Annotated in this window: 116 protein-coding genes and 2 pseudogenes (2 of these 118 cut by a window edge); 58 read left to right on the top strand and 60 right to left on the bottom strand. The window is 62.9% G+C overall.

What is annotated here, in order from left to right; genetic code table 11:
• From yidC to yihA, 4 genes are all read left to right on the top strand, one after another.
• Positions 1-563, top strand: the 3' portion of a protein-coding gene (gene yidC / locus NKI32_RS03660; RefSeq protein ID WP_023739770.1) for a membrane protein insertase YidC. 1,252 nt of this gene lie to the left of the window's left edge; 563 of the gene's 1,815 nt are visible here — the last part of the coding sequence; the start codon falls outside the window, past its left edge; the stop codon is at positions 561-563.
• Positions 564-908: 345 nt separating this feature from the next.
• A complete protein-coding gene (locus NKI32_RS03655; protein WP_023673244.1) occupies positions 909-1,475 on the top strand; it encodes a fasciclin domain-containing protein in 567 nt (188 codons plus the stop codon).
• A gap of 318 nt (positions 1,476-1,793) precedes the next feature.
• The gene (locus tag NKI32_RS03650) at positions 1,794-2,432 is read left to right on the top strand and encodes a CatB-related O-acetyltransferase (protein ID WP_353001864.1); all 639 of its coding nucleotides are present in this window, start codon (positions 1,794-1,796) and stop codon (positions 2,430-2,432) included.
• The gene (gene yihA / locus NKI32_RS03645) at positions 2,429-3,088 is read left to right on the top strand and encodes a ribosome biogenesis GTP-binding protein YihA/YsxC (RefSeq protein WP_023696022.1); all 660 of its coding nucleotides are present in this window, start codon (positions 2,429-2,431) and stop codon (positions 3,086-3,088) included. Before NKI32_RS03650 ends, yihA begins: the two co-directional genes overlap by 4 nt.
• A 66-nt stretch (positions 3,089-3,154) precedes the next feature.
• Here yihA and NKI32_RS03640 read toward each other — a convergent pair whose 3' ends face one another.
• Positions 3,155-3,898: a TetR/AcrR family transcriptional regulator gene (locus NKI32_RS03640; protein WP_023710413.1), complete on the bottom strand. Its 744-nt coding sequence runs from the start codon at positions 3,896-3,898 to the stop codon at positions 3,155-3,157.
• 146 nt (positions 3,899-4,044) lie between these two features.
• On the opposite strand from NKI32_RS03640, the gene NKI32_RS03635 reads away from it, so the two are divergent.
• Positions 4,045-5,226 (top strand): HlyD family secretion protein, encoded by a 1,182-nt coding sequence (locus tag NKI32_RS03635; RefSeq protein WP_023710412.1) that lies wholly within the window; start codon positions 4,045-4,047, stop codon positions 5,224-5,226.
• A gap of 21 nt (positions 5,227-5,247) precedes the next feature.
• A complete protein-coding gene (locus NKI32_RS03630) occupies positions 5,248-6,843 on the top strand; it encodes a DHA2 family efflux MFS transporter permease subunit (protein ID WP_023744900.1) in 1,596 nt (531 codons plus the stop codon).
• A gap of 117 nt (positions 6,844-6,960) precedes the next feature.
• Here the strand turns inward: NKI32_RS03630 and NKI32_RS03625 are convergent, their stop codons facing one another.
• The 5 genes from NKI32_RS03625 to NKI32_RS03605 all read right to left on the bottom strand — a co-directional run bounded on the left by NKI32_RS03625 (position 6,961) and on the right by NKI32_RS03605 (position 11,409).
• Positions 6,961-8,508: an FAD-dependent monooxygenase gene (locus tag NKI32_RS03625; RefSeq protein WP_352838820.1), complete on the bottom strand. Its 1,548-nt coding sequence runs from the start codon at positions 8,506-8,508 to the stop codon at positions 6,961-6,963.
• A gap of 154 nt (positions 8,509-8,662) precedes the next feature.
• The gene (msrB, locus tag NKI32_RS03620; RefSeq protein ID WP_023696027.1) at positions 8,663-9,157 is read right to left on the bottom strand and encodes a peptide-methionine (R)-S-oxide reductase MsrB; all 495 of its coding nucleotides are present in this window, start codon (positions 9,155-9,157) and stop codon (positions 8,663-8,665) included.
• Between the two features lie 213 nt (positions 9,158-9,370).
• Positions 9,371-9,928 carry a fasciclin domain-containing protein gene (locus NKI32_RS03615; RefSeq protein WP_023696028.1) on the bottom strand — a complete coding sequence of 186 codons (558 nt, stop codon included), beginning with the start codon at positions 9,926-9,928 and terminating at the stop codon, positions 9,371-9,373.
• 222 nt (positions 9,929-10,150) lie between these two features.
• Positions 10,151-10,873: an anti-sigma factor gene (locus NKI32_RS03610; protein WP_353001863.1), complete on the bottom strand. Its 723-nt coding sequence runs from the start codon at positions 10,871-10,873 to the stop codon at positions 10,151-10,153.
• Positions 10,870-11,409, bottom strand: a complete 540-nt coding sequence (locus NKI32_RS03605) for a sigma-70 family RNA polymerase sigma factor (protein WP_023693009.1) — start codon at positions 11,407-11,409, stop codon at positions 10,870-10,872. Before NKI32_RS03605 ends, NKI32_RS03610 begins: the two co-directional genes overlap by 4 nt.
• A gap of 302 nt (positions 11,410-11,711) precedes the next feature.
• On the opposite strand from NKI32_RS03605, the gene NKI32_RS03600 reads away from it, so the two are divergent.
• Both NKI32_RS03600 and argB read left to right on the top strand, forming a co-directional pair.
• Positions 11,712-12,053, top strand: coding sequence for an amidase family protein (locus NKI32_RS03600; protein ID WP_023693008.1), 342 nt, complete (start codon positions 11,712-11,714; stop codon positions 12,051-12,053).
• Between the two features lie 77 nt (positions 12,054-12,130).
• Positions 12,131-13,024, top strand: a complete 894-nt coding sequence (gene argB, locus NKI32_RS03595; protein ID WP_352510667.1) for an acetylglutamate kinase — start codon at positions 12,131-12,133, stop codon at positions 13,022-13,024.
• A 42-nt stretch (positions 13,025-13,066) separates the two neighbouring features.
• Here argB and NKI32_RS03590 read toward each other — a convergent pair whose 3' ends face one another.
• From NKI32_RS03590 to NKI32_RS03580, 3 genes are all read right to left on the bottom strand, one after another.
• Complete coding sequence (locus tag NKI32_RS03590; RefSeq protein ID WP_353001861.1) at positions 13,067-13,465, bottom strand: RidA family protein; 399 nt, start codon at positions 13,463-13,465, stop codon at positions 13,067-13,069.
• A 112-nt stretch (positions 13,466-13,577) separates the two neighbouring features.
• On the bottom strand, positions 13,578-15,125 hold the full coding sequence (bchE, locus tag NKI32_RS03585; protein WP_352510668.1) for a magnesium-protoporphyrin IX monomethyl ester anaerobic oxidative cyclase: 1,548 nt from the start codon (positions 15,123-15,125) through the stop codon (positions 13,578-13,580).
• 111 nt (positions 15,126-15,236) lie between these two features.
• Positions 15,237-15,713, bottom strand: a complete 477-nt coding sequence (locus NKI32_RS03580) for an Lrp/AsnC family transcriptional regulator (RefSeq protein WP_023687465.1) — start codon at positions 15,711-15,713, stop codon at positions 15,237-15,239.
• 139 nt (positions 15,714-15,852) lie between these two features.
• Between NKI32_RS03580 and phhA the strand changes: the two genes are divergently transcribed.
• A complete protein-coding gene (gene phhA, locus NKI32_RS03575; RefSeq protein ID WP_023687466.1) occupies positions 15,853-16,689 on the top strand; it encodes a phenylalanine 4-monooxygenase in 837 nt (278 codons plus the stop codon).
• A gap of 193 nt (positions 16,690-16,882) precedes the next feature.
• Here the strand turns inward: phhA and NKI32_RS03570 are convergent, their stop codons facing one another.
• The 3 genes from NKI32_RS03570 to NKI32_RS03560 all read right to left on the bottom strand — a co-directional run bounded on the left by NKI32_RS03570 (position 16,883) and on the right by NKI32_RS03560 (position 19,429).
• The gene (locus NKI32_RS03570) at positions 16,883-18,322 is read right to left on the bottom strand and encodes a GMC oxidoreductase (protein ID WP_023703794.1); all 1,440 of its coding nucleotides are present in this window, start codon (positions 18,320-18,322) and stop codon (positions 16,883-16,885) included.
• Positions 18,319-18,489: a hypothetical protein gene (locus NKI32_RS03565; RefSeq protein WP_023687468.1), complete on the bottom strand. Its 171-nt coding sequence runs from the start codon at positions 18,487-18,489 to the stop codon at positions 18,319-18,321. The genes NKI32_RS03570 and NKI32_RS03565 overlap by 4 nt, the downstream gene beginning before the upstream one ends.
• A 178-nt stretch (positions 18,490-18,667) precedes the next feature.
• Positions 18,668-19,429 (bottom strand): GGDEF domain-containing protein, encoded by a 762-nt coding sequence (locus NKI32_RS03560; protein ID WP_023681345.1) that lies wholly within the window; start codon positions 19,427-19,429, stop codon positions 18,668-18,670.
• Positions 19,430-19,605: 176 nt separating this feature from the next.
• On the opposite strand from NKI32_RS03560, the gene NKI32_RS03555 reads away from it, so the two are divergent.
• Positions 19,606-20,325, top strand: a complete 720-nt coding sequence (locus tag NKI32_RS03555) for a pyrimidine 5'-nucleotidase (protein ID WP_023687469.1) — start codon at positions 19,606-19,608, stop codon at positions 20,323-20,325.
• 80 nt (positions 20,326-20,405) lie between these two features.
• Here NKI32_RS03555 and NKI32_RS03550 read toward each other — a convergent pair whose 3' ends face one another.
• A complete protein-coding gene (locus tag NKI32_RS03550; protein WP_023681343.1) occupies positions 20,406-21,251 on the bottom strand; it encodes an LOG family protein in 846 nt (281 codons plus the stop codon).
• Positions 21,252-21,399: 148 nt separating this feature from the next.
• Between NKI32_RS03550 and dapD the strand changes: the two genes are divergently transcribed.
• The 3 genes from dapD to NKI32_RS03535 are packed head-to-tail and all read left to right on the top strand — an operon-like array spanning position 21,400 to position 23,447.
• Complete coding sequence (dapD, locus tag NKI32_RS03545) at positions 21,400-22,254, top strand: 2,3,4,5-tetrahydropyridine-2,6-dicarboxylate N-succinyltransferase (RefSeq protein ID WP_023673222.1); 855 nt, start codon at positions 21,400-21,402, stop codon at positions 22,252-22,254.
• Positions 22,251-22,655 carry a DUF805 domain-containing protein gene (locus NKI32_RS03540; protein WP_084013651.1) on the top strand — a complete coding sequence of 135 codons (405 nt, stop codon included), beginning with the start codon at positions 22,251-22,253 and terminating at the stop codon, positions 22,653-22,655. The genes dapD and NKI32_RS03540 overlap by 4 nt, the downstream gene beginning before the upstream one ends.
• 21 nt (positions 22,656-22,676) lie before the next feature.
• Positions 22,677-23,447, top strand: a complete 771-nt coding sequence (locus NKI32_RS03535) for a hypothetical protein (protein WP_023703796.1) — start codon at positions 22,677-22,679, stop codon at positions 23,445-23,447.
• A 66-nt stretch (positions 23,448-23,513) separates the two neighbouring features.
• Here NKI32_RS03535 and NKI32_RS03530 read toward each other — a convergent pair whose 3' ends face one another.
• Positions 23,514-24,527: a 2-dehydropantoate 2-reductase gene (locus NKI32_RS03530; RefSeq protein WP_353001859.1), complete on the bottom strand. Its 1,014-nt coding sequence runs from the start codon at positions 24,525-24,527 to the stop codon at positions 23,514-23,516.
• 115 nt (positions 24,528-24,642) lie between these two features.
• On the opposite strand from NKI32_RS03530, the gene dapE reads away from it, so the two are divergent.
• Positions 24,643-25,833 carry a succinyl-diaminopimelate desuccinylase gene (gene dapE, locus NKI32_RS03525; RefSeq protein ID WP_023696037.1) on the top strand — a complete coding sequence of 397 codons (1,191 nt, stop codon included), beginning with the start codon at positions 24,643-24,645 and terminating at the stop codon, positions 25,831-25,833.
• Between the two features lie 2 nt (positions 25,834-25,835).
• Positions 25,836-26,441 carry a transporter gene (locus NKI32_RS03520; protein WP_353001858.1) on the top strand — a complete coding sequence of 202 codons (606 nt, stop codon included), beginning with the start codon at positions 25,836-25,838 and terminating at the stop codon, positions 26,439-26,441.
• On the opposite strand, the gene truA is transcribed toward NKI32_RS03520, so the two are convergent.
• The 4 genes from truA to def are packed head-to-tail and all read right to left on the bottom strand — an operon-like array spanning position 26,438 to position 29,194.
• The gene (truA, locus tag NKI32_RS03515; protein ID WP_023681338.1) at positions 26,438-27,193 is read right to left on the bottom strand and encodes a tRNA pseudouridine(38-40) synthase TruA; all 756 of its coding nucleotides are present in this window, start codon (positions 27,191-27,193) and stop codon (positions 26,438-26,440) included. The genes NKI32_RS03520 and truA overlap by 4 nt on opposite strands.
• 11 nt (positions 27,194-27,204) lie before the next feature.
• Entirely contained in the window at positions 27,205-27,711 is a 507-nt protein-coding gene (locus NKI32_RS03510; protein WP_023741317.1) for a GNAT family N-acetyltransferase, read from the bottom strand.
• Positions 27,708-28,658, bottom strand: coding sequence for a methionyl-tRNA formyltransferase (gene fmt, locus NKI32_RS03505; RefSeq protein WP_353001856.1), 951 nt, complete (start codon positions 28,656-28,658; stop codon positions 27,708-27,710). The genes NKI32_RS03510 and fmt overlap by 4 nt, the downstream gene beginning before the upstream one ends.
• A gap of 5 nt (positions 28,659-28,663) precedes the next feature.
• Complete coding sequence (def, locus tag NKI32_RS03500) at positions 28,664-29,194, bottom strand: peptide deformylase (protein WP_023673213.1); 531 nt, start codon at positions 29,192-29,194, stop codon at positions 28,664-28,666.
• Positions 29,195-29,297: 103 nt separating this feature from the next.
• Between def and NKI32_RS03495 the strand changes: the two genes are divergently transcribed.
• Positions 29,298-30,551: a DNA recombination protein RmuC gene (locus NKI32_RS03495; RefSeq protein ID WP_353001854.1), complete on the top strand. Its 1,254-nt coding sequence runs from the start codon at positions 29,298-29,300 to the stop codon at positions 30,549-30,551.
• A 101-nt stretch (positions 30,552-30,652) separates the two neighbouring features.
• Here the strand turns inward: NKI32_RS03495 and NKI32_RS03490 are convergent, their stop codons facing one another.
• The 4 genes from NKI32_RS03490 to NKI32_RS03475 form a co-directional block, all read right to left on the bottom strand.
• A complete protein-coding gene (locus NKI32_RS03490; protein WP_023703801.1) occupies positions 30,653-31,459 on the bottom strand; it encodes a class I SAM-dependent methyltransferase in 807 nt (268 codons plus the stop codon).
• A gap of 81 nt (positions 31,460-31,540) precedes the next feature.
• Positions 31,541-31,945 carry a GFA family protein gene (locus tag NKI32_RS03485; protein WP_023673210.1) on the bottom strand — a complete coding sequence of 135 codons (405 nt, stop codon included), beginning with the start codon at positions 31,943-31,945 and terminating at the stop codon, positions 31,541-31,543.
• A gap of 77 nt (positions 31,946-32,022) precedes the next feature.
• On the bottom strand, positions 32,023-32,976 hold the full coding sequence (locus NKI32_RS03480) for a cation diffusion facilitator family transporter (protein ID WP_023710395.1): 954 nt from the start codon (positions 32,974-32,976) through the stop codon (positions 32,023-32,025).
• Positions 32,977-33,091: 115 nt separating this feature from the next.
• The gene (locus tag NKI32_RS03475) at positions 33,092-33,901 is read right to left on the bottom strand and encodes a transglutaminase-like domain-containing protein (RefSeq protein WP_027049053.1); all 810 of its coding nucleotides are present in this window, start codon (positions 33,899-33,901) and stop codon (positions 33,092-33,094) included.
• Between the two features lie 214 nt (positions 33,902-34,115).
• Here NKI32_RS03475 and NKI32_RS03470 point away from each other — a divergent pair, with 214 nt between their 5' ends.
• Together NKI32_RS03470 and sugE are read left to right on the top strand one after the other, a co-directional pair.
• Complete coding sequence (locus NKI32_RS03470) at positions 34,116-34,241, top strand: hypothetical protein (protein ID WP_006200611.1); 126 nt, start codon at positions 34,116-34,118, stop codon at positions 34,239-34,241.
• Positions 34,242-34,454: 213 nt separating this feature from the next.
• Positions 34,455-34,769 (top strand): quaternary ammonium compound efflux SMR transporter SugE, encoded by a 315-nt coding sequence (gene sugE / locus NKI32_RS03465; RefSeq protein WP_023681326.1) that lies wholly within the window; start codon positions 34,455-34,457, stop codon positions 34,767-34,769.
• A gap of 85 nt (positions 34,770-34,854) precedes the next feature.
• Here the strand turns inward: sugE and NKI32_RS03460 are convergent, their stop codons facing one another.
• Positions 34,855-35,283 carry a DUF6481 family protein gene (locus NKI32_RS03460; RefSeq protein WP_023673205.1) on the bottom strand — a complete coding sequence of 143 codons (429 nt, stop codon included), beginning with the start codon at positions 35,281-35,283 and terminating at the stop codon, positions 34,855-34,857.
• Between the two features lie 234 nt (positions 35,284-35,517).
• Between NKI32_RS03460 and NKI32_RS03455 the strand changes: the two genes are divergently transcribed.
• The 7 genes from NKI32_RS03455 (at position 35,518) to pmtA (ending at position 43,527) form a co-directional block, all read left to right on the top strand.
• Positions 35,518-36,579: an LLM class flavin-dependent oxidoreductase gene (locus NKI32_RS03455; RefSeq protein ID WP_023710393.1), complete on the top strand. Its 1,062-nt coding sequence runs from the start codon at positions 35,518-35,520 to the stop codon at positions 36,577-36,579.
• A 110-nt stretch (positions 36,580-36,689) separates the two neighbouring features.
• Positions 36,690-37,859, top strand: a complete 1,170-nt coding sequence (locus NKI32_RS03450) for an AI-2E family transporter (protein WP_023681324.1) — start codon at positions 36,690-36,692, stop codon at positions 37,857-37,859.
• Between the two features lie 82 nt (positions 37,860-37,941).
• Entirely contained in the window at positions 37,942-38,145 is a 204-nt protein-coding gene (locus NKI32_RS03445) for a hypothetical protein (RefSeq protein ID WP_352535252.1), read from the top strand.
• Between the two features lie 22 nt (positions 38,146-38,167).
• A complete protein-coding gene (locus tag NKI32_RS03440) occupies positions 38,168-39,166 on the top strand; it encodes an LLM class flavin-dependent oxidoreductase (protein WP_353001851.1) in 999 nt (332 codons plus the stop codon).
• Positions 39,167-39,537: 371 nt separating this feature from the next.
• Positions 39,538-41,454, top strand: coding sequence for a molecular chaperone DnaK (dnaK, locus tag NKI32_RS03435; RefSeq protein ID WP_023673200.1), 1,917 nt, complete (start codon positions 39,538-39,540; stop codon positions 41,452-41,454).
• A gap of 219 nt (positions 41,455-41,673) precedes the next feature.
• On the top strand, positions 41,674-42,804 hold the full coding sequence (gene dnaJ, locus NKI32_RS03430; RefSeq protein WP_023681322.1) for a molecular chaperone DnaJ: 1,131 nt from the start codon (positions 41,674-41,676) through the stop codon (positions 42,802-42,804).
• Positions 42,805-42,921: 117 nt separating this feature from the next.
• On the top strand, positions 42,922-43,527 hold the full coding sequence (gene pmtA / locus NKI32_RS03425; RefSeq protein ID WP_023681321.1) for a phospholipid N-methyltransferase PmtA: 606 nt from the start codon (positions 42,922-42,924) through the stop codon (positions 43,525-43,527).
• Positions 43,528-43,622: 95 nt separating this feature from the next.
• Here pmtA and NKI32_RS03420 read toward each other — a convergent pair whose 3' ends face one another.
• On the bottom strand, positions 43,623-44,531 hold the full coding sequence (locus NKI32_RS03420) for a LysR family transcriptional regulator (protein WP_023752354.1): 909 nt from the start codon (positions 44,529-44,531) through the stop codon (positions 43,623-43,625).
• Positions 44,532-44,653: 122 nt separating this feature from the next.
• Here NKI32_RS03420 and NKI32_RS03415 point away from each other — a divergent pair, with 122 nt between their 5' ends.
• The 4 genes from NKI32_RS03415 to NKI32_RS03400 all read left to right on the top strand — a co-directional run bounded on the left by NKI32_RS03415 (position 44,654) and on the right by NKI32_RS03400 (position 46,993).
• Positions 44,654-45,265 carry a LysE family translocator gene (locus NKI32_RS03415; RefSeq protein WP_023703809.1) on the top strand — a complete coding sequence of 204 codons (612 nt, stop codon included), beginning with the start codon at positions 44,654-44,656 and terminating at the stop codon, positions 45,263-45,265.
• Positions 45,266-45,385: 120 nt separating this feature from the next.
• The gene (locus NKI32_RS03410; RefSeq protein ID WP_023703810.1) at positions 45,386-45,982 is read left to right on the top strand and encodes an NADPH-dependent FMN reductase; all 597 of its coding nucleotides are present in this window, start codon (positions 45,386-45,388) and stop codon (positions 45,980-45,982) included.
• Positions 45,979-46,692 (top strand): orotidine-5'-phosphate decarboxylase, encoded by a 714-nt coding sequence (gene pyrF / locus NKI32_RS03405; RefSeq protein ID WP_023701963.1) that lies wholly within the window; start codon positions 45,979-45,981, stop codon positions 46,690-46,692. Before NKI32_RS03410 ends, pyrF begins: the two co-directional genes overlap by 4 nt.
• 13 nt (positions 46,693-46,705) lie before the next feature.
• Entirely contained in the window at positions 46,706-46,993 is a 288-nt protein-coding gene (locus NKI32_RS03400; protein ID WP_023701962.1) for a DUF1330 domain-containing protein, read from the top strand.
• An 18-nt stretch (positions 46,994-47,011) separates the two neighbouring features.
• On the opposite strand, the gene NKI32_RS03395 is transcribed toward NKI32_RS03400, so the two are convergent.
• The 8 genes from NKI32_RS03395 to NKI32_RS03360 form a co-directional block, all read right to left on the bottom strand.
• Positions 47,012-48,265, bottom strand: a complete 1,254-nt coding sequence (locus NKI32_RS03395) for a low temperature requirement protein A (protein ID WP_353001849.1) — start codon at positions 48,263-48,265, stop codon at positions 47,012-47,014.
• 91 nt (positions 48,266-48,356) lie between these two features.
• Positions 48,357-49,418 carry a D-alanine--D-alanine ligase family protein gene (locus NKI32_RS03390; protein WP_352862044.1) on the bottom strand — a complete coding sequence of 354 codons (1,062 nt, stop codon included), beginning with the start codon at positions 49,416-49,418 and terminating at the stop codon, positions 48,357-48,359.
• Positions 49,419-49,513: 95 nt separating this feature from the next.
• The gene (locus tag NKI32_RS03385; protein ID WP_352655468.1) at positions 49,514-50,389 is read right to left on the bottom strand and encodes an SMP-30/gluconolactonase/LRE family protein; all 876 of its coding nucleotides are present in this window, start codon (positions 50,387-50,389) and stop codon (positions 49,514-49,516) included.
• Complete coding sequence (locus NKI32_RS03380; RefSeq protein ID WP_352789061.1) at positions 50,389-51,030, bottom strand: 2-dehydro-3-deoxy-6-phosphogalactonate aldolase; 642 nt, start codon at positions 51,028-51,030, stop codon at positions 50,389-50,391. The genes NKI32_RS03385 and NKI32_RS03380 overlap by 1 nt, the downstream gene beginning before the upstream one ends.
• Before the next feature lie 22 nt (positions 51,031-51,052).
• Positions 51,053-51,997 (bottom strand): 2-dehydro-3-deoxygalactonokinase, encoded by a 945-nt coding sequence (locus NKI32_RS03375; RefSeq protein WP_353002152.1) that lies wholly within the window; start codon positions 51,995-51,997, stop codon positions 51,053-51,055.
• 5 nt (positions 51,998-52,002) lie between these two features.
• On the bottom strand, positions 52,003-52,770 hold the full coding sequence (locus tag NKI32_RS03370) for an SDR family NAD(P)-dependent oxidoreductase (RefSeq protein WP_353001847.1): 768 nt from the start codon (positions 52,768-52,770) through the stop codon (positions 52,003-52,005).
• A 169-nt stretch (positions 52,771-52,939) separates the two neighbouring features.
• Positions 52,940-54,289: a putative bifunctional diguanylate cyclase/phosphodiesterase gene (locus NKI32_RS03365; protein WP_023681311.1), complete on the bottom strand. Its 1,350-nt coding sequence runs from the start codon at positions 54,287-54,289 to the stop codon at positions 52,940-52,942.
• Positions 54,290-54,389: 100 nt separating this feature from the next.
• Complete coding sequence (locus tag NKI32_RS03360) at positions 54,390-56,189, bottom strand: hypothetical protein (RefSeq protein WP_023739807.1); 1,800 nt, start codon at positions 56,187-56,189, stop codon at positions 54,390-54,392.
• A 124-nt stretch (positions 56,190-56,313) separates the two neighbouring features.
• Between NKI32_RS03360 and NKI32_RS03355 the strand changes: the two genes are divergently transcribed.
• From NKI32_RS03355 to gshB, 3 genes are all read left to right on the top strand, one after another.
• Positions 56,314-57,318, top strand: a complete 1,005-nt coding sequence (locus NKI32_RS03355) for a glycosyltransferase (protein WP_023732778.1) — start codon at positions 56,314-56,316, stop codon at positions 57,316-57,318.
• A gap of 4 nt (positions 57,319-57,322) precedes the next feature.
• Positions 57,323-57,697, top strand: a complete 375-nt coding sequence (locus NKI32_RS03350) for a GtrA family protein (protein WP_352789073.1) — start codon at positions 57,323-57,325, stop codon at positions 57,695-57,697.
• A gap of 134 nt (positions 57,698-57,831) precedes the next feature.
• Positions 57,832-58,785 (top strand): glutathione synthase, encoded by a 954-nt coding sequence (gshB, locus tag NKI32_RS03345; RefSeq protein WP_353001845.1) that lies wholly within the window; start codon positions 57,832-57,834, stop codon positions 58,783-58,785.
• Positions 58,786-58,877: 92 nt separating this feature from the next.
• Here gshB and NKI32_RS03340 read toward each other — a convergent pair whose 3' ends face one another.
• Complete coding sequence (locus NKI32_RS03340; RefSeq protein WP_353001843.1) at positions 58,878-59,951, bottom strand: glycosyltransferase family 2 protein; 1,074 nt, start codon at positions 59,949-59,951, stop codon at positions 58,878-58,880.
• Positions 59,952-60,135: 184 nt separating this feature from the next.
• On the opposite strand from NKI32_RS03340, the gene NKI32_RS03335 reads away from it, so the two are divergent.
• Together NKI32_RS03335 and NKI32_RS03330 are read left to right on the top strand one after the other, a co-directional pair.
• On the top strand, positions 60,136-61,200 hold the full coding sequence (locus tag NKI32_RS03335) for a glycosyltransferase (protein WP_353001842.1): 1,065 nt from the start codon (positions 60,136-60,138) through the stop codon (positions 61,198-61,200).
• Positions 61,201-61,450: 250 nt separating this feature from the next.
• On the top strand, positions 61,451-62,983 hold the full coding sequence (locus tag NKI32_RS03330; RefSeq protein ID WP_352595211.1) for a YifB family Mg chelatase-like AAA ATPase: 1,533 nt from the start codon (positions 61,451-61,453) through the stop codon (positions 62,981-62,983).
• Between the two features lie 205 nt (positions 62,984-63,188).
• Here NKI32_RS03330 and NKI32_RS03325 read toward each other — a convergent pair whose 3' ends face one another.
• Positions 63,189-65,360 (bottom strand): malate synthase G, encoded by a 2,172-nt coding sequence (locus NKI32_RS03325; protein WP_352595214.1) that lies wholly within the window; start codon positions 65,358-65,360, stop codon positions 63,189-63,191.
• Between the two features lie 133 nt (positions 65,361-65,493).
• Positions 65,494-67,515, bottom strand: coding sequence for a hydantoinase/oxoprolinase N-terminal domain-containing protein (locus tag NKI32_RS03320; protein WP_352595217.1), 2,022 nt, complete (start codon positions 67,513-67,515; stop codon positions 65,494-65,496).
• A gap of 195 nt (positions 67,516-67,710) precedes the next feature.
• On the opposite strand from NKI32_RS03320, the gene NKI32_RS03315 reads away from it, so the two are divergent.
• Genes NKI32_RS03315 through NKI32_RS03305 form a run of 3 tightly spaced genes read left to right on the top strand, consistent with a single transcriptional unit; the run spans position 67,711 to position 69,694 of the window.
• Positions 67,711-68,688, top strand: a complete 978-nt coding sequence (locus NKI32_RS03315) for a threonine ammonia-lyase (protein WP_023748246.1) — start codon at positions 67,711-67,713, stop codon at positions 68,686-68,688.
• Between the two features lie 8 nt (positions 68,689-68,696).
• Positions 68,697-69,077: a nuclear transport factor 2 family protein gene (locus tag NKI32_RS03310; RefSeq protein WP_023681284.1), complete on the top strand. Its 381-nt coding sequence runs from the start codon at positions 68,697-68,699 to the stop codon at positions 69,075-69,077.
• Between the two features lie 17 nt (positions 69,078-69,094).
• On the top strand, positions 69,095-69,694 hold the full coding sequence (locus NKI32_RS03305) for a DNA-3-methyladenine glycosylase (RefSeq protein ID WP_353001839.1): 600 nt from the start codon (positions 69,095-69,097) through the stop codon (positions 69,692-69,694).
• Positions 69,695-69,698: 4 nt separating this feature from the next.
• Here NKI32_RS03305 and NKI32_RS03300 read toward each other — a convergent pair whose 3' ends face one another.
• From NKI32_RS03300 to NKI32_RS03285, 4 genes are read right to left on the bottom strand one after another with little or no spacing between them, the layout of a single operon-like run.
• Positions 69,699-70,835: an ABC transporter permease gene (locus NKI32_RS03300; protein WP_023681282.1), complete on the bottom strand. Its 1,137-nt coding sequence runs from the start codon at positions 70,833-70,835 to the stop codon at positions 69,699-69,701.
• On the bottom strand, positions 70,832-71,752 hold the full coding sequence (locus NKI32_RS03295) for an ABC transporter ATP-binding protein (RefSeq protein WP_023673289.1): 921 nt from the start codon (positions 71,750-71,752) through the stop codon (positions 70,832-70,834). The genes NKI32_RS03300 and NKI32_RS03295 overlap by 4 nt, the downstream gene beginning before the upstream one ends.
• Entirely contained in the window at positions 71,749-72,699 is a 951-nt protein-coding gene (locus tag NKI32_RS03290) for an HlyD family secretion protein (protein WP_353001837.1), read from the bottom strand. Before NKI32_RS03290 ends, NKI32_RS03295 begins: the two co-directional genes overlap by 4 nt.
• Positions 72,696-73,400 (bottom strand): CerR family C-terminal domain-containing protein, encoded by a 705-nt coding sequence (locus NKI32_RS03285; protein WP_353001836.1) that lies wholly within the window; start codon positions 73,398-73,400, stop codon positions 72,696-72,698. The genes NKI32_RS03290 and NKI32_RS03285 overlap by 4 nt, the downstream gene beginning before the upstream one ends.
• Before the next feature lie 92 nt (positions 73,401-73,492).
• Between NKI32_RS03285 and NKI32_RS03280 the strand changes: the two genes are divergently transcribed.
• The 3 genes from NKI32_RS03280 to NKI32_RS03270 all read left to right on the top strand — a co-directional run bounded on the left by NKI32_RS03280 (position 73,493) and on the right by NKI32_RS03270 (position 75,857).
• Positions 73,493-73,990, top strand: coding sequence for a CYTH domain-containing protein (locus tag NKI32_RS03280; protein WP_023681278.1), 498 nt, complete (start codon positions 73,493-73,495; stop codon positions 73,988-73,990).
• Between the two features lie 86 nt (positions 73,991-74,076).
• Entirely contained in the window at positions 74,077-75,015 is a 939-nt protein-coding gene (locus NKI32_RS03275; RefSeq protein WP_353001835.1) for a CHAD domain-containing protein, read from the top strand.
• 41 nt (positions 75,016-75,056) lie between these two features.
• Positions 75,057-75,857 carry a C40 family peptidase gene (locus tag NKI32_RS03270; protein WP_023755335.1) on the top strand — a complete coding sequence of 267 codons (801 nt, stop codon included), beginning with the start codon at positions 75,057-75,059 and terminating at the stop codon, positions 75,855-75,857.
• 7 nt (positions 75,858-75,864) lie between these two features.
• On the opposite strand, the gene NKI32_RS03265 is transcribed toward NKI32_RS03270, so the two are convergent.
• Complete coding sequence (locus NKI32_RS03265) at positions 75,865-76,455, bottom strand: TetR/AcrR family transcriptional regulator (RefSeq protein ID WP_023732785.1); 591 nt, start codon at positions 76,453-76,455, stop codon at positions 75,865-75,867.
• Positions 76,456-76,578: 123 nt separating this feature from the next.
• Here NKI32_RS03265 and NKI32_RS03260 point away from each other — a divergent pair, with 123 nt between their 5' ends.
• The gene (locus NKI32_RS03260; RefSeq protein ID WP_023673282.1) at positions 76,579-77,406 is read left to right on the top strand and encodes an oxidoreductase; all 828 of its coding nucleotides are present in this window, start codon (positions 76,579-76,581) and stop codon (positions 77,404-77,406) included.
• Positions 77,407-77,470: 64 nt separating this feature from the next.
• Positions 77,471-77,767, top strand: a complete 297-nt coding sequence (locus NKI32_RS03255; RefSeq protein WP_353001833.1) for a YciI family protein — start codon at positions 77,471-77,473, stop codon at positions 77,765-77,767.
• A gap of 142 nt (positions 77,768-77,909) precedes the next feature.
• On the opposite strand, the gene NKI32_RS03250 is transcribed toward NKI32_RS03255, so the two are convergent.
• Positions 77,910-79,286, bottom strand: coding sequence for an adenylate/guanylate cyclase domain-containing protein (locus NKI32_RS03250; protein WP_023673280.1), 1,377 nt, complete (start codon positions 79,284-79,286; stop codon positions 77,910-77,912).
• A 174-nt stretch (positions 79,287-79,460) separates the two neighbouring features.
• A complete protein-coding gene (locus tag NKI32_RS03245) occupies positions 79,461-80,261 on the bottom strand; it encodes a helix-turn-helix domain-containing protein (RefSeq protein WP_023681272.1) in 801 nt (266 codons plus the stop codon).
• A gap of 116 nt (positions 80,262-80,377) precedes the next feature.
• On the opposite strand from NKI32_RS03245, the gene NKI32_RS03240 reads away from it, so the two are divergent.
• The gene (locus NKI32_RS03240; RefSeq protein WP_023692976.1) at positions 80,378-81,235 is read left to right on the top strand and encodes an NHL repeat-containing protein; all 858 of its coding nucleotides are present in this window, start codon (positions 80,378-80,380) and stop codon (positions 81,233-81,235) included.
• Between the two features lie 18 nt (positions 81,236-81,253).
• Here the strand turns inward: NKI32_RS03240 and NKI32_RS03235 are convergent, their stop codons facing one another.
• Together NKI32_RS03235 and NKI32_RS03230 are read right to left on the bottom strand one after the other, a co-directional pair.
• Positions 81,254-82,975 (bottom strand): SulP family inorganic anion transporter, encoded by a 1,722-nt coding sequence (locus NKI32_RS03235; protein ID WP_353001831.1) that lies wholly within the window; start codon positions 82,973-82,975, stop codon positions 81,254-81,256.
• Positions 82,976-83,054: 79 nt separating this feature from the next.
• Positions 83,055-83,324 carry a helix-turn-helix domain-containing protein gene (locus tag NKI32_RS03230; RefSeq protein ID WP_023673276.1) on the bottom strand — a complete coding sequence of 90 codons (270 nt, stop codon included), beginning with the start codon at positions 83,322-83,324 and terminating at the stop codon, positions 83,055-83,057.
• A 79-nt stretch (positions 83,325-83,403) separates the two neighbouring features.
• Here NKI32_RS03230 and NKI32_RS03225 point away from each other — a divergent pair, with 79 nt between their 5' ends.
• Positions 83,404-83,595 (top strand): hypothetical protein, encoded by a 192-nt coding sequence (locus NKI32_RS03225; protein ID WP_023755330.1) that lies wholly within the window; start codon positions 83,404-83,406, stop codon positions 83,593-83,595.
• A 16-nt stretch (positions 83,596-83,611) separates the two neighbouring features.
• Here the strand turns inward: NKI32_RS03225 and NKI32_RS03220 are convergent, their stop codons facing one another.
• Complete coding sequence (locus NKI32_RS03220) at positions 83,612-84,322, bottom strand: phosphatase PAP2 family protein (RefSeq protein ID WP_023687516.1); 711 nt, start codon at positions 84,320-84,322, stop codon at positions 83,612-83,614.
• 4 nt (positions 84,323-84,326) lie between these two features.
• A complete protein-coding gene (locus NKI32_RS03215; protein WP_023673273.1) occupies positions 84,327-84,668 on the bottom strand; it encodes a hypothetical protein in 342 nt (113 codons plus the stop codon).
• A 240-nt stretch (positions 84,669-84,908) separates the two neighbouring features.
• Between NKI32_RS03215 and NKI32_RS03210 the strand changes: the two genes are divergently transcribed.
• Together NKI32_RS03210 and NKI32_RS03205 are read left to right on the top strand one after the other, a co-directional pair.
• Positions 84,909-85,133 (top strand): hypothetical protein, encoded by a 225-nt coding sequence (locus NKI32_RS03210; protein WP_023673272.1) that lies wholly within the window; start codon positions 84,909-84,911, stop codon positions 85,131-85,133.
• A 77-nt stretch (positions 85,134-85,210) separates the two neighbouring features.
• The gene (locus NKI32_RS03205; protein ID WP_353001829.1) at positions 85,211-86,203 is read left to right on the top strand and encodes an IS481 family transposase; all 993 of its coding nucleotides are present in this window, start codon (positions 85,211-85,213) and stop codon (positions 86,201-86,203) included.
• Here NKI32_RS03205 and NKI32_RS03200 read toward each other — a convergent pair.
• The 4 genes and pseudogenes from NKI32_RS03200 to NKI32_RS03185 all read right to left on the bottom strand — a co-directional run.
• Positions 86,200-86,880, bottom strand: a complete 681-nt coding sequence (locus NKI32_RS03200; RefSeq protein ID WP_023703859.1) for a GNAT family N-acetyltransferase — start codon at positions 86,878-86,880, stop codon at positions 86,200-86,202. The genes NKI32_RS03205 and NKI32_RS03200 overlap by 4 nt on opposite strands.
• Entirely contained in the window at positions 86,877-87,362 is a 486-nt protein-coding gene (locus tag NKI32_RS03195) for a MarR family winged helix-turn-helix transcriptional regulator (RefSeq protein WP_023825834.1), read from the bottom strand. The genes NKI32_RS03200 and NKI32_RS03195 overlap by 4 nt, the downstream gene beginning before the upstream one ends.
• Positions 87,363-87,765: 403 nt before the next feature.
• On the bottom strand, positions 87,766-88,788 hold the full coding sequence (locus tag NKI32_RS03190) for a flavin-containing monooxygenase (RefSeq protein WP_353001827.1): 1,023 nt from the start codon (positions 88,786-88,788) through the stop codon (positions 87,766-87,768).
• 22 nt (positions 88,789-88,810) lie between these two features.
• A pseudogene (locus tag NKI32_RS03185) lies at positions 88,811-88,906 on the bottom strand (hypothetical protein); the annotation flags it as partial.
• Positions 88,907-89,093: 187 nt separating this feature from the next.
• Here NKI32_RS03185 and NKI32_RS03180 point away from each other — a divergent pair.
• Positions 89,094-90,125: a phosphatidylglycerol lysyltransferase domain-containing protein gene (locus NKI32_RS03180; RefSeq protein WP_353001825.1), complete on the top strand. Its 1,032-nt coding sequence runs from the start codon at positions 89,094-89,096 to the stop codon at positions 90,123-90,125.
• Positions 90,126-90,314: 189 nt separating this feature from the next.
• Here NKI32_RS03180 and NKI32_RS03175 read toward each other — a convergent pair whose 3' ends face one another.
• Both NKI32_RS03175 and NKI32_RS03170 read right to left on the bottom strand, forming a co-directional pair.
• Complete coding sequence (locus NKI32_RS03175; protein WP_353001823.1) at positions 90,315-91,076, bottom strand: ABC transporter permease; 762 nt, start codon at positions 91,074-91,076, stop codon at positions 90,315-90,317.
• Positions 91,073-91,999 carry an ABC transporter ATP-binding protein gene (locus NKI32_RS03170; RefSeq protein ID WP_023681262.1) on the bottom strand — a complete coding sequence of 309 codons (927 nt, stop codon included), beginning with the start codon at positions 91,997-91,999 and terminating at the stop codon, positions 91,073-91,075. The genes NKI32_RS03175 and NKI32_RS03170 overlap by 4 nt, the downstream gene beginning before the upstream one ends.
• A 270-nt stretch (positions 92,000-92,269) precedes the next feature.
• On the opposite strand from NKI32_RS03170, the gene NKI32_RS03165 reads away from it, so the two are divergent.
• On the top strand, positions 92,270-93,631 hold the full coding sequence (locus NKI32_RS03165; RefSeq protein WP_353001821.1) for a cytochrome ubiquinol oxidase subunit I: 1,362 nt from the start codon (positions 92,270-92,272) through the stop codon (positions 93,629-93,631).
• A gap of 108 nt (positions 93,632-93,739) precedes the next feature.
• Positions 93,740-94,744 carry a cytochrome d ubiquinol oxidase subunit II gene (locus NKI32_RS03160; protein WP_023739830.1) on the top strand — a complete coding sequence of 335 codons (1,005 nt, stop codon included), beginning with the start codon at positions 93,740-93,742 and terminating at the stop codon, positions 94,742-94,744.
• A gap of 246 nt (positions 94,745-94,990) precedes the next feature.
• Here NKI32_RS03160 and msrA read toward each other — a convergent pair whose 3' ends face one another.
• The 3 genes from msrA to NKI32_RS03145 all read right to left on the bottom strand — a co-directional run bounded on the left by msrA (position 94,991) and on the right by NKI32_RS03145 (position 96,893).
• Positions 94,991-95,716 carry a peptide-methionine (S)-S-oxide reductase MsrA gene (msrA, locus tag NKI32_RS03155; RefSeq protein WP_023681259.1) on the bottom strand — a complete coding sequence of 242 codons (726 nt, stop codon included), beginning with the start codon at positions 95,714-95,716 and terminating at the stop codon, positions 94,991-94,993.
• Between the two features lie 111 nt (positions 95,717-95,827).
• Positions 95,828-96,112, bottom strand: a complete 285-nt coding sequence (locus NKI32_RS03150) for a hypothetical protein (RefSeq protein ID WP_023748237.1) — start codon at positions 96,110-96,112, stop codon at positions 95,828-95,830.
• A gap of 79 nt (positions 96,113-96,191) precedes the next feature.
• Positions 96,192-96,893 carry a DUF1223 domain-containing protein gene (locus NKI32_RS03145; protein WP_023748236.1) on the bottom strand — a complete coding sequence of 234 codons (702 nt, stop codon included), beginning with the start codon at positions 96,891-96,893 and terminating at the stop codon, positions 96,192-96,194.
• 195 nt (positions 96,894-97,088) lie between these two features.
• Between NKI32_RS03145 and NKI32_RS03140 the strand changes: the two genes are divergently transcribed.
• The 7 genes and pseudogenes from NKI32_RS03140 (at position 97,089) to NKI32_RS03110 (ending at position 105,156) form a co-directional block, all read left to right on the top strand.
• Positions 97,089-97,460, top strand: a complete 372-nt coding sequence (locus NKI32_RS03140) for an endonuclease domain-containing protein (RefSeq protein ID WP_023681256.1) — start codon at positions 97,089-97,091, stop codon at positions 97,458-97,460.
• Positions 97,461-97,601: 141 nt separating this feature from the next.
• Complete coding sequence (gene lepA / locus NKI32_RS03135; protein WP_353001818.1) at positions 97,602-99,407, top strand: translation elongation factor 4; 1,806 nt, start codon at positions 97,602-97,604, stop codon at positions 99,405-99,407.
• A 165-nt stretch (positions 99,408-99,572) separates the two neighbouring features.
• On the top strand, positions 99,573-100,577 hold the full coding sequence (locus NKI32_RS03130) for a hypothetical protein (protein WP_353001817.1): 1,005 nt from the start codon (positions 99,573-99,575) through the stop codon (positions 100,575-100,577).
• Positions 100,531-103,380 carry a DEAD/DEAH box helicase gene (locus NKI32_RS03125; RefSeq protein WP_353001815.1) on the top strand — a complete coding sequence of 950 codons (2,850 nt, stop codon included), beginning with the start codon at positions 100,531-100,533 and terminating at the stop codon, positions 103,378-103,380. Before NKI32_RS03130 ends, NKI32_RS03125 begins: the two co-directional genes overlap by 47 nt.
• A gap of 286 nt (positions 103,381-103,666) precedes the next feature.
• Positions 103,667-104,014, top strand: a complete 348-nt coding sequence (locus tag NKI32_RS03120; protein ID WP_353001813.1) for a hypothetical protein — start codon at positions 103,667-103,669, stop codon at positions 104,012-104,014.
• A 313-nt stretch (positions 104,015-104,327) separates the two neighbouring features.
• Positions 104,328-104,699, top strand: coding sequence for a hypothetical protein (locus tag NKI32_RS03115; protein WP_023710358.1), 372 nt, complete (start codon positions 104,328-104,330; stop codon positions 104,697-104,699).
• A gap of 95 nt (positions 104,700-104,794) precedes the next feature.
• Positions 104,795-105,156: pseudogene (locus NKI32_RS03110) on the top strand (endonuclease domain-containing protein).
• Between the two features lie 116 nt (positions 105,157-105,272).
• On the opposite strand, the gene NKI32_RS03105 reads toward NKI32_RS03110, so the two are convergent.
• Positions 105,273-105,593: a hypothetical protein gene (locus tag NKI32_RS03105; RefSeq protein WP_023681249.1), complete on the bottom strand. Its 321-nt coding sequence runs from the start codon at positions 105,591-105,593 to the stop codon at positions 105,273-105,275.
• A gap of 164 nt (positions 105,594-105,757) precedes the next feature.
• On the opposite strand from NKI32_RS03105, the gene mbfA reads away from it, so the two are divergent.
• Positions 105,758-106,741, top strand: coding sequence for an iron exporter MbfA (gene mbfA / locus NKI32_RS03100; protein ID WP_353001811.1), 984 nt, complete (start codon positions 105,758-105,760; stop codon positions 106,739-106,741).
• Between the two features lie 160 nt (positions 106,742-106,901).
• Here mbfA and NKI32_RS03095 read toward each other — a convergent pair whose 3' ends face one another.
• The 3 genes from NKI32_RS03095 to NKI32_RS03085 all read right to left on the bottom strand — a co-directional run bounded on the left by NKI32_RS03095 (position 106,902) and on the right by NKI32_RS03085 (position 107,888).
• Positions 106,902-107,246, bottom strand: a complete 345-nt coding sequence (locus tag NKI32_RS03095; protein WP_353001809.1) for an antibiotic biosynthesis monooxygenase family protein — start codon at positions 107,244-107,246, stop codon at positions 106,902-106,904.
• Entirely contained in the window at positions 107,243-107,599 is a 357-nt protein-coding gene (locus tag NKI32_RS03090; protein WP_023728759.1) for an NIPSNAP family protein, read from the bottom strand. The genes NKI32_RS03095 and NKI32_RS03090 overlap by 4 nt, the downstream gene beginning before the upstream one ends.
• An 85-nt stretch (positions 107,600-107,684) precedes the next feature.
• A complete protein-coding gene (locus NKI32_RS03085; protein ID WP_023726757.1) occupies positions 107,685-107,888 on the bottom strand; it encodes a DUF1127 domain-containing protein in 204 nt (67 codons plus the stop codon).
• 69 nt (positions 107,889-107,957) lie between these two features.
• Between NKI32_RS03085 and NKI32_RS03080 the strand changes: the two genes are divergently transcribed.
• Positions 107,958-108,632, top strand: a complete 675-nt coding sequence (locus NKI32_RS03080; RefSeq protein WP_353001807.1) for an ArsR/SmtB family transcription factor — start codon at positions 107,958-107,960, stop codon at positions 108,630-108,632.
• 213 nt (positions 108,633-108,845) lie between these two features.
• Here NKI32_RS03080 and ligD read toward each other — a convergent pair whose 3' ends face one another.
• Positions 108,846-109,250: the end of a DNA ligase D gene (gene ligD / locus NKI32_RS03075; protein WP_353001805.1), read on the bottom strand. The gene runs 2,106 nt beyond the window's last position; only the last 405 of its 2,511 coding nucleotides appear in the window; its start codon lies off the right edge, out of view; it ends in the stop codon at positions 108,846-108,848.

Here is a 109,250-nt window from a genome sequence, read left to right as displayed (position 1 = left end):
TGCTCGAGATCCGCGAGAAATACGCGGACGACAAGATGAAGCAGCAACAGGCGATGATGGAGCTGTACAAGACCGAGAAGATCAATCCGCTCGCCGGCTGCTGGCCGGTGGCGCTGCAGATCCCGGTGTTCTTCTCGCTCTACAAGGTGCTCTACATCACCATCGAGATGCGGCACGCGCCGTTCTTCGGCTGGATCCAGGATTTGGCCGCGCCCGATCCGACCTCGGTCTTCAACCTGTTCGGCCTGCTGCCCTTCGCGCCACCGGCATTCCTGCCGCATATGGGCGCCTGGGCGGTGGTCATGGGCATCACCATGTTCCTGCAGATGCGCATGAACCCGACGCCGCCGGATCCGACGCAGGCGCAGATCTTCACCTGGATGCCGGTGATCTTCACCTTCATGATGGGCAGCTTCCCGGCCGGCCTCGTCATCTACTGGGCCTGGAACAACACGCTGTCGATCCTGCAGCAGGGCGTGATCATGAAGCGCCAGGGCGCCAAGATCGAATTGTGGGACAATCTGACGGCATTGTTCCGAAAGAAACCCTCGCCGGCTGAATAGAAGGCGCTATTCCGGCAATCAAAGCCCCGGCTCGTCCGGGGTTTTTTTGGACGAGGCGCGCATCACGTTCCCGTGAGGCGCGAAACTTGCGGCGTGCAACCGGCGTGGCTGCTGCTTGTACCGCCAAGGCCGATCAACACCGATCAGCTCTAATCCGAAGACCGCTGTTTTTGATCCGTGACCCCGTCATGTCCATCGCGGGGATGCGGCGCGTGGAATGGGCATTCGCCTTTAAGTATTTGTTATCATTATCGTTTTTTACTCTGCACCGAAACTTTCCCGCAATCGCCGCGTAACTCTTCCCGACAATCGAATCAACAATTGTCGCACCAGAAGGGTTCTCCAATGGCAAAGTCCATCCTCAAGGCATTCTGCTTTTCCGCCGGCCTGGCTCTATCGGGCCTCGCAGCTACGACGGCCTATACGCTCGCCAATCCCGCCGTTGGCGGCGCTGCGATGCTGACCTCGAAGAACATCGTCGAGAACGCCCTCAACTCGCCGATCCACAAGACGCTGGTTGCCGCCGTCAAGGCCGCCGGCCTGGTCGACACGCTGGAAAGCGCGGGACCCTTCACGGTGTTTGCGCCGACCGATTCCGCCTTTAAGAAACTGCCGGCCGGCACCGTCGCCACGCTGGTGAAGCCCGAAAATAAGGACAAGCTGACCAAGATCCTGACCGCCCATGTCGTGGCCGGCAAGATCTCCGCCAAGGATATGATGACCAAGGCCAAGGCGATGGGTGGCAAGTATGAAATGAAGACCGTCAGCGGCGACACGCTGATCGCCGAGGTAAAAAAAGGCGCGCTTTATATCGTCGACGAATCCGGCGGCGCCGCCAAGGTAACGGTCGCCGACGTCAACCAGTCGAACGGCGTCATCCACGTCGTCAACAAGGTGCTGTTGCCGAAGTAACGGTTTTAGGCAACGGCGAATGACGGCGGGCTGCGACGGGCTTTCTCGGTCTGCCTTCCCCACCTCACGGCGAGGTGCCATTCTTTTGAAGCCGTCTTCGACACCACCGGGGTCCTGCTTGTCCTTCGCAGGGCCCCGTTTTTCGTTTCAGGGCGCCTTAGGCGACTGCGCTGCGGTCGACCTGATCGTGATCTGCCGCGGCACCAAGTGAACATCGAAGCCCAGCAGGGCTCGCTCATCGGGCGATTGGTGCTATAGGGCGGATCACGCCATCTAGAATGGCGGCTTTAATTTGCGCCACTCTCGACGGATCTCGCCATGGACGGACCCAACCCAGACATCAAACACCCGATCCCGATGCACACCCGCGTCGGCTTCCTCAAGCCCCTGGTCACCGCGCCGAATATCGAGATCGGCGAGTTCACCTACTATGACGATCCTGACGGACCGGACAAATTCGCCGAGCGATGCGTGCTGCATCATTATCCCTTCATCGGCGACAAGCTGATCATCGGCAAGTTCTGCGCCATCGCGGAGGGCGCGCGCTTCATCATGAACGGCGCCAACCATGCCATGTCCGGCTTTTCCACCTATCCGTTCAACATTTTCGGTCATGGCTGGGAGCAAGGCTTCGACCCGAAGACGTGGTCACAGGAACTGCGCGGCGACACGGTGGTCGGCAATGATGTATGGATCGGCATGGATGCGGTGATCATGCCCGGCGTGTCGGTCGGCAATGGCGCCATCGTGGCGGCGAAATCGGTGGTGACGCATGACGTGTCGGCCTATGCGATCGTCGCCGGCAATGCAGCAAAGGTGGTGAAGATGCGTTTCGACGACAGGACGGTGCGGCGGTTGCTGGCTGTGGCGTGGTGGAATTGGCCGGTGGACAAGATCGGCCGCAACCTCAACGCCATCCGGGGCGCCGATATTTCCAGGCTGGAGGCAGCAATTTGAACGCGCTGGGCAACACCGTCATCGGCACCGACCTGTTCACCAAGGGGTGGATCTTCATCCGCGGCGTGCCGGCGATGAAGTTCCTGCCGCCGGAGGGGCCGCCTGAGATCGCCTTTGCCGGCCGCTCCAATGTCGGCAAGTCGTCGCTGATCAATGCGCTCGTCGGCCATAACGGGCTGGCGCGCACCTCCAACACGCCGGGGCGCACGCAGGAGCTCAACTATTTCGTGCCGGGCGGGTTTTCCGGCGAAGGCACCGACCTGCCGCCAATGGCGCTGGTCGACATGCCGGGCTACGGCTATGCCAGCGCGCCGAAGGAAAAGGTGGACGATTGGACCAAGCTGGTCTTCGACTATCTCAAGGGCCGCGTGACGCTGAAGCGAGTCTATGTGCTGATCGATTCCCGGCATGGCATCAAAGCCAAGGACGACGAGGTGCTGTCACTGCTCGACAAGGCGGCGGTGTCCTACCAGATCGTGCTGACCAAGACCGACAAGATCAAGGCCGCCGGCGTGCCGCGGCTGATCGAAGAGACATTACTGAAGATCAAGAAGCGACCGGCGGCGTTTCCGTTCGTGCTCGCCACGTCGTCGGAAAAGGGCGAGGGTCTGGACGAACTGCGCGCGGCGATCGTGCTGGCGGCCAATGGCGGTTAAAAGCAACTCCGGGAAAAGTGTGAAGCGGTTTTCCGTCCGGAGTTGCGAAAAAAGACCTTTGGCTAACTAGGCCTTTGCCTTGGACTTCGCCTCGAGCGCGATCATCTGATGGCTTTCTTCCTCGGCAAGCTTTTCGGTGCCGTAGGACTTCAGGAACAGGCTGACGCCCGACCGCACGATGTGGTCGATTTCATCCTGGCTCGGCGCCTTGGTGCGGTAGGCGAAGATGCACTGGCGAAACAGGCCGGCGAGGCACAGTTCGGTGAATTGATAGGCGGCAAGATCGACATCATCGATCTTGAGCAGGCCGCGTTCGATGGCTGCATTGAGGAACTTGACCACCTTGTCGTGGCCGCGTTTGGGGCCACGTTCGTAAAACCGCGCGCCCATGTCCGGTATCCTGTCGGAGGCGCCGATCACGGTGCGTTGCGCCTGGATGACCTTGGCCGAGGTGATCTTCATCGACAGCACCTTGCCGAATTTCACCAGCGTCTGGCGCAGATCGTCGGCGCGGTCGAGCATGTCGTACATGTTCTTGAAGATGGTGCCGCGCTCTTCCTCGATCAGCGCCTCGAACAGCTCTTCCTTGTTGGCGAAGTAGACATAGATCGTGCCCTTGGAGACGCCGGCCTCGCGGGTAATGTCGTTCATCGACGCCGCTTCGAAGCCCTTGTCGATGAACACGCGCCGCGCGCCCTCAATGATCTGGCTGCGCTTGACCGGATCCTGGCCCGCCGCCGGGCGGCCGCGACGCGCACTATCCAGCACATCGCACCGATCATTTTCGACGTCGGGTAACGTGTCGGCCATTAAAGTCACACCTCGCGAAATAATTCGAACCGAGCGGTTCGATTGCTCTTGATATGGGCCCGCCTTAGCGCTATGTCAACGTTCGCATCGAACCGAACGGTTCAGTATAACACATTTTCCTTATGTAGCTACGGTAGCGAGATATCATGTCCTCGAACACGCCAACCACCGCCGAAGTCCGCCCCTTTCCCAACGCCAAGGTCTCGCCGGTTATCGAAGCGCCGGAAGCGCCCATCAAGCCTGCCGCCGAAGTTTTGGCCGAGGTGCCGGCCAAGAAGAAGCGGTCGGCTCGCTCGTTGATGCTGCCGATCATCGGCCTCGCTCTGCTCAGTGCCGGCGCCTGGTATGGCTATAATTACTGGACCGACGGCCGGTTCCTGATTTCGACCGACGATGCCTATGTCCAGGCCGACATGTCGTTCGTCTCGCCGAAGATTTCCGGCTATGTCGATCAAGTCAAGGTCTCGGAGAACCAGCAGGTCAAGGCCGGCGATCCGCTGCTGACGATCGACGACGGCGACTACAGAATAGCCGTTGCCCAGGCGGAGGCGCAGATCGCCACGCTGGCCAAGACGCTCGACCGTATCGACGCGCAGACCAAGGCGGCGCAAGCTTCGCTGCAACAGGCGCAGGCGCACAAGGTCGCCGACCAGGCGGCAGCCGACAACGCCGCTCGCGCCCAGCAGCGCGCCGCGCAACTGGTCAAGACGCATGTCGGCACGCAGGCGCAACTGGACGATGCCCAGACCGCTCTCGACCAGGCCAATGCGGCCCTTGTCGGCGCCGACGCGCAGATTGCAGCCGCACAGGCCAATATCGGCGTGTTCGAAGCGCAGCGCGCCGAATCGGCCAGCACGCTGGCTTCGCTGCGGCTGAACCGCGACAAGGCCGCGCGCGATCTGTCCTTCACCGTGCTCAAGGCGCCTTATGACGGCGTCGTCGGCAACCGCTCGGTCGAGCAGGGCGACCTCGTCAGCCCCGGCCAGAAGCTCGCCGTCGTGGTGCCGCTGGACAAGCTCTACATCGTTGCCAACTTCAAGGAGACGCAGCTGGCCAAGCTGGTGCCCGGCGAGAAGGTTCGGGTCTCGGTCGACGCCACGGACGGCCATGATTTCGAAGGCACGGTGTCGTCGCTGGCGCCGGCTTCGGGTGCCGTGTTCTCGCTCCTGCCGCCGGAAAATGCCACCGGCAACTTCACCAAGGTGGTGCAGCGCATCCCGGTTCGCATCGACGTCCCGGCCGATGTGCTGAAGGCAGGCAGGCTGCGCGCCGGCCTGAGCGTCGTTGTCGCCGTCGACAGCCGCACGGCTCCGGCCGCGGCGAACTGAGCGAAAGCCGGGAGCAACGCCATGGCAACCGCAACCATAACAGCAGGAGCGGCGCCGGCCATGCCAGCGGTGCCGACGACCATCTCGACGCGCCGCCTCATCGCCTTCCTGGCGATGGTGTTCGGCATGTTCATGGCGATCCTCGACATCCAGATCGTCTCAGCCTCGCTGGCCGAGATCCAGGCCGGCCTCAGCGCCAGTTCCGACGAAATCCCATGGGTGCAGACCGCCTATCTGATCGCCGAAGTGGTGATGATCCCGCTGTCGGGCTTCCTCAGCCGGATGCTGTCGACGCGCGTGCTGTTTGCAGGCGCCGCGGCCGGCTTCACGGCGGCCAGCGCGCTGGCCGCGACCGCCACCAACATCGACCAGATGATCGTCTACCGAGCCATCCAGGGCTTTATCGGCGGCGGCATGATCCCGAGCGTTTTCGCCGCCGCCTTCACCATCTTCCCGCCGTCGCGCCGCGCCATGGTGTCGCCGATGATCGGCCTGGTGGCGACGCTGGCGCCGACCATCGGCCCGACCGTCGGCGGCTATATCAGCCATGCCATGTCGTGGCACTGGCTGTTCCTCATCAATGTCATTCCAGGCATTCTGGTGACGGTCACGACCTGGACCCTGATCGATTTCGACAAGCCCAATCTCGGCCTGTTCAGCAAGTTCGACTGGTGGGGCCTTGCCGGCATGGCGGCGTTTCTCGGCTGCATGGAATATGTGCTCGAGGAAGGTCCGAACCATGACTGGCTGCAGGAACAGGCCGTGTTCATCTGCGCCATCATCATGGTTGTCGGTGCGGCGCTGTTCTTCTGGCGTGCCTTCACCGCCGAGGAGCCGATCGTCGATCTCAGGGCCTTCACCAACGTCAATTTCGCCTTCGGTTCGCTGTTCTCCTTCGTCATCGGCATCGGCCTGTACGGTCTGACCTATCTCTACCCGGTGTTCCTCGGGCGCATCCGCGGCTACGATTCCATGATGATCGGCGAAGCCTTGTTCGTCAGCGGCCTGGCGATGTTCGTCACTGCGCCGATTTCCGGCATCCTGTCGAGCAAGATGGATTTGCGCATCATGATGATGATCGGGCTGTTCGGCTTCGCTGCCGGCACATGGTGGATGACGCATCTGACCGCCGACTGGGATTTCTGGGAATTGCTGATCCCGCAGATCCTGCGCGGCAGCTCGATGATGCTGTGCATGGTGCCGATCAACAACATTGCGCTCGGCACCTTGCCGCCGGACCGGCTGAAGAACGCGTCGGGCCTGTTCAACCTGACCCGCAACCTCGGCGGTGCGGTCGGCCTTGCCGTCATCAACACCGTGCTGATCGATCGCAGCGCCTTCCACTACGCCAGGCTGGCCGAGCATGTGGAATGGGGCAGTGCGGCGGCGCAGACCAAGCTGCAGAACATGACGCTCGACTTCCAGCAGACTCCCGGCCTCGACGCCACCAAGGCGGCGATCTCCAAACTGTCGGGCATGGTCCAGCAGCAGGCGTCGCTGCTGTCGTTCATGGATGTGTTCACCATGCTGACCGTGCTGTTCGCGACCATGGCGGTCTTCACCCTGGTCATCGCCAAGCCGGCGCCGCCCGCGGGCAGCGGCGGCGGAGGCCATTGAGCGCGCCGGACCCCCCGCCTGGCGCGCTCATGTGTGACCCCGGAAATCACCCCCGATTTCCGGGGTCACGCTTAAGCATCGATCGTTGTCAAGCTCCTTGGTCGAACACCCGGCGCGCTATGCTGCGGCAGGCGGCCCAAACCATTTGGTCAGCGAGTCGGTTAGCCCGGCTGCTTCAGGGCCGCCGACCCAGGCCACATAACCGTCAGGCCGGACCAGCACTGCGCGTGGGGCTTCGACTGCCCCCAGCACCGGAAGCTCCCATGCGCCATCGTAGCTGGCGTCGACCAGCTGAATCCGCTCCACCCACTGGCCGATACCAAAAGCGCCGGGCTCACCAAGATTAAGCAGCAGCGGCCGAGCGTCATGCAGCAGGGCGAAAACCGGCAGCGGACCGGCAGCGGTGACGAGGTCGAGATCCGGCATGCGACGCCCCAGCAGCGGATGCCCCTCGCCAAGATCGTAGTGGATGTCCAGGCCGGACAACATGCCGGCAAAACGCTTGCGCGGCTCTTCCATGCCGAGAAGTTCCGACACTGTATCGCGCAGCGCCTTGGTGCGCTCGTCTTCGCGACGGAGCACGACCGACGCCATGGTGTTTTTCATCACACGCGCGGCAATCGGGTGGCGCTCTGCCTGGTAGCTGTCGAGCAGGCTTTCGGGCGCAGTTTTCCTGACCACCTGGGCGAGCTTCCAGCCCAGATTGACCGCGTCCTGCACGCCGGTCTGCAGCCCCTGTCCACCGTCCGGTGGATGCACGTGCGCGGCGTCGCCTGCCAGCAGCACCCGCCCCTTGCGGTATGAGGCTGCCTGCCGGGTCATGTCGGTGAAGCGGGCCAGCGATGTTGGATTGTGGACGCCGTAATCGGTGCCGTAGACGGCAATGAGCGCCTCGCTGAGCTCATGCAATGTGGGCACGCCGCCGGCCCCGACCTCGCGTTCGGTCACCAGCACCCGCACCGTACCGTCTTCCAGTCTGCTGAGGCCGTGAATTCCGATGGCATCGCGGTGGATACCCCATTGCGGCTCTTCTGTTACCTCGATCTCGGCGATCAAATTGCTGGTTGTCGGCTCGGAACCGGGGAACTCTATGCCCCCCGCCTTGCGCACGAGGCTTCTGCCGCCGTCGCAGCCGACAAGATAATCGGCACGAAGCGACCCGCCATCTGTCAGCGCGACATCGACGCCGCCTGCATCCTGCACGAAGCCTGTCACCTCGCGGCCACGGTAGACCGTGACGCCAAGTTCATCGACCCAGCAGGCAAGGATGCGCTCGATGTGCTTTTGCCACAGCGCCAGCCCGTAATTGTGGCGGGTGGGGAAGTCGCTGATATCAAGCGAAACGCCGGCGAAACCCGCGACCTGGGCGGTCTGGCCTTGCGACAGGAACCGATCGGCAATGCCGCGCTGGTCGAAGATCTCGATGGTGCGCGAATGCAGGCCGCCCGAGCGCGCGCCGGCGAGGTCCTGGTTCTCGCGCCGCTCGACGATGGCGACATCGATGCCGGCCAGGGAAAGCTCGCCGGCCAGCATCAACCCGGTCGGGCCGCCGCCGGCGATCACCACGGAATGGGATATTCGCGGCCGGTCCGCATCAACACCGTCGGTCGATTTGGCGGTCGATTTGGGCTCGCCGTCGCGAGCCCGTGCTTCAGTTCGTTGCATAGGTTCTGGCCCTCTCGTTAAGGGCTGCGGAATCTACGCATAAAAAGCCGTCTGCCAATTCTTGAAGTTGACTGTTTTCGCCCCATTTCAAGAGATAGGAGGCGGTCGTCACACCGGCGCCAAATCCCCAATCCCGCTAAAAGACGCCGAACGGTCAGGCAGTGGCCGGCTTGAAGCTGAGCGCCACGCCGTTGATGCAATGGCGCAGGCCGGTCGGCGCCGGGCCATCGTCGAAGACATGGCCGAGATGGCCGCCACAGCGGCGGCAGTGGACCTCGGTACGCGTCATGCCGAGCGAACGGTCCTCGGTCTTGCCGACGGCGTTGGCAATCTCCTGCCAGAAGCTCGGCCAGCCGGTGCCGGATTCGAACTTGGTCTCCGAGGAATAGACCGGCAGGTCGCAGCCGGCGCAGGCGAAAATGCCCTTGCGGTGCTCGTTGAGCAGCGGGCTGGTGCCGGGATATTCGGTGCCCTCCTTGCGCAGCACGTTGAAGGCTTCGTCAGACAGGATGGCGTGCCATTCGGCGTCGGTCTTGGTGACCTCGAAGGTTTCGGCGGCTTTGGCGGGCCCGCCCAAGCGCAACGTTGCCGCCGCGCCGGCAACGGTCGCAAAGGCGACGCCACTCAAAAGCAAGTCGCGACGGTTCATGACAGAAATCCTCCTGCGGGTTGTTATGCCAGATCTGGCCGGCACTGCAAAATCAAAAGCCGGCGACGGTGGGCCTCTGCAAACGAACGCTCCATACCGGCTCCGCGCTTATTGCGGACGGGATGGAGCGCTCGGTCGTTTGCTCGGCCCACGGGGGCGGGGCCGCGCAATCTGCAGGAGCTTACCGCCTGTTCGTCGGCGGCAGGGGCTTTGTTACATCTTCGGCAGCAGGACCTTGTCGATGACGTGGATGACGCCGTTCGACTGCTCGACGTCGGCGATCGTCACATTGGCGACATTGCCGTTCTCGTCGGTCACGGTGACCTTGCCGCCATCAGCCTTGAGCGACAGCTCGCAGCCGCCGACCGTCTTGACCTTGTGGGTGCCGCCATCGGCCTTGGCCATCGAGGCGACATCGGCGCCCATCGCCTTGGCGCCGATGACATGGCAGGTCAGGATCTTGGTGAGCTTGTCCTTGTTCTCGGGCTTGAGCAGCGACTCGACCGTGCCAGCCGGAAGCGCGGCGAAGGCCTCATTGGTCGGCGCGAAGACGGTGAACGGGCCGGCGCCCTGCAGTGTCTCGACCAGGCCGGCAGCCTTGACCGCGGCGACCAGCGTGGTGTGGTCCTTCGAATTGACGGCGTTCTCGACGATGTTCTTGTTGGCGAACATGGCGGCGCCGCCAACCATCGGATTCTCGGCATAGGCGACCGTGGCGAGGGCGGAGACGGTAATGGTACCGGCGAGCAAAAGGGTGGCGATTCTACGCATAGTGTTCGAACTCCTCGGGGTTATTGTTTCCTCTTTCGGAACATGAGGAGATACGAAATAGAACTGCCTGAGTTTCCGCGCGCCGGGAAAAATTTCCTTTATTTTGTCGACGAATTAATCTCCGGAGATCGAACCTCTAATCTCCAGCAGCGTATCCAAAACGAAAACAGCGGAAGATGTACTTTCGCTGTCTTCATTGTGACGTCATGGTTTTACGATTTATCAGATGCCCTTCAGGTCGCCCGCGGCAACGACCGGTCCGGTCGGCTGTCCGGTCGTCGAACCGCCCGTCGGCTCGACGCTGACGGCGAGCACGGCGCCTTGCGCCAGCTTCTGCTGCACTGCCGGGGTAACCGGAATGTGCGTGACCTGGCCGGCGGGAATGACGCCCATCGAGACCGGCGCATTCTTGCCTTCGATCATCCACAGTTCGAAGTCCTTGCCGGCGGCGCGTTCGCCCGAAACCAGTGACAGGCCGACATCGCGGCGGGAAGCGTCGTAGACGACAAGGTATTTGACATCGCTGCCTTCGGCAGCCAGCGAGGCGACGAGGCGCTCCTGCGGCACGACGACCGGCGACCTGACGTAAGGCACGGCGACATAGAGCACCAGGGCCGCGAGAGCCGCTGCGGTGAGGCCGCGCCAGAAGCTAAGGCTGGACCACAGGCTGCCGCTCGGGGCCGTCGTCGACGCCGCGGTGGAGGAGAACAGCCGGCGATCGATAGCCGGCTTGATGGTGGCCGGCGGCTCTACCTCAGCATAAGCGGCAGCCATCGGCGAGAGGTTCACTTCCCAGGAATCGACGAGACTGGCAAAGCCGGTCTCCGCGTCGATGCGTCCGGAGGCTATCTGGCGCTCATCCGCCGGCAGCACGCCGAGAACGTATTCGGCTGCGAGCAGGTCGTCGCCTCCACGTTCCGGTCCATTTTCTTCTGCCAGGGTCATCTTTCCAGACATTCTCTAAGTTTCAACAGGCTGCGGCGCAGCCATGTCCGCATCGTGTTGAGCGGAACCTTGTGACGTACCGCGAGCTCGGCGTAACTTTCGCCGTTCAAATAAGCACCCCGAACGGCTTGCGCCCGGTCTTGTTCCAACTCTTCAAGGCACTGATAGATGCGCTCGGATTCACCACCCGCAACAACCATAGCCTCTGGCCCCGGACCGGGGTCAGCCACGTCGAGCGCGGCATCGATATCGGCAGCGGGCTTGCGTCGCGACCGGATGCGATCAATCGCATGATTGCGTGCTATGGCCACCAGCCAGGAGATTGGGCTTAGATCGGAAACAGCGAAACGGTCCGCCTTCGTCCATACTTTGACGAAGACCTCTTGCAGCGCTTCTTCCGCATCTCCGCGATCCTTCAATACACGAAGGCACACGCCGAAAAGTTTCGCACTGGTTTGCCGGTAAAGCAGATCGAACGCAGTCCGATCCTTCATCGAGGTCCGGACAATCAGGGTGGAGATATCCTGCGGCGTCATACGGACAAGCTAAGCGATCACGATTTATTTGCAAAGGCAGAAATCTTGTTGTCCACGCAAACGATGTCCGCGCCCGATCGCCAGTAATCGCCGGTCGGTGCCAAGGAAATCGGCTGTCGTTAGCCTCCCGCAGAAAGGGGAACAGCAATGTCGGCCGAACAGATGCTGTGGGAGAACGATGCAACCGGCTTGGCGGAGCTGGTGCATAGAGGCGAGATCTCGCCGCCGGACCTTGTCGATGCTGCGATCGCGCGCGCCGAGGCAACCCGATCATTGCGCATCCGCCGCTTGCCTGAGGCGCCATGGACCCGAAGGGGGCCGACGAGCTCATCGAAAACCTGCTCGACAAATTGCATTTGACCCGTCTCTTGGAGATCAGATCCCTGTTTGGGCAATTGATGGACAAGAGCCTGTGGTTCACCCACCGGCCGGCGATCCAGAATGTCAGCGGCCAGCCGTCGATCGCGCTGCCGGTCCATGTCACCGATGCCGGCCTGCCGCTCGGCATCCAGGCCGTCGGCCGCCCCGGCGACGAGCAGGACGCTTTTGTCGCTCGCCGCGCAGATGGAGAAGATTTCCGGGTGACTGACGCGGCGGGCGCCGCTCAAGGTGCCGGCCTGATCCGGCAGATTTCATCATCGTGATAGCAAAGCTGTTTGCGGCCTGCGCCAATTCCCGCTAAGACGCCGCCGTCCTTACCCACATCCAGGGAACCATGCCGATGACGGAGATCACCGCCACCGCCGAAATGCAGGCCGCCCTGCTCTCGCGGGCCCTGCCCTATATGCAGCGCTACGAGCACAAGACGGTGGTGGTAAAATATGGCGGTCATGCCATGGGCGATATCGAGCTCGGCAAGGCTTTCGCCCGTGACATCGCGCTGCTGAAGCAGTCCGGCGTCAACCCGATCGTCGTCCATGGCGGCGGGCCGCAGATCGGCGCCATGCTGGCCAAGATGGGAATCGAATCCAAGTTCGAAGGCGGGCTGCGCGTCACGGACCAGAAGACGGTCGAGATCGTCGAGATGGTGCTGGCCGGTTCGATTAACAAGGAGATCGTCGCGCTGATCAACGCCGAGGGCGAATGGGCGATCGGCCTGTGCGGCAAGGACGGCAACATGGTGTTCGCCGAAAAGGCGCGCAGGACCATGATCGACCCGGACTCCAACATCGAGCGTGTGCTCGATCTCGGTTTCGTCGGCGAGCCGGTCGAGGTCGACCGCACCCTGCTCGACCTGCTGGCACGCTCGGAAATGATCCCGGTGCTGGCGCCGGTGGCGCCGGGCCGCGACGGCCACACGTACAACATCAATGCCGACACCTTTGCCGGCGCCATCGCCGGCGCCTGCCAGGCGACGCGCCTTTTGTTCCTGACCGACGTGCCCGGCGTGCTCGACAAGAACAAGAAGCTGATCGACGAACTGACAGTGGCCGAAGCCAGGGCGCTGATCAAGGACGGCACGGTGTCGGGCGGCATGATCCCCAAGGTCGAGACCTGCATCGAGGCGATCGAGCGCGGCGTCGAAGGCGTCGTCATCCTCAACGGCAAGACGCCGCATGCGGTGCTTTTGGAACTGTTCACCGAACACGGCGCCGGCACGCTGATCGTGCCCTGAGGTGCAACTGGCTTGGCGGCCAGTCGATCGGCTGGCCAGCCGTTAGGCCGGCTGGGGCAGGCGCGCGATGACCTTTATCTCGAATTCGAAGCCGGCTAACCAGTTGACGCCGACCGCCGTCCAATTGGTGTAGGGCGGTTCACCGAACACCTTCAGCCGAACGGCATCGATCACGGGCCATTGCGCTGCCGGATCCGTGTGGAAGGTGGTCACGTCGACTATATCGTCGAACGTGGCGCCCGCTGCTTTCAGCACTGCCGCGAGATTGTCGAAGGCAAGCTGGACCTGCTTTTCGAAGACAGGTTCGGGCGACCCGTCCTCGCGGCTGCCGACCTGGCCCGAGACGAACAAAAGGTCGCCCGATCGTATTGCAGCAGAATAGCGATTGATCTCATAGAGAGCCTGCCGGCCGGCAGGAAAGATCGCGTCACGTTTGGTCATTTTCACTCCATTGTCCGGGTCACTCCCCTACGCCCCGTATGCTTGAAGTGGGTACATACGCTGCGTATGTCAACACGCATACGGTACGTATCTATAAATGGCAGCGAGCCTGTCAGGGGCCGGCCGAGATCGCGACAGTCGCTTCGGCCGGCTTGCGCGACGGGCGCATGACGACCATGGATTCCTCATCGGCATCCTGCGGAGCGCCCCAGAACTCAGCCAGCGTCGGACCATCCTTGAGGCGGCGGTCGCGGGCCAGAAAACCCCAGACCTCGCGGAACCAGACGCGGCGGCCCATTTGCGTGTACCAGCGCATCGAATGGCGCTGTTCGGGATCGGGGTGGAAGAGAATGCGCGTCAGCGCCTTCGGCCGCGACTGCACCGCGACCTCGATCAGCTTGATCGAGAAGAACAGCATCCACGGTTTCAGCCGGGTCATCTGCAGCACCTGGTGCTTGTAGTCCCACAGCCGGGCATCCGTCTGAATCACCTTGCGGTCCTTGGCGATGCGGAAGAACGGCGTCCAGCGGTGCGGCGTGACATAGAGCGCCTGGATCTGGTCGGGGTCATAGGCAAGCAGCTGGCGAAAGCCGCGCCACAGATCGCGAAAGGTCTCATCCTCGAACCCGGCCACCCAGGTCGCCATGGACAGTATGCCATGCTGGCGGAGCAGCCGGATTGCCTCGCGGTCGGATGAGGTGCTGCCGCCCTTGCGGATCAATTGAAGCGTCTGTTCGTCGGTGTTTTCCATGCCGAGCAGCCAGCGGATGACGCCGGCCTTGCGATAGAGGTGCAGGATGTCGGCATCGCGCACGATGTCGTCGGCCCGGGTCGAGCCGACGATCAGCACCGGCACGTTCTCGGCGATCAGCGCATCGAGAAAGGCGCGCCAAACCTTCTTCGACACGGTCGGGTTTTCGTCGGCGAGGTTGATCAGTTCGACGCCGTGCTGGCGGTGCAGCCAGGCAATCTCCTGCGCAAATTTCTTGGGGTCGCGATGCCGCCAGCGGGTCCAGAAACCGCGTTGGCCACAATAGTTGCACAGATGCGGGCAGCCCCGCGATAACTGCATGACCACGGCGCGCTTGCCGCCCCAATAGCTGTAGCGGCGGTGATCGATCAGCTCCCAGCCGACGCGGTACTCGTCCAGATCGGCAATGGTCCCGGCCGGCCGCGTCGCGAAGGGGCGGCCGAGATCGTCGCGATAGGCGATGCCCGCGACATCGGCCAGTGGCCGGCGATTGTCCAGTGCCACGACCAGGGCAAGGATGGTTGCCTCGCCCTCGCCGCGCACGATGAAGTCGAAGACATCGCTCGCCGCCAATATGTCGCGCCAGTGATAGGTCGGGAACACGCCGCCATAGATCACCAGCGTCGCCGGCTCGAGCGCCTTGACCATGCGGGCGATCGCGAGCGCGGTGGGATGCGCCGAGGTCGAGCCGGAGTGGCCGATCAGGATGCAATCGGGCTGGCCGCTGAGCGCATCGCGCACCAGAGTTTCCAACGGCATCGGCCCGAATTCGGCATCGACCAGCCGGACTTTATGGCCGGCGTCGATAAGCGGGCCGCCCAGTGCCAGCAGGCCGAGCGGTGGCAGATGGTCATCGGGCACGCGGCTGCCGATGGCGGTGTGCGGCGGATTGATCAGCACGATGTTCATGACGGACCTTTGAGCGACGGTCCGCATGGCGTAGCCGGCGTTTCAGTTTCGCATTTGGGCTCCGTTCAGCAGTTTGCGTGCAGCTTTTCCGCAGAAATGGCGGTGCGTGTCCTACCGCCTGAGGTGGGCGAGCGGCACGTGGCCCGGGCCCTTGATGTTCTGCAGCACCAGCTGGGTGTGAACGTCGCGCACGCCGGCAAGGCGCATCAGGCGGTGCATGACGAAGGCGTTGAGTTCGTCGACCGACGGCACCATGACGTGCAGCAGGAAATCGTGGTCGCCGGTCATCGTCCAGCATGACGACACTTCGTCCATGCGTTGCACGGCGGCGATGAAGGTTTCGGGCGAACCGTCGCTGTGGCTGGTGAGCCGCACCTGGATGAACACCTCGACCATCAGGCCGACGGCGCGGCGGTTGAGCACGGCGGCAAAGCCCTTGATGATGCCGGCCTCCTGCAGCGCCTCGAAGCGGCGGGCGCAAGGCGTCGTCGACAGGCCGATCTCCTGCGCCAGTTCGGACACGGGCTTGCGTCCATCGCGCTGAAGCACATCCAGCATCTTGATCTCGAAATCGTCGAACTGAGGCATTTTCACTCTCTTTCAGCTTCTGCTTGGTGATTTTTACCTCAAATCATGGACCCAAGCCATCATCAAAGCTGAATTGCCTCGCCGGCCGCCGCTAGACTCTGCGGACAGATTCAAGTGTCACGATCAGGGGAGAAGAACCATGACGACGATGAGCGTTGCCGAATATGCCCGTGATTGCGCGGCGCAAGGCCTGCGTGGCGACTATTCAGTGTGCCGTTCCGATTTCACCGTGGCGCAGGGCTATGATTACAGCGCCGACGAACAGGCGGTGTGGCGCACGCTGTGCGACCGGCAGACCAAGCTGACGCAGAAGCTGGCGCACCATTCCTATCTCGATGGCGTCGCCGCACTCGGCCTGCTCGACAAGATCCCGGATTTCGGCGCGGTCTCAGACAGGCTGCGCAAGCTGACCGGCTGGGAAATCGTCGCCGTGCCTGGCCTCATCCCGGCCGCGCCCTTCTTCGACCATCTCGCCAACCGGCGCTTTCCGGTGACCAACTGGCTGCGCACCAAGGACGAGCTCGACTACATCGTCGAACCCGACATGTTCCACGACTTCTTCGGCCATGTGCCCATCCTGACACAGCCGGTGTTTGCCGACTTCATGCAGATGTATGGCGAAAAGGCTGAGAGCGTGATTGCGCTGGGCGGTGACGAGATGATCACCCGGCTCTACTGGTACACCGCCGAATACGGGCTGATACAGGAGGAGGGCCAGAAGCTGAAAGCTTTCGGCGCCGGGCTGATGTCGTCGTTCACCGAATTGCAGTTCGCCGTCGCGAGCCCGGACGCGCACCACGTGCCCTTCGACCTCGAAACGGTAATGCGCACCGGTTACGAGATCGACAAGTTCCAGCGCGCTTATTTCGTGCTGCCGTCCTTCGACGTGCTGCGCGATGCGTTCCGGACCGCCGATTTCAAGGCGATCGTTGCCCGCCGCAAGGGGCAGCCGACCCTGGATCCAGCGACGGTTTAGCAAATCCTGAAGGGTTTGCGCGGCACCTATCCCCACCCTTAATCCTCCCCACAAGGGGGAGGGAGATCTCGTTGGCGCTGATTTCCGAGGGTTTCGACACCAAGGCATGGGTAGCGCCGGCAGCAATCCTGTCGCGCCGTTCGCTTTTTTGACATCAGACGGTAATGACTTCGTCACACCGTGGATGACTTCGTCACACCGTGATTACTTTGGTCAGATGGTCGCCTAGCCGGCAGGCAAGTGCGGTGATTGTCGTCGTCGGGTTGCATTCGCCCGACGTGCAGAACACCGACGAGCCGCCGACATAGAGATTGTCCATGCCGTGCACCTTGCAGTTGGCGTCGACCACGCTCTTGGTGATATCGGTGCCCATGCGCGTGCCGCCCATGTGGTGGTGGCCGGCCAGTTCCTCATCCGTCGGGTAGTCCTCGCCATTGGTCAGCCAGTCCATGATGCGGACGCGGCCGAGGTCCTTCTCGATCAGCGTCGTTCCGAACAGCTTGAGCCCCTCGAGGATGGTGCGGCGCTCCAACGGCGACTTCTTCCAGTGCAGCTCGATGCGCGGCACGCCGGCACGGTCGACATCGGTCTTCGACAATTCGATATGGTTCGAGGCCAGCGGCGCCTGTTCCCAGGCGACGTAGAGCTGGGCGGCGCAGCGCAGGTTCTGGCTGAGCTGGTAGGCGATCCATTCGGCGGCCTCGGGCGCGGTGCAGGCGAGGTCGGCAATCAGGCTCTTGACGCCGGCATAGGGCGTCTCGATCAGGCGTATGCCGAAATTCATGATCTGCAGCCGCTCCATGGCGGCGAGCGTCGGCGAGAAGAACGCCTCGTTGACGGCATCAACCTCGAACTCCCTGTAATCGGCCAGGATGGCATTGCCGCCCTCGAAGGTCGGGTGCTCCATCCAGTAGCGGCCAAGTGCCGTGGCGTTCGGCACCACGCCGCCATTCGAGCGCTGGTTCGACCATAGAAGCAGCCGCGAATTCTCCAGCCCGCCGGCGCAGACGATGAAACAATCGGCGCTGAAGGCGCCGGCATCCTTGCCGTTCGACCACAGCCTGGCGCCGGTCACTCGTTTGCCGTCCCCGGCAAGTTCGGTGGCATAGGTGTTGAGCACGAGCGCTATGTTCTTGCTCTTGTCGAGCTCGTCGGAGAATTTCTCGCCAAAGCGCACGGCCGGGCTCTTGATCAGCTGCACCCAGCGTATGTCGTCTGAAATCGGCACATCGGGCTTGAAGTCGGGAAGCTCGAGTATGTCGTGCACCTCGGACAGATAGGGCTCGATGTCGGTCCGGGCGATTGGCCAGCCGGTGTCCGGCGCCCATGCCTTGGGCTCAAAGTCCTGCTTGTCGAGCACGCGGCACCAGCCGGCCCAGTGGTTCGACGACCCGCCCATGAAGCGCAGCCGGGTGATGTCGAGATCGAAATATTGATCGCCGACCGTGGAGCCGCGGTAGAAATCCTGCGACTCGTCGCTGAATTCGCGTGCGCCGGCCTCCAGCACCACGACCGGAATGCCGGCGGCGCCGAGCTTTCTGGCAATGGTGGTGCCGGCCGGCCCGGAGCCGAGAATGCAGACCTTGGGCTTGAAATCCGAGGCTCGAAACGCCTCATAGCTGTCGAAGATCATGCCAGGTCGCTCCGCTTCAGGATCCAGCCATTGACCACGACGATCTCGTCGGGATCGGACGGGGGGCGGTCGCTGTCAGGCTGCTTGCGAAAAAGCTGTAGCGCCGGCATCGCAATCAGCGCCTGCACGATGGTGCGGCGCGATATTTTCCTGATGAAGAAACTCATGACACGTCTCTGGATGGGGGCTTCGATCCACGCATGGCGTTCCCTGAACGGCACACGTACCGGCCAGACATGCCATTCCCGTGCCAAGCCTTGCCTATAAACGAGTTACAACCCGGTAAACGGCGCAGTTGCGTGGAAACAATGTTGGCGATCCGTTAACAGCCCCACCACCAACACCTCAGGCAGCTTCGGAAATATCCCGGTCTAGGATCGACAAATTGCGGCCGCGGTGCTTCGCCTCGTAGAGCCGGCGGTCGGCGGCGCGCATCAGGTCCGAGACATCGGCATCTTGCGCACAGGTGATGCCGCCGATCGAGACGGTCAGCGGCACCGTGCGCTCGTCGACCGGACGAAAGCGGACCAGCTCGACTTCACGGCGGATGCGCTCGGCCACGCGCCGGGCTTCGGCTTCCGTAGCGCCGACCAGGAAGGCGCCGAACTCCTCACCGCCAATGCGGCCGAGCACGTCGCCGCTGCGGACGCCGCGCTCGATGGCGCTGGCGATCAACACCAGTGCGTCATCGCCGGTCAGATGGCCGAAACTGTCGTTGATCGCCTTGAAATGGTCGGCGTCGATGATCAGCAGCGCGCCGCGATCGGATTTGCGCCGCGAGCCGTCCAACGCGGCAAAGAAGCTCTCGCGGTTGAGCATGCCGGTCATGTCGTCGCGGCTCGCCTTCGCCGACAGGCGCCGATGCGCGGCGGCGAGCTGGGCATGCGCGCGGGCGAGATCGCGATGCGCGTTTTTCAGTCGGTCGCTCTGCCAGAAGGTGCTGGCGCAGGCGATCCAGGCGAGCGCCAGCGGGCACACCGTCGATGTCAGCCAGACAGTGCGGTCGACCGGAAAACCCATGGCGGGAACGATGATCAGCGTCAGCAAAAGCGAGATGGCTACCGAGCCGAATGCGACCGCGGCGGACTTTAAGACTATGCGACTCATCGCTGGCTCCCACTGAACCGTCTCTGTGCCAGCAAGCCCTGAAGGCCACCTTTCCGTGATGGCTAAAATTTGAATGGTGAGCCCATTTTTTACAACTCTAGATGCACATAGGTTGTGGATAAGCTCTACATCAGAAAGGGGTTCGAACGGCAGATATTTCATGCCATAAGGACGCCATGACCACGCTGCCCGATCCCGCCCGCTTCGCCCATGTCACCGACTGGGTGTTCGACCTCGACAACACGCTTTATCCGCACCATTCGAATCTGTTTTCGCAGATCGACGTCAAGATGACGGCCTATGTCGGAGAACTGCTCACGCTACCGCGCGAGGAAGCGCGCAAGCTGCAGAAGGAACTCTATCTCGAATATGGCACGACGCTGAACGGGCTGATGACGCGCCACGGCATCGACCCCGACGATTTTCTCGAAAAGGTGCACGACATCGACTATTCGTGGCTGGTGCCGGATCCGGTGCTGGGCACCGCCATCCGCCAGCTGCCCGGCCGCAAGTTCATCTTCACCAATGGCGACCGCAGGCACGCCGAGCGCACCGCGCGCCAGCTCGGCATACTCGACCATTTCGACGACATTTTCGATATCGTCGCCGCCGGGCTGACGCCGAAGCCGTCGCGGCAGACCTATGAGAAGTTTGCCGAACTGCACGCCGTCACCGGACACAATGCGGTGATGTTCGAGGATCTCGCCCGCAACCTGGAGGTGCCGAAATCACTGGGCATGACCACGGTGCTGGTGGTGCCGCGCAATTTCGAGCCGACCTTTGCCGAGATCTGGGAACGCGATCCGGCCAATGAGGACGACGTCGATTTCGTCACCGACGATCTCGCGACGTTTCTGACGGGGATAGTGGAGGGGGTAGAGGAATTGAGGAGCTGAAGAATTGAAGAACTGGTGAAAGGGAGACCGATCCGGACCTCCTTTTCCTCAATTCTTCAGTTCTTCAATTCCCGGTTCCCCTACTCCCCCAACTTGTAGAAGCGGCTGATGATCCCCCAGGCCTCGTCGGCGGTGTCGACAAAGTCGATGATATCCTGGTCGCCGGGCGTGATGGTGCCTTGTTCGGCCAGGAAATCGAGGTCGATCGCGCGCTGCCAGAACGCCTTGCCGAACAGGATCACCGGCACGCGTTCCATGCGGCCGGTCTGGATCAGCGTCAGCGTCTCGAAGAACTCGTCCATGGTGCCGAAGCCGCCCGGAAACACCGCGACGGCCTTGGCGCGCATCACGAAATGCATCTTGCGGATGGCGAAATAGTGGAAGTTGAAGCACAGCTCCGGGGTCACATAGGCGTTCGGCGCCTGCTCGTGCGGCAGGACGATGTTGAGGCCGATCGACGGCGCGCCGACATCGTCGGCGCCGCGATTTCCCGCCTCCATCACGCCTGGGCCGCCACCGGTGACGACGACGAATTCGCGGTAGTAGGACGTGGCCGATTGCTGTGAGCAGAGGCGGGCGAATTTGCGCGCCTCCTCGTAGTATTTGCTGTTTTCCTCGAGGTTTTTCTTCTGCGTCTCGTTCTTGGCGGCCCAGGCCTCGCCGCCGGGCTCGGGAATACGCGCGCCGCCGAACAGGATGACCGTCGAGCGGATGCCGCGCTCGGCAAGGATCATTTCGGGTTTCAAGAGCTCAAGCTGCAAGCGCACAGCGCGCAACTCCCGGCGCGTCATGAAGTCGGGATCGTTCCAGGCCAGCCGGTAGGTTTCGGCGCGAGTCTGCGGCGTGTCGGGAACGCTTTTCGAGCGCTCCAGATCCTCGTCCGAATGCGGCAGCGGCGTCCATCCCGCCTTTTCCATAGGAGTCATATGCTTTCTACCCGTCCCAACAGTTCACTTGCGCCGTTCCATGGCGCACGCGCGATTGACCCCCAATACGCCTTAACATAGGGTCCGCGCGACTTTCAAAACAAGGTTAAGGCCGTCGGCCTTAACAGCGTGGTAACGGAGCGAATTCATGTCGAAGCCTGATCTGGCCAGCCTCGAAAAGACCATCGAGAAGGCTTTCGAGGAGCGCGACACGATTTCGACCGCGACCCGCGGCGAAACGCGCGACGCCATCCAGTCCTCACTTGACCTGCTCGACCGTGGCACCGTGCGCGTCGCCGAGCGCCAGGCCGATGGCAAATGGCATGTCAACCAATGGCTGAAGAAGGCGGTGCTGCTCTCCTTCCGGCTCTATCCGATGGAGATCATCAAGGGCGGCCCCGGCCAGGCAGTCTGGTGGGACAAGGTGGCGTCGAAGTTCGACGGCTGGAGCGCGGTCGATTTCGAGAAGGCAGGCTTCCGCGCCGTGCCGTCTTCGATCGTGCGCCGCTCGGCCTATGTCGCGCCGGGCGCGGTGCTGATGCCGTCCTTCGTCAATGTCGGCGCCTATGTCGATAGCGGCACCATGGTCGACACCTGGGCCTCGGTCGGCTCCTGCGCCCAGATCGGCAAGAATGTGCACCTCTCGGGCGGCGTCGGCATCGGCGGGGTGCTGGAGCCGATGCAGGCCGGCCCGACCATCATCGAGGACAATTGCTTCATCGGCGCGCGCTCCGAAGTGGTCGAGGGCTGCATCGTGCGCGAAGGCTCGGTGCTCGGAATGGGTGTGTTCATCGGCCAGTCGACCAAGATCGTCGACCGCGCCACCGGCGAAGTGTTTTATGGCGAGGTGCCGCCTAATTCGGTCGTCGTCGCCGGCTCGATGCCGGGCAAGGCCTTTCCGAACAACGAGCCGGGCCCTGGCCTCTACTGCGCCGTCATCGTCAAGCGCGTCGATGCCAAGACCCGGTCGAAAACCTCGATCAACGAACTGCTGCGTGATTGATCCTGTCCGAGCAACCAGAGCGCTCCAGATTGCCCAACACACCACCACTTCCCTGGCTTTTCTTCAGCCTCTCAGGGCGCGTCAGCCCAAGTGCCTACGTGCTCGCCGGGCTGCTGCTGGTGCTTGCACAGTTTTTCCCGCTCTACCAGTTGTCGAGACTGGAACCCGGCACCGCAACCAGCCAGAACTGGGCACTTGTGTTCTGGGTCGTTTTGCTGATCTCGACATGGTCGAGCTTTGCGGTAACCGCAAAGCGGTTTCATGATTTCGGCAAGCCGACTTATTACGCGTTGATCTCTCTTGTCATCGGCCCCATTCTTCTCATCGTTCTAGCGTGTTTCCGCGGTGACCCCGGTCCGAACCGCTACGGCAAACGCAGCAACGCGCCGGCTGAACCATGAGCGCCGACCGGATATCTCGCCATGCGCTACCGCACGCTTGATCCGAAACTGATCATCGACACCGCCGAGCGGCTGGAAGAGCGCGTCGCCGAGCGTTTTCCCGATGCCGGCCTGCGCGGCGTCGCCGCCGAACTGGTGTCGCTGTCGCGCGACCTGGCCAAGGCGGCGCAGGCGCTGGAAGCGCCGATCTGGTGGCTGCGCGGCGCCATCGTCGCCGCTGTTGCCGCCGGCGCGCTGACCTTCCTATTCGTCGGCACCATCCTGCCGCTCATCCATATCTCGCAGGCCGACGATGCGGTGCAGTCGGTGCAAGGCATCGAAGCCACGATCAACATGATGATCCTTGCCGTGCTCGGCCTGCTGGCGCTGATCCGCACCGAGGAGCGCATCAAGCGCAAGCGGGTGTTTCGCCAGCTGCATGGGTTGAGATCGCTGATCCATGTCATCGACATGCACCAGCTGACCAAGGATCCGGCAGCATTGTCCGCCAATTTCAGGCCGACCGCGCATTCGCCGGCTCGCATCACCAATGCCGCCGACCTGGCGCGCTACCTCGACTATTGCTCGGAAATGCTGTCGATCACCGGCAAGATCGCGGCGCTGTTTGCGCAGTCCGTCAATGACGATGTGGTCATCGACGGCGTCAACGACGTCGAGAACCTGGCGTCCAACCTGTCGCGCAAGATCTGGCAGAAGATCACGCTGATCGAGAACCACCCGGCGGCGCAGCCCGTGCCGGCGCCAGGCCCGGCGAGCAAAGCGCCGGCTCCGAGGCGCGCACCAAAGCTGTGACGCGGCGGGCCCACGCGCCTGTTTTCGGGCTATGCGGGCCAAGGCCCGAGGCTCGCGGCAAGTAGACTATCCAGTGACGGCTTCCGGCGTCAGCCCGGGTGAGCCGCGCGTTTCCCGCTCGGCCTGCCGCACCAGCGCGGTGACCCGCTTCAGCAGAGGCGCCGGCGTGCCGGCCTTTTCGGCGAGGCTCAGGACGGCCCCCTGCAGGTCACCGATCTCGGTCGGCCGACCGCGCTGGAGGTCGTCCCACATCGACGAGCGCGCCTGCGGGTCGATGGCGAGCATGCGGCGGGCGACCAGCCGGAACAGCCAGTCCGGCAGCCGGAGCAGCTTCGGCAGCAGGCCGGGACGCAAGCCGCCGATCCGCGCCGGCGCGATATGTAACGCCTTCATCGCCGCCAAGGCCTCGTCGATCTGACCGGCCAGGATCCGCCGCCAGCGGCGGTCGGCAAGTTCGCTCGCCAGCGGCAGGCCGGACAAGGCGACAAGCGCGTTGTTGAGGTTGATCAGCAGCTTGCCCCACTGAACGGCTTTCATGTCGGGATGGGTTTCCACGCCAAGCCCTTCGACATCGAGAAGGCCGGCAAGGCCGGTCACGCCATCTTCGATCATGACCTTGCCGTCGCTGGCGCGATGCACGTGAAGCGGCAAATTGCCTATGGCCGACTGGACGACATTGAACGGCACCATGCCGGCGAGTACAGTCCGGCCACCGAGCACGGCGCGTAACCGGTCGGCATTGCCGACGCCGTTCTGCAGGCTGACCACCACGACATCGCCGCGCGCATGTCCGGCAACAAGCGACGCCATCTCCTCGGTAGCGCCGTTCTTGACCGTCACCAGCACCACGTCGGCGCTGGCGAGGGCAGCGGCGGGATCGGTGGTGACGGACTCCGGCCGGATGGATCGGTCGCGACCATCGAGATCGGTGATGCGCAGGCCACCGCCCAGCAAGGCCGTCGCTATGTCTGGCCGCGCCAAAAACACCACCTTGCGTCCGGCCAGCGCCAGGCAACCGCCGACATAGCAGCCGATGCTGCCGGCGCCGGCAATGACGATGGTCTTTTCGGCGTTGGCCATGCGATTATCTCGTGTTGGCCTGCACTATACGACAGGAAAACCATAATGTCGGCGGCAGGATCGGTCATCATCTCTGGCCGTGACAGGCCTTTCGCTTTCGACTATCGCTTTGCCCATGAAACTGCCGACCGATCCCGCCGCCAACCTCGCGACCCTCATACGCTGCGCCTCCGTAACGCCCGCCGAGGGCGGCGCGCTGGCTGCCCTGGAAGGCATGCTGAAGCCGCTCGGCTTTTCCGTCGAACGCCCTGTGTTTTCCGAAGACGGCACCCCCGACATCGAGAACCTCTACGCGCGTCGCTCCGGCAACGGGCCGCATCTGATGTTTGCCGGCCATACCGACGTGGTGCCGGCGGGCGACGAGGCGTCGTGGACGCATCCGCCCTTCGCCGCCGAGATCGCCAAGGGCGAGATGTATGGCCGCGGCGCCGTCGACATGAAGGGCGGCATCGCCTGTTTCATCGCCGCCGTGGCGCGCCATGTCGAGAAAAAGGGTGGTCCGAAAGGCTCGGTCTCGCTGCTGATTACCGGCGACGAGGAGGGGCCGGCGATCAACGGGACGACAAAACTGCTCGACTGGGCGGCGGCCAAGGGCGAGAGATGGGACGCCGCGATCGTTGGCGAGCCGACCAATCCGGACACGCTCGGCGACATGATCAAGATCGGCCGGCGTGGCTCGATGTCGGGCAGTGTCACGGTCAACGGCCGCCAGGGCCATGTCGCCTATCCATTGCTCGCCGACAATCCGGTGCGCGGCCTGATCAGCCTGGTCGACGCCTTGCTGTCGCCCGTCTTCGACAAGGGCACGAAGGATTTTCAGCCGACCAATCTGGAAGTGACCTCGATCGATGTCGGCAACCCGGCGACCAATGTTATTCCGGCCAAGGCGACAGCCACCTTCAACATCCGCTTCAACGACACATGGACTGCCGAGACGGTGCAGGCCGAGATCCATAACCGCCTCGACCAGGCGGCGAAGCGCAAGAAATACCGGACCGGCAAGACGCCGGTCGACTACGAGCTGATCTGGCGCGACCGGCCGAGCCATGTCTTCCTGACGCGCGACGACAAGCTGATCGAGACGCTGCGCGGCTCGATCAAGGCGACGGTCGGCAAGGAGCCGGCGCTGTCCACCTCGGGCGGAACCTCGGATGCGCGTTTCATCAAGGACTATTGCCCGGTGGTCGAGTTCGGCCTGGTCGGCAAGACCATGCACATGGTCGACGAGCGCGTCGCACTGGCCGACCTCGAGACGCTGACCCAAATCTACCAGCGCTTCATCGATGACTGGTTCGAGCAGGGCTGATCATGCTTTCGGTTGACGAGACCTCTTCATCGCTTAACGGCGCCTGGCGGCTGATGCTCGGAAAGGCCGACGGCTTGCGGCTGCTCGACCTTTCGGCGGACGGCTTCTGGAATTCCTTCTTCGCCATCGTCGTCGCCGCGCCGGCGATGATCGTCGGCTGGGTCGGCACGGCCAACGAGATCGGCGATCCCAATGCGTTCGCCGGTCGGCTGGGCATGTTGGTTCGCCTGGCGACCGTCGACCTCGGCTCGTGGCTGCTGCCCCTGGTTGTGCTTGCCCTGGTCGCATCGCGCGCCGGCATCGGCGACCGCTTCGTCCACTATGTCGTCGCGAGCAACTGGGCGTCGGCGATCACCGCCTGGATGCTGCTGCCTTCAGCGTTGATCAGGCTTTTCCTGCCGTCCGGCAACCCGGTTGCCGAATTGGTGTGGCTGGTTCTGGTGGTGCTGTCGCTGGTACTCACCTGTCGGATGACCAACGCCGCGATCGGCAAGGGCGCGGCTGTCGGCAGCGCCGTGTTCGCAGGCATGTTGGTGGTGTCTCTGGCCGTCTTGTTCGGCCTAGTGGCGCTGCTCGGCATCACGGTGCCGACCGCCGCTCCGGCCTAGAACTTTTCCGGATAGTCTACACCGACGAGAAAAAGCCCGTCGGGCGGCGCCACCTGGCCGCAGGCGGCGCGGTCTTGCGCCGCGAGCGCTGCCTTGAGGTCGGCGGCGGTCCAGCCGCCGTCGCCGACGCGTTTCAGCGAACCGACCATGGAGCGCACCTGGTTGTGCAGGAAAGAGCGCGCCGAGGCCCTGACTTCGATCAGGTCGCCCTGGCGGCTTACATCGAGCCGCTCCAGCGTCCGCACCGGACTGTTGGCCTGGCATTGCGTCGAGCGGAAGGTGGTAAAGTCATGTCGGCCGAGCAGGACTTTCGCCGCTTCGTGCATGGCGTCCGCATCGAGCCGCTTCGGCACCCACCAGACCTTGCCCTTTTCCATCGCTGCAGGCGCGCGCCGGTTGAGGATGCGGTAGAGATAGTGCCGTCCGGTGGCCGAGAAACGGGCGTCGAACTCATTGGGGACAACCGTCGCCTGCAGGATGGCGATGCGCGCGCCTGCCGCCTGCAGGTGCGCGTTGACGGCGTCGCGCACCTTGTCGTTTGGCCATGCCTTGGCGAGGTCGACATGCGCCACCTGGGCGGTCGCATGCACCCCGGCGTCGGTGCGGCCGGCGGCGCGTATCCGCACCGCCTCACCGCAGAATTTCTCGATCGCCTGCTCTATCGCCTGCTGCACCGAAGGCTGATCCGCCTGGTGTTGCCAGCCGGCGAAGAGGCTGCCGTCATATTCGATATCGAGACGAAAACGCGGCATACACCCTTCGTTCAGGCGGCGAGTGCGGTAAAGGCCTGGGCGTAGACCAGTTTGCCTTTTTCGGGTGCGTCACCCCAGGCCAGCGCCTGCAGCGCTTCGCCCTGATATTCGCTCTCGAACTTTTCGGCCCGCGCATGATTGTAGCCGAAGCGGCCGTAATAGGCCGGATCGCCCAACACAACGGCGAGCGTCTCGCCGCCATCCCTGAGGCGGATATGCGCCTCGCGGATCAGCGCACCGCCAATGCCCGAGCCGTGGAACGAAGGTTCCACCGCCAACGGCGCCAGCGCCACGGCTGCGAACTGCTTGCCGCCGTTCTGGACGAACAGCCTGGAAAACAGGATGTGGCCGACCACCTGGCCGTCTTCTTCCGCCACCAGTTCGACAACGGCGTCGCCGCCGGTGACCAGAGCGTCGACCAGCCCGGCCTCCGCCTGCTGGCCGAATGCGTGTTCCTCGACCAGACGTATGGCCTCGCGGTCCCGCGGCGTCGCGCCGCGTATCGACATCATGCTCATGAGAACTTCATTCCTTTTTCGATCTTGGCCCCGCGCAGAAACTCCTTCGCGGCAGCAGGCTTTCCGCCCGCCCGTTGAACTTCGACCAGCCTGACCGCGCCCGACCCGCAGGCGACCGTCAGCCGGTCATCGAGAATTCCTCCCGACTCGCCCATGCTTTCAAAAAGCGTACCTTCAGAAAGCGTCGAGCGAAGCAGTTTCAGCCGTTCCGTGCGGCCGCCGATGTCGGCCTCGCACCAGGCGCCGGGGAATGGCGACAGCCCGCGAATGTGATTGTGGACCTCCGCAGCCGGGCGCGTCCAGTCCACACGTGTCTCCGACTTATCGATTTTCCTGGCGTAGGTCACCCCGTCAGCCGCCTGCAAAGTCGATGCCAGGGTATTTGTCTCCAATCGGGACAGCGCTTCCACCATCAGCGTGGCAGCAATATTCATCAAGCGGTCGTGCAGATCGCCGGCCGTCATATCGGGCTCTATGGCGCATTTTTCAACCAGTGCCACCGGACCGGTGTCCAGGCCCTCTTCCATGCGCATCACCATCATGCCGGTCTCGACGTCGCCGGCCATAATGGCGCGCTGGATGGGAGCTGCACCACGCCAACGCGGCAAAAGCGAGGCGTGGCCGTTGAGGCAGCCGAGGCGCGGAGCCTCCAGAATAGCCTTCGGCAACAGCAAACCATACGCGACGACGACCGCGACATCGGCACGCAACGCCTGGAAAGCAGCTTGCTCGGCCTCGCCCTTCAGCGACAGCGGCGTGCGCACTTCGATGCCCAGCCGCTCAGCCTCGCGCTGCACCGGCGACGGTGTCAGCTCCAGCCCGCGGCGGCCCGCGGCGCGCGGCGGCTGGGTGTAGACGGCTGCTATCTCGTGCCCGGCCTCGGCAATCGCGCGCAGCACCGGCACCGAAAACTCCGGCGTGCCCATGAAGATGACGCGAAGCGGCATCTTCCCTATCCCACCAGCTTGCCCGGCGCCTTGTCCTTGGCGAGCTTCTTGAACTTCTTGACCACCATGTCGCGCTTCAGCTTCGAGATGTGGTCGATGAACAGCACACCGTTGAGATGGTCGATCTCGTGCTGCAGGCAGGTCGCCATCAGGCCCTCGGCCTCGATCTCCTGCAGCTTGCCGTCGCGGTCGAGATATTTCACGCGCACCGAGGCGGGACGCTCGACCTCGGCGTAATAGTCCGGGATCGACAGGCAGCCTTCCTCGTAGACCGAGCGAGCGTCGGCGCTTTCGAGGATTTCGGGATTGATGAAGACATGCGGCGCCGGCGGCTCGTCTTCCTTGGCGAGGTCGATGACCAGCATGCGCAGCGGCTCGCCGATCTGGATTGCGGCCAAGCCGATGCCCGGCGCATCATACATCGTCGCCAGCATGTCGTCGGCCAGTTTGCGCAAAGGCGCGTCGACGCGTTCGACCGGTTTGGAAACCTGGCGCAGGATAGGATCGGGAAGGATGATGAGCGGCTTGATCGACATGGCGCCTCACCTAAAACGTCGCAGGAGAAGCGTCAACCGGTGCGAATCGGTCTCGTTCACGTTTTGATCTGTGCCAGGTCTGCGAATCGGCTATGCTGGCGGGATGAACGACCTGAGCACCATCCTTTCCGAACCCGTTGCCCGGCTTGGCGCTACGACGATCACGCTCGGCCATGCACTGGCCATCGGCGCGCTGGTGTTTCTCGGCCTGTTCCTGGCGCTTGTCGTGGCGCTGTGGCGATCGGCCAAGGCGCGCACCATCGCCGCGGCGGAAGCTGCCGACCACGCCCGCGACGCCGAGGCGCGGATGGCCGGCATTTTGCAAAGCCAGGCCGAGATGCAGGGCCGCATGGGCGCCATCGCCGACGTGTTCGGCGCAAGGCAGGCCGAACTCAACCAGTCGATCGGCCAGCGCCTCGACGCCATGACCGGCAGGCTCGGTCAAACCATGACCGAACAGACCAAATCGACGCATGAGAGCCTCGCCAAACTGCAGGAACGGCTGGCGGTCATCGACACCGCGCAAGGCAACATTCAGTCGCTGGCCGGCCAGGTCGTGCAATTGCAGGCGATCCTGTCCAACAAGCAGACGCGCGGCGCCTTCGGCCAGTCGCGCATGGAGGCGATCGTCGCCGACGGCCTTCCGATGGGCGCCTACGAGTTCCAGGCAACGCTGTCAAACGGCAGCCGTCCCGACTGCCTGGTCAGGATGCCGAACGGTGCGCCGCAGCTTGCCATCGACGCCAAGTTTCCGCTGGAAGCCTGGAACGCCATCCGCGCCGCCGATGGCGCCGAACAACAGAAGATCGCGGCCCAGGCTTTCCGCCGCGACATCGAAATTCACGTCCGCGATATCTCGGAAAAATACCTGATCCAGGGCGAGACGCAGGACACCGCCTTCATGTTCGTGCCGTCGGAATCGGTGTTCGCCGAAATCCACGAGAATTTTGACGCCGTGGTCCAGAAGGCGCACCGGGCGCGTGTCATCATCGTCTCGCCGTCGCTTTTGATGCTGTCGATCCAGGTCATCCAGGCCATCCTCAAGGACGCCCGCATGCGCGAACAGGCGCATCTGATCCAGGGCGAGGTGATCCGGCTGATGGAAGACGTCGCGCGCGTCGACGAACGCGTGCGCCGGTTGCAGACGCATTTTGGCCAGTCGGCCAAGGATATCGACGAGATACTGGTGTCGACGTCGAAGGTGACCAAGCGCGGCCAAAAGATCGAAGCGCTGGAGTTTGGCGAAAGCGAAGCCGAAGTGCGCGGTGGCGGACCCGCCAAGGACGAAGCCGGGGTGCGGGTGGCGGATTCCAAGACGGGGCAGCTCAGGCTGCGTGTCGTCGAAGGCGACGATTAAAGCGCGTCGCGCTGAACGGATTCATACGACGCGCTTTAAAAGTCTTTGTTTTGATGCATGTCGTTGTCCCAGAACCGCGGCACACTTCTGGGCGCCATGCATTAGACCGTAGCCACGATCACGTGCGCCTGGATCTTGGCCGCAACCTCGCCGCTGCCGTGTCTGGCTGCAATCACGGACGCGGCGTGATCGGTTGCGGCTTCCAGTTTTCCTCTAGCCTCGATTTCGTTGCGAAGCGGAGTTCCCTGGCAATAGGCAACCGCCGGAAGGCGCGGCGAGGAGGCACGGCTTTGTTCGGCCCTCGTGTCGATCACCACACGGGAGAAACCTGCGGCTTCCAACTCGCCGCGGATCAATGCAATGTCATTGTAGCCGTGCGGCGTGCGGGCGAGAAAGCGGGGCGGATCGTTCGGAAAAATCTCCGCAAGAGCATTCGTCACATCATTGGCGAATACATTCTCTTCGATGCGATCCCACACGTTGAACAGGAAATGGCCGCCGGTCTTCAGGACCCGCTTTGCTTCGCGATAGCCGGCGGCTCGGTCGGGAAAGAACATCGCGCCGAACTGACAGCAAACGAGATCGAAAGCCGCATCTTCGAACGGCAGCGCCAGAGCATCCGCCTGACGCCATTGTATACGACTGTCGGGAGCTTGTCGCGAGGCCGCGTAGTCGAGCATAGGCTGGTTGAGGTCGGTCACGACATAGCTTGCGCCGGGAGACAGTTTTGGAGCCAATGCGCGGGTGACAACGCCGGTGCCGGCGGCGACTTCCAGGACGGCGCCGGGCGACAAGGACGCTGCCCGTCGTGCCAAATCCGCGGCGAACGGCTCGAAGATCAGCGGCACCATGTAGCGGTCGTAGTTTTCCGGAATCGAGCCGGCAAACACTTTGTCCGTTTCCGACATTGCTATCCCCCGCCATCCGTTTGATGGCTAGCCTAGCACATTATTGGCTGGTTTGGGCCGCGTTTAACCGGGAGGCAGGTGCTACTGCGCCTCTACGATGCTTACGCCCTCGAATTCCGGAAGCCAGTGCAGGGCCGATCGGTGCCATTTCTGTTGGGTCGGAACGAGATCCTCGCGTTGCCGCGCGGTCCCCGCCCTGATCCCATAGACCTTCGGCCCGTCGCCAACCGACGTTGCGTAAAGATGCGAACCGCAGTCGCCGCAGAACGCCTGGGCACGCTTGGCGCCGCTCGATCCCGTCTTGATATAAACCTTCGGTGTTCCCTTGGTGATCCTATAATGATCCTCAGGCGCGGGAACAGTGACACGAAAGGCGGTACCGGTCAGTTGCTGGCAGTCGGTGCAATGACAGATAGAGGTCTTTTCCGGGTCGACGTCTGCTTCATAAGTTATGGCGCCGCAATGGCACCCACCATCGATTTTCATCGTTGATTCTCCGAAATCCGTCGGGTGATCTTAGCGGGACCAGGCGATGGCGCCAACGGTGGACTGCTGGTCCGGAACTAGTCCGACGCCGCCTCGACCTGCTTGCGCCGGTGCTCCCAGGTTCCGGTCGTCTGCGGCTTGACGAACAGTCTGGTGATCTCCGGCATTTCTTTTTTCAAGAGCGCCTCGATGCGCTCGACACAGGCTTCGATCTCAGGCGCCGTCAGATGGTCCTCGAATTCGATGCTCAGCCCAGCGACGATCTGTTGCGGGCCGAGATGGACGGTGAGAACGCCGTTGGCCCGCTGCACTGCCGGATCCTGCTGGGCGATGGTCAGCACCTTGGCCTGCACTTCCGGCGAGGCCGGCTCACCGATGAGCAATCCCTTGCTTTCGCGCGCCAGAAAGATGGCGGTGGCGCCGAGGATCATCGCGATGCCGATCGAGGCGACGCCGTCGAGTTCGGGCATGTCGAGGAGTTCGGCCGCCAATATGCCGGCGAAGGCGACGAACAGACCGAGCAGGGCGGCGCTGTCCTCGAACAGGATCGTGTAGACGCTCGGATCCTTGCTCGATTGCACGGCCTGCAGCCAGCCTTGCTTGCCCTTCTGCTGGCGGAACTCCTTCAGCGCCACGTACCAGGAGCTGCCCTCGAACAGCATTGAGAGGCCCAGCACGATGTAGTTGATTTTGGGATTGGCGACCGGCTCAGGCGCCATGATGTGGACGACGCCTTCATAGAAGGACACGCCGGCGCCGAGCGCGAATACGAGCAGGGCGACAATGAAGCTCCAGAAATACAGCTCGCGGCCATGGCCGAGCGGATGCGTGCGGTCCGGCGGGCGGGCGGCGCGGTGCATGCCGTAGAGCAGCAGCCCGCCATTGCCGGTATCCACCAGCGAGTGCACGCCTTCCGACAGCATCGCCGAGCTGCCGGTGAAGAAGGCGGCGACGAATTTGGTCACAGCAATAGCGAGATTACCGGCGAGCGCCGCGTAGATGACCGTCTTCGACCCGCCATGTGCTGCCATGCTGTCCCTCCAAGGAACCTGATGTAACGCCCCTGCCGCCGAGCTCCACAGGCATCACAACGCACGAATCGCCCGGTCGTTCAGGGTCTTGTAGGCAGCTTGCGGAAAGACGCCCCTATTCGATGATCTCGTCCGTCCACACCTTGAAACCAGCCAGCGTGCCCGGTCCGAAGATGTGGGTCAGCGGCACGTCGGCGGCGTCGCGACCCGACGCGATCAGGATGCGGCCGATGCGTGGCGAATTGTTGCGCGGGTCAAAGACATGCCAGCGGCCACCGAGATAGACCTCCATCCAGGCTGCGAAATCCATGCTCGCCCAAGGTTTGGGCAGGCCGATGTCGCTGATGTAGCCGGTGCAGTAGCGGGTCGGGATGTTTAGCGCACGGCAGAAGGTGACGGCGAGGTGGGCAAAGTCACGGCAGACGCCGCTTTGCTCGCGATAGGCTTCCGCCGCGGTGCGGGTCGGCCGCGCATTGCCGTAGCTGAAGACGATATGGTTGTGGACGAAGTCGCAGACCGCCTGGACGCGCGCAATGCCAAGCGGCGTATGCCCGAACAGCCGCCAGGCTTCGCTGGCCAGCAGATCGCTCTCGCAAAAGCGGCTCGGCAACAGGAAGAGCAATGTGTCCGACGGCAGATCGCGCACCTCGTGCTGCCAGGCCATCAGGTCGCCCATCTCGAACGTGCCGGGGTCGCGGACTACCGAATCGGTGCCGAAGGTGAAGCGACCGGGCGGGGCGACGAAACGGTTGCACCAATTGCCGAAACTGTCGCGGTAGCTCTGGATCGGCACCGGCGGGTTGGAGGTCAGGAAATCCGGGCGCTCGAGATCGGAGGCCCTGGAGTAGTGGACGTTGAGCATCGCGATCAGCGGCGTTTCCTGCGGAAAATCGAAACTCATCTCGCTGCCGATGCGGATTCGCATTGTCGTCCTGACCGCACTTCCTGATCATCGCCGGGCGAAGGCATGGCCGATGCTGCAGTGCGAAGGCAACCATGGCACGGACCGGAATGGTTTACGAGCAAATTAGAAAACCGGTTGAAAGCGGCCCGCCGGCGCCGGCGACGGACGCCCGCCCCCTTGCAGTCCGGCGTTTCTCTTGTTTCACTTGGCCTCCCAGCAACTGGAGGAACGAATCATGGCTAAAGGTGCGATGAAGGCGGGCAAGGAAGCTCGCAAGCCGAAAAAAGACGCCAAGAAGCCCGCCGCGGCTCCGGCGCTGAAGGCGCCGCCCGTGAAGGCGATGAGGCTCAAGGAAAAGTAAGCCCGCCTTAGGTCGTCAATATCTTGGGACGGTTGAGATCCGGGCAAACCGTTTCGGCGCAGATTTTGACGCCGGCGGCATGAACGATGCTGCCGGCGTTTTGTTGATCGGACCGGCGCAGCCGCTTATACCGAAGCGGCGAGGACGACCTCGCGCCTTTCTCAAAAGTCCGGCCGGGACGCCCCGCCATCCTCATGGAAGGAGTGCATCCCGATGTCGTGGATTTTTCTGTTCTTCGCTGGTCTGTTCGAAATCGGCTGGGCGATCGGCCTCAAATACACCGACGGCTTCTCGAAGCCGCTGCCGACGGTGCTCACTGTCGCCTCGATGATCATCAGCCTGGGGTTGCTCGGCCTGGCGCTCAAGACGCTGCCTGTCGGGACGGCCTATGCGGTGTGGACCGGCATCGGCACGGTCGGCACGGCGCTGCTTGGCATCTGGCTGCTGGGCGAGCCGGCGACGGCCATCCGGCTCGCCTGCATTGCGCTCATCGTCTGCGGCATTATGGGGCTGAAGCTCGCCGCCTGAGCAAAGCAACCAAGGAAATCGACGCACAAACACATTCAGGGCCGCTGGAAGGCGACCCTGATGTCCGATCGTTTCGATCGAAGCGTTAGCGGGCGGAGAAGCCCGGAGGCGTCCTGCCGGTACGCTGCTTGCGGGCCGCATAGCGTGCGTCGCGCTTGGCCTTGCGTTCGGCTTCGTCGGCCAGCAAACGGGCAATGCGCTCGTTTTCTTCGGCTTCCTTGATCTTCGCTTCAGCCTGCGCTGCCTCTTCGGCCGCAATACGCGCCGCTTCGGCTGCTGCCTCGCGCTCGGCCTTCTCGACCGCCTCGCGTGCCAGCTTTTCCTGCTTCAGCCTGGCCTTTTCGGCTTCGCGTATCTCGCGAGCCTCAAGAATCGCCTTGCGTTCGGCCTGTTTGGCCAGAACCGCAGGATCATCAGCCGCCGGCTTTGACTTGAAGCGCTCCAGAAGCGCCTTCTTTGCCTCGTTCGCGGCATTGCGCCGCTCGAAAATGTCTTTTTCCCTGTAGATAGCCAAGTCCACTTCCCTGAAGTCAATTCGCGACGCTTACATACGCGCGAAAACCGAGAGTTCAAGCGCCAAAACGGTATGCCAGCCATGAAAGTTTATGCTGTTGCAGCCGGGAGACGCGTTTTCCCTGAAACAAAGCCGGCCGAAACCGACATGCACTGTTCACTATCCGCCCCTCTGGCGGCCGGGGCGGCTCGACGCTACCTCTAGCGGCAAATCAGAACATTTGGATGACATGCCATGGAACTCGGTCTCTACACTTTCGCCGACGTCAGCCCGGAGCCCGGCCCCGGCGCGATCGGCCCGCATCAGCGGCTGCGCAATCTGATCGAGGAGGTCGAGCTGGCTGACCAGGTTGGCCTCGACGTCTTTGGTCTGGGCGAACATCACCGCCCCGACTATGCCGCGTCCGCGCCGGTGGTGGCGCTGGCCGCTGCCGCCGAACGCACCAAGCGCATCAAGCTGACCAGCGCGGTCACCGTGCTGTCCTCCGACGATCCGGTTCGCGTCTTCCAGCAGTTCGCAACGCTCGACCTTTTGTCGGGCGGCCGGGCCGAGATCATGGCCGGGCGCGGTTCGTTCATCGAATCCTTCCCGCTGTTCGGCTACAATCTCGAGGACTATGACGAGCTGTTCGCCGAAAAGCTCGATTTGCTGCTGGCCATACGTGACGGCGTCAAAGTTACCTGGTCCGGCAATCTGCGCGCGCCGATCAACGACCGCGGCGTCTATCCGCGGCCGCTGCAGGACAAATTGCCGATCTGGATCGCAATAGGTGGAACGCCGCAATCTGCGGCGCGCGCGGGCGTGCTCGGTTTGCCGCTGGCACTGGCCATCATCGGCGGCGAGCCGGCGCGGTTTGCACCGCTGTTCGACATTTATCGCGATGCCGCAAGGCGGGCCGGTACCGACCCCTCGGGCCTTGCCACCAGCATCAATGTGCACGGCTTCATCGCCGGCACCACTGAACAGGCGGCCGACGATTTCTATGGCCCGCAGGCCGAAGTGATGAACCGCATCGGCCGCGAGCGCGGCTGGGGCCCGACCTCGCGGGCGCATTTCGATCAGTCGCGTGGTCCGAACGGCGCGCTGTTCGTCGGCGATCCGGAGCAGGTGGCGGAAAAGATCGTCGCCCAGCACAAGATCTTCAACAATGACCGCTTCCTGCTGCAGATGGCGATCGGCGCCATGCCGCACGCCAAGATCATGAAGGCGATCGAACTGTACGGCACCAAGGTGGCGCCGATCGTACGCAAGGAGACCGCCAAGCCCGGCGTCGCCGTCGCAGCGCCAGCCGCCTGAGCGACGGGCGGCCCGGATTGAGGGCCTTGCCGGCTAACGGAACCTTGGGCTTGCAGAGGCGTTTCCGTCAGGGGAAAGCACCAATTGCGGTGCGCCGCTGAGGGAAAATCATGAAAGCCGAACCCGCCGCTTTGGGTGCTGGCCTTGCCGAGACCGAAGAGGCGAGAGTTGTGGCGCGTGCCGACACGCATCTGATGCGTTCGCTGCTCATCGGGATCTTCCTGTTCATGGCCATCTACGCGCTGTATTTCGCGCGTGCTTTCTTCATGCCGGTCATCCTCGCCTTCCTGCTGACGCTGACGCTGACACCGATCGTGCGCTTCCTGCGCAAGCGCGGCATTCCGGAAGTGGTTTCGGCGACAATGTTGGTCGTGCTGTCGATCTGCGTCTTCGGCGTTGCCGGCTATCTGCTCAGCGGCCCGGTCATCGACCTTCTCAACAACACCTCGTCGATCGGCCAACAACTTACCGAGCGGCTGGCGCAATTGCGGCGTCCGCTCGAGAGGATCATGCAGATCTCGCATCAGATCGAGCAGATGACGGAGACCTCGCAGGAGCCGGGCATCCAGAAGGTGGCGATGGCGCAGTCCGGTGTCCTGTCGGCCGCCGCCAGCAACGTCCTGTCGGCGGGGACAAGCCTGACCATCATCTTCGTGCTGTCGCTGTTCCTGCTGGCGTCGGGCACGATGTTCTATGAGAAGATCATCCAGTCCTTCGCCAGCCTCAGCGAGAAGAAGCGGGCCTTGCGCGTCGTCTATGACGTCGAGCGCGAAATCTCGCATTATCTGCTCACCGTCACCGTCATCAATGCCGGTCTCGGCGCGGTTATCGGCCTTGGCCTGTGGGCGCTCGGCATGCCCAACCCGCTCGTCTGGGGAACGATGGCGGCGCTGCTCAACTTCCTGCCCTATGTCGGCGCGCTGATCACCATCGTGCTGGTCAGCGTCATTGCGATGATCAGCTTCGACTCGATCACCTACGCCCTTTTGGCGCCGGGCTTCGTGCTTTTGTGCGACATCGTCGAAGGCCAGTTCGTTACGCCGATGGTTGTCGGCCGACGCCTCGAGATCAACGCCGTGGCGATCTTCATCGCCATCGCCTTCTGGTCCTGGCTTTGGGGCTTTGTCGGCGCGCTGATGGCGGTGCCGCTGCTGGTCGTCGTCAAAGTGTTCTGCGATCATTTCGATGGCCTCAGCCATGTCGGCAATTTTCTCGCCGCACAGCAGACGGCCGTGGTGGAGGAGGAAGCGGCCGAAGAGAACGGAAAGGCCGCGCCATAAGCTTGCCGCGCCTGTCCGTCATCTCGCATTTGTTGTCTTCAGGCGGAGTGCCTATATCGAGCCGGTCAACCCGGACCCTCCGATGAACGATGCCTCCTTCGACCTCGACGCCTATTTCGACCGCATCGGCTATCGCGGCCCGATCGATGCTCCGCTCGGCACGCTGAGCGCGTCGCATCGCCAGCATCCGCAGGCGATCCCGTTCGAGAATATGGACCCGTTGCTTGGCACCAGCTCGACATCCTCATTCCCGACCGCGCCTTCCAAACAAGGGGCAGGCAGTTGAACATCGTAAAGGCTTGAGGCCCATGACCGCACTTTCCGTTCTCGACCTGTCGCCGATCGTCGAAGGCAGCGACGCCTCCCAATCGCTGGCAAATTCGCTCGACCTGGCCCGCCATGCCGAGCGGCTCGGCTACAGGCGCTACTGGCTGGCCGAGCACCACAACATGCCGGGCATCGCCAGCGCGGCGACCGCCGTGGTCATCGCCCATGTCGCCGGCGGCACCAAGACCATCCGCGTCGGCGCCGGTGGCATCATGCTGCCCAACCATGCGCCGCTGGTGATTGCCGAGCAGTTCGGCACGCTGGCGGCACTGCACCCCGGCCGCATCGACCTCGGCCTCGGCCGGGCGCCCGGCACCGATATGGGAACAGCGCGCGCGCTGCGCCGCAATCTCGAGGCGTCAGACAATTTCCCCCAGGACGTCGTCGAGCTGATGGGCTATTTCCAGCCGGCCGCGGAAGGCCAGCGTATCCACGCCGTGCCCGGCGAAGGCCAGAAGGTGCCGGTCTGGATCCTCGGTTCCAGCCTCTATGGCGCGCAGCTCGCCGCCATGCTCGGCCTGCCCTATGCGTTTGCCTCGCATTTCGCGCCGGCCGAACTCGACCATGCGCTGGAGATCTACCGTTCGCGCTTCCAGCCTTCGGAACAGCTGGACAAGCCCTATGTCATGCTCGGCCTCAACGTTTTCGCCGCACCGACCGATGGAGAGGCCAAACTGCTGTTCACCTCGTTGCAGCAGGCCTTCGTCAATCTGCGCACGGGGCGGGCCGGCCGCCTGCCGCCGCCGGTCGAGGGCTATGACCAGACGCTCGAGCCGATGGCAAAAACCATGATTTCGCAGGCGCTGTCCTGCGCCGTCATCGGCTCTCCCGAAACCGTCCGGCAAGGCATAGACGCGTTCGTGCGCCGCACCGGCGCAGACGAGCTGATGGTGACCGCGCAGATCTTCGACCATGCGGCACGCGTGCGCTCGTTCGAAATCCTGGCCGAGGCGCATAAATCGCTGTCGCAGGCCGCGTGACGCTTTTGCCTGTGTCTGCTGTGGGCAGGCGCCTTCCTCAGCCAGGAGCCGCCTCTCTCACGCATAGGTGACGTTTTCTTGTGGTTTCGAAGCCCTGACTGGGCGCTTCGCCGGGGGATCGCGCAGATCCTGGGGTTTTGAGCGCGGTTGGAGCACATCCGGGCCGCTGGGCGGCTGTTCAAAGGCGCCAAGTGCGGCGCGGTGGATGCCATGCGCAGAATGCTTGCGCCCGATGCCGCCTGTTCTTATATACGCGCCAAGCCGCCCAGTGCCGGAATGCCGGTTGCCGGAGCGGAATTTCTTGTGAACAGGGGCTTTCGTCGGAACGCCTTACGGGTCCTGAGAGCCTGCTTAGCGGAGAGACTAGAAAAATGGCAAAAGTAATCGGTATCGATCTCGGCACCACCAACTCCTGCATCGCCATCATGGATGGCAAGGAGCCCAAGGTCATTGAAAATGCGGAAGGCGCGCGCACGACGCCTTCCATCGTCGCCATCTCGGGCGACGGCGAACGTCTCGTCGGCCAGCCGGCCAAGCGCCAGGCGGTCACCAATCCTGAAAACACCATCTTCGCGGTCAAGCGCCTGATCGGCCGCCGCTATGACGACCCGGTGACGGAGAAGGACAAGAAGCTTGTCCCCTACAAGATCGTCAAGGGCGACAATGGCGATGCCTGGGTCGAGGCCGGCGGCAAGAAGCAGTCGCCCAGCCAGATCTCGGCCATGATCCTGCAGAAGATGAAGGAAACGGCGGAGGCCTATCTCGGCGAGAAGGTCGAGAAGGCGGTCATCACCGTTCCGGCCTATTTCAATGACGCCCAGCGCCAGGCCACCAAGGACGCCGGCAAGATCGCCGGCCTTGAGGTGCTGCGCATCATCAACGAGCCGACGGCTGCAGCACTTGCCTACGGCCTCGACAAGAAGGATGGCAAGACCATTGCCGTCTATGACCTTGGCGGCGGCACGTTCGACATTTCGGTGCTCGAAATCGGCGACGGCGTGTTCGAAGTGAAGTCGACCAATGGCGACACCTTCCTCGGCGGCGAGGATTTCGACATGCGTCTCGTCGAATACCTGGCGGCCGAGTTCAAGAAGGAACAGGGCATCGACCTGAAGAACGACAAGCTTGCGCTGCAGCGCCTCAAGGAGGCGGCTGAAAAGGCCAAAATCGAGCTGTCGTCGACGACGCAGACCGAAATCAACCTGCCCTTCATCACCGCCGACGCGACCGGCCCCAAGCACCTGACACTGAAGCTGACCCGTGCCAAGTTCGAGCAGCTGGTCGACGATCTCGTCCAGCGCACCATCGAGCCCTGCAAGGCAGCGCTCAAGGATGCCGGGCTGAAGGCTGGCGAGATCGACGAAGTGGTCCTGGTCGGCGGCATGACCCGCATGCCCAAGATCCAGGAGATCGTGAAGCAGTTCTTCGGCAAGGAGCCGCACAAGGGCGTCAACCCGGATGAGGTCGTCGCACTCGGCGCCGCAATCCAGGCCGGCGTGCTGCAGGGCGACGTGAAGGACGTGCTGCTGCTCGACGTGACGCCGCTGTCGCTCGGCATCGAGACGCTGGGTGGCGTGTTTACCCGCCTGATCGAACGCAACACGACCATCCCGACCAAGAAGAGCCAGGTGTTCTCGACCGCTGAAGACAGTCAGTCGGCCGTGACCATCCGCGTCTTCCAGGGCGAGCGTGAAATGGCTGCCGACAACAAGGCGCTCGGCCAGTTCGACCTGGTCGGCATTCCGCCGGCGCCGCGCGGCGTGCCGCAGATCGAGGTCACTTTCGACATCGACGCCAACGGCATCGTCAACGTTTCGGCCAAGGACAAGGGCACCGGCAAGGAGCACCAGATCCGCATCCAGGCCTCTGGTGGCCTTTCGGACGCCGACATCGAGAAGATGGTCAAGGACGCCGAAGCCAATGCCGAGACCGACAAGCAGCGGCGCGCCTTGGTCGAGGCCCGCAACCAGGCCGAGGCGCTGGTGCACTCCTCCGAGAAGTCGCTGAAAGAATATGGCGACAAGGTTTCGGAAACCGAGCGCACGGCGATATCGGAGGCTATCACGGCGCTGAAGGCTGCTGCCGAAGGCGACGATGCCGCCGACATCGAGGCCAAGTCGCAGACGCTTGCCGAAGCATCCATGAAGCTCGGCCAGGCCATGTACGAAGCTTCGCAGAAGGAAGCGGCGGAAGCCGACGCCAAGGCGGACGCGGCCAAGGATAGCGATGTGGTCGACGCCGATTTCGAGGAAATCGACGAAAACGACGAGAAGAAGAAGTCGGCCTGACCGGTTGACGGCAAATAAAGCGGAAAGCCCGGCGCAAAGCCGGGCTTTTTTGCAACCCTCGCTGAAAAAGTGCGGGCCTTGCCGAAAAAGTCACTGAAAAACACAGGCACAAGCGCGCCGGCCCTAGCATCCGGGCAGCACCGCTCCTAAATCGAGACAACGTGCCGGCAAACGACGCAACATGCATCAAGACGTTGAGCATCCGGACTGCGGGAAAAGATGAAAGCTGATTTCTACGAGACGCTGGGCGTGCAAAAGGGCGCCGACGAGAAGGAGCTCAAGAGCGCTTTCCGCAAGCTGGCCATGCAGTTCCATCCCGACCGCAATCCCGGCGATCACTCATGCGAGCATAAGTTCAAGGAAATCAACGAAGCCTACGAAACGCTGAAGGACCCGCAGAAGCGCGCGGCCTATGACCGTTTCGGTCACGCCGCCTTCGAGCAGGGCGGCATGAATGGCGGCGCGCAAGGTTTTGGCGCCGGCGGCTTCGCCGACATTTTCGAAGATATTTTCGGCGACATGATGGGCGGGCGCCAGCGCCGCTCGTCGGGCGGCCGCGAACGCGGCGCCGATTTGCGCTACAATATGGAAATCACGCTGGAAGAAGCGTTTGCCGGCAAGACCGCGCAAATCCGCGTGCCGGCCTCGATCTCATGCACGGAATGCTCCGGGACCGGCGCCAAGCCCGGCACCCAGCCGGTGACCTGCTCGATGTGCCATGGCCACGGCAAGGTACGAGCGACGCAAGGCTTCTTCTCGATCGAGCGTACCTGCCCGCAATGCCAAGGCCGCGGCCAGACGATCAAGGACCCGTGCCCGAAATGCGCCGGCCAGGGCCGCGTCACCGAGGAACGCTCGCTGTCGGTCAATATCCCGGCCGGCATCGAGGACGGCACCCGCATCCGGCTTGCCAATGAGGGCGAGGCTGGCCTGCGCGGCGGCCCATCGGGCGACCTCTATATTTTCCTGGCGGTGAAGCCGCATGAATTCTTCCAGCGCGACGGCGCCGATCTCTACTGCAAGGTGCCGATATCGATGACGACGGCCGCCCTTGGCGGCTCGTTCGAGGTGACTACGCTGGACGGCAGTCAGACCAAGGTGAAAGTGACCGAAGGCACGCAGAACGGCCGCCAGTTCCGCCTCAAGGGCAAGGGCATGCCGGTGCTGCGCCAGCCCAATGTCGGCGACCTCTATATCCAGACCGCGGTCGAAACGCCGCAAAACCTGTCGCGCCGCCAGCGCGAGTTGCTGGAAGAGTTCGAGCAGCTGTCGTCGAAGGACAATTCGCCCCAGTCGAGCGGCTTTTTCGCCCGCATGAAGGACTTTTTCGAATCCTTCGGCGAGCACTGAACCCAAGCCAAGGCCGCCACGCTTCCCAAACGTCATCAACATCTTATGCCAGATCGCGCCTTGCCTTGGACCTGTTAGCTGCTAAGTAGCGTTCGGGGAGTGTTGAGGAGAACTTGCATGGCACGTGGTCCGGGATTGCGGAAGGCGCTGGCGGAAAAGTTCGACGACGAACTCAAATTCTTCAAAGGCTGGATCGACAAGCCGAAGTCGGTCGGTTCGATCGTGCCGACAAGCTCCGTCACCGCCCGCAAGATGGCTTCCATCGTCAATCCGAAGTCCGGCCTGCCGGTGCTTGAAGTCGGCCCCGGCACAGGCGTCATCACGCGTGCAATCCTCGCCCAGGGCGTTAAGCCCGAAAACCTCTACGCGGTCGAATATTCCACCGATTTCGTGCGCCATCTGCGCCAGCTCTATCCCGGCGTCAACGTCATCGAGGGCGATGCCTTCAATCTCAACGCCACGCTTGGCGAGAAGAGCGGTATGGTTTTCGATTCCGTCGTCTCCGGCGTGCCGCTGCTCAATTTCCCGGTCGCACAGCGGATCGCCTATATTGAAAGCCTGCTAGACCGCATCCCGGTTGGACGGCCGATCGTGCAGCTGACCTATGGGCCGTTGTCGCCGATCCCGCCCGGCCGCGGCAATTACACGGTCAAGCATTTCGACTTCATCTTCCGCAACATCCCGCCGACGCAGCTGTGGATCTACCGGCGCGAAGCGCATTAGCTGGTATTGGGGGCGGGAGAAGTCTCTGGCGCCTTGTAGAGGATCGCCGTCTCCCGAAGGAAGCTCGATTGAGGGTCGATCCACATCCTTGACTGTTATCCGCCTCGCAAACTCGTGGCGACCTCTCTGATCGCCGCGCACATGGCCCGCACGGCCGTTGCTTCGGCGCTGCTGGAGAACAGAAGCAGCAGAGGCCGACGCGCACGCGGCTCAAGAGGACGCCTCGCAACGATTCGCTGCCAATCGGCCGGAAACGCCAGGCCTGGCGCAATCGACAAACCGCGCCCGGCCCCCACCAGAGCAAGCAGCGCCGCCATATCGCTCGCCGACAGGATGACAACTGGCGCAACGCCAAAATCCTGGAACAATTCGGCAAGCATTGGTCCGCAGCCGCCGCTCGACATGATGAATGGCTGGCCGTCGAGAGCGCGGATCGGAAATGACCCGCCTTGGACTGAGTTCTTTTGCGATGACGCCACAAAGAGTTCGTCGTCGACAAGTTCCTCGGCTTGGCAATTGCCGGCGATGTAGGACAGTCCAATATCGGCGGCACCGCGATCGACCCACTCCGCCACCTCGGTATCCGTGCCCAAGAGCAGTTCGACAGCAAGCTCCGGGTGCCGGACGGAAGTAATGTTCAACGCATATGGAGCAATCTTTACCGAGGCGCTGCTGACCAGCGCGAGCCGTACTCTGCCTTTGATGGAGTGTTCCCGTAGGCCGACAAGACGGCCTAAAGCATGCAAAGCGGCGCGCGCCGCGTCCAAAGCCGCCTCGCCGGTTGCGGTGAAAGCGACACCGCGCCGATCACGTATGACGAGGGGCGCGCCAACGATCTCCTCCAGCGCCTTCATTGCATGGCTTATGGCCGATTGAGAAAGACAGAGCCGCTCGGCGGTTTTGGTGAAGCTGCGCGTCTCGCTGAGCGATGTCAGGACGCGCACCATCGTGATGTTGATATTAGCTTTGTTCATGGCTGCCGAAATATCTTTCATTTCGCTCATATTAAAGAGCGCTGTAGGTTTTGTGAAGGTGAGGGAAACGACCCTCGAAATCGGCGAGCGGCTTTCCTGGCCTCTCCGGCATGCAGGCGTGCGGTACGACGAGACTGAAACTGGAGTATCGCATGAGCTACCTTCCGCAATTCCTGACCCTTGCTTCGGTCTTCCTGCTCGGCGCCATGAGCCCAGGACCCGATTTTGTAGCCGTGACTTCCCATGCGCTGATCAGCCGTCGCGCGGGGTTCCATGTGGCGCTTGGCATTGCCGCAGCGATCATGGTGTGGGCGGCTCTCGCGATGTGTGGCCTGGGCCTCGTACTGACGCAGATTGCATGGGCTCACCTTGCCGTCCGGATCGCCGGCGCCGTGTATCTCGGTTACCTGGGCAGCAAGATCCTTTTGTCGGCTTGGCAGGCGCGGCCACCGCTGGCCGTCAGTGGCGCAGAGACTACGGCTCCCTGGCGAAGCGGCTTCGTTGTCGGAATTACAAATCCGAAGACAGCCGCCTTCTTCGCGAGCCTGTTCATATCGGTATTGCCGATGCAGGCTCCGATCTGGGTCCAGGCAGTGTCGCTGGCCATAATTGGGCTGGTCGCGATGGCGTGGTTTGGGCTTGTCGCGCTGATGTTCTCCACAAGAAGGGTTCGGGCGGTATATGGCAGCGTCCGCAGGCCGATAGATGCCTTGCTCGGAGTTGCACTCATCGCGCTGAGTGCAAGAATTGCGGTCACCCACTAGCATAGCCCAGCTGCTCGGCACACCCTTCACGCGCTTGCCCCCCGATCGTTTCCGTTTTTTGAGCCAGTGCGTTGATTTGCGCAGCCTCTGGCTGTACCTGTCCGGGAACAAGAGTGGCCAATGGCTGTGATCGCGAAAATCCTCGTCTTCGCCGGCTCGGTGCGCAGCGGCGCCTTCAGCGGCAGGACCGCCGATGTGGCGCAGAAGGAGCTGGCCATGCAAGGCGCCGAGGTGACGCGCATTTCGCTGGCCGACTATCCGCTGCCGATCATCGACGAGGACCTCGAAAAGGAAAAAGGCGTTCCCGACAACGCCGTGAAGCTCGGCCGGCTGATCGCCGCCCATGACGGGCTGCTGATCGCGACGCCGGAATATAATGGCTCGATCCCGCCATTGCTCAAGAACACGATCGACTGGGTAAGCCGGGTGCGCCTGGATGGCGGCCGGCCGGTGAGGCCATTTGTCGGCAAGGTCGCCGGCCTGTGCTCGTCTTCCAACGGACATTTCGCCGGGATCCGCTGCATCAACCATCTGCGCGCCGTGCTGGTGCGCTGCCAGCTGGAGATGGTGACGCCGGAATGCTCGGTATCCGATGGCGGCAATGCCTTCGACGGCGACGGCAATTTCAGGGATGATAGACTGACCAAATCGATGGAGCACCTATGCCGCACGCTGATCGAAACCTCGCGCATGCTGTCGACCCGGACCGGGGCATGATTTCCACAGCCATGCAGGCCCACACCATGAGAGACAGGCTGATCGTCGGCCTCGACGTGCCGACGGTGAAAGAGGCCGAACAGGCGGTGCGCGAACTCGACGGCGTCGTCTCCTTCTACAAGATCGGCTATCAGCTGGCCTTCGCCGGCGGGCTCGACTTCGCCAGGGAGTTGGCCAGCGGCGGCACCAGAATCTTCCTCGACATGAAGCTGCTCGACATCGACCACACGGTGGCCAAGGGTGTCGAGAACATCGTGCGCATGGGCATGACCATGCTGACCATCCACGCCTATCCCAAGGCGATGCGGGCCGCGGTGGAGGCCGCCAGGGGCAGCGACCTGTGCCTGCTGGCGGTCAGCGTGCTGACCTCGATGGACGAGCAGGACGTGATCGACGCCGGCTATGAATATGACCCGCACACGCTGGTGCTGAGGCGCGCCGAACAGGCGCTGCATGCAGGCATGGGCGGCGTCGTCTGCTCGGCCGAGGAGGCGGAAGCGGTGCGCCGCATCGTCGGACCCGACCTGGCGGTGGTGACGCCGGGGATACGGCCCAAGGGCAGCGACCATGGTGACCAGAAACGCGTGGTGACGCCCGGCCAGGCGATCCGCAACGGCTCCAGCCATCTTGTTGTGGGCCGGCCAATCGTGGCGGCAAGCGACAGGCGCGCGGCGGCGGAAGCCATACTGGAAGAGATGCGCGCCGCGTAACGAGGAGAAGAAAATGCGCAAGGGATACTGGATAGCCCGCGTCGATGTGCGCGACGCTGAAGGCTACAAGGACTATGTCGCTGCCGCCAAGCTCGCTTTCGACCGTTTCGACGTGAAGTTCCTTGCCCGTGGCGGTGAGCATGAAAAGGCCGAGGGGCCTGGCCGCGCCCGCAATGTCATTATCGAGTTCGAATCGCTCAGCGCGGCGCATGACTGCTACCACTCGCCGGAATACCAACGCGCCGTCGCCATCCGTCAGAAAGTGGCCGATGGCGAGATCGTGCTGGTCGAGGGTATCTGACGCGCGAAGCTGCTCTGCTCAGTGCGGCGCTTCCTCCTGCGCCAGCACCTCCAGTTGATGGCGGTGCCCCGACAGCTCATAGCCGACAACGGTGACGGCCGGCGCTAGCGTCAGTAAGATGAGGCAGACCGCCATGTCGACGCCGGCAAGGGCGGCGATGATGGCAAGTGCGACGACCGCAGCCGTTCCCGCCAGCAGCCAGACGTGGAGGGGATCGAAGCGCTGGACGAGATAATAATACAGCGCATAGATCGCCCCCAGGAACACGCCTAGCGGAATGGCGACTGACAGCAGGGTCGCTACCGGGCCGTTATGGGTCTTGTGCTCGATGAAATAGGCCGCGACATGCAGCCCGGCGCCGGTGGCGACGATGGCCGCCACGATCAGCATCTGGCCATAGCCCCAGACAAAAGAGCGATTGCGGTGCTGGTGCAGCACCGTCCCCGAGGGCAGCATGTAATAGACCCACCACATGCCGAAGGTGAGACCCATTCCGGCAATGCCGATCAAGGCGGCATCGAGGTTCCAGCCCTGCTCCTCGACCACGGCCGACAGCGTCGCCAGCGTGCCGACCACCCCTTCGCCCAGCGCGATGATGGCGAACAGGCTGTAGCGCTCGGCGACGTGGTGCGCGTGCCAGGGCGTGCCGCCATCCCGGCGCTCGGCGATCGCCGGCCCGGCAAGCTCGATGAGAACCAGGATGGCGCCGAAAGCCAGGCTGGTCTCCAGCGAGAAATCGACCAGTATCTGCACCACCCAGCCGATCTGGGCGATCGCGATGGCGACGGCGTAGGTCAGGCAGGCACGCCGCCGCCCAGGGTCCTGCCGCGCCGCGCGCAGCCATTGGAAGATCATGGCGACGCGCATGATGACGTAGCCCAGCACCATGACCGAATTGTTGAGGTGTTCGCCATGCTCGATCGAGGCGAACATGCGCGGCAGGCCGATGGCCAGCACCAGCACGCCGATCATCTGCACCATGGTGACGAAGCGGAAGATCCAATCGTCGGTGTCATAGGCGGAGGAAAACCAGGAGAAATTGATCCACGCCCAGCAGATCGCGAAGCTGGCAAAGCCGAAGCCGATCAGCGCCGCCGCGTAGTGGCCCTCGGCCAAGGCATGCGCCAGTTGCGACGAGGCAAGGCTGAAGGCGGTGACGAAGGTCAGATCGAACAGCAGTTCGAGCGGCGTGGCGACGCGATGCGCCTCATGCGGATCGCGCCCGGCCATGCGCCTGATGTGATGGTGGAGGGAGCTTGCTGGTGTGCTCATCGCGCGGCCTTGCCTGAGGACTGTCCCGCGACACTAAAGGTGGAGCAAAAGCCGTCAAGGCGCGGTACGTCGCGCTGGTCCCCGCGGCCGTTCAGATCGCCTGTCGGTTCAGTCGGTTCGCCGCCGTCTCGGCAACCGCATCGGCCAGCGTCATGCCCCATTGCATCAGGCAATAGGCGCGGAAATCGAAGCAGGGCAGGCCGGGACAGACCTCGAACTCGATGAGGTGGACATGGTCGTTAGCCTCGACCCTGAAATCGAGGGAAAACACGTCTCGCAGGCCGAGCCCGCTGACCAGCCGCTCGGCGATGCGGCGGATGGTTGCCGCGGCTGCCGGCTGGGTGTCGGCAACCGCCTCCAGCACCGGCTCGCTGTATAGTCCAGCCGCCTTGGCGGCCTCGCCGGTGTCGCCGTAAAGCGCCATCGAGTCCGCCATGGTCTGGAAATCGCCGCCGGAGTCGACGAATGCAACGCCGAGCGCTTCCGCCCCGGCATCCGTTTGCAGCCCAAGGAAGCTGGCGCGGACATTGCGACCGCCGACATAGGGCTGGACGACGACATCGTCGCGATAAGCGGCATAGACCCGCCGGCTAAGCTCCAGCGCATGGGCCAGGTCGTTGCAGCGTGAATCCGGCCAGATGCCTACCTTGGAGCCGAGCCGGTTCGGCTTGACGAACCAGCCGGCTTCCGAAGCTGGCGGGTCGGCCAGCCAGCGGCCGTCGCGGGCCAGGCCTGCCTGCGGCGCCGGCAGGCCGAGCGCGCAAAGCACGGCGCCGGAACGGAACTTGTCCTGGCAAAGCGCGAACAGCGCATCGTCGGCTCCGATGGTTCTAAGCCCATTCAGCCTGGCAAGTGCGGGCGCTGCAGCACCGCGGAAATAGGCGATGCCGTCGGTCAGCGTCCAGACCAGCGTGGTTGCGGGATCGGCCTTCGCCAGCGCGCTTGCCGCATCGTCGAGTGCAACCGGCATAAAGGCGAGGCCGCGCCGCCCGCAAGCGGCGGTGATTTCATCGAATTCGGGCGCGAGATCGGTCGATTGCGCCAGATAGGACGAGATTTCCAGGGCGCGCTCGGCGGGAAAGCCGTCGGCGACCAGCCGGTCGAGACAGGCCTTTTCCGGCTCATGGACGAGGATCAGGGTCGGGCGCGGCATGGATCAGGACCTTCGGTGGTGTTGTCCCACCATGGCATGGCCCCTGCTTCAGACTTGCGCGAAACCGACCGAGGCGGACGCCTGCGCGACAGCGCTCAGGCGATGACCACGCGCGGCTCGAAGCGGCCGTTGACGGGGATGTCGAGCAGGAAGGTCATGCCGGCCTGTGGGTCGAGCTTGCGCTGCTTGTCGTCCTTGCCTTTCCAGGCCGAGGTCACCGCCAGCCGATCGGCCTTGGCCCCGACAAAGGCCGGGCACGAGGACTGCCCCGCCGGCACGGCAATTTCGCGCAACAATGTGCCGTCCGGCGCATAAGCCTTCACCGCCTTGCCGCCCCAGACGGCATTCCACAGCACGCCGTCGCGATCAACGACCGAGCCGTCGACAAAGCCCTTGGACGAGCGATGGTCGACGAACACTTTAGACTCGCCGACCGGCAGGCCAGTCGCCGGATCGCAGGCGACCCGCATCAACAGGCCGGTCGAGGTGTCGGTGTAATAGGCAATCGAGCCGTCTTCGGAAAAACAGATCGAATTCGATACTGTGATGCCGGTGTAAAGCGTGCGCAATTCGCCCTTGAAGAACCAGTAGATGGCGCCGGCGCCCTTCTCCTCACCCTTGCCCATCGTGCCGACCCAGAAGGCGCCGCACGGATGGACGCGCGAATCGTTGGAGCGGGTCAGCGCATTGTCGGCCTCGATGGGCGTATGCAGCGTCAGCTTGCCGGTCGAGACGTCGCGGACATGCAGGCCGGTCTCGGTGGCGATGAGCTGGCGATTGTCATCGACAATGGCGATGGCGCTGGCCATCTGACCGAGCTCATGGACTTTCCGCGCGCCGGACGTGACACCCTGCTCCAGCAGCAGGCCGTTGACAATGTCGAACCAGAACAGCGTATCGGTGGCGGGATCGTAGCTCGGCCCCTCGCCGAGCTCGCAGACATGGTCCGAGAAAACCGAAACGTTTTCCATCATGCCGCTCCGCCGAACGCCGCATCCCAGGCCGTCACCGCCGCCTGCGCGCGCGAGGCCACCTCGTCGACGCTCATGCCGGGTTTGAACAGGCTGGAGCCAAGACCAAAAGCAGTCACCCCAGCGGCTTTGTAGCCGGCAAAGTCTTTGTCGGAAACGCCGCCGACGGCGCCGACCACGGTATCGGCCGGCAGCACGGCGCGCATCGCCGAAATGCCGCTAGGCCCGAGCACGCTTGCCGGGAAGAATTTGAGCGCCGAAGCCCCAAGCCTAATCGCCTGAAAAGCTTCGGTGGGCGTGAACACGCCTGGCATCGTCACCATGCCATGGTGCATGGCGCGGGCCATGACGTCGGCATCGATGTTGGGGCTGACCAGCAGCCGCCCGCCGGCCTTGGCCAAGGTGTCGACATCGGCTGAAGTCAGCACCGTGCCGGCGCCGACCAGCGTCGTCTTGGGCAAAGCGGTGACAATGCTGGCGATCGATGAAAACGGTTCCGGCGAATTGAGCGGCACCTCGATGGCTTCGATGCCGGCGTCAAACAGCGCCTGGCCGATGGCCACCGCCTCGGACGGCTTCAGCCCGCGCAGGATGGCAACGAGGCCGCGCTTCAGCTTCGGGAAAGGTGCGGTCTGGGTCACGCTGTCACTCCACTCTGGTGAGTCATTTGGCGATCATGCCATTTTCTCGCGCCGCTTCGATAAGCCCGGCACGCACCGCCTCGTCGGCGTCGACCGTCCTGACGGCAAGCCCGGCAAGGTCGAGCGCCTGCCGGTAGAGGGCTGCTAGCGAGCCGGACGCAACCAGCACGATTGCGGTGGTGCTTTCGCCATAGCGGCGGCCCGCCGAGGCGATCTCGCCGCCGATCAGCAGGCCGGACAGGCAAGCGGCGGCATCGTCGGCCTTGAGGTTCTGCAGCAGGCCGGCGGCGCGGATCGAGAACAGCCGCGAGGTGACATCGCCGCCCTCCGCCAAAGCCTTGCGGCACCATTCCTGGAAGAACGGATTGTCCGGAGTGACCGGCTTCGGGCTCTCGCCCAGCGAATGGCGCAGGATCGAGTGAGTGGCCAGCACCGAAAACAGCTCGCCGGTCGGCCAGGTGCAGAAGCCGTCGACCGCGCCGTCTTCGACCAGAACCCATTTCGAATGGGTGCCGGGCATGCAGACGAGATGGCGACCTTTTGCCGGCAAACCGGCGCCGGCAAGCTGGGTTTCCTCGCCGCGCATTACGTCCGGCGCATCTTCCAGGCGCTGCGCCAGGCCAGGCACGATGCGGATGTCGCGGCTCTGGCCGGGAATGCGGGCGGCCCCCGCGAGGATGGCACTGAGCGGCGCCGGCACGGTGATGTAAGGCGCTTCCAGCCAACCCTGGCGCGAGCCGGCCATGCCGCAGATGATGACCGGCAGTGTGTCAGGCGCGCCGAGCGCCGCGAGATGGCCTTCGAGGATGGTCGAAAAGCCTTTTTGCTGCGCGGTGATCAGCCCATCATCGCCGCGACGCTCGGCAAGCACCCCGCCCGCCTCGTCGACCAGCCAGACCCGCATGCGGGTCGTGCCCCAGTCGACGGCGGCGACTGCCGGCGTGCCTTTTGCCGGATTTTGATTCACCGGGCTCACAGGAAACCCCCGTCGACGATCAACATCTGCGCCGTCAGCATACGCGAGGCGTCGGAGGCCAGGAACAGCACCGTGCCGACGATGTCGTCGGGCTGCATGACCTGCTTGATGCATTGCTTGGCGACATGGGCGGCGAGCCCCTGCTCGGTGACCCAGAGTTCCCTCTGCCGCTCGGTGATCACCCAGCCCGGCGCAATCGCATTGACGCGGATGCCGTCGACCCCAAGCTTGCCCGCGAGACCTTTGGTGAGGCCGAGTATGCCGGCCTTGGCGGCGGTGTAGGCCGGCATATCGGGGTGGTTGATGAGATAGGAGGTTGAGGTGAAGTTGATGATCGAACCGCCGCCGGCCCGCTTCATGCCCGGCGCGACCGCCTGTGCGGTGAAGAAATGCGGGCGCAGATTGACGGCGAGATTGTTGTCCCAGAACTCGACGGTAACGTCAGCGACGTCGTGGCGTTCGTCCCAGGCGGCATTGTTGACCAGCACGGTGACGTCGCCATGCGCCTCAGCCGCTTTGGCGGCCGAAGCGCGCAACGCCTCGACGTCACGCAAATCGGTCTTGAGGTAGAGCGGTCGCCGGCCAAGTTCTTTTTCGACGCGGTCGGCAAGCAGCGTGCTTGGGCCATCGGCGATGTCGATGAAGGCGACATGGGCGCCCTGGCGAACGAAGCCCTCGGTCAGTGCCGCACCAATTCCGGAACCGCCGCCGGTGATCAGCACCGAGGCTCCCCTGAGGTCGACAAAATCGGCCGATGGCATCATATTTTTCTCTCCCGATCCGGTCGGCGCGCATCCTATCCAGCCAAGTCCGGGGAGCAAGGGCGAAAACGGCGATTTGTTTGGCTTATGTCAGACAAAAGGACGCAAGATGGCGGCCACAGTCGATCTTGGCTCGCACCGCTGACTTGCTCGACGCAGGCAAGACCGCCGGTCAGACTGCCTTGGCGTAGAGGGCGCCGCGATAGGAATCGCGGAGGTAGCCGAGCGTGGCGTCGGCGTCGACCGGTTTGCCGAAGAGATAGCCCTGGCCGCCGGCGCAGCCGAACTGGACGAGGCGGTCGGCCTGCGCCTCCTCCTCGATGCCTTCGGCGACGACATCCATGCCGAGCCCTTCGCACATGGCCAGAATGGCGCGGATGATGTGTTCCGACGGGCGGTCGTCGAGGATCGAGGAGACGAAGGCGCGGTCGATCTTGAGCTTGTCGAAATGGAATTCGCGCAAGCGGCCGAGCGAGGACTGGCCGGTGCCGAAATCGTCGAGCGAGACTCGGATGCCGACGCGACGCAGGTCCTCGACGATCTTCTCGGCCGAGGCCGGATCGTTCATCAGGCCGGTTTCGGTGATCTCGATCTCCAGCCGTCGCGGATCGAAGCCGGTGCGGTCGAGGATCGACAATATGTGCAGGCCGGTGTTCTGGTCGACGAGTTGCGAGGGCGACAGGTTGAAGGACAGGAACAGGTCCTTCGGCCAGCTGCGCGCCGCTTCGGTCGCCTTGCGCAGCACCAGCTGCGACAGCGGGCCGATGATGCCGCGCTCTTCGGCGATCGGGATGAACACGGTCGGCGGCACCACGCCGAGGTCGCGATCGGTCCAGCGCGCCAGCGTCTCGAAGCCGATGGTGCGGCGGGTGGTCAAATCGACGATGGGCTGGAAATGCGGTTCGACCTCACCGGCCGAGACGGCACGGCGCAGCGCCTGTTCGATGCGGGTGACGCGCTTGGCCGCCTCTTCCATTTCGCGGGTGTAGACGACGACCCGGCCACGGCCCGAACGCTTGGCGTGGTAGAGCGCCGTTTCGGCCTTGTTGACGAGGATTTCCGTGGTTTCGTCGCCGGAATAAAAGAGCGAGCAGCCGACCGAGGCCGAAAGCCTGGCGGTGCGTTCGCCGACATCGTAGGGCGCCGACAGGATTTCGATCATCATGCGCGACTTCTCGGCCGCCGCTTCCTCCGAGAACACCATCGGATACAGGAAGGCGAATTCGTCGGCGCCGATGCGGCAAACGGTGGAGTGGCTGTCCATCGAAGCGCGCAGCCGCATTGCCACCTGGATCAATATGTCGTCGCCGGCCTTGTGGCCGAACAGATCGTTGATCGGCTTGAAGCCGTCGAGGTCGAGAATGCCGACCGTGAACGGCGCGGGATCGTCTGCACGGTCGCTGATCAGGCGATCGACCTTGTCGAAGAAGCGGCGATGGTTGCCGAGCCCGGTCAGCGCATCGGTGAACGCCAGATCCGAGTTTTCCCTGCTTGCCTGCCCGGTGCCAAACGTCGTTTGCATCGGTATCCCTGTTTGTGACGCCCGAAATTTAGGCTGAGACTGGCAGCAAAGCGTTTAGGAAGCGTATCGCGAAATCGATTTTTCGCTGGCGAATGATGCTTTAGCGGACGCGGTAGAGTTCGACCGGGGTTCCGCGCGTTTCGGCCACCGGTTCGAGCCAATCGGGGACGCTTCCCTGCATCAGCCTGGCCAGGAAGCCTTGCGGCGCCTTGGCGGCAAGCATCTTGCTTTCGGCGCTGCCGCGGCAGAGCGCCATCAGGCCGACGTGGTGAGCCGCCGCGATCATCCTCGCCTGGTCCGCCGATCCGAGGAAGGCATCGAGCGCAAGCAGGTCGCCGGCGATGTTGCGATGATAGGGGCCGGCAAAGACGCGGTGCCCGGAATAGGCAAGGATGGGCGAGCCGAGATTGGAAATGGCAAGCACCGTGGTGTCCGGCAGCCGGGCCAACGCCGCGAAGGAGGCCTTGCGCTCGCAGGACGGATCGCTGTCGGTGTCCTGTGCCTCGACCGAGACCTTGCTGGCCTCGAATACGCTCGACGTCGCGGCGGCAGCGCCGGCCCAGACGGCATTCGCCGACACCAGCCAGACCGCCGCCATGCGCAGCGATACGCTGCGCGCAGGGCTGATCCTCGCCCGTTCGCGCCAGCTTGCGATCCAGGCCGACAGCGGGATGACGGCAAAGGCGATCGAGAATGTCGAGCCGCGGACCTGCCAGGCGCTGACGATGAAGGCGCCGACCAGCAAGGCGCCGACGAGGCTGTCCTGGCGGCGCCATGGTCCGCGCAGGCGAAGCGCCATCAGCGCGATCGCCACCAGCGGCGTGACATAGCGCGCCGCCAGCGACGCCGGCTCATTGACGGCAATACTGAACAGCGACTGCGCCTCGTCGATGTGATCGAGCCACAATTCCTTGAGGCGCGGATCGAGGTTTGCGTAGGGAGCCGCAAGGCATTGCGGAAACAGCGCCACGATGACGGCGCCCAGCCCAAGCGCGAGCAGGCTAAGCGAGATCAGGCGGCGGCTGGCCGTGCCATTGGACACCGTGAGCGACGTCACGGCGGCAAGCCCCAGTCCGGCGATTGCCGCCACCACGAACTGCACAGCCGAGAAGGCATCGCACTGCGGCTGGCCCATGGCCGATGGCGGGATGGTGGTGACGAAGACGAGGGCTGAAACCCCGGCAAAGCCGAGACCGAAATCCCTGGCGATCCGGCGTTCGCCGCCGGGATCGACGACGAACAGCAAAGCGATGCAGGCGCCGATGGTGGCGACATAGGGCGCGGTTTCCATGCCGACGGCCAGCGTCAGGGCCGCACACAGCCCGGAAATCAGCGCCGCCCAGCGACGCGCCGGCGCCTCGAGCAGCAGGCTGAGGCTGGCCATGGTCAGCGTCAGCTGGACATTGTGATGATCGAGCGCACCCGGCAAGAAAATGCCGATGAAATGCAGCGCCGCCGCGCCGATGACGATAGCGGGCAGCACGGCGCCGACGCCGGCGAAGCTGCGTGCCGCACGGGCTGTAAAAAACACCGCCAGGCAGAACAGCAGCGACGGCCACAGCACCTGTGCGATCGCTTCGGCCATGGCCATGCTGCCGGTCAGCGCCGAGGCGGCGAGGATGATGACGGCGAGCGGTGCGTCGACCAGCCGCGACCAGTGCATGACGAAACCGCCTTCCGGCCCCATCCTGTACTGATGCAGGTCGAACCAGCCCTGGCCGGCCAGCATGTCGCGAACCTCGACCAGCCGCAGCAGGCTGTCATTGTCGCCGCCGGCATTGCTCAATTCGCGAAAGCCCGTGGCGGCATTGACAGCCAGCACCACCAGCATGGCAAGCAGCGCCAGCGTCATATCGGACTTCCAGGAGGAAGCACCCGCCTTGGCTGCGTTCATCATCATGACCTTCGTCGGAAAGACTGCGGCCTTAAACCTAGCCTTAACAGCTTCAATAAATAGTAAAGTCGCCTGAGCGAGGCCGCATATGAGCGCGGCCGGAGGCTCCGCCGGGCGTCGGGAGACGGAAATGCCGCACGAAGTCCGCCATGAGCCGGCCATTGCCGTGCTCCTGCCTTGCTACAATGAGGAACTGACCATCGCCGAGGTGGTGCGGCGCTTTCGCGAGACGCTGCCATCGGCCGAGATCTATGTCTATGACAACAATTCGCGCGACCTGACGGCATTAAAGGCCCGCGCGGCCGGCGCCATCGTCATCCGCGAGCCGCGCCAGGGCAAGGGCAATGTCGTGCGGCGCATGTTCGCCGACATCGATGCGGACATCTATCTGATGGCCGATGGCGACGGCACCTATGCGCCGGAAGATGCCTCGCTGCTGATCAACATCCTGCAGACCGAGCGCTGCGACATGGTGGTTGGCACCAGGCGCGGCGTCACCGACGATGCCGGCCGTTCCGGCCATGCCTTTGGCAACCGCATCTTCAACAGCCTCTACAAGCGGCTGTTCGGCACCGACTTCACCGACATCTTCTCCGGCTACCGCGTCTTCTCGAGGCGTTTCGTCAAGAGCTTTCCCGCGGTTTCCGGCGGCTTCGAGATCGAGACCGAAATGTCGGTGCATGCCTCGCAGCTCAAACTGCCGGTGAGCGAGATCGCGCTCGATTATGGCCGCCGGCCTGAGGGATCGTCGTCGAAGCTGTCGACCTATCGCGACGGCGCCAGGATCCTGTGGATGTTCGCCATGCTGATGAAGGAAACGCAGCCGCTGCGCTTCTTCGGCGCCTTCGCGATTTTCTTCCTGGCGTCGAGCCTTGCCCTGATGACGCCGGTGCTGATCGAATTCGCCCAGACCGGCCTCGTGCCGCGCATGCCGACCTGGGTGCTGTCGGTCGGCCTGCTGCTGCTCTCGATGCTTGCGATGGTGACCGGATTGATCCTCGATTCGGTATCGCGCGGACGCGCCGAGCAGAAGCGCATTTTTTATCTCTCGGTGCCGTCAGGCCGGGTCGAACGGCGCGAACGCACTGGTGAAATCCCGAAGGCCGAACCGGGCAAGACGCCCCGGGCCGCCTGAGGCCGTGAGCCGGCTCGTCCGCTTCGTCCTGGCCGGCGGCGTTGGTTTCGTCGCCGATGCCGCGGCGCTCTGGCTGCTCTTGGCGGTGACGCCGCTCGGTCCCTTCGTCGCCCGTGTCCTGTCGATCGGCTTTGCGCTGTGCGTCACCTGGCAGATCAACCGGCACCTGACCTTTTCGCCGTCGAGCCGCGGCGTCGCGCAGGAGGGCGCGCGCTATGGCGGCGTCGGCATCGCCACCAGCATCGTCAACTATCTCGTCTACTGCGCCATCCTGTTTGCGCTGCCGGCGCTGCCGCCGCTGGCGGCACTTGCCGTCGCCTCGCTGGTCGCCATGGCGCTGTCGTTCCTCGGTTACTCCCGGCTGGTCTTCGACCGTTAAAGGTCTGGGCCAAGCAAGCGCGATTGGCAGAAGCCGCCAAGTTCCGTATATCGGCGACTTGCCTTGCCGCAATTCCGGACGGAAAACCGCTACGCACTTTTCCTGGACTTGCTCGACCCGCTGGAGACCAAAAGATGACCCTGAAGATCGCCGTCCAGATGGACCATGTCTCCACCGTCTCGATCGCCGGCGACACGTCGTTTGCGCTGTCGCTGGAGGCGCAGCGGCGCGGGCACCAATTGTTCCACTATACGCCGGACCGGCTGTCGATGCTGGGCGGCAAGGTGTTTGCCCGCATCGAGGAGATGAAGCTCCGCGACGAAAAGGGCAATCATTTTTCGCTGGGCGACAAGGTGCGCACCGACCTGTCGGAGATGGATGTGATCCTGCTGCGCCAGGATCCGCCCTTCGACATGAACTACATCACCACGACGCATATTCTGGAGCGCATCCACCCGAAGACACTGGTCGTCAACGACCCGGCCTGGGTGCGCAACAGTCCGGAAAAGATCTTCGTCACCGAATTCCCCGATCTGATGCCCGAAACGCTGATCACCAAGGATCCCCAGGAGGTCGCCGCCTTCCGCAAGGAGTTCGGCGACATCATCGTCAAGCCGCTCTATGGCAATGGCGGCGCCGGCATCTTCCATCTCAAGGAAGACGATCGCAACCTCGCCTCACTGCTCGAAATGTTCGCCCAGCTGTCACGCGAGCCGTATATCGTCCAGCGCTATCTGAAGGATGTGCGCAAGGGCGACAAGCGCATCATCCTGATCGACGGCGAGGCGGTCGGCGCCATCAACCGCGTGCCGGCCGACCACGATTCTCGCTCCAACATGCATGTCGGCGGCCGCGCCGAAAAGACCGAGCTGACGGAGCGCGAACGCGAGATTTGCGCCCGCATCGGCCCGTCGCTGAAAGAGCGCGGCTTCATCCTGGTCGGCATCGACGTGATCGGCGACTACATGACCGAGATCAACGTGACCTCGCCAACCGGCGTGCGCGAAGTGCAACGCTTTGGTGGCGCGGATATCGCCAGCCTGTTCTGGGACGAGGTGGAGGAAATGCGGCGCAATTCGGCCGCGTAGTGTGCGTTGCTACGGAGGACTTTGGTGGGTCCAGAGAAGCATCGAAGGATGCTCTTTATCGGGTAAGACTGCCGAGCAAGCGGCTCATCAAATCAAACTATGTCCCGGAAGCGCCGAGGCCTCAGTTTCGGAGGAAGGAGACCGATAAGTCTGGTCTGCAATTTTCGCTGTGGTGTTGCCCAGTCTTTCAGCAGAAAACCCGCATCGGAGTTCTTTTCCAGCAATGCAAAAGCTGCAGACAGTCCGATCAGGTCGACCAAGGTCCTGCGCATTGAGTGGCGGGAGATTAAATGCTCCAGTCCCGGCGCCACTTCGCACCAACGATTGGCCAGTGCCCGCCGTATCGCTATTTCAGTATCAGGCGACATCCTGCCGAGGCCAACTCCGGTACCCAGGATGCGCCCGTCCGCCCAGCCATTGCCGCCGTGAAGCCGATAACTGCCAAGAGCCCGCCCAATCCTCACGGTTCCGCCGATCATATGGGCGGCACGAGCCATATAACCATCGGCACATATCTTTATTTCGTCCGGATCGGATGGACGCATGATTTCAAGCGGAGCTCGACGAAACATCATCCCCGATGTGGTTGACCAAAACCAACCCACGGTACCCCGATCAATAAATAATAATGTCGGGTCAGCTTCGGTGTCGACATGCAGGTAGCCGCTCATTTTCGGCATCGATCGCGGGTCGTTCAGGTGGAATACGGGATGACCGCCCGCAAGCAGGTTGCCGGCCGTATCTATCACCACCTCATCGGAGCTCGACATTGCCGCGATACGGGTTTGGCTGAGATGCGCTCTCACATGGCATTCTATGAAGTCAGGATGCCAAGCATCGTCACCGTCAAGAAAGGAGATCAGGGGCCCGGCTGTCGCGTCAAGCCCGGTCATCATTGCTGTCAACTGCCCGCCATTTTGCAGTCGGGGCAGAAAGCGGAAACGACTGTCGCCAAGCTGGGACAGACACTCTTCAATCCTTCGGCGGGAACCGTCGGTCGAAAAATCATCGACCACCACGCATTCGAACGCAGTGTATGTCTGCGCCGCTACGGATCGGATCGCAGTGTCGATGAATGCCTCTTGATTGAAACAGCCTACGCAAACGGATACGGTTGGTAGCGCGATGTGAGAACCAGCTCCGCTTGGGACGATGTTTTCTTTCAAGAGGCGCTTCTCCGTACACCAGATTTGATCGCCTGAGATATTCCGTCGATCAAATGGCGGTGTTTCTTTGCCAAATTTCTCTCTATCGAAGCGAGTTTTTCTCCGCACTCAAGATCGCAATTGCCGCATGTTGACCCTACAGCACGGGTATCGCCCTCCTACCAAATTCGAGATTGTCAGAGCCATGCTGCGTCATGGCCACAACCTCAGAAAAGGGCACCCTTCCGCGAAGTCGCAACCTGCTCTTCAGGCCAGTTTGCTGTCGGACGATCCGTTCATATCCTATTCGGGAATGTCCGGTACGCCGCTCGGATTAGCAAGTCATATGCCTTTCCGTCCACGCAGCCACCGCGCCTGGTTTCTCATCTCGCCAACCTGGTCCGTCGAAAACAGTGCTAGCGTCAAAACCATCCGGACCTATGCCGTTCTGCATAGACTCAAGAACCCCCGTCACTCGCTAATCTTCCTATCCAACACTCAGGCAGAGGCTGATCTGTTGAACCAGTCCGGCGAGGCCGCCGTCCTGCACAACAAGACGTCAACAACCTCCGAACACATATTCAGGCCTCTCGATGACGTCCCTGTAGAATTTGATGCAATCTACAATGCGCAGCTGGCTCCGTGGAAGCGCCATGACTTGTCGCTTGGCATCCAGCGTTGCGCATTTGTCTTCTATCGAGATTCAAGCGGATCCTCCACGACGGAGTCGGAAAGAGCGCGAATAAATCGGCATAGGGAGCTCGCGCCGCATCACGTCTTTATCAACGAGTTTGACGGCACCGGCAAGCCTGTCCGATTGGCACCGGCTCAGGTGAACACGCATCTAAATCGTGCAGCCGTGGGAATCTGTCTCTCTCACCTGGAAGGACCAATATTCGCCAGCACGGAATATCTTCTCGCGGGCCTTCCAGTGGTCACGACGCCGAACCATGGCGGCCGAGACCTTTATCTGGATGACGACTATTCGCTCACAGTTCCACCCGATCCTCGATCCATCGCGGAGGCTGTCTTAGCGCTGAAGGAGCGACGAATTCCCCGGGATTACATTCGTTCGCAAACTTTGAAACGAATCGAACGAGACCGCGGGCGGTTCATAGACCTTGTAAACGAGATTTTTCTGGAGAGCGGCTCTTCGCGCCGGATCGCCCTGCCTTGGCCTTTCAGATATCCTGTCATGGAGTGGCTTCCACCGCAGGTCGCGATCGATCGATCGCTTTCAGGTTCGGTCGATGCCTTCATCACCGCTTAGAAGCAACACCCTCAGATCGCCGAAGGGCCTAGTCGCCCTTGTTAAACGCGGTCGAGGAGGCGGAGCAGCCGTTCCATTTTGCTTGACCATCTTCCTTTTTTGCAACCGGCACAGCGCGCTGCAGCCACCACGAATGCATGTTCCTGTAATGTTCTTGCCTTGGCCTGAAATCTATGGTTGTCTTGTCCTGACGTCGCTCGCGGTCTGAACCACAAGGCCGAGGCGAGCCGATATCCGGGGGCAGAGCAAGATGGTGGCGCGGGTTCGCACGGTTGCTTTCCAGGGCATCGAGGCCGTACCGGTCGATGTCCAGGTGATGATCGCGCCGGGCAAGGTCGGCATGCAGATCGTCGGGCTGGCCGACAAGGCGGTGGCCGAAAGCCGCGAGCGCGTGCAGGCGGCACTGCATGCGTCGGGGCTGTCGATGCCGTCGAAGAAGGTGACGGTCAACCTGGCGCCTGCCGATCTTCCTAAGGAAGGGAGCCATTACGACCTGCCGATCGCGCTCGGCCTGATGGCTGCACTCGGCGCCATTCCGGGCGACATGCTGGCCTCCTATGTCGTGCTCGGAGAATTGTCGCTCGACGGCACCATTGCCACGGTCGCCGGCGCGCTGCCGGCGGCGATCGGCGCCAATGCCGAGGGAAAGGGCCTGATCTGCCCGTTCGGCTGCGGGCCGGAAGCGGCCTGGGCGGGCAAGGATTTCGACATATTGGCGCCGCGCAGCCTGATTGCCATCGCCAATCATTTTCGCGGCACGCAGGTGCTGTCGCGGCCCGAGCCCGGCATCCATGTCTCGGCCCGCGACCTGCCCGACCTTTCAGACATCAAGGGCCAGGAAAGCGCCAAGCGGGCGCTGGAAGTGGCGGCGGCCGGCGGCCACAATCTGTTGATGGTCGGGCCTCCCGGCTCGGGAAAATCGATGCTGGCGCAGAGGCTGCCTTCAATTCTGCCGCCACTGGCGCCCAAGGAACTTCTTGAAGTCTCGATGATCGCCTCGGTGGCCGGCGAGCTCGGCGAAGGCAAGCTCACCGACCGGCGGCCGTTCCGCGCCCCGCACCATTCGGCTTCGATGGCGGCAATGGTCGGCGGCGGCATCAGGGCGCGGCCGGGCGAAGTATCGCTTGCCCATAACGGCGTGCTGTTCCTCGACGAGTTTCCCGAATTCACGCCGCAGACCTTGGATGCGCTGCGCCAGCCACTGGAGACCGGCGACTGCATGATCGCGCGCGCCAACCACCGCGTCACCTATCCAGCGCGCATCCAGCTGGTGGCGGCGATGAACCCGTGCCGTTGCGGCATGGCCGGCGAGCCCGGCTATCGCTGCCTGCGCGGTGAGCGCTGCCGCACCGACTACCAGGCGCGCATTTCCGGCCCGCTGCTCGACCGCATCGATCTCAGGATCGAGGTGCCTGCGGTTTCGGCCGCCGATCTGATCCGGCCGGATCGGGCGGAGAAAAGTGCCGCCGTTGCGCAGCGCGTCGCGCGCGCCCGCACCATCCAGCGCGAACGGTTCGAGCGGCTCGGCGTGACCAGCGCGACCACCAACGCGCATTGCTCGCCTTCTGTTATCGAGGACATCGCGATGCCGGATGCCGCCGGCCTGTCTCTGTTGAAGGACGCCAGCGAAAAGCTCGGCTTTTCCGCGCGCGCCTATCATCGGGTGCTGAAAGTGGCGCGCACGCTGGCCGATCTCGAAGCGAGAGAAACCGTCGGCCGCATTCACCTGGCCGAGGCGATTTCCTACCGCATGATGTCGGAGCGGGTGGCGCAGGCGGCGTAACGCTCCTCCTTGAGGGGAAGGTGGCCCCGAAGCGGCAGGGTGGGGGTCGCCGAAGAATGGTCGATCTTTTTGGAGCCGAGCCGAGAAAGGGCCTCTGCAATGACATTGCTTGTAGTGTCGTCCGAAGGGAGTCGCCGCACTTCACGCAGGACCCCACCCGGCCCTTCGGGCCACCCTCCCCTCAAGGGGGAGGGAAATGCAGGCGCTAATTCGCCCGCTCTTTCGCCTTCAGCTCCAGCCGCCGTGCGTGCAGCACCGGTTCCGTATAGCCATTCGGCTGTTCGCGGCCTCTAAACACCAGGTCGCAGGCGGCGTGGAAGGCGATGGAATTGTCGAAATCGGTGGCCATCGGGCGGTAGAGCGGGTCGCCGACATTTTGGAGGTCGACGATCGCTGCCATGCGCCGCAGCGAATCCATCACCTGGATCTGCGAGCACACCTTGTGGTGCAGCCAGTTGGCGATGTGCTGCGAGGAGATGCGCAGCGTGGCGCGGTCTTCCATCAGGCCGACATCGTTGATGTCGGGCACTTTCGAGCAGCCGACGCCCTGGTCGATCCAGCGCACGACATAGCCAAGAATACCTTGCGCATTGTTGTCGAGTTCGCGCTGGATCTCGTCGGGGGTCCAGTTCGGCCGCACCGCCACCGGCACCGACAATATATCATCGAGCTTCGCCTTCGGCCGGCTCTTGAGCGCCGCCTGGACGGCATGGACATCGACCTTGTGATAGTGCGTGGCGTGCAACGTCGCCGCCGTCGGCGACGGCACCCAGGCGGTGCTGGCGCCGGCCTTGGGATGCGCGATCTTCTGTTCCAGCATCGCCGCCATCAGATCGGGCATCGCCCACATGCCCTTGCCGATCTGGGCATGACCGGCGAGCCCGCATTCGAGCCCGATATCGACATTCCACGCCTCATAGGCGGAGATCCAGGCGGCCTGCTTCATGTCGCCCTTGCGGATCATCGGCCCGGCTTCCATCGAGGTGTGGATCTCGTCGCCGGTGCGGTCGAGGAAGCCGGTGTTGATGAACACGACGCGTTCCTTGGCGGCGCGGATCGCCTCCTTGAGGTTGACGGTGGTGCGCCGCTCCTCGTCCATGATGCCCATCTTGATGGTGTTTGCCGCCATACCGAGCAGCGCTTCGACGCGGTCGAAAATCTCGACTGCGAAGGCGACTTCCTCCGGCCCATGCATCTTCGGCTTCACCACATACATCGAGCCCGCGCGGGAATTCATCCGACGCCCGTTGGCGCCGACATCGTGCAGCGCGATCAGCGCCGTCATCGCCGCATCCAAGATGCCTTCCGGCACCTCGTTGCCATCGCGGTCGAGGATGGCCGGATTGGTCATGAGGTGACCGACGTCTCGCACCAGCATCAGCGAGCGGCCAGGCAAGCTCAGCGCGCCACCACTGGGCGCGGTCCAGGCGCGGTCCGGATTGAGCTTGCGCGTGAAGGTTTTGCCGCCCTTGCTGATTTCCTCCGCCAGATCGCCCTTCATCAGGCCGAGCCAGTTGCGGTAGACGATGACCTTGTCCTCGGCATCCACCGCCGCGACCGAATCCTCGCAGTCCTGAATGGTGGTCAGCGCCGATTCCAGGATCACGTCGGCAATGCCGGCCGGGTCGGTGCGGCCGATCTGGTTGGTGCGGTCGATGAGGATCTCGATGTGCAGGCCGTTCTGGACCAGCAGGATGGCTTCCGGGTTGGCGCCGTCGCCGCGGTAGCCGGCAAATTGTTTCGGGTTGGCCAGTGTGGTGCCGCCGGCGCCGGCGCCGAGCCGCAAGGTGCCACCCGAAACCGTCAGCCCGTTCACGCCGGCCCATTTGCCCGAGGTGAGCGGCACGGACTCGTCCAGAAAACTCTTCGCCCAGGCAACCACCTTGGCGCCGCGCACGGGGTTGAAGCTTTTTCCCTTCTCGGCGCCACCGGTCTCGGCAATGGCGTCGGTGCCGTAGAGCGCATCGTAGAGCGAGCCCCAGCGGGCATTGGCGGCGTTGATCGCATAACGCGCATTCATCACCGGCACCACCAGCTGCGGCCCGGCAACGGTGGCGATCTCGGGGTCGACATTGTCGGTCGACACGGAAAAGGCCGGCCCTTCGGGCACGAGATAGCCGATCTCACGCAAGAAGCTTTTGTAGGTCTCCATATCGATGGGCGCGCCATTGGCGCGGTGCCAGGCGTCGATCTGTTCCTGCATGGCGTCGCGTTTGGCCAACAGCGCCCGGTTCTTCGGCGCGAGATCATGGACGATGGACGAAAAGCCGTTCCAGAAGGCGTCGGCGGCAATACCGGTACCCGGCAGCGCTTCGCCGACAAAGTCATGCAGTTCGCGGGCAATCCGCAATCCGGCGATCTCGACGCGATCGGTCATCAGGGCTTCTCCAGATGAAAGGCTTTGCGGCCTTTGGCATGTCAGGGGTGAAGGGTCAATTCAGCTTAGGGTGAAGGCGGGGATTTTGAAGCTGCTGATCTCCCCCCAAGGGGACCCCAAGGGGGGAGATTACCTAAACCGCAATCCTCGGCCGACCCGATGCAACCGCCACCACATGCGCTTCGATAAACATCCGTTGGGCCTCAACGGTAGACACCTTGAACTCGGTCGAAACGTCGATCTCGGCATTATCCGTGCCGGCATCCTTCGCCCGCTCGGCTACGATCGCCCGCACATCAGCCTCCGCTGCCGCGATCGCCTTGGCCTCGTCCGTGAAGTCGCGCACCGTTTGCCCCGACGCGACCCGGAACAAACCTTCCTTGGGCTGGCTGACGCGGGCTTCGGCCGAGACGCGGACCTGGCCGACGACGGCGCCGAGCGCGTTGGCGACGTCGGTATCCTCCGGCACCACGCACTCATTACCGACCAGCTCGGCCAAGCCGGCATAGTGCAGCGGCGCCGAGGCGCCGAGGCCAATGACCGGACGATCGAGCGCGACGCTGAGCCTTGCGATGCCGGGATGGGAATCGACGGCGCGCTGCACCAGCGCATGCGCGACGGTGGCGGCGCCATCCAGCCCGTCTTCGGCAAAGGCGGTCTCCAGAATGTATTCGGCCGACCAGCGCGTCAGCGTCAGCAGCACCCGTTCGGAAATCACCTCCGGAGACGGCGCGATGTACTGGCCTCGCCCATCACGCTTGCGGGCAAACAGTTCGGCGCCGAGCCGGGCCGCAAGCGGGTCCCAGTTGGCCTGCTTGCCGAGCACATGGGCGGCGTCCGAGGGGGTGAAGCCCGAGATATGCACAAGACCGCGCGAGACCAGCCGGTTCAGCGTGGCGTTCTGGGCGTTCGAGGTGAGCAGCCTGTCGATGGCGAGCGGCACCGCACCAATCAGTTCATACAGTTTCGCCTCGGGCGCGGTCAGGCCGGCGGCGAGCCTGTCCGGCACGCCGGTGCGCAACGCAAAGCGGCCGTCCATGCGGCCGGGGTTGGGCGCCCTGAGCTGGCGCTCGAGCTCCGATGTCACGGAAACACCATGCATCATGCCGGCCAGCGCCAGCGGCACCAGGCGGCGCGGCCCGAGCAGGATTTTCGGGTTGAGCGCGCCATCTTCCAGTGCCACCTCGGAATCGCCGCCGAGGCCGAAAGTGCGCATGGCGACCGCCTCGACCATGGTGCGGAAGCCGCCGACAGTGGCGCCTTCGGGATCGAGCCGAGGACGGCCGCCGTCGAGCACGGCGACATCGGTGGTGGTGCCGCCAATGTCGGACACCATGGCGTTGTCCAGGCCCGTCATGTGGCGGGCGCCGACCAGGCTGGCGGCCGGGCCGGACAGGATGGTCTCGATCGGCCGCTGGCGGGCAAACGCCGCCGAAACCAGCGCGCCATCGCCGCGCACCACCATCAGGGGGGCTACGATGTTGCGGGCCTCCAAAAATCCTTCGGTTGCCGCCACCAGCCGGTCGATCATCGAGATCAGCCTGGCGTTGAGCAAGGTGGTGAGCGCGCGACGCGGACCGCCGAGCTTGGCCGACAATTCATGGCTGGCGGTCACCGGCAGGCCGGTCTTTTCGCGGATGAGGTCGCGCGCGGCGAGTTCATGCGCCGGGTTGCGGGTGGCGAAATAGGCGCACACGGCAAAGCCCGACACCGAGGCGCCGAGTTCAGGGAGTGCTGCTTCCAGCCCCGACAGATCGAGCTTGGCCGCATTGCCGTGCACGTCATGGCCGCCCGGACAAAACACCACCGGATCGGTGCCGAGCGCCGTCTTCAGCCCGTCGCGCGCAAGGTCGGCCCCGGTAAAGCCGATCATGATGAGCGCCACACGCCCACCCTGGCCCTCGACCAGCGCATTGGTGGCGAGCGTCGTCGACATCGACACGAGTTTGATCGCGGCCGGATCGGTGGCCGATTTTCCCAGCACCGCATCGACCGCGCCGGAAATGCCGACGGCAAGATCGTGCCGCGTGGTCAGCGCCTTGGCCTTGGCCAGCACCTTGCCTTTTGGCCCGCCTTGTTCCGACCACAGCACGGCATCGGTATAGGTGCCACCGGTGTCGATACCGAGAAACAGGGGTTTTGGCTTGGCGGTCATGTCTGGCGGTCCGGGATTCTGCTCCCCCGCCCTTAGCCGATACGGCCCGGCTGATAAAGGCGGGAGAGGTGGGCCAGTTTGACCCTCGTCGCCGCTCATGCCCGCCAAACTTTGTAACGGTCACATTTTTTCATTGGTGCGTGGCCTGCCTTTGCGTGCACCATGCGCCGATCTCATCCCTTTCAGGACTTCGCCATGACCACGCTCCCCGGCATCGCCGACATCCATGCCGCCGCCGCGCGCCTCTCCGGCCTGATCGCCGAAACGACCTTGATCGAATCGCTGGAACTCAACAAACGCTTCGGCGGCCGCATCCTGTTCAAGCCGGAGACGCTGCAGCGCACCGGCTCGTTCAAGTTCCGCGGCGCCTACAACAAACTGTCTTCGCTGAGCGAAGAAGAGCGCAGCCGCGGCGTCGTCGCCTTCTCCTCAGGCAACCATGCTCAGGGCGTCGCCGCGGCGGCTGCCATGTTCGGCGTCAAGGCGGTCATTGCCATGCCGGCCGACGCGCCGGCGATGAAGATCGCCAATGTCCGCAAGATGGGCGCCGAAGTGGTGCCGTTCGACCGCTTTCGCGACGACCGCATGACGGTGGTGCGACCCTACATGGACAAGGGCATGGTGCTGGTGCCTCCTTTCGACGATCCGGCCATCATCGCCGGCCAGGGCACGATCGGTCTCGAACTGACGCGCCAGGCAAAAGCGCTCGGCGTCAGCCTCGATGCGGTCGTCATTCCCTGTGGCGGCGGCGGCCTGACGAGCGGCATTTCGATCGCCGTCAAGGATGCCTCGCCGGCCACAGCAGTCTGGGCCGTTGAGCCCGAGCATTTCGACGACACCCGCCGCTCGCTGATCGAAGGAAAAAGGGTTTCCAACGAGCCCGGCCACAGTTCGATCTGCGATGCCATCCTCACCGCAGAGCCCGGTGCCATCACCTTCGAGATCAACCGCAAGAACCTCGCCGGCGCCATCGCCGTCTCCGACAAGGCGGCCGCACAGGCGGTGCGCGACGCCATGGCCCATCTCAAGCTGGTGGTCGAACCCGGCGGCTGCGTGGCGCTGGCGGCGCTCTCGTCAGGCGAGATCGAACTGTCGGGCAAATGCGTCGCCGTCGTGCTGTCAGGCGGCAATGTCGATTTCACCACCTATGCCGAGATCATGGCCGCGGCCTGAGAACCGGTATGGCAGACGCTGAGATAAGGGCGGCTCTCGATCGCCATTGGGCTGCCTCCGATGCCAATGATCTCGAGACGGAGCATCAGATCTATCGCGAGGACGCGGTGCTCGATTATCCGCAATCAGGCGAGCGCATCAGCGGACGGCACAACATCCAGTCGTCGCGCGCCACGCAGCCCAACCGGAAGCGCTTTGCCGTGCGGCGGATCACCGGGTCAGGCGACCTCTGGATCACCGAATATGTCCTGACCTATGACGGGATTCCGTCCTATACGGTGAGCATCATGGAGTTCGTCGATGGCAAGGTGGTTCGCGAGACCCAGTATTTCGGCGATCCGTTCGAGCCGGGGCAGTCGCGCGCGCAATGGGTCGAACGGATACCTTGAAACACGGCGGCGGTAGCATGACCGGCCACCATCCGCTCGATCGTGCCGAACTGCCTGATGATACGGCCGATCTCGCCCGCTATCTCATCGGCAAGCTCGTGGTGCGGGAGCTGCCGGAAGGCATCGTCAGCGGCCGTATCGTCGAGACCGAGGCTTATGTCACCGGCGACGCCGCCGGGCACGGCTATCGCGGCATGACGCCGCGCAACCGTTCGCTGTTCCTCGGGCCCGGACACGCCTACGTCTACCTCGCCTATGGGGTCTCCTGGATGCTCAATGTCTCGGGCGAGGGGCCGGGCACCGGCACCGGCGTGCTGATCCGGGCGCTGGAGCCGCTCGAAGGCATCGCCATCATGCGGCTGAACCGGGGCGTGGAGCGCCTGCGCGACCTGGCGCGCGGGCCGGGGCGGCTCGCCCAGGCATTGCGGATCGACCGTTCGCTGGACGGCCTCGATCTGTGCCGCCAAGGCCCGCTATGGCTGGCAGCCGACGAGCATCAGGCCAGCGACATCGGCCAAGGCATCCGCATCGGCATCACGAAGGATGCGGACCGCCCGCTGCGGTTCTATGTCAGGGGCAGCCCGTTCGTCAGCGGTCCGCGATCGCTCAATTTCTGAACGCTCAGTCGAGCGTGCGCCTGAACCGCACCAATGCGACGCCGGCAAACAAGGCCACGAACCCGACCAGCCAGGCGATCTCGCCCGCAACCGCCGGCAGTTCGGCGCCCTTCAGCATCACCGCGCGGGTGATGCGCAGAAAATGCGTCAGCGGGAAAATCTCGCCGAAGGTCTGCGCCCAGCCCGGCATGCCGCGATAGGGGAACATGAAGCCGGACAGCAGGATCGACGGCAGGAAGAAGAAGAAGGTCAGCTGCAGCGCCTGCATCTGCGTGCGGGCGATGGTCGAGATGGTGTAGCCAAGCAGCACCAGCGCCAGCACGAACACCAGCACGGCGGTAAGCAGCAGCGACATCGAGCCGGTGAAAGGAATGGCGAACAGAAGCTTCGACGCCGCCAGCACCACCACCACCTGGACGCCACCGACCACAAGATAGGGCAGCACCTTGCCCAGCATGATCTCGAACGGGCTGGACGGCATGGCGAGCAGGTTTTCCATCGTGCCGCGCTCGGTCTCGCGGGTCAGCGCGATCGAGGTCATCATCACCAGGGTCATCTGCAGGATGACGCCGAGCAGGCCGGGCACGATGTTGTATTGCGAGATGCCTTCCGGATTGTAGCGCTGGTGCACCACCACATCGAGCTGGCCCCTGGCGGCCTCACTCGCCGCCTCCTGCATGCCTTGCGCCCGAAGCAGCGCCTGGCTGGCCACTTTGCTTAGCGTCGAGATGGCGCCGCTGGCGGCGGCCGGGTCGGTGGCGTCGGCCTCGATGAGTATCTGCGGATTGTCGCCGCGCTCCACCCGGCGGCCGAAATCGGCCGGGATGGTGACGACGAAGGCGACATCGCCGCGCGCCATCAGGAATTCGGCAGCCTCGGCACTTTGCGCGACATGGTCGAAGCGGTAGTAGCCGGTGGTCTGCAGAGCCGCGACAATGGCGCGGGTGTAGGGGTCGTTGCTGGTCGCCACCAGTGCGGCAGGCAGGCTTTTGGGATCGTTGTTGATGGCGTAGCCGAACAGCACCAGCTGCAAAAGCGGCACGCCTAGCATCATGGCGAAGGTGATGCGGTCGCGCCGCATCTGGATGAATTCCTTGATCAGCAGCGCACCGAGCCTGGCGAAGGAGAAGACGCTGTTCATGCCATATTGTCCTTCGAGCCGGACATGAACTGGATGAAGACGTCCTCGAGGCTGGTCTCGCCGGGTTTTACGCTGACGCCCTTGTGCTCCTTCTCGACATCGGCGAGCGCCTTTTCGAGCTTTGCCTTGTCGGAGCCGACGACATGCAGCGTCGCGCCGAACGGCGCCACCTGGTCGACGCCGGGCCGGTCCCTGAGTGCATCGGCGACCTGGTCGAGGCGCGGTCCCTGCAGCACGAAGGTGGTCAGACCGGCATTCGTCACCACCTCGTCCACCGTGCCGGTGGCCAGCATCTTGCCGTAGGAGATGTAGCTGATGCGGTGGCAGCGCTCGGCCTCGTCCATGTAGTGGGTGGACACCAGCACGGTCAGACCGCCGCTCGCCAGCCGGTGGATCTCGTCCCAGAATTCGCGCCGCGCCTTCGGATCGACGCCGGCGGTCGGCTCGTCGAGCAGCAGCAGCTTCGGCTTGTGCATGATGCAGGCGGCCAGTGCCAGCCGCTGCTTCCAGCCGCCCGACAGCGTGCCGGCGAGCTGGTTGCGGCGGCTCGTCAGACCAAGCTCTTCCAGCGTTTTCGACACATGCTCCTCGACCGGCTTCAGCCGGTAGAGCCGCGCCACGAATTCGAGATTCTCGCCGATCGTCAAATCCTCGTAGAACGAGAATTTCTGCGTCATGTAGCCGACTTCGCGCTTGATGCGGAGCGACTCGGTGCGGATGTTGAAACCCAGCACCGTACCTTCGCCCTCGTCGGGCGTCAGCAGGCCGCACATGATGCGGATGGTCGTCGTCTTGCCGGACCCGTTGGGCCCGAGAAAGCCGACGATCTCGCCCTCGGCCACCGTCATCGTCACATGGTCGACGACGGTCTTGTCGCCGAAACGCTTGACCAGGCCATGAACGTCGATGGCGTTCATTTTGAGGCCGCCAGCTCGACATCGACGATCTGTCCCGGCTGCAGCGCTTGCGCCTTGCCCTCAGGCCGCGCCTCGACGAGGTAGACCAGCTTCTGCCGGTTCTCGAGCGAGTAGATCACCGGCGGGGTGAATTCCGGGTCGGGCGAGACATAGCTGACGCGCGCCTTCACCTCCGGCCCGCAGCCGTCGCAATGGACGACAAGCAGCGTGCCGACCTTGATCGACGAGAACGCACTTTCCGGGACATAGACGCTGAGCTTCACCGCACCGTCCGGCAACATCGAAATGACAGGCGCGGTCGGACCAGCGGTGTCGCCGGGATTGCGGATGACGTCATTGATGCGGCCGGGCGAGGGTGCCGCCAGCACGCGCTTCGATAGCCGCCACTCAGCCTGTTCCAACGCCGACTGTGCCTGTTTGACCTGATTGTCTGCCGCCTTGATCGTTTCGGGACGCGCAGGCAGACCGCCGACCGCGAGGTTGGCCTGCGCCTGGCCGACCTGCGCATTGGCGGTCTCCAGCGTCGCGGCGGCGGTGTCGTAGTCGGCCTGCGTGCCGGCACCGCGCTTGAACAGGTCGGCGGCGCGGTCGTATTTGCGCTTGGCATCCGTGGCCTGGGCCTTGGCCATGTCGACCTCGGCCTTCAGCACCGCGATCTCCTCCGGCCGCTTGCCGATCTGCAGGTCGGCAAGCTGCGCCTGCGCCTGGGCGAGCGCGGCCTTTGCCTGGGCGACGGCGATTTTTGCGTCGGCGCTTTCGAGAGTCACCACCGGCGTGCCTGATACAACACGGTCGCCGCGCTTGACCGCGACGGTCTCGATCTGCGCCACTTCGATCGGCGCCAGCAAGACATAGTCGCCCTCGACATAGCCGACGGCAAGCGGCGCTGCCGGCGCGCAGGCGCCGAACAGCTGGGCTGCGAGCGGCAGGGAACAGAGAAAACTCATCGCTTGCCCTCCTTGCGGGCGACCGGATTTCGGGCCGCCAGTATGGCGCCAAGATTGCTTGTGACCGCCGCCACCACCTTGGCGGCTTCGGTGTTGCCGATCTCGCGCCAGCCCATACGACGCATCACTGCTTCGCGGCCGATGCGGAAATAGATGACCTGGCCGATCAGCGTGAAGACCACGAGCTTGGTGGCCTCGCTTTCGGCCGGCTCGCCCGTCGCCTGTTCCCAGATCTGGCAGAGGCGGCGGTGCGTCGGTTCGAACACCCCGTCATAGATGCGGTCGAGGGCGGCCGTCGGATGCGTCAATTCCCTAAGTACAAATTGTACGATATCGCCAGCTTCCGGTCTGGCTACGATAAACGCCACCATCGCTTCCAGCGCGGCGAACAATTGTGCCCTCGCCGCCTCCGGGCCGGCTTGACCCGGCAATTGCGTGCCGCCGAGCGCCTGGCCGGCAACCGACTGGATGGTTTCGACGATGTGGTCGGCGGCGGCCCCGCGCAACCCTTCCTTGCCGCCGAAATGATAGGCGATCGAGCCGATGTTGGCCTTGGCCTCGGCGGCGATCTCACGCGTCGACGTGCCGTCGAACCCTTGCCGTCCGAACAGCTTGAGCGCCGAAAGCACGAGTGCGGCGCGCGTCTGCTCTGCGGGGGATGTCTCCTGGCGGGGCGTTTTATCGGCTACGGTTTTGATCATGCTGGGCACTTTAATCAATCGATTGATTAAAGTCAAATTGATTATCCGCGGCGGCTTGCCATGTCGGGCCGCAGACGCTTTAGTGCGCGGCCATGGGCAAGGAAGTCGAACGCAAGTTCCTGGTCTCCAGCGCCGAATGGCTGGAAATGGCCGAGGCGAATATACGCATTCGCCAGTTCTATCTTGCCGCAGCACCTGGCCGCACCGTGCGCGTGCGCATCAGCGACGGCAGTTCGGCGAAGCTGACGCTTAAATTCGGCAGCAAGATCCGCGAGCGCGACGAATACGAATATGAAATTCCTCTGACTGATGCCGAGGAGATGCTGGCCTTCGCCATCGGACATGTCATCGAGAAGACACGCCACCATGTTAGGCATCGCGGCTATCTCTACGAAGTCGATGTTTTCGGCGGGATCCTAGCCGGCCTTGTGGTGGCCGAACTGGAGACGCCGGAGGATGTACCTGACGAAATGCTGCCCGATTGGCTCGGCCGCGAAGTGACCGGCGAGCAGAGATTTTACAACGCGTCGCTCGCCCTAGAGCCGGATGATTTTAGGTCGGGTCGACCTAAAATCGGAATCCGGCTCTAAATCAAAAGAGATGGAGCATGATGTCGTCCGAAAACCGCTTCACACTTTTCGGCATCATGCTCTAGGGGGATTCCGGAGATCGCCGCATGAGCTTTCGCATCGATCCGCGCCTGCCGCTGACCGGCGAGGTCAGGCGTATCCTTGGCGAGGAGATCGGCAAGGCGCTTGCCCATCTGGCCGTCGCGCGCGACCAGCCGGAGCAGGCATTGCACAAATGCCGCAAGCGGCTGAAGAGCGCGCGCGCCTTGCTGCGGCTGGTCCGTTCCGGAAATGAAACATTCTGTCGGACTGAGAACCAATGCTACCGTCAGGTGGCGGCGCTGCTTGCCGGGCCGCGCGAGGCGACCGCGCTGGTCGAGACCGTCGACCGGCTGGCAGCCGCCTTTCCCGAGCAGGTTGCCGGCGGCGGCCTCGACAGCGTGCGCGACCGGCTGATTGCCCGCCAGCATGAAATGCATGCCGGCGCCGGCCTCGACGCCGCCATAGGCGCGGCCACCGCCGCCTGCGAGGAAGGCCTCATCAGGATAGAGCGGCTGCTGCTCCCCGATCTGCCTGAGCATGCAGCCGATGTGCTTGCGGAAGGCGCTTGCAAGACCTTGCGCCGGGCCAGGAAGGCGCTGGACAAGGCCGGATCCCACGGAGGAGCCGAGGATTTCCACGATCTGCGCAAGGCTGCCAAGACCCACTCGATGCATCTGTCGCTGCTCGGCCGGCTATGGCCGACGCCGATCAAGGTGCGGCGCAAGGCGGTCGACGAACTGGGTGAAAAGCTCGGCGAACTGCACGATGTCTTCGTCATGCGCGCCCTGCTCGAAGCCGACGGCGAGCCGCTCGGCGATGCGCAGGACACCAAGCTCCTGGGCAAGCTTTTGAAGCGCTCGGAAAAAAGCCTGAAGAAGAGCTGCCTCGCCGGAGCGGCCGAGCTGTTCGGCGACAGCCCCAAGCGCTTGACGAAGAAACTCGCGCGCAATGCGCGCGACGACCTCGCCGGCCCGGCATTGTCGAAAGAGGTCCCGGTCGGTTGATCATGGCCGAGGACGTCACCTCGTGCTAGTCACACTTTGCCATGACCGCGCCGCGCGACACGCTTCTCGACCGACTTGGCCGCTGGCTTGCCGGCCGGCTGCAGGACGAATCCTCCGGCTATGAGCCCTACACGCCGTCCGACGCCGAGACGTTGCGGCGCACGCTCGAGCCCGGCGACATCCTGCTCATCGAAGGCAACCAGAAGATCTCGGCGGCGATCAAATACCTGACCCAGTCGACCTGGTCGCATGCGGCCTTCTATATCGGCGATGCCTTGTCCGAGCCGGAGGACGGATCGGAACGGCGTCGGCTGATCGAAGTCACGCTCGGCGAAGGCTGTGTCGCCGTGCCGCTGTCGCGCTACCGCACCTACAACACCCGTATCTGCCGGGCGAGCGGGCTGACCCCGGAAGACCGCGACCATGTCGTCGCCTTCATGATCGGCAAGCTCGGCCTGAAATACGATCTCAAGAACATTTTCGACATGCTGCGCTTTTTCCTGCCGACGCCGCCGGTGCCGGTGCGCTGGCGCCGCCGCATGCTGGCTTTCGGCTCCGGCGACCCGACGCGCGCCATCTGCTCGACCCTGATCGCCGAAGCCTATGGCGAGATCCGCTATCCGATCCTGCCCGAGATCACCCGCGCGCCCGGGCGCGCCTCGGCGCAGTCGAACTATTCGCGCCGCGAAATCCTGCACATCCGCCACCACTCGCTTTACACGCCGCGCGACTTCGACCTGTCGCCCTTCTTCCGCATCGTGAAACCGACGCTGGAATTTGGTTTCGACTACCGGGCGGTGACCTGGGAAGATAGGGCCGCTGAGGCGAAGGCCGCCGAATAGCAACCATTCAAACCGGCGCCGGTGGCGAGTGGCGCCCTATGAGATCATTCGAGACAGTGTCGATGATCTCAGCGGAAAGCGTCGGATCGGGCACGACGCGGGAGAGGATCACCGATCCGACCATTTCCGCTAGGAATGCGATCGCGGCACTCCGCTTCGCGGCCGGGTCGCTTCCCGGCAGGAGTGAAATGATCAACGCGACATAATTGCTGACGATGCTTCCGAAGAACGATCGAAGCGCTGGATCGTCGTGCCGGGCGGCATCGGCCGCCAGTGCGGTGAGGCTGCATCCGTGCCCCGGATTGTCGCGATGATGGTCCGAGATGTAGTGGCGCACGAGCGTCTCAAACGGAGTATCGGTCGAAGCGAGCCGGGCGGATAGATCGGCGCTCATGTCACTGAAGGCCCGCTGCATGGCCTGAACGATGAGGTCGTCCTTCGACTTGAATTGTCGGTAGAAGCCTCCGTGGGTAAGCCCGGCCGCGCTCATCAGATCGGCAATGCCGATCCCGTCGATCCCTTGTTCGCGGAAGAGCTTTGCGGCGGTATCGATGACCCGCTCTCGATTTAACTCGACCATCTCCTTGCTCACCTTCACGACCGCATCCTCTCCTATTGATGATGATCGACATATAAGACGTGGCGGAGGCGCTTGACAATGATTATGGCGGTCATTATCACCTAATGATTACGATCATAATCATTAGGCAGGAAAGTTGAGATGACACAAGTTCAGTCGCGCGCCGAGAAGATCGCGCTGATCACCGGCGCTTCGGGTGGCATCGGGCATGCGGCCGGACTTGCGCTCATCCGGGCGGGGTATCGCGTGTTCGGCACCAGCCGCCGAGCTGCGCCCAACGAAGTGCGTCAGGGCATTCACATGGTCCCTTGCGACGTCACCGATGATGGGTCCGTCAGAGACGCCATCAAGCAAGTTGTCGCCCTCGCCGGCCGGATCGACGTACTGGTAAACAATGCGGGCCGCAGCCTGATCGGCGGCGCCGAGGAATCATCGGTCGCTCAAGCCCAAAGCCTGTTCGACATAAATGTCTTCGGCATCGTTCGCATGACCAATGAAGTGCTGCCCATCATGCGCAGACAGGGCGAGGGCCGGATCATCAACATCAGTTCGGTGTCCGGTTTCCTGCCGGGGCCATTCACCGCCCTCTACACCGCCACCAAACACGCAGTCGAAGGATATTCCGAGTCGCTCGATCACGAACTTCGAACGTTCGGCATCAGGGTTTCCCTTGTCGAGCCCGCCTTCACCCGCACCGGACTGGAAGAGAACGCCGAACAGCCTGACCGGATTTCCGGCGTCTACGAACAGGGGCGCTCAGCCATGAATTCGACCTGGCGCAACAGAATCGCGAGCGGCGATCCGGTGGAAGCCGTGGCCGACAAAGTGGTACAGGCAGCCACCGAAAAGACGCCGAGCATGCGCTATACGCCTGGCAAAACGGCAGGCCGTCTTCGCTTCATGCGGCGCTTCGTGCCCGAAAACATGTTCGACAAGAGCTTCCGCAAGCAGATGGGCGTGGCCGATTGATCTAAAATCACGGCATCGCCAGGCCAGTCCGGCAGGCGAGCCTCCTTTCGCCGAGGAGCGACGAATGAAGTCCTATTTGTGCAAATATATTCCGCCGCGTTCCGACTTTCTGGCAACGATGACCACCGATGAGGAAGAGTGGATGAAGCAGCACGGAGCATTCCTGGATGACCTGCTTGAAAAGAGGCTTATCGTCGCGCACGGCCCCGTGATGGGCCCGGCTGGCGGTTATGGGGTGTCGCTCTATCGGATTGCCGATGATCTGGACATAGAGGCGATCACCTCGGAGGACCCGATCGTGAAGAATGGCGCCGGGCACTACGAACACCATCCGATGCTGCATTTGAAAACGCACGGCTAACCATTTCGACCAAACCGCATCGATGCGGCAGCGAAAGTCGCTCTCGAACGGGCCAGCTTTGCGCACGCTGGCGGGCGCGATCCTGTCGAGGTTTCTGGCGTCCATCCTGCCGAGGTGCAGGCGTCTCACATGGCGGCCTGCATCACGCCGAAACCGCAATAGCGCCCTGGTTTTCGGCTCTGTGTTCGACCCAGACATGGACCGGTTCGTCCCGGCCGCGGATGCTAACCGGTCCATGATCGCGCGCATTCAGCTGTGTCCCGAGCGATTCCGCCTTCGCGGCCTCAATCAGTCGTGACCCAAAGCAAATATTCGCCTGAAGCTCCCGGCAGAGCGCCTGCAAACGGCTGGCGACGTTGACGGTGTCGCCCACCACCGCGAAGGACAGGTTGCGCTCGCTGCCGACCGCGCCGAGGACGACGGCGCCATATTGTGCACCGATCCGAACGTCCAGCGGCGGATATCCTCTGGACACACGCTGGACATTCCAGTCTTCGATAGCGGCGATCATCGCTTCAGCGCACCGGATGGCCCGGGTTGCGTCGTCATGGCTGGCTTGCGGAACCCCGAAGGTCGCCATGATGCAATCGCCGATATAGTTGTCGACGGTGCCATGGTGGTCGAAAACGACCTGCTCCATGCGACGGTGGAACTGACGCAGTAGTTCGAACACTGCTTCGGCCGGATGATCCTCGGAATAGTGTGTGAAGCCGACGATGTCGGCGAACAGCACCGCGATATCCTGCCGGCGGACCGGGCCGAAGGGCTCGTCATCCGTGGCGAGCTGGTCGACGACATTGGGCGAAAAATGCCGGGCGAGATTGGCGCGGGCGCGCTCCGCCTTGACATAGTCTTCCGACAGATGTCGGGAACGAGAGACGACCAGCGCCATGATCGCGCCGATAATCAGCACAACCAACACATTGGTCGCCTGCGCGAACGTATCGACGAAATTGGGGTTGAGATAGAGATTCAGTCGCTCTGTCATCGGCAGCGAATAGAGGTTCGTTGCCGGAATGACGGTTCCCGCATGAAAAACCACCCATCCCACCCCGATCGTCCACGTCAAGGCCGCGAGCGCGCCGAGATAGAGCGCCAATCGTGTCGAAAGGGTCAGCGCGCCAAGGCATACGAAAATCAGCAGGAATTTGAAGCTGCCCTCGCGCAGTTGCATCGCGGCCGGCGCGACCTCGAGGGAAAACGGGTTGGGCGTTACCAGCAGAACGGTCAACAGAATGATGTCCAGCGTACCGACGAGGTAACCGATCCACCATGGCGCGTTGCGACGGCGCGCAAAGCGAAACTGGATCAGGCCGACGAGTTGGAACAGCGCGAGGCCCGCCAGCACGAAGAGCAGCGAGGCATCCCAGCGGCTGATCAAGGAAAAGAAGCAGGAGATCACGGCGAGCGATGCCGTGCGCGCCCAGAACTGCAATGCAGCACCCTGGCGTTCTGCGCGCTCCCGCAAATTTTTCAGGCGCGAATAGCGGCGAAGTTCAAGTGTTGGCGCGGTCGGCATAGGATCACTTCGATTTTGCGGGGACGGTCACGCATTCGGCAAACCCGCCCCGTACAGTCTGGCAAATCAGCGCGCGAACTCTATCATGAATGTGGCTTCATTTTTGAAGCACCTCCGGACTGGAGCGCGACAAGCTCAGCCGCCAGATGCAATCCTGCTCGGATGATGGCCCAGTCAGGCCGGCAACGGGCGGCGTCCCTTTGCCGGAGCGGTGGGCCGGTCGGACGCACCGGCATCCCTGGGGTGCGGGCCGATCGGCATGATCGCCGGAAACGGGGTTGCGCCAAAAGCAAACGTCCATTTGTAGCCGGTCAGCCCGTCTTCCGGCGTCGTGTGCTGGTCGTGATGGGCGAGCAGTTTGGCGCGCTCGGCCAGTTCCTCCGCCTCGCGCTTCACCATCTCCGCCGTCTCCGGCCGCATCCGCCTGGAGAAAGAGACGAAGGTCGCTTCCCGCTCCAGATGGGTGATCGCCCAGCCGATGAAATTCTTGTTTGTCATCTCGAATAGCGGCCTGAGCGGCCCTTCGAAATTCCACTGGATCGGTGTGTCGACCAGCAGCCGTGCCGACAGCCCGCTGCCCAATGCGATCAGGCCGATCGCTTCGAGATCGCGCAGATAAAGGAACATCGAGGCTTCGCTCAAGCCTTGCGAGCGCATGACGCCTTCGGGCGTGAACTTCTCCGACAGCATGACGAAGATGAACAGCAGCGCCGGCCGTCCCGCGAGCTTGCGCTCGATCTCCGGCGCGATGCGATTGACCGGTCCCGGCCCCCGGTTCATCGACCCCAGCACGTTTTCCAGCTCGACGCCGGCGGCAGCGCAGATCCCGATGAGACGGTCGAGCTTGCAGTTGCGCTCGTGGAAGATGCGCTTCACCGTCGGCTCGGAAATGCCCATACGCCCGGCTAGCTCACGATAGGTGACGCCCTTGGCCTTCAGCGTCCGCTTCAGCGCCTCGAAGATCAGGCCGTTCATGGAATGCACCTCTTTTCTCGCGGTTTGGTATCGCGTTTCGATACTAGCGGCAATCGCCCTTCCGGAAAAGTATCGACATCTCTAGCTCTCCGCCATCCACCACAGGAGACCTGGCCGTGAAAACCCTCATCCCCTCTATTTGTCTCGCCGCCTTCGGTATCGCGCTCGTGCCTGCGGCCGAGGCCGCCGAACTCTGGCGCGCCTCGGGCTTCGAGCAACCCGAATCGGCGCTGTTCGATGCCGCCAACAATCGCATTATCGTCTCCAACATCGTCGGCAATCCCGGGGAGGCCGACGGCAACGGCTATCTCTCGGTGCTGTCGCTGGACGGCAAGGTCGTTAGCCGGCACTGGACCGCCGGCATGGATGCACCGAAGGGCTCGGCGATCTCTGGCGGCAAGCTCTACGTCGCCGACATCACCAAGGTGCGCATCGTCGATCTCGCCAGCGGCAAGCTCATCTCGACGATCGATGTGCCCGGCGCCGTTTTCCTCAATGACGTGACATCGGACAGTTCGGGCAAGGTTTATGTCACCGACATGCTGGCCGATGCGATCTACCGCATTGACGGCGACAAGCCGGAACTGTTCGTGAAGGATGCGAAGCTCGCCGCACCCAACGGCATCTTTGCCGATCGCGATCGGCTGATCGTGGCGTCCTGGGGCAAGGGCATCAAGCCGGACTTCAGCACTGCCGCGCCCGGGGGCCTGCTGTCGGTCGATCTCGCGACGAAAGCCGTGACGCCGCTGCCTGGCGCACAAAACTTCGCCGACCTCGACGGCGTCGTCGCCATCGGCGACAGCATCTACGCCACCGCCTTCATGACCGGCACGCTCTATCGGTACAAAGTCGGCGAGGCGCCGAAGGCTGTAGAGCAGTTCAAGCCGGGCAGCGCCGATATCGGCACAGACGGCACGCGGATCTTCGTGCCGCTGATGAACGAGGGCGAGATCGCGGTGCTGAGCCTGGACTGACGGCGCACACTTGCCGGCTCAGCCAGCGGGCGCGGCTTTGAGTTGCGCCCGCGAATCCTTGATCGAGGCGGCAAAGGTCACCAGCGGCCGCTTGACGCCGTGGTTGATCAGCATGCGCCGTGTCTGCGGCGAGGCACCGGCGATGATGAAACGCACCCCTGCGCGCTTCGCCTTGTGCGCCGCGCCCTCGATGACATTGGCCGCGGTGGAATCGAAGAACGGCACCGCCGAGCAATCGAGGATGAAGTTCTTGCGCTGGTCGGCGATGCGGTCGAGCACCGTGCCGACAGTCGAGGCGGCGCCGAAGAAGAACGCGCCGGAGATGCGATAGACGACGGTGTCGGCGTCGCTTGCCTCGCTTGCATCGTAGGCGCGGCCGCTGCTGTCGGCGACATCGTCCTGCACCAGCGGCAAATCCGCCTCCACGGCGATCGACTTGGCCATGCGGTCGATGAACAGGATCGAGCCTAGCGCGAAGCCGACGACGATGCCTTCGGTGAGATCGCGGAAGACGACGATCAGGAAGGTTGCCATCAGCACCAGGGCGTCGCCGCGCGAAGCGCGCAGCAACGTGGCGAAGGCCTGCTTCTCGAACATGTTCCAGCAGACAACCGCCAGCACCCCGGCAAGGGCGGCAAGCGGGATGTAGCTCGCCATTGGTGCGGCCACCAGCATGAAGACCAGCAGAAAAAGCGAATGCAGCATGCCGGAAACCGGCCCATGCGCGCCGGCCCGCACATTGGTGGCGGTGCGGGCGATGGTGCCGGTGGTGCAGATGCCGCCGAACAGGGCAGACGCGATGTTGGCAAAGCCTTGCGCCACCAGTTCGCAATTGGAACGGTGACGCCGCCCGGTCATGCCATCGGCGACCACGGCCGAGAGCAGCGATTCGATGGCGCCGAGCAGCGCAAAAGCCACCGCATCCGGCAGCACCGCAAGCGCCTTGTCGAGGTTGAGTGCCGGCAGTGCCGGCAACGGCAGGCTGCGCGGAATGCCGCCATAGCGGGTGCCGATCGTTTCCGCCGGCAGCGAAAGCAGCGCCACGACAAGGGAGGCCAGTCCGACGGCGATCAGCATGCCCGGCCAGCCGGGCCGCCAGCGCTTCACCCCGACGATGGTGGCGATGGTCAGCGCCGCCATCAGCGTTGCCGAGATATTGAGCGTGCCGGCCGCGTGGCCGATCGCCATCAGCTTCGGCAGCAGCGGCCCGGGCTCCGGCCCGGCAAGCCTCAGCCCGAACAGTTCGACGATCTGGCCGGAGAAGATGATGACTGCGATGCCGGCGGTGAAGCCGACCGTCACCGGGTAAGGGATGAATTTGATATAGGTTCCGAGCCGGAGATAGCCGATGGCGAGCAGGAAAATGCCGGCCATCATCGTCGCCAGCAGCAGTCCGTCGACGCCTTCGCGCTGCACCGTCGCCGCCACCAGCACGATGAAGGCGCCGGCCGGGCCGCCGATCTGGAAGCGGCTGCCGCCGAGCGCCGAGACGATGAAGCCGCCGACAATGGCCGTGAACAGGCCGCGCTCCGGCGTCACGCCCGAAGCAATCGCAATCGCCATCGACAGCGGCAACGCGACAATAGCGACGGTCAGCCCGGCCATGAAGTCGGCCTTGAACTGCGGCAGGCGGTAACCTTCGCGCCAGACCGTCACCAGCTTGGGCGTGAACAGCTCTGAAAATGTCGGCTTTGCCGACTTCTGGGCCGGTTGATGCACTGCCCGCCGGATCTGATCCATGGACTGCCTTCCGCTTGCGTGAAGGCGGCGGGATCGTCGGCAGGACTGTCGGCGGTCGCCGTCGCGACTATATGCCGGCTCAGCCTTGCGGGTTCGGCGGCGCGACCGGCTTGAGGCGCACGCCCCGGCCGCCGCGCTCGCTGGTCTGGTTCTCGCCGATGAGCTCCACCCCGGCCTCGTCGAGAGCCTGGATAACCTTCATCAGCGTATCGACCACACCCCTGACCACGCCGTCACTCGCTTCCATGCGCTGGATTGTCGGAAGCGAAACGCCGGCACGCTCGGCGAGCGTCTTCTGATCGATGCCGGCCAGCGCCCTCGCGGCGCGCATCTGGGCGGCAGTGATCATCGGTCGGAACCCCCGTCTGAGTCTGCGGAGACGACGTGTAATACAATCATAGTGATGTTTCAACCATCATAAAGCATGCATGAAACATGATCTCTCCACAAAGCCGGATGGCGGGATACGGGATGAGCATGCTACGCTACCGCCTTGGCTCTTACTGGCGGGGAAATATCAGTTGAATATTTTCAGGACCTTGACGACGTCGGCAGCCTTGCTGTCGGCGGTTTTTCTGCTGGCAGGCTGCGGACACGGGCTGATCAACCGGCTGATTTGAATGTCGCTCCGGATCGTCAGTCTTCGGGCTCGTTGCCATCGGCCACCGCCTTGTTCCGCTGCAGCATTCGCGCCGCCAGCCAGCACAGCGTCGCCCAGGTGAAGCCGGCGCACCATCCCGCCAGCACGTCGGAAGGCCAGTGGACGCCGAGATAGACGCGGCTGACGCCGACCAGCAGCGTTACCAGCACCGCCAGGCTGAGGACATAGATTTTCGTCGTTCGTCCCGGCAGGAAGCGCGCTGCCAGCGAGCCCAGCGTGAGATAGGTCACCGCCGACAGCATGGCGTGGCCGCTGGGAAACGACAGCGACGTCTCGTTGGCCAGGTGCGAGACAAGATCGGGGCGCGGCCGGTCGATGCCGGCCTTGAGCAAGGTCGACAGCAGCTGCCCGCCGGCCACCGCGACAAAGATCAGCAGCGCCGTCCTCGGCCTGCGGATCAGAAGGAGGTAGACGATCACCGCCGTTACGATCAGCACCAGCACGCTGGAGCTGCCGAGGCTGGTGATGTCGCGCATTGCGCCTTCCAGCCATGCCGGGCCGACGGGAACATCCGGCTGACCCACTTTTCGGAAAGCGAGCAGGATCTCAGTATCGAAAGCGTGCGGCGTGGTGGCCCGCGCCACCTCCATCAGTTCCTCGAAGCCCCACAGCCCGGCGGCTATCACCAGCCCGGCCAGCAGCACCGGAAATTCAAGCCAGTTGGTGAACGCACGCGGGGTCTTCATCGGACTACAATCGCCCCTGCAGGTAAGGCCCGAGCGAGATCAGCACCACCGCCGCGATGGCCAGCACGATGCCGGTCGCCTGCAAGGCGTTGACGCGTTCGCCGAAGAACACCAGCGCCACCACATTGACCGCCACCAGCTGGATCACCGCCGACAGGCTGAACGACACCGACATGCCGAACTCACGAACCAGCCGCAGCATCATCAGATTGCCCGCCGTATACAGCGCCAGTGTCAGCACGATCTTGCCAAGGCTTGGCGCCAGCCCCCATTGCTTGGCCGCGATTGCCGCCAGCAAGAAGATCACCGTCGAAACGACGAGCTGCGCCAGTCCCCAGAAACTCACTTTTGTGCCTCGCTGTCGTTTGTGGCAGCCCTTGTTTCGCAAGCGCGCCGACACGTCAAGCAGACTGCGGCGAGACAGGCCCGACGATGACGAGAGGTGGCTGAATGAATGGCAGCACGATCGCGGTCTGATTGCAACGCTCGGGCCGGATTAACGCAAACCCAGGCAGCTGCCCACCCAAGCCCCGGAAAAGAATGGACATTTAAACATGGCGCCCTACCTCTTCTGGAGGAGAGTGCCATGCCAAAGTCCGTCTATGACCGTGGCCTGCTGAAACCCGACGACATCGCCAGGCTGCAACGCGTGTTCGACGAAGCCTGCCGCAGGCGCGACGTGCATCCCGATTCGGCGGAGGCGCGGGAGATCGCGCTGAACCTGCTTGCGCTGCACAATGCCGGCATGGTCGAGGAAGATATGCTTATGGAAACCGTGGGTTTCCGCAGGTTGGAGCCGAAATCAGCCTGAGGCCCGCAAGGCGGCCTGGAGTGTTTGATCCCAGGCTTTGATGGCGCATACTTTTCGTCCGAATCAAAGGATGCGCTATGGGCCAGGTTCTTCATGGGAGCGCCACGACGACAGAGGCGATCCGTCGAGCGATACAGCATAGTCAAGAGAGCCTGAGGGCGCTGGCGAAGCGCTACGGCATCAATCAGAAGACGGTTAGGAAGTGGAGGAACCGGACGTCGGCCGCCGATCTTCCGACTGGCCCCAGAGATCCGAAGTCGACAGTGCTATCGACTGAGGAAGAGGCGGTCATCGTCGCCTTTCGGCGTTATACGCTGCTGCCACTGGACGATTGCCTCTATGCTCTCCAACCGACGATCCCGCATCTGTCGCGGTCATCCTTGCATCGCTGCCTGCAGCGTCACGGGATAGGCAGGTTGCCGGATGTCGAGGGCGACAAGCCGGCAAGGAAGAAGTTCAAGGCCTATCCAATCGGCTACTTCCATATCGACGTCGCCGAGGTCCGAACCGAGCAGGGCAAGCTGCATATGTTCGTGGCCATAGATCGGACCTCGAAGTTCGCTTTCATCGAGCTGCACGAGAAGGCAACGACAGCGGTCTCCGCCGATTTCCTGCGCCATCTTCTTGATGCTGTCCCTTACAAGATCCACACAGTGCTTACCGACAACGGCATTCAGTTCACGACCCCAGGTGCCGGCGGCTCGGCCGTTCCGCTGATCAAGGAAGCCATGGCGGCGGGAGAAATCATATGGGCGCACGCCTTCGAACATACTTGCGCCAAGGCCGATATCGACCACCGAACGACAAAGCCAAGGCACCCATGGACCAACGGCCAGGTCGAACGCATGAACCGCACGATCAAGGATGCGACCGTCAAACGCTTCTACTACGAGAGCCATGACCAACTGCGCCAGCATCTCGCCGATTTCGTCTTAGCCTATAATTTCGGCCGTCGACTGAAGACCCTCAAGGGCCTCACGCCCTTTGAATACATCTGCAAAATCTGGACAAAAGAGCCCGAACGATTCAGGCTCGATCCAACCCATCAAACCTTGGGACTAAACATCTAGCCGGCGCGCTGCACGACGGCCACATTCATCTCTGCCCGCAGCCTGAAGCCGATGGATTCGTACAACCCAACCGCGCCGGCATTGCTGGCATAGGCATGCAGGTAGGGAACTTCGCCGCGCGCAAAAATTCGGTTGGCCACGAACACCGACAGCAGCCGGCCGAGGCCGCTGCCGCGAAATTCGGGATGCGAGCAGACGCCGCTGAGTTCGCTGTAGCCGGGCTGCTTCATGCGCTCGCCGGCCATCGCCGCCAGCCGGCCGTCGATCTTCACGCCCCAGAACTCGCCGAGGCTCAGCGCCTTGAGCGTGAACGGGCCGGGCTTGGTCAGTGACGCCAAAGCAAGCATCTCGGCCGCGTCGTCCTGCGTCAGCTGCTGTACACGCTCGTCCGACACGGAAGGCAATGGCGCCTCGGCAACCATCTGAACGCCGAAGGCGGTCACGGTCGCGGTCAGTTCCGGCGGCAAGGCAATGGGGTCCGCCTGGAGCATGAACACGCTCTCACCTGCAGGAATGAGGCTTGCGAGCGCCTGCAGGCTCTCAGCGTCGTCTGCCCCGGAAGCCGCGAAGGGGACGATCGAGGAGGGATAGCGCCTGGCGAGCCTGTCGCCATACGCAAAGATCCGATGCCGCGTGTCGAGCGCGCTCCAGACCGGACGATCGAGGACATGGCTCATGGCGCGACATCCTGTTTCACACGACGGTCGAGCGGGGCCGCCGCCAGGCCGTCCTCTATTGCCGAGAGTTGTTCGAGAAGCGGCCCTGCAAGGCCTTTGCACAAGTCGGCAACGGCGTTCTCGATGCGCGGCCAAACGTCCCGCTTCGCCCTGTCGACCAGGCGCTGGCCGTTCGCGGTCAGCGAGATCATCCTGCGGCGCTGGTCGTCGTTCGATGGCGCGGCCTCGACCAGCCCCAACTCGGCCAGCAGCGCCACGCTGCGCGTCACCCCCGGCTGGGTGATCCCCAGTGACTGCGCCAGCTCGCCGACAGGCAGCGGCCCGAGCCGGTCGAGCGCGGCCAGCAGAGGATACTGGCTGGACTGCACCGGCACCTCCAGCCCATCGAGCATGCGCTGCGTATCGGCCTGCAACTGCTCGCCGATACGCTTCAGCCTGCTGCCGAGGGTGAGGTAGCCAAGGGATCGAATGATGTCTTCCATGGGTGGTCCGCCTGCTGGATAACCATAACATGTTATATAACGATGCAAGGAACAAATTCAAGCGCCTGCTTTGGAGGTTGGCCGCACGCATCTCGACTTCGTCATCCTTGGGCGAAGCAGGAGCGAAGCTCCGTCGCGGAGACCCAGGGATCCATGCCGGGACCTTGGCCATGGAAGCAGCGGAGCAGAACCTGCAACGCAGCGTAGCTCAGAAGTCACGGTATGGATCCTCGGTCTGCGCCGCGTCGCTACGCTCCTTGCTTCGCCCGTGGATGACGACGGGATGGCCGTTTCAGCCAATCGCCAGGATGTTCGATCCCGTCTTGCAGATGCGTTGAACCACCAGTCCGCGCCACAGCAGCAGCCCGAAGTGCGCGGTGGTTCTCCGTCCAGAAGCGCTCGTTTACAACCGCTTGGCGATCTGACGGGCAATCGCTTCGGCCTGCAGGCCGGCGCTGTGAAAATAGCTGGTCAGGCTTGGCCGCATGCCGATGAACCACAGGCCGGGCTGGCCGCTCGGGGTGCCGCCATTGGCCTTCGGCACGCCCTTGGCGTCGAGCACGCCGAGATCGCCCAGCATGGCCTCCAGGCCGGTGCGATAGCCGGTTGCCGCGATCACCACATCCGGCTCGAGCACCGTGCCGTCGTTCAGCCGCACGCCGGCGCCTTCGAAAGCCGCCACCGGCGCCACCACCGAAATCCGTCCGGCCTTCAGCGCTGCGACGGCGCCGTCGTCAACGGCAATAGCGATCTGCTCGACGCCGAGCCGGCTGGCGCCGCCCTTCGGCGCCGGCGGCAGGCCGAAGCGGGTGAGGTCGCCGAACACCAGCCGCTGCGTCGCGGCAATCGCGGCATCGGCAATCCACGTCGGCAGCATCGCCATGAAACCGCCGAAGCGCGCCACGGCGACCTTGCCGATCCGTTTCGGCATCAGCGACGGACCCTGCCTGGCTGACAAGCAGATGGCCTTTGTGTCGGCACGGGCGAGGTGGTTGAGCACGTCGAAGCCGAAATTTCCGGCCCCGACCACCAGCACGCTTTTGCCCACATAGTCCTGCGCTGTGCCGAAATTGGCGGCGTGGACAAGTTTGCCGGTGAAAGTCGCCTTGCCTTGCCAGTCCGGCGTCCATGGCAAGCGGTCGCGGCCGGTGGCGACGATGACATTGCGGGCGCTCAGCGTTTCCCGGCCCGTATGGACGAGCCAGCCATTGCCTCTGCGTTCGATCCGCTCGACGGCGGTGCCGAATTCGACCCTTATGCCGCGCGCGCGGGCAAAATCCTCGAGCCGACGATGGCATCCTTGTTCGGAAGGCGGTGCGTGGCGGATAGGCAAGGCCGGGCAGGGCCGATAGCGCGCGATGCGTGTTGAGGGACAGCTTCTCGTGCCGCCGTCGCCACGGTTCGGCGATCCGCGGCTCCTTTTCAAGCACGACGACTCGCACGCCGCGCCGGCCAAGCGCGTCGGCGGCCGCCAGCCCCGCCGATCCGGCGCCGATGACGATAACCGTATCGTCGAGTCCTTTCGGCCCCAGGACGATAGGCATCGTTTCGCTTGTCGTAGCCGCCATTCGGTCGAGATTTCCTTTCAGGTGCGCCATGGGGACCCGTCCTATATGGCACGTCCCATATGGCACAGGGGCGATATGATCGATAATGAGGTCGCGTCAATGCGACTGATTCGAGGCCTTGGGGGCAAGCCTCTGTTTATCATCGGCACGCGGAAGCTCGACCATGCCCTCCTTGCGCATCTTTCTCGACAGACTGCTGGAGGGCGCCGCAGCCAAGGTGCCGCGCCAGGATTTTTCGCATGTCGAGCGGCTGGCGCTTGTCCGCCGGCACGGCGACTTCTCGCTGGCCTATTCGACCGCCGTGCAGCAAAAACTGTCCTATTTCGGCGACGCCGACGGCTACATCGCCTTCGGCACCAAGATGAAGCACCATTTCGCGCTCGGTGACCCGGTCGCCCATCCGGCCGATCGGCCCGACTATATCAGGCGCTTTGTCGAGGCCGCCGACAGCCCGTGGTTCGTGCAGATCGGCGAACCGACGGCGCGCGTTCTGGCAGGGCTCGGCTACCAGGTCAACCGCCTCGGCGTCGACACGCGGCTGGAGCTGCCGGCTCACGATTTTTCCGGCAAGCGCAACGAAACCGTGCGCTATTCCGAACGCTGGCTCTTGAAGAAGGGGTTTTCCTTTGGCGAAGGAGCGGTCTATCTCGACGAGGTCCAGCGCCTGTCACAGAACTGGCGGGCCGACCGCATCGTCAAGCGCTGGGAGATGGCGTTCCTCAACCGGCCCTTTGCCGATCATCTCGGCATCGATATGCGCCGTTTCGTGCTCTACAGCCCGGAAGGCGAGCTCGTCGCCCTGCTCGATTTCGATCCGATGTTCAGTGGCGGCAAGGTGATCGGCTACACCACCTCGTTCAAGCGCAAGCACATCGATGCCTCGCCGCATGCCGAAATCGGGCTGACCAAATTCGCCGTCGACCGGTTTCGCAATGAGGGCATTTCGGTCGTCACGCTCGGCCTGTCGCCGATGCTCGATGTCGGAGCCAACGGCTTTGCCGAATCGAGCTTCTGGCGCAACGCCTTCGAGCGGGCCTATGAGTCGCCCTGGGTCAACCGCAGCAAGTTCAACCTCAAGGGCCAGGCGGCGTTCAAGCGCCGCTTCCACGGCATCGAGGAACCGACCTACATCGCCTTCCGCCAAGGCAGGCTGATCGAGATGCTGGGGTTGCTGCGCCTCATCAAGGCGATCTAGCAAGAACCGTGGCGGCCAACGTGGCCAATTTGCCCTCAGCAAAACCGTTCTGACCGGCGCACGGGCGATCGCCTATTTGCATGTCGCTCAAAAGGGGTCCCGGTTTTGAGCAAACGACATGCATAAGAACAAAGACCTAATGCGCGTCGCCTGGTCCGTTCAAACGCGACGCGCTTTAGAGCGGCAGGGTCAGTTGCGCAGCCGGTAGCCGGTGCGGAAGATCCAGGCGACGATGGCGATGCAGATGGCGAGGAACACCATCGTCATGCCCAGGCTGACGGCGACCGAGACATCGGACTTGCCGTAAAAGCTCCAGCGGAAACCGCTGATCAGGTAGACGACCGGGTTGAACAGCGTCACCGTGCGCCAGGCCTCGGGCAGCATGTTGATCGAATAGAAGCTGCCGCCGAGGAAGGTCAGCGGCGTGATGATCAACAGCGGCACCAGCTGCAATTGCTCGAAGCTTTTCGCCCAGATGCCGATGATGAAGCCGAACAGGCTGAAGGTCACCGCCGTCAAGACAAGGAAGGCCAGCATCCAGAACGGATGCAGGATGGTGAGCGGCACGAACAGCGAGGCCGTCGCCAGGATGATCAAGCCGAGGATGATCGACTTGGTCGCGGCGCCGCCGACATAGGCGATGACGATCTCCAGATACGACACCGGCGCCGACAAGAGCTCGTAGATGGAGCCGACGAATTTCGGGAAATAGATGGCAAAGGAGGCGTTGGAGATCGACTGCGTCAACAGCGACAGCATGATCAGGCCGGGCACGATGAAGGCGCCGTAGCTGATGCCGTCTATCTCGGTGATGCGCGAGCCGATGGCCGAGCCGAAGACGACGAAATAAAGCGATGTCGAGATCACCGGCGAGACGATGCTCTGCAGCACGGTGCGGAACGCACGCGCCATCTCGACCCGGTAGATCGCCCATACTGCTCGCCAATTCATGGCTCTTGCCTCAACAGATTGACGAAGATCTCCTCGAGCGAGCTGTTTTGCGTGTCCATGTCGCGAAACTGGATGCCGGCCGTCTCGAGTTCGCGCAGCAGCGATGCGACGCCGGGGCGTTCGCTCTGGTTGTCATAGGTGTAGGTCAGCTGTGTGCCATCGCCCGACAGCTCCAAGGCGTAGTGCGAGAATGCATCGGGAATGGCGGTGAGCGGGTTGCGCAATTCGACGATCAGGCGCTTGCGGCCCAGCTTGCGCATCAGTTCGGCCTTGCCCTCGACCAGGATGATCTCGCCGCGGTTGATGACACCGACACGGTCGGCCATCGCCTCGGCCTCTTCGATATAGTGCGTGGTGAGGATGATGGTGACGCCATCGTCGCGCAGCCGCCGCACCATCGCCCACATGTCCTGGCGCAGTTCGACGTCGACGCCGGCCGTGGGTTCGTCGAGGAACAGGATGCGCGGCTCATGTGACAGCGCCTTTGCAATCATCAGCCGCCGCTTCATGCCGCCCGACAGCGTGATCGCCTTGGCGTCCTTCTTGTCCCACAACGACAGGTCGCGCAGCACCTTTTCGACGAAGCCCGGATTGGGCGGCTTGCCAAACAGGCCGCGGCTGTAGGTGACGGTTGCCCAGACGCTCTCGAACGCGTCGATGGTCAGCTCCTGCGGCACCAGCCCGATCAGGCTGCGCGCGGCGCGGTAGTCTCGGTTGATGTCGTGGCCGTCGACGGTCACCGTTCCCGACGAACGGTTGACGATGCCGCAGACGATCGAGATCAGCGTCGTCTTGCCGGCGCCGTTCGGCCCCAGCAGCGCGAAAATCTCGCCGCGTTCGATGTCAAGGTTGATTTCCTTCAGCGCCTTGAAGCCGGTGGCGTAGGTCTTGGTGACCCCGGCAATCGAAATGATGGAAGGCAAATTCGTGGAAGACATGAGGCCGAAAACGACTGTTTGAAAGAGGCGGGGATTATTATTGCGCTGAATGTCGGTGTGCAGGCTCGGAAGTCAATGCCGCTGCTGACAATTGTGGACAAACGTTCCCCTTTTGCCGTTTCGTCATGGGGGTGTCGGGGCGCTGACGGTTTGATACGATCTGCTGCGACAACGCGCCCCGCGTGACGCCAAGCCGCTTTGACCGGACCGCATCCGCCGCCTATTCTGCGCCAACAAACAGCAGCCGGAGCCCGCATGGACCCGCTCATCCTGTCGCGAATGCAGTTCGGGGCGAATATCTCGTTCCACATCCTGTTTCCGACCATCACGATTGCGCTTGGCTGGGTGCTGCTGTTCTTCAAGCTCCGCTACAACGCCACCGGCGATTCCGCCTGGATGCGCGCCTATTTCACCTGGGTAAAGGTGTTCGCGCTGTCCTTCGCCATGGGCGTGGTCTCGGGCGTCACCATGAGCTTCCAGTTCGGCACCAACTGGCCGGGCTATATGGAAAAGGTCGGCAACATCGCCGGGCCGCTGCTTGCCTACGAGATCCTCACCGCCTTCTTCCTCGAAGCGGCCTTCCTCGGCATCATGCTGTTCGGGTTCCGCCGCGTCTCCAACCGCGTCCACACGCTGGCGACGGTATTGGTCGCCGGCGGCACCACGCTGTCAGCCTTTTGGATCATTGCGCTGAACTCCTGGATGCAGACGCCGGCCGGCTTCGAGATGATCGACGGCAAGGCGCATCCCGTCGACTGGTGGGCGATCGTCTTCAACCCGTCCATGCCCTACCGTCTGACGCATATGCTGCTTGCCTCCGGCCTGACGGTGTCGTTCCTGATCGCCGGCCTGTCGGCGCTGCGCTACCTCACCGGCGACCGGTCGGAATCGATGTGGAAGGCGCTGCGCACCGGCGTCTTCACCGCCGCCATCCTGATCCCGATCCAGATCTTCGCCGGCGACCAGCACGGGCTGAATACGCTGGAGCACCAGCCGCAGAAGATCGCCGCCATGGAGGCGAACTGGAACACCGGCCCCAACGTGCCGCTGGTGCTGTTTGCGCTGCCCGACGAGGCGGCGAAGGAAAACAAATTCGAGATCGCCATTCCCGACGGCGCCAGCCTGGTGCTGCGCCACGCCACCAGCGGTATCGTGCCGGGGCTCAACGACTATCCCGGCCTGCACCCGCCGGTGTTCCCGGTGTTCTGGGGCTTCCGCATCATGGTCGGCGCCGGCATTTTGATGCTCATCGTCTCGTGGTCGGCGACCTTCTTCCTCAAGCGCCGCCACAGCCTGCCGAGGCCGCTGGCCATGCTGATGGTGCCGATGGCGCTGTCGGGCTGGCTGGCGACGCTGGCCGGCTGGTACACCACCGAAATCGGCCGCCAGCCCTGGCTGGTCACCGGCGTGCTGAAAACCGCCGACGCTATCGGCCCGGTCGCCGGCAGCCATGTCGCGCTGACGCTCGCCATCTATCTCCTCCTCTATGTGCTGCTGCTGATCGCCTATCTTGGCGTGCTGGTGCACCTGGCGCTGAAGGCCGCCAAGCACGGCGATACCTCGCCGCTGCCGGGCGTCATGAAGACGGCGATGTCGCAACCGGCCGCAGCGGAGTGAGGAATGGTCCGCGTAGCGGACGAAAAGCCAACGATTTGGCTTTTCGAATGACGAACGCCCGGAGCAATAGCGAAGGGCAGAACCGTTGATGAGAGGGATGACAGACCGATGAGCTTCGACTGGCCAACCGCGCTGCCCCTGATCTTCGCCGGCCTGATGGGCCTCGCCATCCTGATCTACGTCATTCTCGACGGTTTCGATCTCGGCATCGGCATCCTGTTCTCGGTCGCCGAAGATGCCGAGCAGGACACCATGATCGCGGCAATAGGCCCGTTCTGGGATGCCAACGAGACCTGGCTGGTGCTGGCCGTCGGCCTGCTCCTGGTCGCCTTTCCGCTGGCGCATGGCGTCATCCTCACCGCGCTCTACATTCCGGTCTTCGTGCTTTTGGTTGGCCTCATCCTGCGCGGCGTCGCCTTCGATTTCCGCGCCAAGGTGCCCGCCGGCAAGAAGCACCGCTGGAACCGCATTTTCTTCCTCGGTTCCGTCATCGCCTCGCTGGCGCAAGGCTATATGCTCGGCGTCTATGTGCTTGGCCTCGATGTCGGCTTTGGCGGCATCGCTTTCGGGGCGCTGGTGGCGCTCTGCCTGTCGGCGGCCTATGCAGCGATGGGCGCGGCCTGGGTCATCTACAAGACCGAGGGCGAATTGCAGAGGAAGGCGGTGGCCTGGCTGCGCACGGCCCTGGTGCTGACCGCGCTCGGCATGGCGGCGGTGTCGCTGGCGACCCCATTTGCCAGTCCGCGCATCTTCGCCAAATGGTTCGTCTGGCCCGAAATGCTCTATCTGTCGCCGCTGCCGATCCTGTCGGCGCTGCTGTTCCTGTGGCTGTGGCGGCAGACCTTCCACCTGCCCAAGCCCGACGATCGCCACGCGCTGCGGCCGTTCCTGACGCTCGCCGCCATCTTCGCGCTCGGCTTTGCCGGGCTTGCCTGGTCGTTCTACCCCTTCGTGGTGCCCGAGAGGCTGACCATCTGGCAGGCGGCGTCGGCGACGGAAAGCCTGGCCATCATCCTCGCCGGCACGGTGGTCGTGCTGCCGGTGATCATCTTCTATTCGTTCTATGCGTATCGGGTGTTTGGGGGCAAGGCGACGGATCTGACGTATGATTGAAGGGCTCTCTAATCGCGGTTTGCGCGAGGCACCCCCCTCTGGCCTGCCGGCCATCTCCCCCTCAAGGGGGGAGATCAGCTCCTCACTGCGGCCTTCGCCAACCTTGCAAGATGAGCACCGTCAGCGACGCTGCCAATCTCCCCGCATGAGGGGGAGATGCCCGGAAGGGCAGAGGGGGGTGCTGTCCCGCTGGCGTCTCAGGTAGGGCGTCGCCGCTCTCTGCGTCCGGCCAAGTCCTATCGCCCCTCAGCTCTTCCCCGCCAGCACCAGCACCGGTTTCTCGCTGTACAACCCCGGGAACAGCGACTTCAAATTCGCCACCTTGGGCAGGTCGTTGTAGACGATGTAGGGGTAGGTCGGGTTCAGCGTCAAAAAGTCCTGGTGATATTCCTCGGCCGGATAGAAGGTTTTGCCCGTCTCCAGCGTGGTGACGATGGGCTTGGCAAACACCTTCGCCTGGTCGAGCTGGGCGATGTAGCTCTGGGCGATCTTCTGCTGCGCATCGTTCTCGGCAAAGATGGTCGAGCGGTACTGGGTGCCCGAGTCGGGGCCCTGGAAGTTCAACTGCGTCGGGTTGTGGGCGACCGAGAAATAGACCTGCAGCAGCTGGCCGTAGGTCACCTTGGACGGATCGTAGGTGATCTCGACCGATTCGGCGTGGCCGGTGCGGCCGCTGCCCACCGTTTCGTAGACGGCGTCATCCTTGGCGCCGCCGGTGTAGCCGGAGACGGCCTTGGTCACGCCCTTGACGTGCTGGAACACGCCCTGCACGCCCCAGAAGCAGCCGCCGGCGAAGATAGCCTTCTCGCTGCCGCTGGCGGCCTTCTCGTCCACTGCCGGCGGCGGGATCACCACCGCGTCCTCGGCCGAACGCGCCGGGCTCTGCCAGAAGGCAGCCGCCGCGGCGGCGACGATGAGCGCGGCAAGCGCGCTCTTGAAGATCGGCGTTCTCGTCCTTGCAATGCCGGTCATGTCTGATCTCCTTGATGGTGGCGAAGACTATACGACAGAACGTCCCGCCTGGTTTCTCAAATTGCCGTGCGCCGGCCCGGCCATTGTGCGGCCGGGCCATGGGACCAAGCCTTATTGCGCGGGCGCCATGGCGTCCGCCGGCTTCATCGCATCCGTTGCGGGCTTCATCGCATCAACCGGCTTCATGGCGTCGGTGGCGGGTTTCATTGCATTCGTCGCCATTGGGTCGGCGGGCTTCATGGCACCGGTCGCCGGCGCCATGGCATCGGTCTCGGGCTTCATCGCATCGGTGGCCATCGCCGGCTTCATGGCGTTGGTCGCTTCGTCGGCACGGGCGCCGGCGGCGAAGCCGGTCATCGAAAGCGCAAGGGCGAGCGCGGTCAGGGTCTTGGTCATGATGGTATTTCCTCCTTGAAGAGGGCGCGCGGATGCGAGCCCGGTTATGCCGCGCTAGCGGCGTTGCGTAGAAAAAGAATCAGTCGGCGGCTGCAGCCAGGATCGGCCCACCACCCGGCGACTGCACCAGCACCGCGGTGCTCAGCCCGCCGCTTGCCGCCGGCAGCGGCAGTGTGGTGGCGTCGCCGCTCCAGCTGCCGAGTTTCTCCAGCGAGTGCACGACATTGGCATGCGGCAGCGTGCGGCCGGTGTTCTCGCCGCGCGCCACCGGCACTTCGACGACGCCCTTGTTGTAGCGGACCAGCCAGACATCGGCGCGGCCGGCCGGCGCGGAACCGGCGCCGATGCTGATCTTGCCGCCGTCGAGCGACAGCGTCGGCCCGTTCGTATGACCGCTCGCGGAAATCAGCTGCTCGATCTCGCCGGGCGCTGCACCCACCGCATCGGCACCGCCATTGACCACGACCTGCGGCGTGAACGGGCCGGAGCGGCCGAGCGACGGCTCATAGCGCACCTGGCGCTGGGTGAACTCCTCGCGGCCGAAAATGTCCTTCCAGCCGAGATAGTCCCAGTAGGTAACGTTGAACGACAGCGCCAGAACGCCCGGCTCGTCCTTGACCTTGATCAGATTGGCATTGGCCGGCGGGCAGGACGAACAGCCCTGGCTGGTGAACAATTCGACCACGGTGAGCGGCTGGGCGAAGGCGGTGCCGCCAAGCATCATCAGCGCCGCACCTGCGGCAGCCAGCATGCCGGCGCGTTTTGGGTTAAGTCCAGTCATCGGGGGTCTCCGTTGCGGCGGGTTCATGCCACACTTCGCCGCTGCCCGAGGCTTCGTTACATGGTTCACCGCTTCGTGATTGGGGGCGGAAGGCGTCGTTGCCTTCTCCCCTTGTGGGAGAAGGTGGATCGGCGCGAAGCGCCGAGACGGATGAGGGGTGTTCCAGCGGAGTGAGACGTTGGTTAATCTAACGTCATGCCACATCAGCCCGTCGCTCCTGCCAAACGAAACTTTGCCCGTTCGCTCCGACGTGAAATGACGGAGGCGGAAGACAAACTGTGGCACGAACTACGTGACCGCAGGCTCGATCGGATCAAATTTCGGCGCCAAGTTCCTGTTGGAAAATACGTCGCCGATTTCGCTTGTCTTGAATCACTCCTCATCATCGAGATCGATGGGAGTCAGCATGCGGACTCAGAGTCAGACCAGGCCCGTAGAACGGAACTGGAGGCGAGAGGCTTTCGTGTGTTGCGCTTTTGGAACGACGATGTCCTGAAAGACATGGACAGCGTCTGCACCACGATAATCGCTTATGTAAGGGATGTCAGTTTGCAGCCATGGCGGTGAAAGAACGCCGGCGTCAAGCTGGAACACCCCTCATCCGTCTCGGCGCTGCGCGCCGATCCACCTTCTCCCACAAGGGGAGAAGGCAAGGGCACCGCCACCCCGCTTGCCCCTGCAACCCGCCCCTGCTAAAGCCGCCCCATCATGAGCACGCCTCTCGACCACATCCGCAATTTCTCCATCGTCGCCCATATCGACCATGGCAAATCCACGCTTGCCGACCGGCTGATCCAGTCCACCGGCGGGCTGGAGCTGCGCGACATGAAGGAGCAGGTGCTGGACTCGATGGACATCGAGCGCGAGCGCGGCATCACCATCAAGGCGCAGACGGTGCGGCTGAAATACCGCGCCAACAATGGCGAGGACTATATCCTCAACCTGATCGACACGCCCGGCCATGTCGACTTCGCCTATGAAGTGTCGCGCTCGCTCGCCGCCTGCGAAGGCTCGCTGCTGGTCGTCGATGCTTCCCAGGGCGTCGAGGCGCAGACGCTCGCCAATGTCTACCAGGCGATCGACAACGATCACGAGATCGTCGTGGTGCTGAACAAGGTCGACCTGCCGGCCGCCGAGCCCGAACGCATCCGCGAGCAGGTCGAGGAAGTCATCGGCATCGACGCCTCCAACGCCGTGCTGATCTCGGCCAAGACCGGCCTGGGCATTCCGGATGTGCTGGAGGCCATCGTCCACCAATTGCCGCCGCCGCGCGAGGGCGATGCCTCGGCACCGCTGAAAGCCATGCTGGTCGACAGCTGGTACGACGCCTATCTCGGCGTCATCGTGCTGGTGCGCATCATCGACGGCGTGCTGAAAAAGGGTGCGACCATCCGCATGATGGGCACCGGCGCAAAGCATCTGGTCGAGCGCACCGGCGTGTTCACGCCGGCCCGCATCAATGTCGACGAGCTCGGCCCCGGCGAGTTCGGCTTCTTCACCGGCTCGATCAAGGAAGTGGCCGACACCCGCGTCGGCGACACCATCACCGAAGACAAGCGCCAGACAGCGCATGCGCTGCCCGGCTTCAAGCCGGCGCAGCCGGTGGTGTTCTGCGGCCTGTTCCCGGTCGACGCCGCCGATTTCGAGGATCTGCGCGCCGCCGTCGGCAAATTGCGCCTCAACGACGCCAGCTTCTCCTATGAAATGGAAACCAGTGCTGCGCTCGGCTTCGGCTATCGCTGCGGCTTCCTCGGCCTTTTGCATCTCGAAATCATCCAGGAGCGGTTGGAGCGCGAGTTCAACCTCGACCTGATCGCCACGGCGCCGAGCGTCGTCTACCGGCTGCTGCTTACCGACGGCTCGACGAAGGAGCTGCACAACCCGGCCGACATGCCCGACGTGGTGAAAATCTCAGCGATCGAGGAGCCGTGGATTCGCGCCACGATCCTGACGCCGGACGACTATCTCGGCGGCATATTGAAGCTCTGCCAGGACCGGCGCGGCATCCAGGCCGACCTGTCCTATGTCGGCAAGCGCGCCATGCTGATCTACGATCTACCGCTCAACGAAGTCGTCTTCGACTTCTATGATCGCCTAAAATCGATCTCCAAGGGCTACGCCTCGTTCGACTATCACCTGACCGACTACAAGGAAGGCGATCTGGTGAAGATGTCGATCCTGGTCAATGAAGAGCCGGTCGACGCGCTGTCCATGCTGGTTCACCGCACGGCGGCGGAAAAGCGCGGCCGGCAGATGTGCGAGAAGCTGAAGGAGCTGATCCCGAACCATCTGTTCAAGATCCCTATCCAGGCCGCCATCGGCGGCAAGGTCATCGCCCGCGAAACCATCTCGGCGCTACGCAAGGACGTCACCGCCAAATGCTACGGCGGCGACGTGTCCCGCAAGCGCAAGCTGCTCGACAAGCAGAAAGAGGGCAAGAAGCGGATGCGCCAGTTCGGCAAGGTGGATATCCCGCAGGAGGCGTTTATCCAGGCGCTGAAGATGGGGGATTAAAGAAGTTGTAAACTGGTGAAAGAGTCGCCCATTCTGCGTCATAGTCAATGTCATCAGTTAAGTCAAAAAGCGGCTAGACAGTGGAAGAAAAGTGCGCAACCTTCCAAAAGGGGGCGTATGAACAATGGACAAGGTCGCGGAGACCAATAGTTCAAGTGGTGATTTTTGCCGGGCGATAACATCACCTCCGGTTTAGATTTCTGGAGCCCGGTTTCTCAGCCCGCTGAACATACCGACGAGCAAGGATCCATTGCTGATTTTTGGCTGCCCGCCAGCCTTTTTGTAGATAAATCAGAATGGAGCGAGTGTAAGCCGAGTGCGTCAGAACCTCTACAAACAGAGCTGTGTGATTTTTGGGCGCTCGATCAGGAGCAAAAGGCTCCGGACGAGCAACTAGACGACTGGGCGCAAACACACAGGCTCCCTTGGTTCGACAGCGAGCTTGGATACAATCCTTACCAAGTATCTATTGAGCCGCCTTCGGAGCGGCTGATCGCAGAGAAGCGCGGTAGATGGCTGTCGCAGCTGTTGGACATCCCAGAACAGCGACGCCGCATCAAATATGCGACATTCTTCGGGGAAGTCTTCGATCAGTTCCCGGCTCAAGCTAACTTTCGGTTGCTGTCGGCGCTTGCTCTGGAAGGCGTTCCCGCAGAACCTATGCTCAACGGATGTGCTTTTAAGCTCTCATTTCTCATCACACCGATAATGGCATCGAGGCGCTCGGCTCGCGCTTTGAGCCCGCAGATCCCAGCCGACCATCAAATGTCTCTGTCTTGGCGACGTGCAATCCGCATTTCACAGCTTTGCGGAGGAGGCAATCCGGATGACTATATTGACCAAGATTGGTATTTAGAATGGCTAAATCTTCCGATAGATAACGAATTATTTTGGGTATACCTTGACTACATCGAATGGCGACTACGCTCTGCCAGCTTAGGATACATGCATCCGTACTATGGCGATCACCTAAAACGGGAAAGAGACGATGTGCTCAGAGGTTGGGGACTAGGTCGACTTGGTTCTCGTTCGCGGACATGGGAGTTAGTTGATATACGTGCGGACCATGTCGGAGTTCTGCACCCAGAAAAAAGAACCCCTAATGTTCTGAAATGGAGGACGCTTGGAAACCCTCGTTCCGGTCGTGAACTGCTGGATAAAGAGAACTGACAACGGGAAACTTGGCAGAGTCGTAGAACAGCTATCGAATGGGCATATTCGGGTGGAGTTCGGTCCGAACAACCCGACAACCGTGATTGAGCCTGAAAACTGGTCGTGCGGCATAATGCCTGGCTTTATAGTCCAAGATGCACCGCTTTCGGCATCGCGACAGACGCTTGGTGTCGGAACCGTTGTGGCCGTCCGTACCATTGTAGGAATGGAGCAGGTTTCCGTGCAGTTCCACGCCTCTGGAGAAATGAGATGGATCCCATTCGAGCGTCTAGCTCGGATAATGGATCCAAAATTGCAATTTATGCGCGGTGAGCAGAGGTTCCTCGATAGTGCGGAGCGCACGTCTTTGAATCTGATGGCATACGCCCTTCGAACGTGGAACCAGGCGACAGGGGCTCTCGATAGGCTCGACGTTGATCCATTGCCGCACCAGATAACCCTTGTTCACAGGATACTTAGTTCTGGCGATACGAATTGGTTAATTGCTGACGACGTTGGCTTAGGTAAAACTATAGAAGTTGGGCTTCTTCTTGGCGCGCTTGAGAGGAGGCAGAACCTCCGGCGCATTCTAATCGTCGTACCATCCGGTCTAACGCGGCAATGGAAAGACGAAATGCTTACGAAATTCGATCGACAGTTCCGCATCTATGGCAGAGATTTTGAGGTTGAGACCCCGGCAGAGTGGGGTCTGTACGAAAGAGTAATTGTTTCTTTGGATCTAGCTAAGCCAAAAAATGCCGATGACGTCGGCGGAGATTTCTCAACAAGGTTTGGTTCTATACTGAGCGCCGGAAAATGGGACATTGTGATATTTGATGAAGCCCATAGATTGTCTCGAGATGAGTCCGGACGAACGACACTACGTTTCAAACTTGCTCGTGCCCTTCGAGAGCGTTGTGATTCCGTCTTGTTGTTAACCGGGACACCGCACCAAGGCGATGTTGGCAAATTTCAAAACTTACTTAAGCTAGTGCGACCGGCCATGGCCGAGTCAATTGACAGATTGGACGAAGATCCAACGATCGTTTCAGATATTGTCCTACGAAATCGTAAAATCGACGTGGTAGACGCTGACGGACACTTCATTTTCCATGGAGTTCTGGTTCGCAGGTCAGAGATTCCAAGTGGCCCTGAAACATTAGAGTTGGAACGCCGGCTCAGCCAGTATCTACGTCGTGGCTACCGAGCCGGAGATATTGTGGGAGGAACCTCCGGCAGAGCGATCGGCTTTGTTATGACCATCTACCGCAAGCTCGCTTCATCATCAGTTTGGGCACTCTATGTAGCCCTTACCAAGCGCAGACAGAGAATTCTCGGAGAGGCTCCCATTGGACCAGCGCAGTTTGACCTTGATGAAGAGACCCAGACAGAGGTTGGCGAGGATGAAGATAACCTCGCAGAACTTGACCTGGGTGGCTCGGGCGGGGTTTTTTTTGCCGACGAGATGCAGGACATCGAAAGCGTTCTCTCGCAAGCGAAATTATGCTTTTCCGTCGATCGGAAATTTTTTGAGCTTGAGAAGCTGATTTTTGACCTGGTTAAGGTTCAAAAAAAGAAGCTGCTAATATTCACTGAATATCGAGCAACTCAAAACTATCTGCTAACTCGGATTAAGACTGCAATTGGTACGTTGCCGGCGCAGATCCATGGCGGAATGTCAGTCGACGAGAAGCAAGCCGCAATCGCGGCCTTCGAAGAGAATGTAGAAATCCTTATCTCTACGGAAGCTGGCGGTGAAGGGTTAAACTTGCAGCGCAATTGCCACGTGATGGTAAACTACGATCTACCGTGGAATCCCGCCAGATTACAGCAGAGAATAGGAAGACTTTATCGCTATGGGCAAACGGAGAAAGTTATTGTCATAAATCTGGCTGCGCGCGATACGATCGACAATTTGGTGCTAACTACCGTCCTAGAGCGTTTGGAGGCTGTTATCCGACAGATGGGTCCGGTAAGTTCTGAGTATGATGAGCGGCATCAATCTGAAGTTCTTGGAGACCTCCTAGAACGACTTGATATAAATGAGCTACTCGATGAGGCCCGAACCGGCGGTGTTGAGCGTACGGCTGAGCGTGTGGACAGTGCCATCGAGCGTGCTCGCGAGTCCAAATCATTACAGGACGACATTCTTGCGAATATCTCCACAATGGCTGGCGATAGCTGGCGACAGCTCGGCTCTTTTTCGACCTTGGATTTGGCAAATTTTGTAAAACGCGCATCCGCTCTATGCGAGATCGAAGTTACCGACTTCGGCAATCCAGAGAGGTTTGACATCAGGCTGCCGGAGTCTCTGAAAGGAAAGTTTCCGGAGTTTGGCAACCGGACGTTCATTGAAGTGAGAACGGCACGGGCCGACGGCACGCGCATCTCAAACCGGCTTTTGCTAGACTTCTCATCGCCCTTCGTACGCTTTCTGGTCGACACAGTGACGCGCCCGGAGTTCGGCGGCGGATACGGGGTCATCGCGGGAGAATCCTCCGGGCAGCTCATCGCAGCGATGCTAATCCATTATCAAAATGAACAAGGTGAGCCCCGAGGAATTGATCTTCTTGTTGGCATCAAAGGTGAGGCAGCCGACATCGTTGTCGACAACTCGCAACTGCGGCCTTTATTTGAAGGCTATCAAAGGCCCGGAATGCCCCAACCTGCAGATCCGTCAGAGCGCAAAGCGGCTGTTGAAGCGATTTTTGACAGAATTGAAGTGGAAGCTGCGCGCGCTTCGGAGATATCCCGGCATGCCAGCGGCTTGTTTCCAATCGGAATATTAGAGTACCAATTGAGGACAGAGGTAGAGCATTAAGGTCGGGTCAGTCGTCGGAGGTGCTAGTGGCGGTGTATCCTCCAGGTTTCAGCACGTCCTAGGCGGCAGCTAGTCAATAATAGCATTTGGAAGCTCGACCTAGACGCTTCCTCGCTTCCGCGTCGCTCCACCCTCGTATCCGTCACCTTCGGCAGGCTGTTCCCTCGATCGGTCCGTTTGTCGGCGAGCCGGGCGGCGGCAAGGGGTTCGTTCTGGCGATGGCCCCGCATGTGGCGCTTCTCCCCTGACCGTGCGAGCGTGCCCCCTCCGATTCGGATACCCCATCATGCTCCGCCTCACCCTTGCCGCCCTCCTCATCGCCACCCCGGCGCATGCCGCCGACATGGCGTTCTTCGTCAAGAACCTGCGTAGCCAGGCGGTGGCGGTGGAGCTGTTCAGCCGTGACCGCAAGATGTCGTGGCCGGGCGGCGACCAGGTGTTTCTGATCGAGCCTAACTCGCAGAAATCAGTGCCGATCTCGTGCAATCAAGGTGAGAACATCTGCTACGGCGCCTGGGTGAATGGCAATGATGCGATTTCGGCCGGCGTCGGGCCGGATAATGACCAGCCGTGCGATACGTGCTGTTTCATCTGCGTGGAGAAAACGACCGAGACGATCGATCTGGTGGAGTGAGGGGCGGGGCGCCGAAGCTGCTGATCTCCCCCCTCGTGGGGGAGATGTCCGGCAGGACAGAGGGGGGCGCGAAGGATCGCCAGCGTATGGATCAGCAAGCCTAAAATTGAATGACGTGGCTGCAGGAATGAGAGGTCGGCGGGACAGCGCCCCCCTCTGCCTTGCCAGGCATCTCCCCCACGAGGGGAGAGATCAGCCGTTCCGCCCTCCACCAATCACCCCAAAATCAGTCAGCCGCTCCCCTTCAATGTCAGCCGCCATCATGCGATGCTGATTCCCTCGGCCGGGGGGCCGATTTGCCTCGGGGGTTTCAATGTCTTTCACCATCACGCGCCGCATCTTCGTCGCGCTCTCGCTTGCCGCGATGTTTGCGCCGGCCGCGCACGCCGCCGACATCACCTTCGCCGTCAAGAACAGCCATCCCAACGCCATGCGCCTCGAGCTCTACAGCCAGGACCGCGACTATGTCTGGCCGGGCAACGACAAGGATTTCTATCTCGACGATGGCGAGACCAAGCAGATCCCGGTGTCGTGCGACGAAGGCGAGTCCATCTGCTACGGCGCCTGGGTGGACGGCGACGAGGGAACCTATTGGGGCGTCGGCCCCAACAACAAGGAAAAATGCGAGGATTGTTGCTACACCTGCAATGGCGGCGAGACGGAGGAAATTGAACTGACGCCGTAGGAAGTACAGCCAAACTCCCCCCAAGTGGGGGAGCTGTCCGGCAGGACAGAGGGGGCGCCATAGAGCGCAAGCCTCGGCAACCACCGAGCATCGTAATGCCGCACACGCCTCGACATCGCGCAAACGCCAGATCGATGCGCAAAGTCCTGACGCCAGCCGAACTCAAGCTCTGGAACGAACTTCGTGCCCACCGGCTATGGGGCTTGGCTTCCGGCGACAATTTCCGATTGCCGCCTACATCGTCGATTTCGCTTGCCTGGAGAAGAAGCTGGTCATCGAAGTCGATGGCTCCCAGCATGCGGACGCCGGCGCGGCTGCCGGTGATGAAACGCGGACATCGCACCTCGAACAAGATGGCTGGACCGTCCTGCGGTTCTGGAATGACGACGTCATCCGCGACGTCGACAATGTCTGCCAGCATATTGTGATTGCGGCTGGGCTTGGAGGCGCATCCTGAACCGTGCCGGTGCTGGGCTTTAGGCAGGGAAAGGTCGGCGGGACAGCGCCCCCTCTGGCCTGCCGGCCATCTCCCCCACGAGGGGGGAGATCGGGTTCCGCCTTGGCTTTCGCCAATTATCCCAGCAACGCCCTTTGACGCTTCGGGCCGCCCGCCTTGCGCCAGGAATTGAACCGGTGCGTCGCGGCGGCAAACGAGATCTTCATCTGCTGGGCGACCGAGTAGCGCGACTTGCCTTCGTCGAACAGGCGGTAGCAGCATTCGACGCCCTCCTCGGTCAGCTTGCCGTCGGGCGCCTTGTTGTGCGGATTGGCGGGGTCGAATTTTTCGACCTGCTGTTCGACCAGGCCTTTCAGCCGTTGCAAATCGGCCTCGATGCTGGCGATCAGATCGAGGACGGGTTTCGGATCGAAGTGGTCGTGCGGCTTTGCCGTCATCTTGCTCATGCCTTTCGCTTGCGTATCGCGACCGATATAGGCGAACATTTGCCGATAATGAAGGGCGCGTTGCAATCCGGCGCTTCAACATTTCTTGACTGGTGATTGACCGCGGAGACTGCAGCGCCTAGTTTAGAATTGTTCTAAACTGGGGTGAATTTCTCATGCTTTCCCGTGTCTTCGGTTTCGGCCGCCGTCCTTTCGAAACGCTGTCGGAACAGGAGATCCTGGCCCTGGCAATTTCATCCGAAGAGGATGACGGGCGCATCTACCGCGCCTATGCCGACGGGCTGGCGGACAGTTTTCCGCAATCGGCGAAAGTGTTCGAGGCGATGGCGGCGGAGGAAGACGGCCATCGCGATTCGCTGATCGAGCTTTACCGCAAACGTTTCGGCGAGCGCATTCCGTTGCTGCGCCGCGAGCACGTGAAAGGCTATTACGAGCGCAAGCCCGACTGGCTGGTGCGGCCGCTCGGCATCGAGCATGTGCGGCGCCAAGCCGAAGAGATGGAGCGGCAGGCCTATCGCTTCTATGTCGAGGCGGCCAAGCGCACCGGCGATGCCTCGACGCGGAAACTACTCGGCGACCTGGCCGCGGCCGAGCAAAGCCATGAGAATTCGGCGCACTGGCTGGAGCAGAAACTTGTGCCGGGCGAGGTCAAGGACGAGGAAGCCAGCGCCGAGCAGCGCCAGTTCATCCTGACCTATGTCCAGCCCGGGCTTGCCGGGCTGATGGATGGCTCGGTGTCGACACTGGCGCCGATCTTTGCCGCAGCGTTTGCCACGCACGACACCTGGCAGACGCTGCTGGTTGGCCTCGCCGCCTCGATCGGCGCCGGCATCTCGATGGGCTTTACGGAGGTCGCTTCCGACGATGGCAAGCTGTCGGGGCGTGGCTCGCCGATCAAGCGCGGACTGACCGTCGGCATCATGACGACGCTGGGTGGGCTGGGCCACGCGCTGCCTTACATCATCCCGCATTTCTGGACGGCGACGGCGGTGGCGGCCGTCGTGGTGTTCTTCGAATTGTGGGCGATCGCCTTCGTGCAGAACCGCTACATGCAAACCCCGTTTCTGCGCGCGGCGTTTCAGGTGGTGCTGGGTGGGGCGCTGGTGTTTGCGGCCGGGGTGCTGATCGGGAATGCGTGAGCGCCAAGCGCCCCCTCACCCAGCCTCCGCTTCGCTCGGCTGACCTCTCCCCGAGGGGAGAGGAGATTTTCGAAGCCTGCGCCAGTCTCTTCTCCCCAGCGGGGAGAAGGTGGCCGCGAAGCGGCCGGATGAGGGGGCCTGGCGCGACGCCGATACCTAGTCACCCATTCACCGCCCTGCTATCCTCTGGCGCCTCGTCCCTCTCCGTCAGCCCATAGTCCCGCAGCACATGCGCAATGCGCAGCCGGTAGCCGGCAAAGATTCCGCCCCGGCCGGCCTTTTGCGCCTGCCGGTGCTCTTCCGTGTTGCGCCACGCCTCGACCGCTTCCTCGTCGCGCCAGAAGGACAGCGACAGGACGCGGTTCGGGTCGGCCAAGCTCTGGAAGCGCTCGATCGAGATGAAACCATCGATGCCGTCGAGCAGCGGCCGCAACTCGGCAGCGATGCCGAGATAGGCATCGCGCTTTCCCTCAGCCGGTTGCACCTCGAAGATGACAGCGATCATGCTTCCTCCTTGACCGCGGTCTGGAACAGCTGCCGCGGTCCATGCGGCCCCGACACCAGCTTCAGGAAGATGCGGTCCTCTTTCAAGATGAACTTTTCCCGGCGGGCGAATTCGTAATTGGCCTTGCCGGCGGGATCGGCGGCGAGGCGGGCGCGGTAGGCCTCATAGGCAGCGAGGCTGTCGATGTTGTAGGCGGCGTAGGCGGTGGTGGCCGAGCCCTCATGCGGGGCGTAGTAGCCGATCAGATCGGCGCCGCAGCGCGGGATCGCCTGGCCCCAGGCCTTGGCATATTGCTCGAAGGCCGGCTTGCCGAACGGGTCGATCTCATAGCGGATGAAGCAGGTGATGGTCATCGTGAACTCCTTGGGTTTCGCGTGGATAGTTCGAGCGGCGTCGAAACGTTGTGCCGCAGGGTCTGCTAAGCAAAAGCGCTGGCTGTCAGGCCTGCCAGAAGGATTTTGCGCATTCGCGGCGCACATCCTCACGGGTCAGGCCGAGATCGCGCAGCAGATGATCGTCGACCTCCGCGAGGTCGAGCCGCTGCAGATGGCGGTCGTACCAGCGGGCGAGCAGCCGCCGTTGCAGCCAGGTGACGAACGGGAACGGCCGGCGGCTGGCGAGTGGGACAGAAGCGGTTGGCATCGGCGTTCTCCTTGATCCCGCCCGACAATAATGCTTATCTGACGAGAATGCTTCGATGGAGACCTAACTATGCGTGAAGGACCCGACATTGCCCGCATCGGCAGCCTGGTCGGCGATCCGGCGCGGGCAAACATGCTGAATGCGCTGATGGGCGGCACGGCTTTGACGGCCAGCGAACTGGCGCTGGAGGCCGGCGTCTCGCTGCCGACGGCGTCCTCGCATCTGTCGAAACTGATGGAGGGCGGGCTTTTAACTTTGACCAGCCAGGGACGGCATCGCTATTACGGCCTCGCAGGGCCGCAGGTTGCCGGCATGATCGAGGCCATCACCGGGGTGGCCGAAGCGGTTGGTCCCAAGCGCGTGCGGCCCGGCCCGCGCGACGGCGCCATGCGCGTCGCCCGTGTCTGCTACGACCACCTCGCCGGCGAACATGCGGTGGCGATGCTCGACCGCCTCGTCGCGCGCGGCATCCTGTTGCGCGACGACAATGAGATGAGGCTGGGGCCAGCAGCAGCCTCGCATTTTTCGGCCATCGGCATCGACGTCGGCGCCAAGCCGCGCCGGCCGGTCTGCCGCGCCTGCCTCGACTGGAGCGTGCGCCGCTCGCACCTCGCGGGAACGCTGGGCGCGGCGATCCTCGACAAGATCCTGTCGGAAAAATGGGCGCGGCGGGAGAAGGATAGCCGTGCGGTGGTGTTTTCACCGCCGGGGAAGCAGGCGTTCGAGCGGGTGTTTTTAGCGTAGAGGTTCGGCGGCGCTAATTGGGCGACGCTGGCGGGACAGCACCCCCCTCTGGCCTGCCGCCCATCTCCCCCTCAAGGGGGGAGATTGTGCGCCTGGTCGCTTTCGCCAACCATCAACGCTGTAAGGCAGGAACGGCGAAACTGCTAATCTCCCCCCTTGAGGACAGAGGGGGGTGTGACGGAACGCTTGCGTAGCAGGTGAGGCGCGCGACGCTCACCCCCGCTTCAGCACCTTCGCCTGCTCGAAGAAATCCGCCCACGGATCGGCCTTCTCCAATTCCTTCAGCGTCGTCTTGTCGCCGATCGGGAAGGAATTCGGCGCTAGCCCCTTCTCAACCTCCGCCCACGTCACCGGTACCGAGACCGTCGCGCCCTTCTTGGCGCGGGAAGAGTAAGGCGCGACGGTGGTCGAGCCCCTGCCATTGCGCAGATAGTCGACGAAGATTTTTCCGGTGCGCGCCTTTTTCGACAGCGTCGCCGTGTAGCGGTCGGGCGCGGCCTGCTCCAGCGCCTTGGCGAAATCATGCGAGAAGGTTTTGACCGCCTCCCAATCCGCCGACGGCTTCAGCGGCACCAGCACGTGATAGCCCTTGCCGCCTGACGGCTTGACGAAATTCGG

This window comes from Mesorhizobium sp. M0761, from assembly GCF_040320205.1.
GTDB lineage: Bacteria > Pseudomonadota > Alphaproteobacteria > Rhizobiales > Rhizobiaceae > Mesorhizobium.
Note: the sequence above shows the minus strand (reverse complement) of the source record. Positions and strands in the feature narration are given on the sequence as shown.

What these genes read in the sequence shown, in the direction of transcription:
- argB (WP_352510667.1), top strand. Translation starts at nt 12,131, where the DNA reads ATGACGGAGATCACCGCCACCGCCGAAATGCAGGCCGCCCTGCTCTCG.
- NKI32_RS03475 (WP_027049053.1), bottom strand. Translation starts at nt 33,901, where the DNA reads ATGCGAATCCGCATCGGCAGCGAGATGAGTTTCGATTTTCCGCAGGAA.
- NKI32_RS03635 (WP_023710412.1), top strand. Translation starts at nt 4,045, where the DNA reads ATGTCCTCGAACACGCCAACCACCGCCGAAGTCCGCCCCTTTCCCAAC.
- msrB (WP_023696027.1), bottom strand. Translation starts at nt 9,157, where the DNA reads ATGAACCGTCGCGACTTGCTTTTGAGTGGCGTCGCCTTTGCGACCGTT.
- NKI32_RS03095 (WP_353001809.1), bottom strand. Translation starts at nt 107,246, where the DNA reads ATGATCGCTGTCATCTTCGAGGTGCAACCGGCTGAGGGAAAGCGCGAT.
- NKI32_RS03590 (WP_353001861.1), bottom strand. Translation starts at nt 13,465, where the DNA reads ATGACCAAACGTGACGCGATCTTTCCTGCCGGCCGGCAGGCTCTCTAT.
- NKI32_RS03250 (WP_023673280.1), bottom strand. Translation starts at nt 79,286, where the DNA reads ATGCCGACCGCGCCAACACTTGAACTTCGCCGCTATTCGCGCCTGAAA.
- NKI32_RS03530 (WP_353001859.1), bottom strand. Translation starts at nt 24,527, where the DNA reads ATGGCCAACGCCGAAAAGACCATCGTCATTGCCGGCGCCGGCAGCATC.
- NKI32_RS03175 (WP_353001823.1), bottom strand. Translation starts at nt 91,076, where the DNA reads ATGAATTGGCGAGCAGTATGGGCGATCTACCGGGTCGAGATGGCGCGT.
- NKI32_RS03150 (WP_023748237.1), bottom strand. Translation starts at nt 96,112, where the DNA reads ATGACCAAGACCCTGACCGCGCTCGCCCTTGCGCTTTCGATGACCGGC.
- NKI32_RS03365 (WP_023681311.1), bottom strand. Translation starts at nt 54,289, where the DNA reads ATGCAAACGACGTTTGGCACCGGGCAGGCAAGCAGGGAAAACTCGGAT.
- NKI32_RS03315 (WP_023748246.1), top strand. Translation starts at nt 67,711, where the DNA reads ATGACCACGCTCCCCGGCATCGCCGACATCCATGCCGCCGCCGCGCGC.
- NKI32_RS03640 (WP_023710413.1), bottom strand. Translation starts at nt 3,898, where the DNA reads ATGGCCGACACGTTACCCGACGTCGAAAATGATCGGTGCGATGTGCTG.
- NKI32_RS03270 (WP_023755335.1), top strand. Translation starts at nt 75,057, where the DNA reads ATGACCGCGCCGCGCGACACGCTTCTCGACCGACTTGGCCGCTGGCTT.
- dapD (WP_023673222.1), top strand. Translation starts at nt 21,400, where the DNA reads ATGTCGAAGCCTGATCTGGCCAGCCTCGAAAAGACCATCGAGAAGGCT.
- dnaK (WP_023673200.1), top strand. Translation starts at nt 39,538, where the DNA reads ATGGCAAAAGTAATCGGTATCGATCTCGGCACCACCAACTCCTGCATC.
- NKI32_RS03160 (WP_023739830.1), top strand. Translation starts at nt 93,740, where the DNA reads ATGAGCTTCGACTGGCCAACCGCGCTGCCCCTGATCTTCGCCGGCCTG.
- bchE (WP_352510668.1), bottom strand. Translation starts at nt 15,125, where the DNA reads ATGAACATCGTGCTGATCAATCCGCCGCACACCGCCATCGGCAGCCGC.
- NKI32_RS03440 (WP_353001851.1), top strand. Translation starts at nt 38,168, where the DNA reads ATGACCGCACTTTCCGTTCTCGACCTGTCGCCGATCGTCGAAGGCAGC.
- NKI32_RS03225 (WP_023755330.1), top strand. Translation starts at nt 83,404, where the DNA reads ATGAAACATGATCTCTCCACAAAGCCGGATGGCGGGATACGGGATGAG.
- fmt (WP_353001856.1), bottom strand. Translation starts at nt 28,658, where the DNA reads ATGCCGCTTCGCGTCATCTTCATGGGCACGCCGGAGTTTTCGGTGCCG.
- NKI32_RS03610 (WP_353001863.1), bottom strand. Translation starts at nt 10,873, where the DNA reads ATGACCCTGGCAGAAGAAAATGGACCGGAACGTGGAGGCGACGACCTG.
- NKI32_RS03280 (WP_023681278.1), top strand. Translation starts at nt 73,493, where the DNA reads ATGGGCAAGGAAGTCGAACGCAAGTTCCTGGTCTCCAGCGCCGAATGG.
- gshB (WP_353001845.1), top strand. Translation starts at nt 57,832, where the DNA reads ATGACCCTGAAGATCGCCGTCCAGATGGACCATGTCTCCACCGTCTCG.
- NKI32_RS03390 (WP_352862044.1), bottom strand. Translation starts at nt 49,418, where the DNA reads ATGCCGCGCCCGACCCTGATCCTCGTCCATGAGCCGGAAAAGGCCTGT.
- NKI32_RS03495 (WP_353001854.1), top strand. Translation starts at nt 29,298, where the DNA reads ATGAACGACCTGAGCACCATCCTTTCCGAACCCGTTGCCCGGCTTGGC.
- truA (WP_023681338.1), bottom strand. Translation starts at nt 27,193, where the DNA reads ATGCCGCGTTTTCGTCTCGATATCGAATATGACGGCAGCCTCTTCGCC.
- NKI32_RS03300 (WP_023681282.1), bottom strand. Translation starts at nt 70,835, where the DNA reads ATGAACAGCGTCTTCTCCTTCGCCAGGCTCGGTGCGCTGCTGATCAAG.
- NKI32_RS03455 (WP_023710393.1), top strand. Translation starts at nt 35,518, where the DNA reads ATGGAACTCGGTCTCTACACTTTCGCCGACGTCAGCCCGGAGCCCGGC.
- NKI32_RS03450 (WP_023681324.1), top strand. Translation starts at nt 36,690, where the DNA reads ATGAAAGCCGAACCCGCCGCTTTGGGTGCTGGCCTTGCCGAGACCGAA.
- msrA (WP_023681259.1), bottom strand. Translation starts at nt 95,716, where the DNA reads ATGACCGGCATTGCAAGGACGAGAACGCCGATCTTCAAGAGCGCGCTT.
- NKI32_RS03550 (WP_023681343.1), bottom strand. Translation starts at nt 21,251, where the DNA reads ATGACTCCTATGGAAAAGGCGGGATGGACGCCGCTGCCGCATTCGGAC.
- def (WP_023673213.1), bottom strand. Translation starts at nt 29,194, where the DNA reads ATGTCGATCAAGCCGCTCATCATCCTTCCCGATCCTATCCTGCGCCAG.
- NKI32_RS03605 (WP_023693009.1), bottom strand. Translation starts at nt 11,409, where the DNA reads ATGACGCCGCAGGATATCTCCACCCTGATTGTCCGGACCTCGATGAAG.
- NKI32_RS03245 (WP_023681272.1), bottom strand. Translation starts at nt 80,261, where the DNA reads ATGAACGGCCTGATCTTCGAGGCGCTGAAGCGGACGCTGAAGGCCAAG.
- NKI32_RS03120 (WP_353001813.1), top strand. Translation starts at nt 103,667, where the DNA reads ATGCTCCGCCTCACCCTTGCCGCCCTCCTCATCGCCACCCCGGCGCAT.
- NKI32_RS03355 (WP_023732778.1), top strand. Translation starts at nt 56,314, where the DNA reads ATGCCGCACGAAGTCCGCCATGAGCCGGCCATTGCCGTGCTCCTGCCT.
- NKI32_RS03520 (WP_353001858.1), top strand. Translation starts at nt 25,836, where the DNA reads ATGCTTTCGGTTGACGAGACCTCTTCATCGCTTAACGGCGCCTGGCGG.
- NKI32_RS03395 (WP_353001849.1), bottom strand. Translation starts at nt 48,265, where the DNA reads ATGAGCACACCAGCAAGCTCCCTCCACCATCACATCAGGCGCATGGCC.
- NKI32_RS03230 (WP_023673276.1), bottom strand. Translation starts at nt 83,324, where the DNA reads ATGATCACTGCCGCCCAGATGCGCGCCGCGAGGGCGCTGGCCGGCATC.
- NKI32_RS03105 (WP_023681249.1), bottom strand. Translation starts at nt 105,593, where the DNA reads ATGACGGCAAAGCCGCACGACCACTTCGATCCGAAACCCGTCCTCGAT.
- NKI32_RS03630 (WP_023744900.1), top strand. Translation starts at nt 5,248, where the DNA reads ATGGCAACCGCAACCATAACAGCAGGAGCGGCGCCGGCCATGCCAGCG.
- NKI32_RS03625 (WP_352838820.1), bottom strand. Translation starts at nt 8,508, where the DNA reads ATGCAACGAACTGAAGCACGGGCTCGCGACGGCGAGCCCAAATCGACC.
- NKI32_RS03480 (WP_023710395.1), bottom strand. Translation starts at nt 32,976, where the DNA reads ATGGCAGCACATGGCGGGTCGAAGACGGTCATCTACGCGGCGCTCGCC.
- NKI32_RS03310 (WP_023681284.1), top strand. Translation starts at nt 68,697, where the DNA reads ATGGCAGACGCTGAGATAAGGGCGGCTCTCGATCGCCATTGGGCTGCC.
- NKI32_RS03565 (WP_023687468.1), bottom strand. Translation starts at nt 18,489, where the DNA reads ATGAGTTTCTTCATCAGGAAAATATCGCGCCGCACCATCGTGCAGGCG.
- NKI32_RS03290 (WP_353001837.1), bottom strand. Translation starts at nt 72,699, where the DNA reads ATGAGTTTTCTCTGTTCCCTGCCGCTCGCAGCCCAGCTGTTCGGCGCC.
- NKI32_RS03650 (WP_353001864.1), top strand. Translation starts at nt 1,794, where the DNA reads ATGGACGGACCCAACCCAGACATCAAACACCCGATCCCGATGCACACC.
- NKI32_RS03570 (WP_023703794.1), bottom strand. Translation starts at nt 18,322, where the DNA reads ATGATCTTCGACAGCTATGAGGCGTTTCGAGCCTCGGATTTCAAGCCC.
- NKI32_RS03655 (WP_023673244.1), top strand. Translation starts at nt 909, where the DNA reads ATGGCAAAGTCCATCCTCAAGGCATTCTGCTTTTCCGCCGGCCTGGCT.
- NKI32_RS03360 (WP_023739807.1), bottom strand. Translation starts at nt 56,189, where the DNA reads ATGATGATGAACGCAGCCAAGGCGGGTGCTTCCTCCTGGAAGTCCGAT.
- NKI32_RS03535 (WP_023703796.1), top strand. Translation starts at nt 22,677, where the DNA reads ATGCGCTACCGCACGCTTGATCCGAAACTGATCATCGACACCGCCGAG.
- NKI32_RS03305 (WP_353001839.1), top strand. Translation starts at nt 69,095, where the DNA reads ATGACCGGCCACCATCCGCTCGATCGTGCCGAACTGCCTGATGATACG.
- NKI32_RS03400 (WP_023701962.1), top strand. Translation starts at nt 46,706, where the DNA reads ATGCGCAAGGGATACTGGATAGCCCGCGTCGATGTGCGCGACGCTGAA.
- NKI32_RS03115 (WP_023710358.1), top strand. Translation starts at nt 104,328, where the DNA reads ATGTCTTTCACCATCACGCGCCGCATCTTCGTCGCGCTCTCGCTTGCC.
- NKI32_RS03335 (WP_353001842.1), top strand. Translation starts at nt 60,136, where the DNA reads ATGCTGCGTCATGGCCACAACCTCAGAAAAGGGCACCCTTCCGCGAAG.
- NKI32_RS03205 (WP_353001829.1), top strand. Translation starts at nt 85,211, where the DNA reads ATGGGCCAGGTTCTTCATGGGAGCGCCACGACGACAGAGGCGATCCGT.
- NKI32_RS03615 (WP_023696028.1), bottom strand. Translation starts at nt 9,928, where the DNA reads ATGCGTAGAATCGCCACCCTTTTGCTCGCCGGTACCATTACCGTCTCC.
- phhA (WP_023687466.1), top strand. Translation starts at nt 15,853, where the DNA reads ATGACGACGATGAGCGTTGCCGAATATGCCCGTGATTGCGCGGCGCAA.
- NKI32_RS03275 (WP_353001835.1), top strand. Translation starts at nt 74,077, where the DNA reads ATGAGCTTTCGCATCGATCCGCGCCTGCCGCTGACCGGCGAGGTCAGG.
- NKI32_RS03485 (WP_023673210.1), bottom strand. Translation starts at nt 31,945, where the DNA reads ATGAAAATCGATGGTGGGTGCCATTGCGGCGCCATAACTTATGAAGCA.
- NKI32_RS03325 (WP_352595214.1), bottom strand. Translation starts at nt 65,360, where the DNA reads ATGACCGATCGCGTCGAGATCGCCGGATTGCGGATTGCCCGCGAACTG.
- NKI32_RS03260 (WP_023673282.1), top strand. Translation starts at nt 76,579, where the DNA reads ATGACACAAGTTCAGTCGCGCGCCGAGAAGATCGCGCTGATCACCGGC.
- dnaJ (WP_023681322.1), top strand. Translation starts at nt 41,674, where the DNA reads ATGAAAGCTGATTTCTACGAGACGCTGGGCGTGCAAAAGGGCGCCGAC.
- NKI32_RS03145 (WP_023748236.1), bottom strand. Translation starts at nt 96,893, where the DNA reads ATGACTGGACTTAACCCAAAACGCGCCGGCATGCTGGCTGCCGCAGGT.
- NKI32_RS03285 (WP_353001836.1), bottom strand. Translation starts at nt 73,400, where the DNA reads ATGATCAAAACCGTAGCCGATAAAACGCCCCGCCAGGAGACATCCCCC.
- NKI32_RS03200 (WP_023703859.1), bottom strand. Translation starts at nt 86,880, where the DNA reads ATGAGCCATGTCCTCGATCGTCCGGTCTGGAGCGCGCTCGACACGCGG.
- NKI32_RS03510 (WP_023741317.1), bottom strand. Translation starts at nt 27,711, where the DNA reads ATGAGCATGATGTCGATACGCGGCGCGACGCCGCGGGACCGCGAGGCC.
- NKI32_RS03600 (WP_023693008.1), top strand. Translation starts at nt 11,712, where the DNA reads ATGGACCCGAAGGGGGCCGACGAGCTCATCGAAAACCTGCTCGACAAA.
- NKI32_RS03415 (WP_023703809.1), top strand. Translation starts at nt 44,654, where the DNA reads ATGAGCTACCTTCCGCAATTCCTGACCCTTGCTTCGGTCTTCCTGCTC.
- NKI32_RS03235 (WP_353001831.1), bottom strand. Translation starts at nt 82,975, where the DNA reads ATGGATCAGATCCGGCGGGCAGTGCATCAACCGGCCCAGAAGTCGGCA.
- NKI32_RS03220 (WP_023687516.1), bottom strand. Translation starts at nt 84,322, where the DNA reads ATGAAGACCCCGCGTGCGTTCACCAACTGGCTTGAATTTCCGGTGCTG.
- NKI32_RS03410 (WP_023703810.1), top strand. Translation starts at nt 45,386, where the DNA reads ATGGCTGTGATCGCGAAAATCCTCGTCTTCGCCGGCTCGGTGCGCAGC.
- NKI32_RS03090 (WP_023728759.1), bottom strand. Translation starts at nt 107,599, where the DNA reads ATGACCATCACCTGCTTCATCCGCTATGAGATCGACCCGTTCGGCAAG.
- NKI32_RS03370 (WP_353001847.1), bottom strand. Translation starts at nt 52,770, where the DNA reads ATGATGCCATCGGCCGATTTTGTCGACCTCAGGGGAGCCTCGGTGCTG.
- NKI32_RS03085 (WP_023726757.1), bottom strand. Translation starts at nt 107,888, where the DNA reads ATGCCAACCGCTTCTGTCCCACTCGCCAGCCGCCGGCCGTTCCCGTTC.
- NKI32_RS03445 (WP_352535252.1), top strand. Translation starts at nt 37,942, where the DNA reads ATGAACGATGCCTCCTTCGACCTCGACGCCTATTTCGACCGCATCGGC.
- NKI32_RS03320 (WP_352595217.1), bottom strand. Translation starts at nt 67,515, where the DNA reads ATGACCGCCAAGCCAAAACCCCTGTTTCTCGGTATCGACACCGGTGGC.
- NKI32_RS03470 (WP_006200611.1), top strand. Translation starts at nt 34,116, where the DNA reads ATGGCTAAAGGTGCGATGAAGGCGGGCAAGGAAGCTCGCAAGCCGAAA.
- NKI32_RS03560 (WP_023681345.1), bottom strand. Translation starts at nt 19,429, where the DNA reads ATGAGTCGCATAGTCTTAAAGTCCGCCGCGGTCGCATTCGGCTCGGTA.
- NKI32_RS03195 (WP_023825834.1), bottom strand. Translation starts at nt 87,362, where the DNA reads ATGGAAGACATCATTCGATCCCTTGGCTACCTCACCCTCGGCAGCAGG.
- pmtA (WP_023681321.1), top strand. Translation starts at nt 42,922, where the DNA reads ATGGCACGTGGTCCGGGATTGCGGAAGGCGCTGGCGGAAAAGTTCGAC.
- NKI32_RS03555 (WP_023687469.1), top strand. Translation starts at nt 19,606, where the DNA reads ATGACCACGCTGCCCGATCCCGCCCGCTTCGCCCATGTCACCGACTGG.
- NKI32_RS03490 (WP_023703801.1), bottom strand. Translation starts at nt 31,459, where the DNA reads ATGTCGGAAACGGACAAAGTGTTTGCCGGCTCGATTCCGGAAAACTAC.
- NKI32_RS03385 (WP_352655468.1), bottom strand. Translation starts at nt 50,389, where the DNA reads ATGGAAAACGTTTCGGTTTTCTCGGACCATGTCTGCGAGCTCGGCGAG.
- NKI32_RS03080 (WP_353001807.1), top strand. Translation starts at nt 107,958, where the DNA reads ATGCGTGAAGGACCCGACATTGCCCGCATCGGCAGCCTGGTCGGCGAT.
- NKI32_RS03165 (WP_353001821.1), top strand. Translation starts at nt 92,270, where the DNA reads ATGGACCCGCTCATCCTGTCGCGAATGCAGTTCGGGGCGAATATCTCG.
- dapE (WP_023696037.1), top strand. Translation starts at nt 24,643, where the DNA reads ATGAAACTGCCGACCGATCCCGCCGCCAACCTCGCGACCCTCATACGC.
- NKI32_RS03180 (WP_353001825.1), top strand. Translation starts at nt 89,094, where the DNA reads ATGCCCTCCTTGCGCATCTTTCTCGACAGACTGCTGGAGGGCGCCGCA.
- NKI32_RS03330 (WP_352595211.1), top strand. Translation starts at nt 61,451, where the DNA reads ATGGTGGCGCGGGTTCGCACGGTTGCTTTCCAGGGCATCGAGGCCGTA.
- pyrF (WP_023701963.1), top strand. Translation starts at nt 45,979, where the DNA reads ATGATTTCCACAGCCATGCAGGCCCACACCATGAGAGACAGGCTGATC.
- NKI32_RS03140 (WP_023681256.1), top strand. Translation starts at nt 97,089, where the DNA reads ATGCCACATCAGCCCGTCGCTCCTGCCAAACGAAACTTTGCCCGTTCG.
- NKI32_RS03210 (WP_023673272.1), top strand. Translation starts at nt 84,909, where the DNA reads ATGCCAAAGTCCGTCTATGACCGTGGCCTGCTGAAACCCGACGACATC.
- sugE (WP_023681326.1), top strand. Translation starts at nt 34,455, where the DNA reads ATGTCGTGGATTTTTCTGTTCTTCGCTGGTCTGTTCGAAATCGGCTGG.
- mbfA (WP_353001811.1), top strand. Translation starts at nt 105,758, where the DNA reads ATGCTTTCCCGTGTCTTCGGTTTCGGCCGCCGTCCTTTCGAAACGCTG.
- NKI32_RS03580 (WP_023687465.1), bottom strand. Translation starts at nt 15,713, where the DNA reads ATGCCTCAGTTCGACGATTTCGAGATCAAGATGCTGGATGTGCTTCAG.
- lepA (WP_353001818.1), top strand. Translation starts at nt 97,602, where the DNA reads ATGAGCACGCCTCTCGACCACATCCGCAATTTCTCCATCGTCGCCCAT.
- NKI32_RS03255 (WP_353001833.1), top strand. Translation starts at nt 77,471, where the DNA reads ATGAAGTCCTATTTGTGCAAATATATTCCGCCGCGTTCCGACTTTCTG.
- NKI32_RS03295 (WP_023673289.1), bottom strand. Translation starts at nt 71,752, where the DNA reads ATGAACGCCATCGACGTTCATGGCCTGGTCAAGCGTTTCGGCGACAAG.
- NKI32_RS03420 (WP_023752354.1), bottom strand. Translation starts at nt 44,531, where the DNA reads ATGAGCGAAATGAAAGATATTTCGGCAGCCATGAACAAAGCTAATATC.